Origin of the sequence: Pseudomonas sp. NPDC096950, from assembly GCF_044762525.1 — a bacterium.
Lineage (GTDB): Bacteria > Pseudomonadota > Gammaproteobacteria > Pseudomonadales > Pseudomonadaceae > Aquipseudomonas.
This window is the reverse complement of the sequence record NZ_JBIWEL010000005.1, coordinates 106,248-209,924: the sequence shown is the minus strand read 5'-3', so window position 1 is coordinate 209,924 and position 103,677 is coordinate 106,248. Positions and strand designations below refer to the sequence as shown.

The window sequence follows — 103,677 nt, the reverse complement described above, 5'->3', positions numbered from 1 at the left end:
TCGCTCGGCGTCACCTTCAGCCGGTACCGGTTTCTCCTCATGCGCAGCATGACTCGAAACCTCGCGTGGCACGATGCACCACGTTGGCCTGTGATCGTCATCGCGCACTGACGACCTCGATCACTCCAGGTGAGGGTGGGGTGGATTTTTTGCGCGCCGGCCTCGCTTCGCTCGGCGTCACCTTCAGCCGGTACCGGTTTCTCCTCATGCGCAGCATGACTCGAAACCTCGCGTGGCACGATGCACCACGTTGGCCTGTGATCGCCATCGCGCACTGACGACCTCGATCACTCCAGGTGGGGGTGGGTGGATTTTTGCGCGCCGGCCTCGCTTCGCTCGGCGTCATCTTCAGCCGGTACCGGTTTCTCCTCATGCGCAGCATGACTCGAAACCTCTCGTGGCACGTCGCACCGCGTTGGGTGACGACCGTCTCGGCGCTCTGTTTACGGCTATCTGATTGAGAAGGGGGATGGGTGTGACTTTTCGCGCGTCCGCCTCGCTGCGCTCGGCGGTGAGCTATGCGCCAGCCCTATGATCTACCACAACGTTTTACGCTTCGCGTAACACATCAATCCGTTTCAATCCCCGGCAGCACCTCAACGCATGAAGAACCCTGCTACCCCATCACGTCGCTCTACCACGTCCTCAGGCTCTTCGTTTCCGAGTTGAAGCAAGCCTTGCCTCGACATATGTGCCATCGGATTGTGTCTTCGATCCCACAGGGATATTTCCTCGGCATCGCCTGGCCAAGCCTTCGGCAACGAGAAATCATACGTCCGAGAATCCCGCGTCCTTGGCCCGTAGTACTTCTGATTCGTCAGCATTGAATGCCCCAGCAACGCCGCCAATTCGAAACGGGTATACCTTCGTGATCTCCGGATCTCCTCGGCAAAAATATGGCGGCAACTGTATATCGCTAACGAGACTCCCTCGCCGCCGACTTTCTTCTTCGCTGCCGAGGAAAGCTCTTCGTGAACGAAAATCGCCGGGTCATCTTTGATTTTTTTCCAAACCCTCGCCAAGGTCTTTCTGCATCGGTCATAGAATCGCCGGAAACCTTCATCATCCTTTGGCACTAGTTCCATGAATCCGCGCAACTGATCGATCTGATCCGCACTCCATTCGTTCAGGACTAACAGCCTATACCCCCGAAGTGGATTATCTTCCCGACGTTTGTCTTGTTTGGCCGTGACGACATGCATCACAGGGCCCAGCGTAACAACCGTGTGCGGATCGTAATATTGCTCATGGATCTCCGCATGCTGCCATTCCACCGGCCGCAGCCCGGTCATCATCGTCGATATCAAAAACAACGCGGTTTCGATACCGCTGGCGTATTTTGCGGTACCGGATTTCCTCGTCCCCGAGAGCTCGGTCAAGACCACGCGCATACTTTCTTCTGGCATGTATGCGTAGTAGGTGTCGTTTGTACGGACGCCGCCCACCCGAACATGCTCGGCTACGAGGGAAGCTTCTTCGGAGTCGAGATGAAGCGCTTCATCTCTGCTACCGGTGGGTATCCAGAACCGTATCCTGTCAGCCTCGGGATGTTTTGTGTGCTCCAGATAAGCGGCTAACCATTTTCGGTAGCACTTTGCAGTCGTTGCCGAGAGATCCGGCGCTTTCTTATTCAGCCACTCAATCAGTCCGTCAAGCGACTCATCAAGAACTTCGTTTCCGAGGGATTCCTCTCGATACCGAGAAAGAAGCCCCATTGCTCTGGATTTGATGGCCTCATCCATTTGTTTCAGACCTCGTACTGATCACGATGACACCCTCGACAACGATTTATATGTCGGCGGCGAGTCGGCGTGTACGCATTGGGTTGTACCACCCCAATACCTACCCCCCGAATAGAGATGGGACACTTTAAGAGCGTCCAGAGGCCGGTACCAAACCAACCATCCAGAGCGCACAACCCTGTCTGTCCAGTGACAGGTACAACGGAATAATACCATTTTAAAAAACGAATTTTGCGCCCTGATTTTGTCCCTTTGTAGATCAGTACCTCAAGGTGCTGGCTACGCCAGGGGAGGGGCGAAGGGCTGGAAATGGTTTCCATTGACCGCCATGAATGTTGGAAACAATTGGTTTCCGGTTTGACCTAATCGACGCGTTCGCAAAAAGAGAGGTGTGAACCACTAAAGCCCATATTGAAGCAGCCTTTCAGGGCGTTCTGGGCAATTTGGGCGGGACGGGAGGGGAGGGCAGCATGGAGTAAGGGCGTAGTGGCCAAAATGGCCAAGACGGGCTAGCCGGGCCCAGGCAGGCAATAATTCTTGGGTTGCCTGATCAATTTGGGCAAATTGGCCAGCAGGGTCAAAAAGGGGGCAGATAGTTGTTTGAGGGGTGTTGTCGGTATAGAATGACTACGGATTAATTATTCAATAAGAGAGTCACGATGGATTTTCAAACTGCTCACATTCCTCCGCCGAGCACGCAAGCAAAGCCACCTGAGCTCGTGCAGCTGGAGTCTTTGCGAGGTGGTGATATGGGGGAGGAAATCGATCTTGGCGGTGGAAAAGGCCTGCGTGTGAAAGCCTTGCGACAAGAGGCGATGCGGTCAGGTGCGCAAAGCGGGCTTGCTTGGCGTTATGGATTGATCATGAGGTACCTCAACAAGAACGAACCCGAGATGAACGTGGTGTTCAATTTTGCCGGATTCGTTAACGATGGCCGAGTGTTGATTCCCTGCGTTCTCAAAACCCCTAATTTGTTCATAAACGATGAGGAAAAGGGGGAGGTGCGGGAGGTCAAAGAGCAGATCACTATCGCGGCCGAAGCAAAACTGATCTCTGTTGTTCCCACCTGGCGGGACTACCTTTGGCAGGAATACTCCTATCCGGAACCACCTCACCACTCCTTGAGGCCTCGCACCGACGCCGAGGTAAAAGCATGGGAAGATGGCGTCAAAGAAGGTTGGAGCGCCGGGGTGTCTCAAGCCGATATGATTTACAGCGACCGGCTGGCTGCACTTGAAAAAGATGTGGCTTGTCGGAACACGTATAAAGTGCTGGTTGATAATGGCGCAATCTCTCCAGCCGCTCTCAAGGTCGTCAACAACCAGGTGACGTTCAACGGCCGCTCGATGAACGTAGGTGAGGTCATCTACACGATTTCGGGCAGCGCGAATTACAAGCAAGCATCCGAGTGGAAGCCTATATGGACTCGGTAGCCAATGTTCTTCCCTTTGTCGATTTTTCGGGGTTGAGCTTTGAAGAGTCGATCACCAGGGTGCAGCTTCCATTTTCAGAGCCACATATATACAGACGTGAAGATCTGTTTGAGCTTTTGAAGCATGCCTTTTCCATCAAGGCTGAGGACGTATTCCTTTCAGTTGGCTATCCAGCGTCTGTAATGTGGTCAGAAAGTGTTCACTACATAGGCTTACGCCCTTTGCATTATCAGGAACTGGGCGACCTGCTGAACGACATGTTGAAGGATGATAACGCTCGCTTGGACTTAAGCCGTGGTAGTGATCGCGACTTCACTTATGCCATTGAGGTTGACCGAGGCACCTATTTGCGGTTCCGGGTCAATGTCACCGGCTGCCTGGGCCCTTGGCAAGGCGAAGGTCTGGACATCACGTTTAGACCGATGGGTAAATGTCCTCCGACCCACGATGAGCTCGGCATTCCAATTGAACTGCAAAACATACTCACACCGAAAATTGGTTTGATACTGGTCTGTGGGCCTACCGGCTCGGGTAAGACAACTCTCCTTGACTCCACGGTGCGGGAACTCGCAACTCAGCCGAATGGGCGTCGGATACTCACCTACTACCAACCAATCGAAAATGATCTTCATGCTATTCCAGATCAGACCGGTGTGATTGCCCAAACGGAGATCAACGAATTACACGGTGGTCATCTGCATAGCTTTGGGTTAGCAGGTCGAAACGCTCTGCGCCGTCACCCACATGTCATTGTTTACGGTGAGGCCCGTGACCGAGAAACAATTGATGCTGCCGTCACATCCGCTCGTACGGGCCACTTGGTCTACACAACCACCCATACATTGAGTGTGGACAGTGCGATCCCACGGATGGCCGATGAGTTTGGCGAAAATGGCCGTGTTCGAATCACCAATGCGCTCATTACAAGCTGTCGAGCCATCGTTCACCAGCGGCTTCTTCGCACGCCCACAGTTGGCCGTGCTCCGGTCAGATCGTGGCTGGAGCTAACTCAAGACATCCGATCCGATCTTATACGAACACCTATCGATGCCCTGCCACGCAAAATGGCGAATTACGTGAAAGAGCGTGGAAGGGCTTTATGGGTAGATGCCTGCTCACAATACGAGAAGGGACTTATTCATGATGATGAAATGGTGATGTTGGAGAGCGAGATAAAGGAAGAGGAGGCATCTTTATGATCGTTCAGCGATTGGAGGATGAGGACGGCCCCGTTATCGCGGCTCATGCATCAAAGCAGTCAAAAATCTCTTTCAAGATTTTTGAAGCGCACACGTCAGCGATGATCCCTGTACTGCTTTTGCCAGTCTTCCCGTTTTTAATAACTGTGAAAATCGTAGCTGCCTCATTTTTTGCACTAGTGCTTCTGGAGCGGCGCGGATGGACGCTTGGAATTGCTTACAAACGATTACGAACTCGCCTTGCCGGAAAGTACCGGTACCGATTAACAGCTCGCGCGATCCTTCGCCGTCATAAAATTAATTAAGGAATTCTCATGTCGAAGAAAACCCCAGAGATCACCAACGTGGTGAATGACAATGGCTATGCTGCGCATAAGCTCGCCTGGTTCGAAAATGGCGAAATCAAAACCCTGAAGGTACCAACACTCATTGAAATGGGGCATCGAGCGGACGCCGTGGGGACGCCAATCGATACCTACCAGGTCGACGGGCAGTTATATTTCTGTGGCGCGTCGGTGCGTACACCTCTTCAGCTTCGCAATGAAGGCTATCCAACCAGCGTTGCCAACCGTGTGCTTGTAACACACGCCTTGGTGAAAGCGGGGCTCATCAATAGACCTATAAAGCTGGGCGTCACTCTTCCATTTCGAGATTATTTCAACGAGAAGGGGGTGATCCGGGCTGATCGTAAAGACTCGACGATTTCGAACTTCGTGGGCCATGACCGAAAAGTGATAGTAGAAGGTAAGGTCGACCAGATAGTCGATATTCGTGAGGGCACGTGTTTCTCGGAGGCTCTTGCCGCATATTTCGATTTTGCTTTCAACGATAATGGAACGATGACCAAGGGCGGCGAACTCGTGACGGGGCATGTTGCGGTCGTTGATATCGGGGGTAGCACCACAGACGTTGTTTCCTTGAACGTTGACAGCAGCGGTTTGATGATTGATCAGCAACACTCCGGTACCGAGCGGGTGGGTGTACTCGATGCAATTGACGCATTGGAAAAGCTGATGAAGGAACGTTTGGTCGCAGAGAAGGTTATTGAAGATGGTCTGGACAGTGCCCTGCCGACCCAAGTCGTGCAAACAGCCCTGGAAAAAGGTCAAATTTACTATCAGAGCTCGACGCGCGACATGACTAGCGAGCAGGAGCAAGCCTGTCGTGGAACAGCTGAGCGCATTACCAATTACGTGAAAACCAAGTTGGCAAACATAAATGCCTACCAGGCAATCATCATTGTGGGCGGTGGTTCAATTGTCTTCCGTCAGTGGTTGCAAAAAATGTTGCCAAACGCTGTCTTCCTGGACGAGTTCTCGAATGCACGTGGAGCTCTCAAGTACATGCAATTTTGCTGAGAGCGAATGGTATTCCTATGGAGCATTTAGACTTCCGAAAGCGCGTTCGATTCTCAGCACCAGAACATGCCACGAGTCCAGAATCAGAGCTGCTGCGTCGATTGGTATCCAATCTTAAGAAGCTTGACGATTTGGGGTTGGCAGATGATTACATCAAAAGGGCTGTGTTAGAGAAATTTAGTCGGGAGTCAAATGCGGGAGAGTTTGGGCAAACTCTTCATGCCGGCTCACCTATACAGCCTGATGCCGGGGCTATGAACGTCCGCAACCAGCAACCTGAAAGAGAAGTTGTTGCTCCAGCGTTATCGCCCCAGCCTGCACCTGCACCTGCACCTGCACCTGCACCTGCACCTGCACCTGCACCTGCACCTGCACCTGCACCTGCACCCGCCTACGAAAATTTGTCATCAGTGACATCTGAGGTGGGTCGGGAGGTGAATCGACCAGGGGCAGAGCAGATCCTGCACGCTGTAACTGACATTGCGCCTGTGCAGGGAAGCGAAGATAGGCGAATACCGAGAACTTTCCAAGTCATGTAAGAGGGAGCGGCTTAGTTAGCCGCTCTTTTTTTTCATGCTTAGAAAATGGTTGAGTGAGGGGCCCTCGTTCTCAACAAGGATAGAGCAGACTTCGTTTCGGTAAAGATGCCTTGACCAGTCCAAGGACTGTATTGCGCACTCGATCTGACGAATCAAGATTATTTGATCCTTTGTCAAAAGAATTGTTATCTGAGATTCTGGAACAAGATAGTCATCAGTTGGCCATTTAGCTTGCAGCTCTTCAAGAGTCAAAATCTTTAATGGAGGTCGATCAGCGAATTGATCGAGGAGAAACCGGAACCATGATGCCCTGGATGCTTTCTTCCCCGTAACCTGTGCCTGCAATTTAGCACCTTCGTCAATCTTTCCGAAGGCGGTCGCTGTGAAGGTGAGGGTGATATAGCTAGCATCACCGAGGCTCTTACGACCGGCGTTACTGCTTGGACTTGTTATGGGCATTAGAACCTCCTCCAAAATATTTAGCCAATTCTACAATATTTCATTGCTTAATCAAGTCATGCCAATTACAATGCTTGCGTGTGATAGGAGAATATCGTTATGACTAGTGAAGTGATTCGGGAAACGCTGAATAAAATTGCCACCGCCCCGGCCGAGGAGCGCGTGAGTTGCCCTTGGGAGAAAAGCTACTTTTGGACTGTCGACGGCAGGGTAGGGGCGTTTGCTGCACTCAGCACGGGCAAGTTGTCGGTTCGTGGAAACCCAGGCAAATGGTCTTGGTACCTTGGTCGAGAATCCCAGCATGCATTCTGGAAAATTCATTCGACACTTGTGACCCTCCTGATTGCATACACGATTCTGTTTGTTAACTACCGTTTCTTATCGGGTGTCGTTCACAACGGCTACGGCGGAACGCACATGTTTCTCATGGATACTGTTTTTTCCAATCCAGTGCTCAATGACTGGGTGGGTTTGGTTTCAACGGTGTTTCTAGCTGCATGGTTGGCCCCAAAAGCATACTTTTTTACAAGTTTGGGAATGGGCGCTGAAATGGTTATGCCTTCAGGCAAGTGGAATGGAATGGGTTTGGTTTCTGTTTCCGGCCTAGCCGGTGCGATCGGCTTTGCGTTTGGCTACGGCATGAGAATATTTGGAGCTTAAGGTTATGATCACAATTTTCATGAAAGAGTACTTGCTCGGCCTGGTTTGCTTTTACATTGTGGCGATCCTGGTTGGTAAATTCCTGTCTTTGGGTGCGTGGCGCTCGATCCATAACAAGGCATTTTCATCCCAACTTTTGCGAGGCGAGGTTTTCAATCGCTCAAGCTTCTCGCGCTCTGGGCCACACGGTGGTGGTTCGTCGAATGCCGGGTTTGGCTGGTTGGTGATCATCATCTCGTTGATCTGTATCGTGATCTTCATCCCAATGGAAATGTCCCACTAATAGTCGCCAGGTTGAAAAATGCTGAGTAAAAAAAAAGCCCCTATGCTGGGGCTTTTTGTTGGGCGGGATTTTTAAACAATACGAGTACATTGCTAAAGAGGAGGCTACGCTGCCATAGCCCACTCAGAATCAAGCATTCGTAGGTGCTTTTGGTGCACCGCCAGTTGGTTTCGATCTGGTAAGCGCTCCACCAGCCTGCTCGCCCTTCGTACCGAGCATGACCATGTTGCTTCGGGTTTGTTGCTCTGCGCCGCTGTCTCCAGTGACTTCTTGGCCACCATTGACCCATCGAAGTCCTTTCTCAAACATTTCGTTGGGTAACGAGAATATTCGTACCATCCCCGTATACGCAAAGATTGCCACCAATCCAATTGTGCCAAGCTGGATTGTGAGCATTGCAGGGCCATGCACAACTACTCCGCGTAGATATTGAATCATCATTTCAACAAAAACACCCAGCGGCCGCAGAGCTAGGAAAACCGCCAGGAAGGCCGATACACGGATGGTGGGGGCCATGAATAATCCGATCATCAGCATATAACCCTGCCGGGTGTGCTCCGTCCCCCATCCCTCCTTTTCAGCAGTGCCATGGGCGGCGAGCCAAGTCGGGCTGATTAGCAAGCATTCTATGAAAAAGAGGAACCACGAAATAACACCCATGAACCAAAACACAAGGGGGATCGTAGGCAGGACAACCGCAAGGATGAATCCCACGATAATGAGGTAGAGGATAATTTGGCCAAGAAACTCAGCTAAATCCCCAATAATGCCAACTAAAGTCGTAGCAGCGAATGTCGATACACCAGCTAGCCCAGCCTTAATTAAGTTGCCCACACCAGGAATAATTCCGACTGTGTTCCCAACTGTGTCAGCTGTCTTTTCTACAGCTTTCAGCGCCCCAATCGCGATGTTCTTGCCAATGATCCTGAGCCATACCAGCGTTTCAGCAGTTGTATTCAGGGCTGCCCCGTAGTATTGCATATTGACGAGTAGGTCTGAGTTGCCTCCGTCGAAAGCCATGCTCTCGAACAAATAGGAGCTTACGCGGTATATGAAGACCTTAGGCCAATCAAAGTTGCCATCCGCCCCCGCGTCCGCGATAGATAGGTCAGGAACATTGTTGAGTGAGTATTTCCCCGAGTCACCCGCTGCCACCTTACGTGCCAATCCGCCAAGGCGTTGGCTGATTTCAGCAAGACGGACATCCTCAGTCCAATCTTTATCTAAAGCCGGTGGTGTATATGTGGCTTTGAAGGCTGCACCGAGAGCGTTGACGCGTGACTGACTAACGTTCACTTGCCAGAAGATGGTTCCGAGTCCGACCCAACCCATTTGTTTGGTTTGCTCGGCCCAGTTTCCACCTGATACGGACTCAGCATTCATGTTCACATATTTTTGAATCGCACCGGCCACGAGCTGGTTGTACTGCGTGACTGCTGAACTGTAGGTTCCAACTGATCCGGATATTTTTCCGGCTACCTGGGCTTGGGCACTTTCATATGTACTTTGAGCCGATTCACCCTGCTCCTGTAGGGCCCGAAGTGCTCCCTCGTCGCTCAAAATTGCGTCAGCAATCGATGAAATCTTTGGCTTAAGACTCCGAATGATGTTGCTTTGCGCGGTTAATAACTCTTGGGTAGGAAACGCACGAACATTTCCGAATTCAACGTATCGGTCCGATTCACCTACAGACTCTTTTGCGAGGGTAAAGGAGATCGACCCGCAATATCCAAGCCGGGGATTATTCTTCGTAAAGCCCTCGGCTACTTCGTTGTAGTCATAAGATAGCGACGTTCTGTAGAGATCCCCGACCGAGGACTGATTTTGATTGGCGACTATGGTGTTGCTATTTGTATAGCCGTTGATGTATTTCTGGCAGACCTCGCTCGAAACCCAGTCGAGTATGAATGAGCTACCGTCAGGCACCGATGACGGCTTATACGCTCCGAAATTATATAGGTAATCGATACCAACAGCTTGAACTGCCCCTCCCACGGCATTTCCTTTTTCCGCTACGGTAATGACCCCATATTGGATCATCGAGTAACCACCACCACTAGGTACTGGAATCAGGAGGATAAGAGCTGTGGAAATCCTGATGGGCATCCAGAAAGAAGAGATAACTTGGCCACCAGGAGTACCCTTGTTTGCGGTTTGAATTACGTAGGTTGCGCCTCCGAGAACCGTAAGCCATCCCATCATGCAGAGGGCGATGGTGTTGAGATATCTGGAGATTGTGCTAAGCAGGGAAGGGGTGGTGTAAGAGTCATACCCGCCCCCCGCGATAAATTTGATTATCTGCTGTCCCAGGTCTTCGCTTAGGGTCAAATGGGCAAGAGCATTGATCTCTCCGGATAGCCCTTGATCTGCATGAGCTATACCTGTCATGAAAACAGAGAGGAGGAATATTCTCACTAAGAAGGTCAAGATTGCCTTCCTTGAGCTTCTCTGGAAGACAGCTCATTCCGGAAAACAGAAAGTGACTTTGCGCTGATGAGAATACGCATCCCTAGATACAGAGTCAGGGGTACGCTTACAAGCAGGTAGTCATTGGTACCGATTCTGCCGTACTGGACAAGGAGCGCAATTCCCCGCCCAAGATTCATCAAAGTCCACAACAGTGCTGGAATGGCGACTACGAGTATGAAGCCATGGCCGAACACAGACCTAGCCAAGACATCCGTCTCCAGATCTGCGGCAGGCGTCGGCGTATAGCCAGAACGTGCTGACTTGAGCACTTGGCGAAGCAGGGGCATGGAAGCGCGATTCCGGACAATCGCAGCATTTTTTTTCAGTCGCTCCCAACCCACATACCACACCAAGAATCGCCCGAATCTCTTGGTGCGCGAGGGTTTTTCTGCGTCAGTCGAAGCTTGAGGTGCTTCCTGCACAGCATGTTCAGTCATGGGTGACGTCCTGTAGGTTTGGAATCGCGTAAACTCTGGTATAGGATAACCATACCAGAGTTTTTATCAATGAGACTTATGCATGAACGGTGAGAATGCTCGTGCTCGGCAGCTACTCGGCTCAGAGGAGCTGGCCGAATACTGGATGGGCGTGAGCGGCCCCCTCGGTAGATTGCTTGCACAGATGGATGAACGGGACGAGGGCTTCACTGTTGATCCTGATGAGCCTTTGCTTGAGCTTTTGCTCAAATTCATCGAGTTGGTAGAGGACAGTCGATTGGCTGAGGCTTTCACCACCGGGCAGAACGTAGGGAATATTGCTGAGCTGCTTGCATTGTTGGAATCGAGCAGGTTTTTACGTGTTGTTGAAATGATGGAGCGGCGACATTCGGGTGTAGTCCAGCGTTTAATTAACGCTTTATCCCGGCTAGGCGGTACAGCTGCAAAATATAGTAGCCTCTTTTACGAGCGTCTTATAATCATTCAACGAAACGAATTACTTGCGTTGGTATTTTCGCCTGAACGTTCAAAAAGGATATTCAGTGACATTCAACTTGTAAAGCAGGGAATGGAAGAATGATTATTTTTAGAGTGTTGGCTATCTTAGGCATTCTCGCGCTAAGTTTTACCGCCCAGGCAGCATCAACCGTTGACTGTGACTTAGACAACGTTATGAAAGAACAGCGAAAGAAGATGGACGACCTTAGCCTTAAGGTTTATGACCAGTACATGGGGAAAACGATTAAAAATGCCCCGACTGCAAAGAGCGCTTCTTGCTTGCCCGCATTGGACGCACTGGATGCATTGATTCGCCTGAGAATACCTTCGGTAGGTGGAGCTATGGGGGCTATATTTACCAAGGTTCGAGATATGGCATGCACTGCTGCTAACAACTACATTCAGTCAATCGCGGATCAGGCACAATTTAACGTCAGTGATCCGATTGGGATTGTTGGTATTGGAGTAGGTGGTACCACCGATGGAACCGGTGGGTTGCAAACTGACCAATATGACTTCGGTAAAGTAGTAGAAAATGCTGCTTCAAGCGCAGCTGGTAGCGTAATTAATGGGGCCAAAGGTAATGCGACCCAGATTATCAAAGGTATCCCATCTTCCCCGGCGAATCGCACACCGAGAGTCGAAAACACGATCCGTAACGAGGTGAATGATGCTATCAAAGGCCTGTAAGTTATCGCTTCTTGGGATAGCGCTCACTACTGCGATGAGTATTCAAACCGCTGGGGCAACAGGTATTCCGGTTTACTGTTACAACTGCCAAGAGGCTACGAACAACGCAGCCCATTCCATACTCGATGGAATACGTTCTCAGACAGAGGCGCTGGTGAACGCCATGGACTATGTTGCAAGGCTGGAAGGGAGGATTGATCAGCAGAAAGCCGTTGCTGATTCGAAAATCAAAAACAGCTATGCAATGGAGCCATCGCTAGGCGCGAAGCCGCGCGCTGCATGTGGTCAGTATGCAGCTGCTGGCCTACGCTCCAGCGGAGCCAGCGGCGGCAAAAAAGTCTCTAAGGCTTTCAGAAACTGGACGAAGCGGTCGAATGCTAAAGCATCACAGCTCGCACCAGGTGAGCCTAAAATGGACTATTTCGTCAAAGACATCCTGACGAAAATGGATGAGGACGACTACGATTCGTTTGAGTTGGCAATGCAGGATGATCCTATTCCTGTAACAAACACAGCGGACGTAACAAAGAAACGTGATGATCTGCAACTCTTACTTAACCCTTTTCCAGTAACGTTGCCAACACAGCAAGAAATTGATCGTATCAAAAAAAATGGTACACCTAACGAGAAACAACAATTAGCGCAGTCCATCGTACTCAACAGGCGAATGGAAGTAGCGCATGGTGTTCTAAACGAAAAATTCCAAAGCAACCTTCAGAGCATTGACGCTAAAGATGTCAGGTACATGCTGGATGATGTTAAGGACTTTTTATCAGACGAAGATAAGAAGCTGTTGGCTGGAGATAAAATAAGTCCAGCTCAACTGGATGAGCTGATGGCGACGTATCGCATCAAGTCACCTAAATGGTTTACAAGTATCGCGACCAATGCAAGTCCTGAAGGTTTGCAACGTGAGCAAGTTTTCTTACAGGCTGAAATTCTCAATCAGCTTTATTCGTTAAAAACTGAAGTGAAAGCTAGTAACAGACTTTCAGCTGTAGATATAGGTCGTAAAATTTCTCAAGATGGCATGCAGGCAAAGTAACTTATGGAGACCGCAATAATGGGTGACGAATTGAGAGTAACAAACGAAGAGTTCCCTGAGTCCTTGCCTGTTGTGCCAGATGACATGTTGACTGGTGAGGACATAGCAGCTTTCTCTCCAACTGGTGTGCAGGCACTGACTGATGCAGAGGAGTCATTGGCAGATTCAGCAATCAAAATCGAAGAAGCGCAGAAAACACTTGAGATGTTAACTGCGGATGATATAGCGGTGTTTGTGCAAGGGCTCGCTGAGCCAGCATTAGAAATACCTAGGGGCGAGCTAGAGATTGTCGAGCCAACTACCTTGACTCAAGAGTTTGATATGGTGGCAGATGACTTGGCGGCACATCAAGGAAACCTTGGTGATATCCGTGATAGTTTTGATCAATTAAATGCTGACTTTCAAGAGCATCTGCTCGGTGAACAAGCGGCAGAGATGGGGGAAAGTACTTCAACTCTTAATCAGTTAGGCGAGCAGAAACAGACCTTCGAGCTCCCACCGATCAAAACACCGATTGACTTGAATAGTGAAGCTTTGAAGGCACTAGAGTCTTCAATGCATGTTCAGCTCGGGCTACATGGGCTGGATAGTCATCCGGAAGATCCAGCTGTTGACCTGAAAGATCTAGAAAGCATTAGCGGTCAGGAACCCTCGCCCGAACTGGGGGATGTTGCAGGCGGCGATTTCACTGGGTCAAGCGCGCGTGAATCACTTCTCTCTGGTGGGAACATGTTGGCCAAGATCGATCCTGGCTTTATCAGCGCCGAGGAAGGATCCAAGGAAAATGACGAAGATGCGATCCTGGACGATGATTCCGATCAGGTTTTTTCTGATGAGCCGAAAAAGGTTACTAAAAAGCAACCAAACGCCAAAGTACCAAACCAACGCCAAGATGATCAGGAACCGATGGTGCCGCAGGCGCCGAATGCATTGGCAGGCCTGAGCATGCTGGTGGGCGCAGTCGGTATGGCAGGTGCCAAGCTGTTCAATGTACTCGGCAACGGTGTTGAGGCTGGCTTTGACGCTTGGAAGGAATACCGTGGGCGTCGTAATGCAGAGGAGTACTTTTCAGCATTTAATAATGTGCAAGCGAGCCTCAAAGCAGTCAAAGAGGGAGTTCTAGGAAAGGCTTTAGAGACCTTGCCACCAGAGGAGCACGCCGGAGTTTTGAAGCAACTCCTGGAAGGGGATAATAACGCGGCCGAATCCTTTGCAGACTTAATTGTAAGTATGGATAAAATGCGGGATTCCGCTCGGAAATACGTGGCACACCATATCAAATCAGGTGAAGACCCTGAAATAGTCATTGATGAAGCTTTGAAGCCAATCGCGAAACTAACCGAAGATAATAAATCTCTGTTAGAAAAGCTATCCCATAACGGGCAAAATCTTCTATCAAAGATGGACGGAATCAGTAACGGACTCATGAACCTGGTGCGTGATCTTATTCAGAATATTGCAAGGGCGGTCAGTTTGAACCTAACAGGATCAGGTTCAACAAGTCCAGCGCCAGTCTCGAAAGGTATGGGGATGTCGTAAGTGTTGTTCACACGCAATCGACTTTGGGCTAGGCATTCACATGCTATTTTCACAGCGGTAGTTGTCAACTCAGAGATTTGCACAATCATAGCGAACGCCCCAGATTCTTGGGGCGTTCAGCTATTAGCATTAGGTTGCTCAAAACTTGATGAGCACGAATGGTTTTATCCTTCGCTTTTTACCCAGAGCCAATTTTACACGATAGATCCAGCAGTTCAGCTTTATCAAATGAGCAACATGCGCTCTTCGGCGCTCAAGCTACAACAATTTGATGAGCTGCGGAATACCAAGGATGTGCCAGAAATATTGAGTCTATCAAAAAGAGCGAGAGCTCTTATCCAGCAAGATTTGTATTTCAAAACCAGTGTCCTTTTGACGAATGGACAACTTGATTCAATACTCGAAAGTCACGCTCTGGGGATTAATGGTGAGCAGTTTAATGATGTATTTTCTGCTATAGATTTTGCAGATAGACGATACTCAAAGTCTAATTCAGATGGGCGAAAAGACAGCGCCAGTAATTCAAGTTCAATTAAATACCTGTTACAACAAAAACTGAGTAGCTTCGCCGCCAACACAGAGAATCGTATAACAAGCCAGTTAAGGATAGTTAGTTCTGAAAATTTTGGTAATAGAGGTCGATATTTTAGAATATCAAGAAACGTTCACGGTCAGCAGAAGCTAGAGCTAACCAGAGAATCAGATTCATATACGCGCTATACACCTATTTATAGACCGCTCACAACAGATGTGACCGAACAAAGTATTAAGCTTGATGTCGAGGCTCTTTTGCATTCAACTCGGCTGAACGCTGCGATGTTAGACAATATCAACAATTTGTTGCTTGCCTCAACGGAAGCCGTTCCTACCTTGGCAATTATTGAAGATTTAGAGGGCGAGACACGCGCAGCAAGTTCTAGTGATCGTTCAGTTGTTATTGAAAGTGCGTCACTCATAGATCTATTTGGGATTTACTCAAACTTAACAGTTGTTAAGTGCCAGTCAGATGTGGGGAGTAGTATGTTTATTGTGCTGCTGCGTTGCACAGTAAAAAAGCAGAAGCACGCCAGAAATGCGACCATTGAGTGGCTTCCTCTAATCACAATATCCAAAATCGAAGATGTTCGGAACTTTGGCTTAAAGCAGCTATGGGGTATGTGGCTCGAAAACAATTTAATGCATATCGAGTCTGCGGTAAATTCGGGTCAAATTTCGAATGCTGAGCTTAAAAGCGCAAGAGCAATAACTAACCTCTTTAATAGAGTTAAATGTTATAATGATTACAATTGCATGAGATTAAAGACAAGCATCCCATGGTTTGACACGCTTAACAGGGAAGCCAATGCCTGGATTGCAAAATCTTTTCTGAAACGCCTAGCTTCGGGTTCGAGGGCTGTTGTTGTGGTCAAACGAAAGGGTAAATATCTTGAGATAAATGATTACAACGGTTCAAGCGATGGCATGTCTGAGCAGTCAGTGTTAATAAGTGAATTGTTCAGTGTGACCGAAGAAGATCTAGTCTGCGTTGTTGGTATGGATCATATTGTTTTCGAAGAAGTCGTAAACAATGATGTGAGACTTAGCTATTTGTCTTTTTCTGAAATGATGGAAAAAGGGTGGAGGCCCGGAAAGATAGCATTGTATGCTGAAACTGAGCGAGTATATCGAAGGCTAGTCAAAGCTGAGTCGCTTTTAGGGCAGTTCGCTCAGTTTGATCTGGAAATCGTTCTAGTAGATTTATTCAAACATAACAGTGTTGGTTTAAACGATCTGGTTACTCAGGTTTTATCTGCTTTTGATGTTTTCCAGTCAAATAGATCCGATAAGGTCGAGCTGTTTGGGGTTTGCCTCGCTGAATTGATGACGTTGCCTGGGCGAATGCAGCTCGACGATTACCTTAGAGGAATAGATTGGCCAGCCCTAATTCAAACAAGAGCTGGCTGAACTCTTTGGCCTAACCTTGTGGATCTGCGCCACCAAGGAGAGGGAGCAAATCACTTTCCTCTGGTTCGCCGCTAATCACTTCGACCTGTCCCGTGGCGGGGATTTCAAATGCGACGTAAGGTGTGCCAGCTGCTTTTGAAGAAGATTTGAGGATTTTCAGAAAGGTGAGAGCGTTTGGTTGTGGTCGTTCATAGTCAGCTTTCTTAAGCGATCTGAATTGATCAGCATATTTCTGAACATCGAAATTGTCGTTCATCATTTCTGAGAGTAACGATAGACCTTCTTCGGGATTTTTCTCAGCAACCTTCATGACAAGGGCAGTCATGGCATGGCCGGACGTATTTGTGAACATAGGTACCCAATGCCACTGGATGCCATATTTCTCAGCGAGTTCGCCGCTCTTCTTGAACAAACTCTGGCAGTGGGAACAAAGGGGATCAAGAAGTACATAAACAGCCCGGCCTTTACCTTCGGACACTAGGGCTGGGAGAGCCTTCATGGCCTGAAAAACCTCCGTGGGGGTATTGAACTTTGTGTCTACTGGTGATGAGTTCGCCTGTTGCATTGTTGCTTGAGAGTTCGTATCCACCGGTGGGGGACTTGCTTGAGGGGCTTGCGCAGTTCGAGGGGTAGAGGCGGCCGCACTGGAGGGCATATCTACTTGGCCATTTTCAAAATTTTCAACCTGTTCAGCGGTAGGAACTCCAACGCGCGATCTTTTGTCGAGCATAGGGCCGTTCAAAAGCTCTTCACCGTTTGGAAGAACATACATGAAGCCGGTGTTGCCTAGGATCGACAGATCAACCTCCAGCAAGCAAACACTAGCACCTGGCGAAAGGATCACACGGTCATAACCGTAGATTTTCACATCTTTGAATACTCGTGTGATCAGCCGTTCAGCCTTCTTTTCATCCGCGATGATTGAGCATTCTACTGGCTTCTGCGAATCCGATTTAGGCGGTTCGGGAAGGGTGGATGACGCAGTAGTACCTGAAGCGGGGGGAGCGATTTGTGCGGCCGATGAATTCGACTGTTCTGGGGAAGTTGCTTTCACGGATTCAGATTTCACATGCCCATCGCCGGCTTCATCAGGCTTTGTGGGCGAATTCTGGTGATTATAGATAAAGGTAGCCGCACCCGACAAAGCAACCCCTATGACCAAACCGATAACCGCGCTTTTAGTGTTCATTGAAGACCTCAAAAAAATACCGTATTCGTATACTACACCAGAGAAAAATTATGAGATACCATGTGTACCAAATTGAGGGTGGCACATGTATCTCCACGAATTTGTTCAGAATCTGCCTTGGGGTGAAAGGGATGCGTTCCGTGAAAGGCTTGCGCTAGCTCACCAATGCTCCGTTTCCTTGGTGAAGAAGTGGGAGGCTGATAGCCCGCATTCTTGTCAGTGGGATCAAGCCAAAAAAAGAGCCCTTATCCGGCGTCACCCAAGCGATCTGGCATCAATTGAGCTGACGGAAAACCTCACAAATACCCAGGTTACTAGGCATTTTCTGCGGCCTGAATGCTGGCCATTGCCTAAAGAGAATGCGTCATGACCCAGAGAGAGCAGCTGCCTACCGAAATCAAGCGAACTCCTCCGCCAAAAACGGGAGCGCCTGAAGTAGATATCCTGGATATGTCCGGTGTCCTTGGGTTGCTAGCCGCTGGTAAAGAAGCGCTGACCCGTAAACGTTCAGAAAATATGACCATCATCGGTTTGGTCATAGCGTTGATAATCTCAGGGATCCTCAATCTGGTATTGTTTCATTATACCCCAGAGCCAAAGTTGCTTGGGGAAACCCCTGACGGCCGCATTCGACCCCTCCCTCTGCTCAGTGAGCCTCTCTACAACACAGCTGAAATCCTTGCTTGGTCAGAAAACTGCGTACAAAAAATGTACGGACTTTCATACGTTGATTGGCAGAAGACCGTTTCGAATGAAACGACCTGCTTGTCCGATGCTAACCGTAAGTCTTTCGTCCAATCGCTGAGAGAAATTGGTGCCTTGGATCTTTTGACAGAGGAATTGCAAGGAACAATGTACGCGAGCCCTATGGGCGCAATATTTCAAGGCGCAAAGTTGACTGAGCGCGGATATCAGATGTGGAAAATTGAAGTTCCTTTCAGGCTCCGAATTGATGGGAAAAGACGAGTAAACAAAGAGCTTGTTGCAGTAATGCTTGTACGGCGGGTTTCTTTAAACGTGCGCAGCGACGGTATATGGGTTGATAAATACCAGATTCTGCCAAAGAGGCCTACCCGATGAAGCTGTTAGTCGCGAAATCGCTCTTGTTAGCAGTTACTTTGCTTCCACTTCTCGCCGGGGCGGAGGAGGCAGAACAACCATCACTTGAGCAGCGCCTGGATTCAATAATGGTTGGCAGCCCCAAAGAGGTTTTGGGGATGCGGAAAAAAATTATTACGAAATCTGCGGCCTTCACAGCACCGATAGTCTTCGATACCGAGGACGAGGTACCGCAGGATGTGCTCGATATCGAAGATTCATTCGATATCACTCTTGCTCCAGATACGCCAGCGCCAAAGGTCTTTATATCGAGATACCAATCATCGGCGATCACCTTTATAGACGCCTACGGTAATCCTTGGCCAATAAGAAAAGTATCGAACTTTTTGGGAAATATGATTGAAATTGATCGTGCATTGCCTGAAAAGTCGGGGAAAGAGGGCGAGACAAAAGAGGATCTACTCTCTGATCCACAAGCAGGTTCTTTCACTGTTACTGCCCTGAAGCACGGTGTCACTGGCAACATCACTGTGTACTTGCAAGATCTGGCCACGCCGATTTCGATTCTGCTGGTGGCTAAGCCAGCGATGTACCACAGGCTCGCCACTATGAAAGTAGAGGATGCGGGGCCAAACACTAAATCCCATGATTTATTTACTGACAAGGGCATCACGCTTGGTACAGAGGCCGATATGGATTTGAACCATGCTCTGTACGGTGTTACACCTTCAGGCAGCGAAACTATGGTTGTAGAGGGTGGAGAAGGCCAAGCATGGGTCAAGGGAGATCAGTTAATCCTGCGCACTCCAGTGGCTGTCTTTTCGCCGAAAATTATGAAAGCAACTCCCGGCAACTCAGGTTACATGGCGTACAAACTCCCAGTGACAACGACCGTGTTGGGAACAAATAAAGAGGGTCGGACTGTTACGTTGAAGATTCTCAAGCATCCGGCGACAGCGCTGGATGAACAGATGACTTTTAAGTGAGATTTTGAACGTGGCCAATGACCAAACGATTGTTGACGAAGACTTCGCTGGCCTTAGCGCAAGCCATGCTGATAGGCACGCTTCTGTAGGTGAGTTTGAAAGTGTCGGTGCTGTTACTGGCGGTAAAGCGGTTAAAGGGATCTTCAATAAAGCAAACCGCAAGCGCCTTTGGTTTTATGCTTTCGCTTTTTTTCTTGTTATTGCTGCGATAGTGATTGGCATGGCTACTTTGCCGAACAAGAAAACCGAGCATTCGAATGAGCCCTCTGGCGTTATGCGTACAGGACGTCTCAACCCGGCTGCTAATCCTCACACAAGTGAGCAAATGCGCCAGGAGGCAGATCGTTATAATGAGGAAACGTTGCCAGAAGTTCAGAAAGACAATCCGACCGCGCATCCTGTGATGACTGAGGAGCCAGAAGAGGTTCTGAATCCTTATACCAAGCAGTCGACTTTGAGCAAAGCAAAGAAAATGACTGACGTTGGCGAAACGCAAACGGAGAACCATTCGTCAACAACGAAAAAAGCTGGCAATGTTGAATTACAACAGACTGACAAACTTATTGAGTTATTGATTCAAAATGAAAGTGAGGCTAAGAAGCCTATTTTGTACAAGGTGCAATGGGATTATTCGCCATCAAATTCAGCTAAGCAGCCAGTCCAGAGTCAGGGGCGAAATGCCGTTGCGTATAGTCAAGCCACTGATTCTGAGCTTGCGAACGCAGCTACAACTAAAAAATGTAAACCCGTTGTCCGAGCTGGTTCGCAGTACTTGGCAACCTCAGATCTCGCACTTAATAGCGATGTAGGAGGGCCAGTATCTGTAACACTCAGAAATGGTAAGTTGCGTGATATTCAAATGATTGGCAAATTTGAGCGTAAAGAAGAGTTCTTGCGCATCGAGTTAGATAAATTGGTATTGCCAGAAGAGACAGTATCAATAAACGCCATTGCGTTGGATATAAACACTACATTAAACGCGGTAAGCGGTGAAGTAGACTCCCATTTGCTGTACCGCTACGGCTGGTGGGGATTTGGCACGGTGTTAAAAGCTATTGGATCGGCTGCCGAGAAAAATTCTGATAACAACATCATCATTACTGACGGAACTGTAATTCAGAACACCAAAAAAGACTCTGCGCGTGAAATTAAGATGATGTTGGGTTCGCTGGGTACGGACACTGGCGCGGCATTTCAGGATAGTTTGAACAGGCCGATTACGGTTTCACTTAATGTTGATGACGAGGTAGGTGTCTTTTTTCTTGAAGATGTTTGCCGCAAGACAGCCACGGATATTTGAGAATGAACATGAGCGACCAAAACCCACCATCCCGTGCCGAGCATTCAGATGATCTTGCCGATTATTCGCCAGGTAGCGTTGATAGTCCTACCAGGCCCGAGACCGAACCGACCTTTCATGAATTAGGGCCAGAAACCATCTTGGAAGATGATAAAGAGTTTTCTGCTTATAGCTCTGAAATACCAGAACCGACCGCACCTCAAAGGAAGCCATTTTCAAAAAAAGAAATGCTTCTGATGGCCGTCGGGGGTGTTTTTTTAATCGGAGTCGCCATTTTCCTCGGGAACATTGCGATCGCCAAATTTTGGGGGCATAGCACACCAAAACCGACGGGAGTTAATACGGAGCAGTTTGGAAATACCAATACGAATCAAGGTCGTCCAGGAGCAAATAACAGCCTTCAAGACGCAGAAAACCTAGCTTCAGCGCTGGGCGGTAATAGTTCGCAAAGTTCGTCATCTGGATCGAACGCATATGTTGTACCGTCGGCGTCAGGGGAAGTGGATCTGGAACCCGAAATGGCGGCTGGCCAACCACTCGCGTCACTGCCCGTAACCCAGCAGCAGCCAACGCCTGTCGAGCATTTAAATACCGCCGTGGTCGGAAGTGCTGAAGAGCAAGCTTACGATGATCTTGTTGATCAGGCTTCGAAACTAAACGTGCCTGGTAGCGCAATTAAAATTGATGACAATGTTGTGAAGCAAAACCTTGCAAAACAAGGTGCTGCTGCCGCAGAAGCAAGTGTTCAGCAAGATCGCAAGCAAATTGCTGAGCTGCGGACGTTGACCAACGATCTTCAGGCAACGATGAAATCGCTAAACACAACAATGGAAGCAATTGCAAAAAACCAAGAGCGCGTTACTAAAGAGCAGGAAAGCATTAGTTCCACTTTGGCAAATGTTACTTCTGAAATGAAGACGCTAAAAGGAACCGTAGATGCTAACAAGAAAGATTTCAATTTGTTAGTGGCCGAAGCAGTGAAACGCGCCAAGGGTAGCACCGACGTCAAGGAAGTACGGCCGACGCTTGCAGTTAAGCCTCAGCCAGTGGTCAAGCCTCAATTAGCTAAAGCAACGACTGAGGTCATTAATGTGCAGTTACCACCGCCTCAGAAAGTGGTTGCTCAAACAGCCCCGACATATGAGGAAAACCACAGCCCGGCTGAAAAATGCACTGCCACTAGCGTAAGTTCTAACTGGAGAGTTAAGGGTATTAACAAGACGTCCGCCTACATAGTGAGAGCGCAAGATGGTCAAGGCATGATTGTTCGGAATGGTGAGCAGGTGCCAGGGTTTGGTACAGCTATATCGTTCGACAGATATAGCCGACAGGTTTGTACTACCAACGGCTTAATCAACCGATAGGATATAACACGTCATGCTAGACGGAATAGGTGGACTACCAGGTTTGGAAGGGCTGCAAGGTGCTGCTTATTCCGCCGCCGATATGTTTGTGAATATGTCGGCTGAATATCCAGATTACTTGGATGCAATTTTCTTCATCTTTGCGGGAGTGGGTGTTTTTATAACTCTACCTGCGGTTTTTGAAATTATTAAGAGCGGAGATAATAATAAGCAATACTCAAGTGTCGGATCTATTTCCGCTCGGATGCTATTTGGTTCTTTACTTGTCGATCTTGCATTTTGGGGTAATGTCTTTTGTGACTCACTTTGGTCACTTGATAATCCTCTCGGTATTGAGAGTTACGCGAATGGCGGGGGTGATCAATCACAGATTGCACTATACGCAGTAATTGGATTTATGGTGTTGACCGGATGGGTAACACTAGGAAGGGCTTTTCTCATGGGGGGGAAACTTGGATATGTAACGCCCGATGCTAGGAGCGACTTAATAGGTAGCATAATCTCAAGAGTGGTTGCAGGTTCTGCAATGGTTGCCAGCCTTCACTTGGCTGGTGTTTTTGGTGAGAGCACAGGGTTTTCCCTGATGCCAGGTTGATTGGAGCAATCATGAACATAAGTAAGTTTGTTGTTAAGGGGGTTTCTCAGCGCATTTATGAGGCGGTGGAAAAACAAAGGCAACGTATGGCGAGACTCGTGGCTGTTCCCCTGTTTTTCCTAGTCTCTCAACCTGCCTGGGCTTTGAAAGGGTCTGATTTAACGAAAGGTATTAAGTCAGAGTGGGCAGACTTCGTACAAACCGGTCTATTCATTGTCGCTGGTGTTGGCATTATTACTGCCGCAGTCGGTGCTATCTCGTGGGTAGTTGCTAAACGCAACAATGAGCCGGCCAAGTGGCAGGGTTGGGCGATGTTGGGCGGTGCAGTTGCGATTGTCGTGCCCGTTTTCATTCTGGCGCTCTCTGGCTCTCTCACAGGCGAGCAGGGCAATGCAGATGCCATCATGAATGAAATGGGCGTCAATTTCTAAGGAGTGGGTGATGCTTGATTTAGTGCTAGGTACGGTAGGTCTTCAGGATGCCGCTGGAAAGCTCTTGAAGGGAGCATGGTTGCACCGTGAGGAGCTCCGCCTTCCTGGCCTAGCACTAATCAAGAAGTCTCGCTACATTTGCTCATACTGCGGTGTGGGCTCAAGAGGTTCTGATGCAGTGCCGCATGGGTATATGACACCCATAGATCCAAGCCGGCCGAACTGGTTCTATACCGCAAACTCAACGTCGAGTGCTGTTGCATGCCCGTTCTGCGCCTCAGCACAATGCCTTAACTGGTCAGTTAAAGGTATAACCGTAGGTAGCGGGCAAAAGTCACAAACAGTCGTCCCCGGCATATTGATAAGTTTTCCCTGGTTAACTCAGCGGCAACTTAGTTGGATAGCCCTGCACGCCCTCGCCATAAACTCACGTAAAATAGGTGGTGTTAATGGCCCTATTCACGCTATGTCCAGAGATGTCGACGCGGCGTTGATCGCCACAAATCAAGAACTCATCGCAAATCTTCCCATCTATAGGGGTAATGATTCAGAGTTCGTGAGAGCACTGTCTTTGTTGCCAAACAAATTTTACAAATATCGTCACAAAATAATCGGCGATGTTCGCTGGTGGCCTAATTTATCTTTCTGGCAAAAGGAAGGTGAGTATTTCCAGGCGGCCACCTACAAGACCCTTGAAGAACAATACGCAGCGCAAGCAGGCAGGTCGTGATGGAAACTACTGATTTAAGAGTGGGTATCGCTTTGTATGCAAATGCTCATCCAGATGATCAGGCTGGTAATTGGGCATGTGAATTTAACAAAGAGCCTTTCCCATTCATGAGTGCTAGCGACCTCCCAGCGCAAACGCTGTGGATTACGAATTGCCAGTTTGGCGATCTGAAGCAATTCGGATTAAGTCTTAACCCAAAAATTGCTGACGAGGGTTACTTCCGGACGCGGATTAAGCAACTTATAACAGAACTTGGACTTTCAAACCTCTCGCCTGATAAACAAGCATCTCTTCTAGTGTCTATAGTCGGGAACACGTTGACCATGATTAAGCATCAACTTAATCTGGTTCACATTCCGGCCAACAGTCTTGCACAAGCTGTAGGGCAATTGTTCGGTGTACGAGAAGCCGCGCCCAGGTCAACATTGCTGCAAGTTTCAGAATTGGCATGTCAACGTTATACTCAGTGTGAAAGAGAACGCCGTTTAGAAAAAGTAGAAATTTTTCCGCTTTGGTTTCACCGATTTGACTGGGCCCATGAAATTCTCGGGCAACCACTTCCTACGAGTGAAGATCTTAGTTTAATTCCACAGTCCTCATTGCCGAGGTCTGGGCAAGATGCTGCTCTGCTTGTCGATTGGGCAAAGGAAAATAATTTACCGCTTTTTGCTAAAATTAGAATTAATGCATTAGAAAGCACAGTCGGTCGGCTTTTAAATTATGGAGCAGGCGCCAGTTCTATCAGGGGCGAAACCGCAAGTGGTTCCGGCTATGAATCTCGTAATATGCGCGAGTGGTGCGCTTTGCCTGAACTTTCTGTACTTGCTGGGGCAGGCGAAATTGAGATTTTGGAAGTTGCCGTTGCTAATGGATGGATGAGATCCCCGGTTTCGCTCTTGGCTCATAAGGCTTCTACGGTTTCTTACAGTTACGGTCTGGTTGCAGAAAATCTTTGGGTCGGCCTTACTCGGCGACACAACGATTTTAGGCAATCAAGAACCCTCACCACCGCTTGGATACAAGCTTTGGATCGTATGCGTTGTTTGCTGGCAGCAGAAAAGCTAATCGAGCACGGTATGGATATCGCTAATTATGGGTATGGTCGTATCACAGTGGTGTGCCCTCAGTCTGTCAGATCCAGCATTCCACAGATTGCTCGTGAACTTGGTTTGTTATATCCAGCCTCGCTTGAGGGAATTGCTCCTCTACCGTCGATCAAGGATGATCCTTTTTCTATTATGCAAACATTACTGGCAAGCCGTGATTACGCAAGTTTTGCAAAGGTTGACCAGATTATTTTATCAAATCTTCAGTCTTCCAAAAGCTAATGTGAGAAATCTATGAATTATGGTATTGCCGACAAAGTTGCTGATTTTGTTGATGAGCTAAACCAAGGTCTACGGGCATGGACTAAAAAAGACTATCGACAATATTTTACGATCAGTTGCGCTCATAATTCGAAATCGTTGGCGGGTTGGAACGGGTCATTGGTATCCGTTATTCGCGTCGACGGATATATGGGGCAATTCATCCCTGATAAATATATTGAATTGCGCAACGCTTGGGTTGAAAAGTTTTTTCAAAACCGCGCAAAGCAGAATAATAATACGGGGCATGACCTATTCTGGTCTTATGAGTTTGAACCTGAAGGCAATGCCAAGTTCACTCGTACAGCGCGGGACGCCATGGATCGGAGCTGTCGTCAGCGCGGCATCGACATCTCTGATATTCTGAAAGAAGAGGTTGATCTTTATGGCCGAATTTCTGCAAAAGAATCACAATTTATTATTGTCGTTACCCACCTTGATGCAATAGAGAAAAGCAGTCACAAGCGCGCTCGGGCGAACCAAAGTGCCAGGATGAAAGATACCGCTAAGGGAGGCGGTGCTTTAACCATGAATCTCGGTCTTCGTGATTTGGAGACTGTACACGAGCAATACGTAAACTCACTCGTCATGTTTATGACTGGTGAGAATGCCCTTCGCGGATATGCGTTGAAAAGGTTGTCGTCACATGAAGCGCTTGCAGCGTTTAGGGAAGCATTTATTCCCGCGATAACGGCAGATGATTGGAAGCCTAGGCTTACCCTGCGTGATTGCACTTTCCGCACTACTGAAGAAGTACCTGTTTCCGTCCAGAATAGCGAGCAGCTTGTCAAAGACGGTAAGGGTGATCTGACATTCATGCTTCCACCGAGACTGTCTGACCAGATGTGTCCCGACGGTGCTGTTGAGGATCTAGGCCGGTTTGTCGTTGCCTCAGACAGGATCTATGCACCTATTTTTATTAGTGAACTCGCTGGGGAGCCGGAACCCCTGGAGCAGCTGCTCGTCACTGCATATAGCCGCAAAATGCCTATTCGTATCGTTTATTCCTTGCAAGGCAACAGCAAGCAAGCGAATTATTGGAACCGTTTGATGGCTCAAACCTTCCGTTGGCTGAGCGCCAGTAACAAGATGATCACCAGATCATCCAATGCGATGGATCGGTATATCCGGAACGGTGGATCTGTCATTGGCTATTCGATGGCCGTTACAACGTGGGCAAAAGCCGAATCGATTCAAAATGCGGACACCACGCTCTATAAAATGGATCAAATCCGTCAAAGAGCCAACGATTTGGAAACCATGCTCCAGCAATGGGGGGGGGCGCAGACAACTTCAGTGTTTGGATGTGGTGTTGAAGCATTGCTGAGTGCTACTCCAGGCTACCGGATGCCCACCGCCGCGCCTCTCGCACCATATCCTGATTTTGAAGCGGTAAAACAACTTCCAATTATGAGGCCGGCTCGGCTGTGGGAGCCTGACAACGCGGTTTGGTTTCGTACTGAACACGGTTCCCTGATGCCTTATGAACCATTTAGTAACATTCAAACTGTCCTGTTGGCAGTCATTATGGGGGGGATGGGCTTTGGTAAGTCTAACCTGATCTCTGAGCTCTTATTCAGCTTAGGTTTCCGTTCGACTAACTCGGAACTCCCGTATCTCAGAGGAATCGATTTCGGTGCTTCCTCAAGCGGCATCGTCGACATTGTCAGAGAAAGCCTTCCTGAAGGACAGAAGCACAAAGCAGTTTTTGAGAGTTTCACCAACGATGGCTCGATGCAAAAAAACATGTTGGATACACGACCAGGCTGTCGTTATCCAACAGACGACCACCGTCGATTTCTGGTTAGTTTCTATTTAACCATTATTGATGATTTGATCAGCAAAGCAGGCGGTGTGTCTGGCCTTAATGCGTTCATTGAAGACCTGATTGATTTCACATTTAATGAGCTTGACGACAGACACTCAAGAAATGCTAAAAAATATACCCGTAACTATGGCGATCCTAAGATTCACGCGCGTCTCGACCGAATTGGTGCTTATGAAGGCATCGACCAACATACGACGTGGTGGGAAATTGTTGATTTGCTAAACAAACACGCTTTCGCGACAAACGATCCAGAAGTTTATTATGAAGCAATTCTAGCTCAGCGCCACGCTGTGCCACTGCTTGAGGATCTCATCAGGTACTGTGATGAAGTCGACAAGCGAAACAAGGATGCTCCAAAAATCGGTGATCTATCGATGGGTCGAGCAATAGGCAACTCGTTAAAAAATGCCAACAGGCAATTTGTATTCATGAACTCCGTGACTAAAACGGATGTAAGTCAGTCTCGCGTCTGCATTTATGACATGTCTTCTGTTATGCAACGTGGTGAAACGCCGACGGATCAGTGGACTAACTCGGTTTACTTTATGGCGGCGTTTCGTTTACTTACTGAAGACCTCTTTGTCCGCCGTGACGAGACGGGCGGCGAATTATTGCGTCGGCAAAAGGAAATGGGCCTCTCCGATGAAATGCTGCATTGGCATTACAATCAACTAGATGCGCAAGATCAGTGTATTAAATGTTTTGTCGGTGACGAGATACACCGAACCGGTAGTGTTAAGGGTTGCTTTGACACTCTCAGTGGCATGGGTGCGGAGGGCCGCAAATACCGTGTAGGCATGATCCTTGGGTCTCAGATTCCTAAGCATTTCCCTCCCCAGCTCATCACTCTGTCCACAAGTGCTTTCATACTTGGTTCCAACCAGGACATGGCTTTTGCCAATGATTGTCAAAAATTGTTTTCACTTTCGGATGCTGAACGAGATATTCTTGTATCGATAACCAAGCCCAACGCCGAAAAGGGTTCTGAGCTATTTGCGATACACAAGACCGAATCCAAGGTTCAGCGTGTCAAGCTCAATTTGAACCTCGGAGGCTTGAAGCTATGGGCCTACGCAACGGAGCCGGTTGACCGGAGTCTTCGTAGGATCATGTACGCTCGCGCCCCTTCAACGTCTTGGGCACGAACTGCGTTGGCTTCCAGGTATCCAGGGAGTGTGAAGGAGGAGGTTAGTCGGCGTACGCGTGCTAACAGCCGGGGTTCGGGGGGCCGCCAGGTCATCACTGAGTCTGAGATAGTTGAGCAAATTGCATCTGAGCTTCTCTCAGGCGCAACTTTTTAGGGTGATCGGAGTCAAAAGGATGTTAGTAGCTGAATATATGGTTGGAAGCCGCCGCCTTGATGAAAGCAAGGAAGAAGTAATTTGCCTTGTCGTCAGTGGTGATGGACTGCCTGCTGATTGTCAGATTGGACGCTCAGAGATCCGTCGTCGTCTGAATCGGCAGGACTTAATTTTGGAATTCATTGAGAACGGTGTGCCGGTCGAATGGTTAGAGCTACCAGGCCTTCCATCGAGCGTTGTCGAGATCCTCAATACTGGCGTTGTCCTGCCAGTGGTTGATGCAAGCACTGACAACGTAGTCTACTGTGAGTTGCAAGGCCTTAAGGCCGCCCATGGGTGATTGGGTAGGAGCTATTGTGGACGCTAAACAATTGATTCAATCCTGCGACGTGTTCGAGCGATGCGGCCCGAAGGCTGCATCTGTGATTCGCGTGACAGCAGGCAGTAACTTTGACATCGTCAAGCAGCAGACTACATGGCCCAAAGAAATTTTGAGCAAGGTAGTCCGTGATAGCCGTGTTGACTTGGAAGGAATCTCAGATACCTCTCGGCAACATCTTCAAGCTATTCTCGGTGGGCTATCTCAAATGGCTAATCCGACACCTCGGCCTGTAAAAGGCCCTCGAAATTAAAAAAAACGCCTTCGGGCGTTTTTTTTATTGAGAAACTATCAGGAAGCCACCGGTTCTGAATGGGAGTTCGAACCGATCACCTTTGAGGGCATCCTTTCGAATTACTCCCTCCGTATCCTTTGGTTGGTTCCAGCGAACCCGCTTTGTTGGCCAGTGCCCAATAGGCACGAAGAATGGTAGGCAGGCTTGTATCTGTTTTCTCTGAGTAAAGGTATCTGATTTCCAAACCAAGTTTGCCCTTATGTGTGGGCTTGTCGGTTCGTGCCACGACAGCTGTCTATCACTAGGGTAACGAGAGATCTGCTCGGCAACATCATCCCCTACACCTTCCAGTAGAGAGATGGCCTGCGCAATGGTCATCCGCTCAATTGAATCTATGCCTTGGGCAACCGTGAAACCGATGCTTTGCGGTTGGTCTTCAATCAAGTTGATTTTACGCCAGGCCATCAAAGGGTGCAGCCGGGGTAGACCTGCGCGAATATAAGCTGTTCGGAGTTCGTGAGCCTTTGCGCCAAGTCCATAACAGCGATTGACCGCTTCACGCATCGCCTGCTTCGCTCGATTGAATCGATGAAGGGTATGCCAAGCTTGTGGAGATATCTCCACTACGCCTGGGTACCTCGTGACCTGACCATCTTTTCGCTGATCATCGCAGTTCAGGTCTCCTAGCGCATCCTTGACGTAGGCGGAGGGGTCGTCAGCTGTTACGACATCATTGGATTGCACATCGAAAAAGATAGATTTGCCCAATGAGCCAGCGTGATCCATGGTGACTTCTACTGCACGGAGGCTAGCAACAAATTCAGCCAGCGCGGGGGATAATTCATAGTCGATTTCAAATGCGCTGACTGCCATTGTCCTATTCCGTCAATTTTTTTCTGAGCAGAGGTTTGGCCGTAGGGCTACGAGAGGTCACACCAGAGTCCTTTGCTAAAGGCCTTTTTTTGGAAGTGGAGTCGACTCTGGTTTTTGCAAGGTGCCTTTTCCATCCACCTTTTTTCCATACGCTTTCAGGTGGTTGAACCAGTCGGCTCTCTGCTTCAACTTCGACAAGATGTTTTATAGAGAACCAGTTGCTCGGATCTGCGGTGATGATCCGGTCAATCATGTAGATCAGGTTTCTAACTGTTTGTGAGGCTTTATCCAAGCCTTCTTTTTGAAGTCTGAAATACTGAGACTGTTCGCATCCAAGCAATGGCCCAAGGTGCGGGGCTTTGAATGTTGGGTCGATCGTTCGAATTTTGGCGGCAAGCTCGGCCAGTTCAGGTGGCCGGTGAAGTGGGATGCACTCAGTATAGACCCCGCAAATTCGCACCAATATGGACAGGGAAGCGGTAAGCTCCTTTTCACCATTTTTGGCCTTGTTGTAGAGCCCAGTAGAATTTACACCCAGAACCGAAACAAGTTCGGCCGGGGCCAGGCGCAGGCACTTTTGGAGTACCTTGAGGTCATTGCCATGTAGCAAGGATGGGGTTAAGAAGGAAGCGAACTCAGGTGAAGTGCGCTCTTTTAAACCCGTATTCGCATCATTTTCACCATGGATTATGCTTTTCACGCCTTCAAGCTTCGCCCAAAGCGTGGGATTATTGTGTTCGGTCGCGAACCCCTGAAGGTCTGCGAGCAAGGTGCGCAATTCGTGCTCGCTTTCGGCAAAGCCTCGCTTCGTAGTTGGTTTTCTAACATTTGCGCCCGACATTTCAGGGGGTTTTGCTGCATTTTGCTTGGCGCCGTCCACATCATCTGGCAAATTGCTATTCATTTTTCGGCTCAAGAGATTTGTGAGTCTGGATTTTCTACTATATTAATACATCAAATAGATGTTGTGAAGGAAACGCTGTGTCCAAGGTCAGATTGGAAACCGTCCTCTACTACAGTGGTGGACAGGATCGTCGCCCGATTGAGAAGGAGATCCCCCTTGTTGGGCTGGATGGCCTATTTCGCAACGTGAGCTTTCCCACCAAGGGCCCGACCTTCCTCTATGGGAATAACAATCCTGCCACGGCCTACCTTCTCAAGAAGGCCGTGCAATTGAAGCTGTGTGCGGCCCTTGTTGAAGTTGACGTCGATATTGGAAAGTGGCATCGACACAAGACTGATTTGACGGATAACCCAGAATCGGGGCTTCAGTTCACAAACTTCCTTTCCATCATGCGTGCGAAGAAAGATCTGATTGAGCTGATTTCTAAGGTATGGGTGCAGAATATCGATCCCAGCGAGGATACCGAGTGGCCGCGAGGGCCGACGGTCAAACCGTTCTTGCTCGATAAGCTCGTTGAATACCCTGAATTCGAAGGGCTCGCGGTAATCGCGTACCCGGTGTTGACGCACGAGGTGGGGGTCATTCAATGCGCTACGGTTTTCAATACCGATAACATCCAAAGCTATGATGGCGGGTATTTGTTGCAGGAGACCGACATTACGCTCTAGAATTTAGAAATGGGGGGAAACCCCTTTTCTTTTATGCACATACACTACGGTATAATATAATTATATGGAAGTGTTGGATCTCCTCAGACGCCTTCCCCAAGCCTCTCAGCTTTCTGAGGAGGCTCAAAAGCGTTGGCTTGCCCATATTTGTAAATTTCAATCTGACAGGGCTGTCTGGCATGCGGAGAGGTTGAAAGGGCTAGGCGGGTCTGAGATCGGCGCAGTTCTTCGTCATTTTTTAGATCTGGATGAAACAGGTTTCAGTGACGCTCAGGAGGTCGTTGAGTCCAAGCTAATGCTCCGCATGCCACTCCGGGATAATCCCCATCTAAAGCGGGGGAGGGTGCTTGAGTCGTTGGCCCGGTTGGCTTTTCTTTTAAAATATCAGAGCAAAGTCGATCTCCCTGCTCTCAACGCGCTTAATAGTGCACCTAAACGCCGAGGCTATGAGTGGCTGCAAGGGAATCCTGACGATATCGTGATTCTTCCCAATGGGATGAGAGCGCTGCCTGATTACAAGGTTCCTGGCTCGTTCGATACCGATATTGCTTACGATTACAAAGCCCAACTCCACCACTATGATCTCATCGCCAAATCTGCCGGTGTTGAGATTGACCAACTCATTCTGGCTAAGCTTGACCTGGCTCCAGAAATAGCGGCCTCCCTAGTTCACAAAATAGAGCAGGGGAAAATGCTACCGCACGAACTGCGGGAGCTTGCTGCGGTGATCGCGAAGGCTGATGTCCCTGGCATGCGTGTCGTCGGCATTGTGGTGCCTAAGGATAGGGATATGCAGGTAGACATCATTGAGTGCGGGAAGCATATATGGAATGACTACGTACTGAAAGGGCGCATTCCAGAAATCAGAACCCCTAAGACTGAGATTTTACCTCTACCTGAATCTGAGCAACTACGTTTTGCCCGCTATCAGCAGCAGTATGCTTTGGCTAAAGCTGGCGAGAAACAACTTAAGGCAATCGCCGTAGCTAGTGAAGAGGCGATGAAGGAGTTGGTCACGCAATTCGATGTGACAGATTATCGTCTCCCACTTAGTTGGGTAAAGTTGAGTCAAGAAACCGAATACAATCCTGATTTACTTGTTCAGGAGGCGTTGTCTCGCGGCGCAAACGAATCTGACATCCGTTCAGAAACATCCGAATATGATCAAGCTGCTTTGGTAGAGGAAATTCGCAAACTCAATGGTGATGTGAATTCCGCTCACCTTTTCAAGACACCAAAGGTGGACGTTAAAAAAGCCGAGGCATTTCTAACTGCATTAGAAGTGCCACTAGATAAGTTTAAAGTTAGAAATGTGAAAGTCGCGCTAAGCAGGACGAATGTAGACAAAGAAAAAATCGCTGCTTTGGGTGGGGAGTTTAGCTCCCGTTTCAAGGTATGGCTAAATGATGTACAGGGAATCGGGAGGGACCCTGAAACTCTGGATGAAAAAAATGAGTTCGAATTGAAGCCAGATTCTGCATATACAGCAGAAGCATTCAAAATAAGTCTCGATGAGCTTACTCTGATCGATGATCTGAACGATATTGGTAGCTATGTTCCGGAAATTAGTGCTGGGGAAATAGTACAGGAACAAAATCGGCGCAGCGTAAATGTACGCGGGCCTTCACGGTGAGGACATGCTAATGGGCAGTCAAACAGCAGATGAACTAATCTCTAAATTTGAACAAGACTTAAAGAACAGCACACAGAAATCCTCTGCCAAATATTTTCTTATGTCTGTCGAGTCGGTTAAGGAAGCCACCGGAAAAATCAACCAACTTCTTGTAACCGGGGTGCGTACTGATAATCGCCAGCGCGTAGCCGTTGTCACGTCGAAGCCAGATAATGGCCAATATCTACCAGAAGTCGGTGGACTGATGCGTGCGGACAAGGTTACTCCGTTGCAGTCGGCAGACCTCGGCGTACCACGCTACACGGCGCAATATTTCCATGCATATGGGCAATCTGATAGATGTTTGCATGCAGTGGTGCAGTGCCGCCCCCCATATCAGGACGGTGAGGGGAAATGGAACGCCAACGTGTTAGTCCTCGATCATGAAGGGCCGTCGGTGCATATCAAAACAGTCGAAGAGTTCGACAAATTTGCTCTCGCGCTGATCAGGCCTTGGGCCTGGAAGACTCCAGGTAAATGCACGCACGACGTGATGGGCAATCCACTGTGGGATAAAGAAGGCGCGCGGGGCATATCCCCAACGGTACATATCAAGATCATGGGCGGCGAAAAGGTTCTTGCCCAGATCTATGGGAGAGCGTGCGTGAGCCAACCCGACGGTACAACACGGCTACCTACAGCTACGGAATCAAGAGAATTGCTTGAGAAAAGCGCCGCCTTCCAAAAGGTGCGAGCGCTCTTTGATCATGAAGCAGTTCAGACACTCGGGATGGTTCTGGTGCCAGGGATCAGCATAGGGGTGGGCAGAGCAAGTATAGCTCAAGGCCAAGAAAGGTACCTTCGCTACCCAGATGGATGGGATTGGACTCATGAGGCTGAAGGTGATGCACAGGCTAAGATCAGCAGGGGTTTTAGAAGTGGCATGATTCACATCAAAAGGTCGCCCACCGGCCAGTGGGGCGTGGTCGATGCGAATCCTTCTGCTGAGAATCGCATATCCCCATGGGGCCCCAAAAGTACCGTTGAGGCGGAGTTTGAGCGTGAGAGCCCACTGTCCAAGCAAGCTCAATCACAGGAACAAGCAATTCAACGATCACCTCCAAACCAGATACCTGTTCAGAAAAAGACAAATGAGAACTCAAGCGACTCACGGGTTCATGTTGCCGAGTCTCCATCCTTTGTCAGTGGACTTGGAGAAGATCTTGTCCATACCGGTGAAACCACCGCGCCAGCCCCAGTGGCAACAGATGTAACACCAAAAGACTCTCTGGAAGACATATTTGCGGACGCAGAACAACTCTCGCTCAAGCGTCGCGGCATACCGCAATTCAAAATGTAACTAGGGATTAGTCTGTGCTGGTGCACAGTGCTCGCAGAGGTAGTCATGAATAAAGCTTGGCTGGATATGAGCCCTTACGGCCTACAGTTATTTCTCGCTAGGGGCAAAAACCCTAGTGATCATTTTATCGCACTGACGGGTGATGGAATTGAAGAGCATAGAAGTACAATTGCGAGTCTAGAGTTTAAACATGACTCAAGGCCGCAATTTAACAAGCCAGGCGGTAAGCGCTTTTGGATATGCCCAGCAAGTAGCATTACTCTGGGTACAATTAAGGGCGCGTTCCCTCTGGCTGAAGTTAGAGAAATGCCAGTTGAAGTTATTTTTCCAGCATCTCAGCCCAAAACTGTTAATAGCTTAAATTCAAATCCAAATAGCGTTGTTTCTACTGCAATTCAACCCGCTACGCCATCTATCATATCAGATCAGGCGTTAAGCGGTATTAACCCCTCTGTCAGCCAAAAACTGAGTGCGCAGTATTTGTCTGAATCATCGACGCGGTTAAAAACAGTAGAGGATCTGATTGCCTCAGGTCTAAAAGCAGCGATAACCTTTGATGAGTTTCTTGGCCGATATTTTGACCTAGCGGGTTCGAATCGACGCGAGACCCCATATTACTCTAACGGACGAATAGATCTAGACCTCGCCTTCGATGATCTGTTGGCCTTTGGGTACCAGGTGGACGGTCAACCCGACTTCGAATTGCTTTGGAATAAAGTGCAGAATAGGGCGACACAAACGCTGTTGTCGCAACAAGCCGGCGACGCTCCTCAGAAAACCACTGAAAAATCACCTACTGAAGAAGAGGTGAAAACAGAGGTAGCGCCTCAGAACGTTAAGTGGTTTGGCTCAAAGGAAAAAGCAGATGCCTTTATTGCAAAGAAAAAACTTATTGCCACACATGAAGTTGTATTTGACGGTCGATCTCGCTGGGAGATTCAGTTACTTAAGGAACAACCAGTAAACGCTACCGACACACCAGTTGTTAGTCAGGAAGTTCACGTAGAACTTCTTGTCATTGAAACGATGAGCTTTGGCCAAAACGCGGCGCGGCAGCTTTTTGCGGATATTGTTAAAAGTAACAAATTAAAGCCATCTGAACAAATTGAAATTAAACACAAGTTTCAATTTGCTTTGAGGGAAGCTTTAACGAATCGTGAAACCTCCATTCTAGATTCAGAGCCGGCCGAGCTGTTGGAACCTTGGCAAATTCCGCTATCTGATTTCACTAGAAATCCTGATGCAAACCCATACTTTGCCAAGTCCTACGAGCAAGATGGTCAGGTTAGATATCTTGAAGACGTTCACGCGTTTCATCAGGATTCTGTATTCCAGGCTTTGGTTGATGGCAAACCTGTCCCCTCAATAGTCACCCATGACTATTCGTCGGCAATCATTTCGGTTTCATCCGAGCAGGCTTTCACAAATGTGATTGGCGCAGGTTTGCGTGCGCGTGTGGAAGAGCTGACTGGGAATGCGAGAACTGTTTGGATCGCAGAAACGCCAGATGAATGGATGGCGTCAGAGATGTCAGACGTTGCAACTGGTGAAATCATCGGACTGGGACGAGCTTCCAAGACTGAGCCGGGTAGTAAAGCTCGGCTGGTCTCTCAGCTCATCAAAGAGCGTCAGTATTTCAAGCCACTGGTGGAGCGTGAAGAGCCCTTTATTGATACAGATACTGTGGCTCCTCATGAGACGATTGCAGGCACCTATGACTTCCCAGAAGCTCAAGGTTGGCCAGATTCGCGAATTGATCACTTCAAAAGCGTACTGACTGAAGCAGCGCTACCCGTTGAGATCCCTTCTGGCTGGATAGTTATGAACTGTACAAGGCCTCTGCTTGGACAGGTATTCATAGACAAGGGCCCATATCTGACTGGCCGGTATTATGTCGGTCTTGACCCAGAAGATCCCGCTACGGATGGCTACATTCAAAAAAATTACGAACTTGATGCTTCTGTGGTTCTGGTCGCTAGCCTGGAGACACAGGTTCAGCTTGCCTTGGTCAACAACGCACACAAACAGCGTTACCTCGCCTTAGACTTCGAAACCCGTGTTAGCGCTCTATCGCCACTGATCAACGCTTTCAAAGGTAAGCTAGTCGGCAAAATCAAAGCCCTTGCTGGCGGCGTCAAATTGCCTTCTGAAACGGTGAAGGCTCCGTTAGATGCAGACCAGAACGTGGTCGAAAAGATCGATTCACCAAGCCTGCCATCCAGTCTGGTGATCCAAACCCAGACAACGCCACAAAATCAGACAGTATTTGCTGGAGAAATTTCTAATGTCGATGACCACGCTGGAACAACAACTGGGCCTACCAGTGGACGTTCTGATGCTCACGGAGCTCCAACCAATGGGGTATTGGGCGTCAACCTGCCATCAGTTGATGCTGAACCTTTGCCCGGCGCATCTGGCCAAGCTAAACCGGGAAGGTCAACTGACAACCTATCTACAAAATCAGCAACGCCAGTTGAAGGTGGAGGCGCATCAGTTGAGAAAGAACTGGAAGGAGAAAAACCCTCTAACCCCGGATCACGTGACGGTTTACATGGCCAGAACCACTTGGGAGAACGCCTCGAAGCAGTACGCACGAGAGGTGTTGCTCGAAGAAATGTGCAAGAGCTACAAACTCTTGGCGAGCGAAGCTCAGAATTAGAGCAACCACAGTCAGGGGTCAGAGCTTGGACGGGGCTAACCCCAAGTGACTTGGCTTACACGACGGGCGAGAACCTTAATACATCTGCACACGTGATGACTGCCATTAAAACGCTTCTGAGGCAGGAGGCAGGTGAGCCCCTTACAAAGGCCGAGAGATCTACCTTAGCTGCATTCCGAGGCTGGGGTGGGGTGGCAGGAGCCCTAAGAACGGACAATAAGCAAGCTTACGATAATCGGTTAGGAAGAGATGTCGCGAAGCTGCTTGGCATTTCCCCGGAATCCTTCAACCAGTTGGTGCTCAATAACCGCCTGGAAAGTTACTACACACCCGGCAGTTATGGCTCTGCCATTTGGCAGTCCCTCAAGCACCTTGGGGTTCGTTCTGATGCGCGTGTACTCGACGCTGGTTGCGGAGGTGCGGTGTTTTTTGCGAGCGCACCAGCCGATTTTCAGCGTGACGCGACAATGGTAGGGATTGAGTGCGATCCAATTGCAACCAGGTTCGCCCGTGCAATAGCACCAGAAGCCAAGATCATCGAAAACAGGTTCGAAAATGTCGTCCTTGCGAAGAACACTTTTGATTGTGTGGTCGGTAACGTCCCGTTCGGGGAAACCAAGATTTACGACAAGGACTCAGGCGAATCGTTACACATTCATGACTTTTTCATCCTGAAGAGTCTGAAGCATCTGAAGGTCGGCGGGATCATGTCTGTGATTACGTCGTCAGGGACAATGGATAAGCAAGATCCATCAATCCGTAAGCTAATCATGGAAAGTGCCAACCTTGTGGCCGCCTACAGGTTGCCAGTTCAGGCATTCGCTGATCAGAAGGCTTCTGTTACCACTGATATTTTGATATTCCAGAAGCGGCCAAATGGAACGCGGCCCGATTACGACTTTACTCAAACAACCGATGTTGTGTTATTCACTGCGGATAATGAGGACAGCAAGCCAATCAGCATTAATCGTTATTTTGTCGAGAACCCTGCGAACGTTCTCGGCAAAGGTGAGTTGGTCGGCAGTGCTTATGGGTTGAAATACTCCGTACAGTTGGATCTCGCATCTCTCATGTCAGAGGTAGGCACTGAGTACAGTCGTTATCACGAGAACAATCAGGCTATTAAGCACGCGACTATCGCAAGCGCAATTGAGCATCGTATCCAAAGTCTTCCTCAGGATCTGGTCAATCGCACTGAGTGGCCACGTGATGATGGCTTCAACTTTACGAGCGCTGACGCGGCCGTAGTGAATCCTAATACGTTTTTGCTGCCACAATATGATGGTTTGATTGGTGACTATACCTTCAATGACGGCCAGCTAATCGAAGTCATTGACATACTCCCTGTGTTTGATGATGAAGGCTTGCTAGTTTCTCAGTCATTCGTCGCTCAGCCATTGAGTTACTTGAAGCCAGTCGATCAAGGCGTAATCAGTGATTACATTCCTCTACGCAATGAAACCAGAAGGCTAGTTTCTTGCCAGTTGGATGGGGACGACGAGGAATTAATTCTTCAGCAAGCAGTTGTTCGTGAGATGTATGAGCAGTTCGTATCGAAGTATGGGCCTATAAACTCAAGTGCCGTATCAAGAATCATTGAAGATGATAGTGGCAGCGCTGAAGTTTGTGCTCTAGAGGTCTGGAATGAAAAAGATAGCGTAGTCGCCCAGTTGGCTGACATTTTCAAAAAGCGCGTTATCAATCCAGCCAAAGAAAACCAATTTGCAGATACTGCGAGCGATGCATTAGCGTTGTGTATTGATCAGAGAGGGCGAATTGACTTCGAGTTCATGCAGTCAATTAGTAGCTTTTCTAACGCACAGCTGATTGATGAGCTTGTTGGTAAAGATATTTATAAAAACCCTGAAAGCGAAGAGTATGAACTCAGAACTCAATATCTTTCCGGAAACGTAATTAAGAAACTGCGAATCGCTGAGCAAATTGCAATCGTCGACCAAGAGTATGTTGCTAACGTTAACGCTTTGACAGAAGCTTTGCCTGACAAGATTCCGTTTGAAGAGATCACGATCAGGTTAGGCGCTGGTTGGATACCCGCTGATGACGTACTTAGATTTACCACCGAACTCTTCAAGTGCTCAGAACTTGGAGAAAAGGATTTCCGAGTCCGTCATATTCCAAGTGCGAGTCTGTGGACAGTCGAGGTTTCGGATGCGTTTAAGAAAAACAACGTGCAAGCGCGTACTACGTTGTATGGCCACAAAGCGGCAAGCTATGAAAGTTTATTAGAAAAACTCTTAAACGGTGCCCGACCAACACATAAGCATGATGTTGATGGGCGTTCGGTTGTTGATGAAGAGGCAACATTGCTGTCTAGCGAGTTGCAAAAGAAAATTAACGAGGAATTTCATAGGTGGATTGGCGGGGACAAAGAGCGCCGAGTTATTTATACAGAGCTTTATAACGAAGCGAATAACATATTTGTTGTTCCTAAGCCTGACGGTTCTCGTTTGACCTTCCCTGGTATGTCCTCCGCATGGAGCCCCATGGAGCACCAAAGCGGTGCGGTAGCAATAGCCATGATGGGCTATAACTTTTTGGCGGCACATCCAGTTGGATCTGGAAAGACCTTTGAAGAGGTTGCTATTGCGATCAAGCTTAAGCAGTTGGGGATAGTGGCTAAGCCGGCGATTGCCGTTCCTAACCATATGCTTGGCCAGATTTCGCGAGAAGCTAAACATATGTTTCCGGCAGCTAAAATATTGATGATCACTCAGGATGATCTTCGCGGAAAGAGTAGGAAACGATTTCTGTCTGTGGCGCGCAATAACGACTGGGACTTGGTTGTTATGACTCATAGCATGTTAAACCAAATTTCAGCGCCACGGGATATTGTGGAAGGTCATTACACATCTCAGATTGCAGAAGTGAACACCCTCATTGAAAACAGCGATTCCCAACGTGTGGCTCGACAGCTAGTAGCAAAACGCAAGTCGTTGGAAAACAAATTGTTTAATCTTAAAGCCGATCTAGACTCAGAAGACAGATCTGGGGCGAGGGTTTACATTAATGAACTTGGAATTGATTTATTAAACGTCGATGAGTGGCACCTTTACAAAAACCTTGAACTCAATAGCAGCATGAACGTGCTAGGAGTTACAACCTCAGGTTCCCAACGAGCGACCAATCTTGAACAGCTCGGTTTGTATTTGCAGCGTCATTGGGGTAAGCCATTTGGGTTAAATGGTTTCACTGGCACTGTGATCTCTAACACGATGTGTGAACTTTATGTTCACAATAAAATGCTGAGGCCCGACCTACTGGAACAGATGGATATTTACAGCTTTGACGACTGGGCATCACGATTTGGAGAGATCGTAACAAGTCTAGAAGCGCTTCCAGAGGGTGGTGGCTACAAGGTGAGCGAACGATTTGCGAAGTTCGTAAATTTGCCTGAAATGCTTTCATTGTTTCGCTCTTTCACGGATGTTAGAAGTAAGGCAGAGTTGAATTTGCCCACGCCTGAGCTCAGGACTGAAGTAATTAGCGTGCCTCAGACCCTTTGGCAAAAGGCACATATGAAGCATTTAGCGAATCGGGCGATTGCTGTACGAAATAGACGTGTATCTCCGGCAGAGGACAATCTCCTTAAAATTGCAACTGACGGTAGGAAAGCATCTGTAGACATGCGTTTGTGCGAGTCAGATCTGCCTGATGATTGTTCCTTGAAACTGGAAACTGCGGCCAAGAATATTCATATGCTTTGGGAACGCTACTCTGAGCAGAAAGCGACGCAACTTGTTTTCCTTGATCTCGGAACACCAGGCAAGGACAAAGAGTTTGTTGCATATGACGCCATGGCAAAGGTCTTGTTTGAGAACGGTGTCCCGGTGCATGAGGTTGCATTTATTCACGACTTCAAAACTGCTGAGGCTAAGGAGGATGCATTTGAAAGATTTCGCGCTGGACAACTACGCGTGTTGTTTGGCTCAACTGAGAAGATGGGTGTTGGTACCAACGTTCAGAACCGCTTGATTGCGGCACACCATGTTGACACTGGCTGGAATCCTGCTTCTACCGAGCAGCGTAATGGCCGTTTGGATCGTCGAGGAAACGAATTGTTCGACGAGGTGTTCGAGTATCGTTACACCACAACAGATTCGTTCGATTTGTTTATGTGGGAGACCAACAAGCGTAAAGCCGACTTCATCAACCAAGCGCTAGCAGATCCAAAGCATGCCGGCCGTGAGGTGTCAGAAGAGATGGATCTGGGTTATGCAGAGGTATTGGCGGTCACAACAGGCAATCCTTTGATACGCGAGAAGGTGATGATCGATGACACCGTAGTCAAGTTGCAGAGGCAGCAACGTTCCTGGTCATCTGAAAAAAGCCGCATCGACGAGGCGCTGAGCAAATGTGAACGAAGCCTGGCTTGGGAAACTCGGCAGTTGAACGAACTTGTAGCAGCCTCCGATTGCTTGCCGAAAACCGGATTCAAGCCTGTTGAGGTGCAAGGGGTGATCAAAGACATGCAGGATGGTGACACGTCCTGGTTGTACGCTAAGGAGGTTGGTTTGGCGCTGAAATCCAGGCTTCCCTTCCTTGAAGCTAGGCTCATGAGTTCAATGGAAAGAACCGTTCCACTTAATGTTTCAATCGGCGCGGTTGAGCTTCATTTGAGGCTGGATCGATCAGATGGTGTCAGTTTTGCAATCCACCCGATGACAGGCGGCGAGCTACTCGCCATCGCAGAGAGAAAGCTCAGCCTGCACATCTCCCCAGATCCTGTTTTCTTGGGCCGCTCAATCAGAGATCTCTACTCACTTCGTGAGTACCACATGGACAAATCCTTGAGCAATGTTCAGCGCTTAGACGCCGAGGTGAAGCGTTTGGTTGGTGGCGCTGTGAGATCTGATCGTTGGGGCGGCGAGGAAGAGCTCACTGCTGCACTTGCAAGGCAGTATGAGTTGAACCGACATTTCTCGTCCCAGGTGGCAAACCTAGAATCAACTGATGATCCCTACCTTGAAATGTTGGAAGTCTATCGCAGCCAAATGATGGCCGAGCCTGAGGAGAGTGCTTTTCTTTCGTCGACAACCGTAATCGAGGCGGGTGCTCACAAAGCAGGTTTGGTCGAATGCAACCCTGCTGACTTTAATCTCCTTCCGAATAACTATTCAGAAGCGGAGTCATATTCAGCTGAAAAGCGGTATTCTCGGTTGACTCCTCGGTGAATCTCCGCTAAGCATCATCGACCGTCGAGGCCCCATTTTTGGGGCCTTTTTCGTGTTAATCTGCTGAAAAAACACGCAACACCTGCGCATTTGTTGACAAGCTTTGGTGGGCTGATAACATCGGCATAATATATCGATACCGAAGTAAACCAATGCGATCACTACCGAAAGCTCTGATTCTGTGCTCTGTGGCGTTTCTCGGAGCGTGCGTGGGGAAGGGCGCCGAACAGCCATTGATGTCGGAAAATGATCCGGCTGTGACGGCGCTCCGGGATGCTGCTATGCGGACGGCTAGGTCGAACGAACAAGCCGCGCTCTCTTCAACAGCCGCCAGGAAAATTAATCGAGTTACTGAAGAGTACAAGGTTGATCTCAATCGCCTGCCACCTGAAATGCGGGAACCACTGCTGCTTGAAAATGGTTTCAACGGTGAGCTAGAGATGTTTGTTACATCGCTCATGGATGTCATTGGATGGCCAAAACCAATAATCCTAGGGGCTAGGCCATCAACGCCAAAAATTATCAGCATGACTGAACAGCGCAGACCCCCTGCCGAGTGGCTTGCGGATGCCGGTTTTCAAGCTGGAAAAGTGGCTGATATTCGAATCAACCCAAACCTGCGCCAAGTAGTAATCAAGTATTTGGAAGTGGGATCGACGAAATGAAGCGTGCATTTCACTGGAGAACTATGTCCATTCATACTGCGCGCGGGCTAATTGTTGCCGCTTCAGTCTTCGCTTTTCCGGGGCTTGCTTCAGCAGGATTTGAAATTGAAGGCACCACTCCTTACGGGAGTGAAAATACTTCGATGGGCCAATTTCAACCGTATGAAAAGAAAGGTGCAGCCACCTTTAAGAATCCTGAACCTGGTTTAGTTCCGCAGCAGCGGCGGTATGAGAATGCTGAACTTGTAGTTGATCTTGCCTATCAATCCGTTACCCAAACTGGCCCGAGCAAAACTGCGCCGGTAGACGGCTTTGCCGATGATGTTCCTTTTGCTGAAGCGATGATGATGGTGCTTCCGTCTGGATGGCAGTTGTACAAGGAGAAAGGTTTAGAGAAGTCAGATATTCCTGTGACAATCAGTTTCACAGGGAACAAATCTATGCCTGAAGTCTTACGGCAGATTGGCGACCGCAATGGTTTAAAGTTTCATATCGATTGGTATCAAAACACCGTAATGCTCTCGAAGGGACGGAATACATTCGCCGCTTCAAAGGCGATTAAAGTCATACCAGAGCCGGTTAAAGCCCCAACTCCAGTATTGCAAACGGCAAAAATCAATAAACCGGCTAATACCGCTGTCTTATTGGCTTCGGGTAACAGTGAAGCTACTGTCGCAGTGTCTGTTCCGGCGCAGTCAAAGGTATTCACCCCGCAAAAACAACCCGCGTCGGTTGTCGCGGCCCCTGTTATTAGCAAAGCCCCCAGTCTGGTTTCATTGAACGTACAGTCCGGCTCGCTTCGCGCAAACATCGAAAGACTGAGCAAAGAAAATGGTTGGCTTGAACCGTCTTGGAATGATGAGTACGACTACATGCTTAAAAGTAGTTATACCGTCACAGGGAAAACTTTTGCAGAAGCGGTCACTAAACTTCTTCTTTATAACCCGACAGTAGTTGCTGACGTGAATACTGCTGAACGAAAAATCTATGTTTTAGAGGGGAAACGTAAATGATGCGGCGAATTTGTATTTTTACCTTGTCATTCGCGTTTGTTGTCGCTACGGGATGCACAACTCACATCGACGGTAATTCGGGCAAGGCCAAAGAGTTCAATAACGAAATCGAAGAGCTCAAGGCCAAGATGAACGCTCCTGCGAGTGAGCGTGTACGGATCAGCGATATCCCAATGGCTGGAGAGCCAGTAAAGATCCCTAAACACCAGTGGTTGAAAAATATTCGGCTGACGTTGCCTGTAGCGAAGGATAGCGCCGGGATCACCGGCCGCGCATTGGCTGAGATGCTGCGCAGTAAAGGCGTCAATGTGATGTCCTCGCTGCCGTTGGAAAGCTATACGTACACCGGTTTTGGCGTGTCCAATGTCGACGGCGATACAGCAATGCGCTTGTTGTTCACTCCAATGGGACTGGATTATGTGATCAACGATGAAGGCCAGTTTGTCGCCGTAGTGCCGATGCGTTCGCGCACCTGGTACCTGAAGCTTGGCGCGCGGAAAACTTCCTACAAGAACGGCACTATTTCGGGGAACGTGGGTTCTTCTTCTGGTAGCAGTGGCAGTAGCGGCACGTCATCAGGTGGCAGTGGCAGTGGGATGGGGGGTAGCGGCGGCACAAACTCAAATCTTGTTGGCGGCGTATCAACGGGCGTGGATACGGGCTCCGGAAAAATCGAGATCGAGGGTAAGTTCTGGGAAAACTTGGACAAGCAATTGTCCAGCATTCTCAAGCAATGCATCCCAACCACTTCTAGCGTTGCGCCTGTAAGCGTCGGTTCGAGTCTGCCGCCGCTCCCGCCCGAGTTAGCCGGATCTATGGGTGGGACGATGCCTCCATCAATGAACCTGATGACTGCAAATGCACAAACGCCTGCTGCCGGTTCCAGCTCCAACCAGGAACTGTGCGCTGAGCAGACAATCGGCAATTACAGCACCAACCCAGATACCGGCGCGATTACGGTTCAAGCACCGCACTGGGTAATGTCGCAAGTCGATGAGATAATCAAGGGCATCAAAAACGACAACGGTGCAGTAATGGTGTACGAGGGCATGCTTATCATGGTCTCTACAACCAGAGATAAGAGCGAAGGCCTCGATCTTCAAGCTTTTGCGACCTTCGCTGGTGGCAAATATGGCATGGTTGTGAATAACAATGCCTTGGGTGGCGTAACTGTTTCCCCACCTTCGACGGGCAATCCACCGGCTGTTACACCTGGTGACCAAGGTGTCATTGGTAATACTTTCCTCGGGTTGCAAAAGTTAACGGGCACCCCGGCACAGGTTTTCTTAGCTTACCTTGAAGCGAACGGCAATTTCACGGTTAAGCAGAAGCCACGCTTGGTCACAACCAACGGTGTCCCCGGCGAATTCGCCCAATACGAAACCCAGTACTACAACCAGATCGTCCAGAACACATCTTCGGGCGCATCAGGTGGCGCGTTGGTGGGCACAACAAACCAACTTGTTCCTTTCAAAACAGGTGCACTGCTCAGGATCGTCCCTACTTATGACGCTGAAGAGCAGACTGTCCGGTCGCCAATTACATTTACCCAGTCAATTCAAACTGGCGTTTTTCAGTCCGTGCAGTTCATTACCGGTTCTGATGGAAAGACAGAACAAATTCCATCTCCGATTCCGAAAATACGAGACAGTAACTTTTCTGGCGAAGTGTTGATGCGTGACGGGGACATGATCATTCTGGGCGGTCAAGTAAGTGAATCGAACGAAAGTTCCGGCTCAGGCATTCCCGGCTACAACGCTGAAGGTAACTTCTTATCCGGTTTGATGGGTAAGAAAACGCATAAGGATGCTGTCAGTACGTACTATCTCGCGCTCACGCTAAGAATAAACAAATAGGTGTAAAGTGAGAAAGAGAAGTCAAGGCTTTACACTCATTGAGTTGATGGTCACCGTGGTTATTTTTGGCGTGATAATGATTGCGACCGCACCGTTCTTGTCACAGTTCTTGCAACTAAGAACCATGGAGAACCGTGATCGCAACTCTCTTGCGGTGCAGCGGATATCTTCTGCGTTGACGAATTTCTCAAGAAACACGAATAACGGAAGGTTGCCATTACCCTATTCCGGGAATGGCCTGAATAGCGCAGTTTTCAATCCAAATGATGCAACCCCAGCGGGGCAGGCGTTGGCTCTTGAAATGCGCAATACCGGTATCGAAGTAGGTTCGATAAATGATGATGGCTCGGTCAATCGGAATCTACGGGTTTACCAAGTGGTTCCGGGGTTGCTCTATACGATGCCGTACTACTTTCAAACTGGTACCCAAGTAACACTGACCTATGACGTTGGAGTGATTTATCAGTCCGCCTGTGGCATGAGCGATAGCTGCAATGCCTCCGTGCCAGGGGACTCTGGTGTATTTAATGCGGCCACGTTCCCAACGTGGACACCATCCGGGACGGATTATGCTGGTGTTGTAATCAGCACGCTGCCAGAACAAAAACAGATGCTGAGTATGACTATTGCCCGGACAAACACCTTGCGTGACAAATTGAGTAGCGAATTCAACGCCAGGCTAAGAATGGCCGCTGCAAATAGCGCCCAGAATTTTTATCCACTGCCAACCAACTCAGGAGCGCCAAACCTGATTGGAAGAAACCCTGTTACAAACATGGGGTGTCATAACGGCTGGTACCGACTTGACGCTGTGAACGTGAATATTTTGGATTCCATAGGCTTGAGTAAAGAAGAATTCGGCACTACCGCTTGGGGGGGGTCTATTGAGTATTGCCAGGACTATGACCCCGCTGCGACGGGAACCGCGAGTGCTGGGATTCCTCCACACTATTCGGCTCTACGGATTAACAAGAATCTTACAGCCGCAGCTCCACCAACTGGCGTAATTGCATCAGATCTAGTTATTACCTTTTAAGGAGAAAGACCATGCTTTTAGTGAGCAAACTGAAACAACGTCAAAAGCAGAAGGGCTTTACGCTCATCGAATTGATGGTCGTCGTAGTGATTCTCGGCATTTTGCTGATCATGGTAGCAAACCCATTCAAGGGTACGGCTGATCCAGCCAATGCGAAGGCTATGCGGTCTTTCGCAAAAGCAACCGCTTCCGCCATCGGCATCATGCATGCTCAGCTCGGAACGGGAACCAACGCGCTGTCCAACCCGATTACCAAACCGGGCCTGACAATGATGGACGTAATTGTCGTGGGTGAAGACGCAGTGAATTCAGCGTACTTGTCGAAGTACAAAAGCTTGAACGCGCGGCCTTTGGATACCGATGTAACTGTAATTACACGGCCAAGCGGTTCGTCTCCTGGCTCTTATGCAGTGGTGAACTTCCCTGTTACTTTCCAAGCCTCCTGCGCAACCGTAGGCAAAATCTGTCTTCAATTTGATGTTGTGCCGTCGGATACATTGCAGCAACTGGCTCAGGACTTTGGCATCGAGTTCGACTCAAGCCAAGCGGTAACAACAGGCAACCTCCGCTATACCGCTGCGGATGGTAACGGTAAGCACGTGGTCAAAATGATCACTACGCCGTAAGGAGACTTACAAGTGTTTGCTTTTCTTCTAATCGCCATCGGATTGGCAATGTTCTCGACACTCGATTCTGCCATTAGCCATGTGCAGGAACGTTTTGATTATTATCGGTCGCAGAATATTGCCTACCATATCCATGCTTTGGGCGACGGAGTAAAGCAATTCTACTTTGAAAACCCCGCACAAGGTTTGATAAGCCCGGATCTCGTTGCGTCGAGGCCGGGCTTTGAATATCTCAATCTACATGTAAATGATGTGATTCAATTTGAAACGTCATCAGGTATCAGCGATTCCGTATGGAAGTTCAATCGAGTTGCACTCTGGTTTGAGTCGCCCAAGTCGTACTTGGGCAAAAGCGATTATTTAGGTGCAAGTTATAACCAGTGCGGAACGGGTGATTTTTATACCGCTCAATCCTGGTGTGGAAATAGTAATAGCCTATGGCTGAAGATCGAAACCCGCTCAGATAAAGCGGAGTTGATTGTTGCGGAGAAGCAACGCATGCAGAGGACTCTGCAAAAGTTTCTTCGCCGTTACAGTGATGATAGAAAATTTACAACTCTCGCAAGTGGATCAGTGGTTAGCCTGGCTGGGATTGTTGGCTACACAGGAACGGCCGCTAATTGCCAAGGTAACTTTGTATTTCAAGGCATACCATTGTCTTGTGACGATTTTTTTAACTATTGGGGGATCCCAATAGCATTAAACCAGATCTCCGAAGATCATATTGCTTTAGTAAACAGAACTGGTGTCCTGCAAAGTTCTGGTCAAATTGTACGTCTTGCTGAAGAAGCTCGCTTGGAGTGAAAAATGAATGCAAAAGTTAGTACCGCCGGTGAGCTTCTCATAAAGAAATGGGGCCTGACTGATCCTTCCAAAGAGATCCAGGTGCACGCGGATCGTTGTGTTTCGCTGTCCAGCAATAAAGTAGGCGAAATCGTGGTTGCTTTGGACATTATGTCTTCAGAGGACGTTGAGGCTCGCCTGGCTGAAAAGCCGGCCACTGTTAAAACTCTGGACTGGCTGAAAGACGCGTGTCCGCCTATCGTAGCCCGTTACGATGAAATCATGGCAATTCAACAGCGATTCCTATTTGTAGGAAACCCTACTGATACATTGCATCTTCATCCGATTATGGCTGGAGACAAATACGTCATTAGTGATGAATGTTCGCGAAAGAACATGCTTCCTGTATTGGCTGAAGGTCGCCAAACTATTTTGTTGTTCGGTGATATTTCCAAACTCACTGAGTTCAGGGCACGGAACAGAGCTCAAATCAAAGCCTGCCCTATATTTAAAGCATTAATTGCCGAAAGCGTTAACACTGACACCATAGTGTATGGGATTGCTTCCAACAATATGATGATGGGTTTATCCCATACCATGGATAGTGGATCTGAAATCGGTGCTGAAGGGGACAACCAACAAATCATTTATCAGCGAGAAGGAGAATCTGATCCGCTGATTAACAGACTGATTGGCTACTTAAACTTGGCCATGCACCAAGGGGTTAACGATATTTGGATAAAGCCTCACCAGGAAGATGGTTCCGGATTAATCTATTTCCGAAACAATCAGATGTTGCGTCAGGTGTTTACAATTGATTCCTCGACACGAATTGCGCTGGTCAACATCCTCGGCCAAAGGTCGAAAGCGAACCCGAGTAGTGGGCGTGTGTTACACCCACTAAACGGAAGTGCTACTTTCAAAGGGAAAAGCGGCACCGCGTTTCTACGTCTTAGTTTCATTCCAGTTGTAAACTCAGGCGTGAGCGACGATTATGTTTCTGTATCGATTCGTGTACTTCCGCGTGAAATTAAGGATATCTCTTTAGAATCCTTGAATATTGATAAGGATATTATTAGCGAACTACAAAGGTTGGCTGTTCTACCCCAGGGGTTGATATTGGTCTGCGGGCCCACGAACTCCGGCAAATCGACAACCATTGCTGGGGTCATTACTGAGCATGAGCGCTACTGGGGTATTAAGAAAAAACGCTTAAGCCTTGAGAATCCTGTTGAACGATTGCTCAAGGGCGTGGCTCATGTCGATGTTAGTAAACATATATATCGCGAAGCATTCAAACCTGGTGATAATGAATTCACGGCTGCCATGCGTGCTGTTCTTCGCCACGATCCGGACTTAGTCTATATTGGTGAGGTTTTGGGGGCTAACGAGGCTATTACTTGCTCTCGCGCAGCTAACTCTGGTCACCTCGTGCTTTCCACTATTCACGCTAATGATCCGGTTACGGGTTATAAAACGGTCGCGAACTATATTCCTCCTGGAATGCTTTACGATCTCGTGACAGCGCTCGAAGCAGTTTTAGCTCAACGGCTTCTCCCTTGTGTTTGCGAGGTTTGTAGCGTTATGACTGAATTTGACGAATCCAATATTTCGGATCTGGAGGCGTATGCTCGACAGAAGGGCATAACCAATTTCAGCCGCGACACATTGCCCAAGTATCACAGGGTCGCTGATCCCAAGGGATGCAATTCATGTATTGATGGGTATTCAAGCATGATTCCGGTTCATGGACTTTTACTGTTCACACCAGAAATTAAAAATCTATTGGTCGCGAATGATCCTAGAGACCTTTTGAAGGTACAGGAAATGACGCCATACAAAATGTTTGACTCCGCTTTCAAGCATTTTGTTTCTGGGCGAATTGATATCAAGACGGTGAAAGTCTGATGAAAACCAAGAATAATAAGGTTATCAGGACTAATCGTGAGCTGATGGAGGTTAGTTTTATTTTTCGTAACCTCTATAAAGCGGGAAACTTGTCGGCCGCTGAGGTTATGATTGAAGCAGGTAATATGCTGCCTCGATTCAAAAGTATCCTTTATGCCGGTGCTAAAAAAATTAACACATCCGGCATCTCTATTTCCTTGGCTTTGGAGTCTGTATTTCCACAAAATGTCATGCCTGCTATTATCGCGGGCGAAGAGGCTGGTAGCCTTGATAACGTTTTCGACCAAATTTGGCAGACCAGCAAAACCCAAGAATCAATAAACAAAGTGCTGCGTGGTTTGAGAACACCTTTCGGGCTCATGGTTACGGCAATCGGCATTGGCCTGTCCTTCTATCTATTCCTCGTTCCACAGCTCTACGATTCCATTCGCCATGGTTTGCCAAATAGATACTCGCCGCCAGCGGTAGTCTCCATGGCTTTGCATACCAATGCATTTATCCTTAACTGGTGGTTGGCATTACTGGCCGTTTTTTCAATCATTGTTTTGGGTGTTTCTGCATATCTGTCAAGAGAGGAGAACCGCAGGAAGGCGTCAAACTTTCTAATCACACAGCTCCTGAAAGTTAAAGGGGTTGGTTATGCATATTCGCTGTTGAAGTTCGGTATAACCGCGCGTTACTTTGAAATTGTATCTTCCGCTGGCTTGCCTATGGATGAGCAAATTAAACACGTTGTTAAAACACTTCCTGAACCTTTGCAGTCAGGTCTGCGAGCATTTGGTAGAGACATGGGTCAGCATGGACTTCTAAAGGCGTCTGACAACCAACGAAGGGATGTTTCTGACCCACGGGCAAGCTCAGTACTTTGGCCTCCTTATATACGTTTGGCGTTTCGTCAAGCTCACCAAACTGGTAGCGTTACAGAGCCTATGCGTGAGTATGGTGTGGTCATGATTGAAGATGGTCGGGAAAAAATACAAAAGACAATTGAGACGCTCAATACGATTGGCCTAATTCTTACTGGTGTTGCTGTGGCGGCCCCATTATCCATGGTTTATACAGTGCTCGGGTCAGTACTAACCGCGCACCTGCAAAATAGCTAAAGGCCAAATTATGAAGTTCGTATCTTCCCCGAATGATTTCGATCAATACATTCTCGATAATAGCCGTGAACTAATTCTCATTGGTGGTGATCTGGTTTACGCTTCTGTAGATCGCGAATCTTTAGAAGATGTTACGTCTACAGTAGACGAGAACGGAGATGCTGAATTTATCCAGCAAAATCCCAGGTCTGCTTCCAAATCTCGCTTATTTGATAGAAGCCGCAAGCAGCTTTATTTGGCTATAAAGCGTGATGCTGTAGAAAATGCTGCTAACTATAATGGCAAAGTTGCCCTTATTGCCGATCACTACCTTGCCTACGGCTTAGCGCTTAAGCACAACACAATCGTTATTGGGGGGGCCCCAATCGTCCATGGTTTGATCAACCTGGAAGTGTTTATTTTCACTGATTCACGTCTGGACAATGTGATTGAAAATAGATGGGACGGAAGTCCCTTCCAGTTAGAAGCGGTTCTAAGAGAAGTTTTTGAAAAGCACCCTCTGCACGATGTGCACTGGTGCTCACCATTGCCTGATCCTCCGCTAAGTGACATCACGGCAATGGATCGCTTCCGTCAAGTTGGAGAAGAACCATTTAAGCGTTTGGTTGAGCGTCGTATTCAACTCCGTAAACAAGGTAATGATGAGTCATATGGCTTTGTTCCTGCCTTAGGCTTACTCGGCTTCGCCGTGGCTGTGTACGCCGTCGTTGTTGGTCTTGGTTACGGCAAACTCAACACTGCTCGCCATGAATTCAAGGCGGAAATAGCCGGCTACGAATCTGCGTACGAAAATAGTGCACAGTCATTGGATCAGCTCCGATATCGCCAGGAACTTCTGAACAAGCAGCCTGAGCATTTGGATCGGCTTCGACAAGAGGATGCATTTTTATCCCAGGTTGCCACGCTTCCTGGCGTGCTTGTTCGCAGTGTCAAATTCTTCTCCCCGGCTGATATCAGGCTTCAAGCTTCTTCTCAAGGGTCAATGGATGTCGGTAACATGGCTGTTGACCAGTTTCATATAGAAATTTCTCTTCCTAAAGAAAGTGACCTTTCAGCGCGCGATCAAGCAGAGCCCGTTGTTGCCATGTTGAATAATAAAACTGGTATGACTGTCCGTTTGGTTGATCATACGGATGAGATGGTTAAAGTAGGGCCGACACAGGTAGCTTATTGGAAATACACTTTGGGAGGGGCGAGCAATGCTGCAAACTAAATACCTAACCCTCTTCGGCTCGGCCGTTATCAGTTTCGTGTTCCTATCTCAAAGTTTTCCAGCATGGGAAAAACTTAAAGGTGTAACTACAAAGCAGATTGCTGCTAACGAAATGCTCATTGAATGGAAAGCTGCGTATCAAGCCTTGTTACCGGTCAATGAGCAGTGGAAAAACCGTTTCGTTAGCGCTTCTGACGTCAAGGATCTGCTTTCATTGTTTAGAGTAGTCAATCTTGATCAACATGGGCTCATCAGCGATGTCGATACTATTAAACAAATCAGCGGCGAAGCCGTACTTTTCAATGGATTGTCTGTGGGGTTGCAAAGAGTTTGTCTCGGCAACGCAGGAGGGCCGCTTGATTTAACTGCTACAAATATGACAGCGTTGCGGGTTGGGCTTCAACAACTTGCAAAACGTAATGACATCGAATTGGGCAGTGTTGAAATTACGTATGACCGTGAATCAAAAAAACCTACAGCGCGTGTTTCTGATTTCTGCCTAAGGGTTCGACTGGATTCCGATATTAAGAAGGACGCCATCTAATAATGAAAAGAATTAACTTTGATATCGATCTTTCCCCCGAGTTTTTAAAAACCGGTATTGTTGTCGGTGCGTTATTTTTCGCCTGGATCGCGAGCACCTACTTGAAAGAAGCAACTGTGCGAATGGGTTCCCAAGCTGTGTATGGCGAACAGGCAATTCAATCTTCCGCAATTATTTCTGCGAACGCCCAAAAGCTTGTTGCTCTTTCAATCGTTCAATCTTCGACAACAGCAGCACTTCCTGCTTCGGTTTCGAATGATCAACTTATTGAAGATGCTTTCAGCTTGCCTGAGCCGGTCATTGAAACCAAAGAAGTCGAGCAGAAGAAGGTTGTGACCCCAACCATGGATTTCTTCACGCGCTACAACCCACGTGTGAGCGGCATCACCAGCAATGGTGCTTTCATCAATGGTCACTTTTATGCAATTCGTGAACCGATGCTTTCGTTGTCTGTAATGGGTCTTAACGGGCAGCCAATTAATCCCGTTATTACTAAGATTTCGACCGCAGGTGTGAGCTTGGATCTTGGCGGTGCTCCACTCACGCTCTCATTCAAAAGCTACTGAGGTCTCTATGGATCAGGATCGGCTTGATGAGGTGAGGGCGTCTGTTGAAAACCTGCTTAGCGTTTTTGCCAAGCCTGAGGATAGGGTGCAAAGCACCTCGGGTTCGGCCGTACTCGCCCGCATATCTGACCGTATCCACGCTGTCTTTGATGCGTGGTCTCAATGGCGATATGAAAATCCGGGTCAGGCCCTCCTTGCTAGCTTGACTGCGAGCGTTACTGGCTTGGCGTTCTGTTTTGCTCTCCTATGGACGGTCGCGGACAGTTCCTTTGGCAAAGACACAGGCCTTTTCACTGCACGAGAAAAGGTATCGAACGTTTACTACGCGCTGGTTTGGTCGACGCGAGCTTTTCTTGATTCTCAATCGGAAAAACCCCTTCAACCGCAACGCTTTTCCGGCAGCATCGAGAAGGTAGTTGGCAACATGATGATCGTTGCCTACTACGACCAGGGTAAGCAGCTCAAGCGCGTTATCCGGCTCGCAAATGTCATTGTTCAGGATGTCGATGGGTTTAAAGCCTGGTCAGAGCAATACCGCCTCAAAGGTATGCTCATTGATTTTTATATCCCGCTTGAGAAAGTTTCCGGCTATGACGTCTGGGCGGCTGTTTTGTGGTACCGCCAAGCGCCTATCAATGTTGAGCTCGTGGAGTTAGGCCTCGGTCACCCGGCAGTCAACCCGCCAACTGTCGTGGTCAATGACATTTTCAGTCGGCATTACTGGTCGCTGGTCAAAGGTGGTTGAAATCACCCGAATCTCATTCCTCTGGTATAATGGACTAATATGATAGACCTACCACCTGCCATTCTGCATGACGAAGTCCCGAGGCACTGCTTTTCGGTGGTCGTATCTGCCTATCAGATACAGCCCTCGTTGCTCGGTGGAATCCTGTATGTAGAGGGCGGCCGGAAGGGTATGGCCAATCTGAACAAGAACGGCAGCTACGACTATGGAGCCGCTCAAATCAACTCAAGCTGGCTCGAAAAAACCAAAGAGATCGGCATTGATGCTGAGCAGCTGAAGAATGACACCTGTAAAAACCTTTGGACGGCAGGCTGGATCCTCAGGCGATGCTTGAACAAATTCAATGGGTCATTTTGGGATGGGGTCGGGTGCTATCACACTGGCGAGTCACCCAAAAAACCTGAGCAGATCGCTCGACAAAAGCAGTATGCAATCAAGGTGTATAAAGCTGCTCACAAGGTCGAGGCAAGTGTTGCCCGGTGGCTTGCAGGTGCAAGCCCTAAGTGATCTTCAATTTTACGGTGAAGCTATGCAACGTCTCCGCTGCACTAAAGCTGCATTTCTTGCAGCACTTTTTGTTTCTGGCGTTAACGCCGAAGGGTTAACTCCACCTTCTACTGGACTAGATCCGTCCCAGATCCTAGGTGGAGATGCTGGTGACGCATGTCAAATGCTTGTCTGCCTGAGTGATCCTATGGGGCAAGGATTGGACGAGTGCAAAAAACCACTCGAAAAGTACGCAAAAATGCCTGACCACAAGAAAGCTTCATTTTTACAAAAGTGCCCACAGCAACAGAGTGGTGGCAAGTAATGAAATCCTGGATTGTAGCTTTGCTGCTGATCTCATCCGCCCCGGTTGTTCAGGCAGCAGAAACTGATTGGCATTGGAATGTGTATGGCCAAAGTAGTTACAGCGGCCAGATCAACCTCAGGGATGATCAGGGAAGTGCATTGGCATATCAGCGTTATAGCGGCGCTGGTGTTCCCACCATTTTGGGTTCGTCAAGTGTCCAGCCACCGTTGATGGTAGTGGCGGGAATGGACATGAGCATTGATGTCGTTCAGGCGGGGACGGCAATCCCTAAACCATCTTGCCTTGCGCCCAAGGTTGCAAAAATCTACGTATCGGTGGCGGCGGCCTGCGATTCGGGAGTGGGCTCAAGTATCGGTGGGTTCTATGCGTATGCAGACGAGACTGCTACTACCTTTGTCCCGCGACTGGCTGTTTGGGTTCAAGGGCTCGGCTGGCGCGCCGTGAACAATCAGGCATGTGGCCTGGTTAAAACCGAAACTTTGTGTAAATGAGTCTGCACATGATCAGAAAAATTGGCTTTCTCACAGCGCTTTTGTTATGCGTTTCGGCATCAGGCGCGGACTCAGTGTCCCTCGGTGGGCCGCCCGCTTTAAGTTCAAGAATTGCAACGCCAGGAACACCGTGTTCTGGCGTTGGCACAGAGGCTATTACACCGACAGGCCTCCCCTTGTCCTGTCAGTCGGGTGTGTGGAACCTGCTTGGAATTAGTAATGCCGAGTGGGTGCAAACATACACTTTCATCACCGGCTGGCCTCTGCCGACATTAGTCATGACAACTGTGAGTTGTCCCGTCGGTAAGAGGATTGTGAGTGGCGGTTGTAATTTCAATGGTTATTCACATGAAGTGAATCTTGATGAATCATATCCGGGACAGGACATGACAACCTGGAACTGCGCGGCTAGGGTTTTATCGCTAGAAAAAGAAGATCCGTGGACGGGCGTACAAGCTTCGGCAATTTGCGCTAACTACGCCCAATAGTTCAGTTCGGCACCTTGTTACGTATTTTCGGCTATCCCTACTGGTGTCGTGTTATTGATCTTGGTGCTCAAGGTCAGCCTGAATATCCTGAGTTTTAGAAGCGATTTCTGTGAGAGTAACACCTAGAACAGGGCACAAAAGCATGAGGGTATCTAGGGTTGGGGATCGCTGACCTAACTCCAGAAGTGAGATATAGGTGCGGTCTAACCCAGCCTCCAAGGCCAGAGTAGCCTGTGAGAGTTTCCGCGTTTTACGCAGTTGTCTCATTGCTTTTCCAAATGCAAGGTTATGAGTTTGGATACCGTAAACGCCTGACGAAAAGGAACAATTTTCCTAGGCAAGGTCGACGATAGCGACCGACTATAGTCGGAATTCGGCCTTGACGGCATAAAGTGCCCAATGTATGTCGGGCTATGGGTTCCAATCTTGAGACAAATCATGGTTTCAGGCGTCATTAATCAAGCCGGTGATTTATGTTCTGGAGTTCCACCTGCAATTTCACTGACGGCGATATCACTGTTCATCTAGTCGTATCGGTGCATCGATCAAAGAGAGATGCCATGGCTCAAAGCACTGGGATTTATGAGCTTTCATGGGGTGCCTACGGCCGGTTAATCGTGTCCAGCGACGCAGGCCAACTTCTTGTCGATGCGGGCGAAGTTACTGTGAAAATGTCCACTTCTGACACAGTGTTAACCGGGCAAGAGGCAATCGTTTTTCTCAGAACACATGAAGGCTTCCCACAGGCTTTCGAGCAGTCCAAATGTGCGCCCCGCCCATACCTTGGGAACAAGTACCCTCTGGAGTAGCTATGGCGTTATCAGAAGAACAAAAGCGGATTGTTCTGCATTCTGTCGAGAAGCATGCAAACGTTTTGGCTGTAGCGGGCTCTGGTAAAAGCACGACCATGATCGAGCGAATTGCTTATCTGGTTGAGGCGCATCGCGTAAAACATCAGCAAATAATCGCTGTGATGTTCAATACCGGTGCCTCAGCGGAATTTGGGGAAAAAGTTGCAAAACGCCTCGGCTCCCGCAATGCCCCGGACTCAGTGACATTTCATGGTCTTGGTACTTATACACTGCGCTGGCTGGTCAAGGGTGAGTTCCTGCCCGCCTGGGAATTTGTTGGGAACGTACAAAGAGCAAGAAAATTCGCGGCTAGCGTAATTGAGCCCTTCTGCAAACGTTTGGGCTATCGATATCCGATGATGATCGCAGACGTCTTCATGACGTTTATCGATAGGGTCAAAAGCGATCTTGAAACCCCTGAGGCTGTCTGGGGCTTAGGATCATGGGACGCGCAATATCAATGGTTCGTTGAAGCCTATAAGCAGTATGAGCGCGCAAGAGAAAAGGCTGGCGTTCGGTTTTTTTCTGACCTGATTTATGATCCGGTTGTCGCCATGGAAAAGAACCCCGAGGCCGCTGAGTACGTCGCAAATCGATACCAGCACATGATTGTTGACGAGTACCAGGACATCTGCGAATCCCAGCAAGCCCTCGTCAGGTTTGTTGCGGGTCGTCGGGCGCGCGTAATGTCTGTCGGCGACGATGATCAGTGCATCTACACGTGGAGAGGAGCCAAGCCCTCTTACATTTTGGTTGGCTTCTACAGGGACTTCCCCGGCGCTATCACGTACAAGCTGACGAGGACTTTCAGGTATGGCCACATACTCTCTTGCGCGGCTAACTATGTCATAACACACAACGTAAATCGGGCCGCGAAGCTTTGCATCTCCGCCCATTCGACTCCGAATACGCAGATCAAGATCGAGTGGGAAGACACCCAAGCTTCAAACCTTTTGAAGTTGATCGAAGATCAAATTGCAGCTGGTCGTCCACTCTCTGATATAGCCGTATTATTCCGGACGTACGCTCGCACTGGCTCTTCTCAGTTTGCTCTCCTTAGGGCCGGTATCCCCTTCCGTTTGGAAGGAGGCGAAAAACACTCAGTTCTCGAAAACTCATCAGTAAAAGGGCTTTTATCTTGGATGCAGCTTGCGTCTGGCCAGTTAGCCAGTAAGCCGTATCAGGGCGACCCTGATTTCGGAAGTATTAGCACGATCCGCGAAATGCTGAATATTCCAAGCCTTGGATTGACTTGGGATATGGCAAACGAGCTGGCGCGTTGCGTGCTGGTGCAGCCTGATGGAATAGAAGGGTTTACAACATTCGTTGCAGGCAATCTTACCGGGATGGTCAGTCATCTCTCTGAGGCAGTCATTCGTCGCGGACGTCTCTGGCGGGCGGTGAGGGCGCTGGCGAAAGAAAAAACGAAGCCTGAGCCCGCTAACCTCGTACGTGAACTGATGCGCGAGCTGGCGTTGGTAGACTCTCTTCAGAAACTCGCAAAGTCGGTTGAAGACTTCGAAGACAGGATGGCGGTAATCGATGCGTTCGTCGCCTACATCGACACTTGGCAAGAAGGGGCGGGGCTTGCCAAATTCATTGGGCATATGGCCGACCTCCGGTCGTTTTCCGACAAAGCTAAATCCTCGACTATTGCAATCCTTTTCACGTCCATTCACCGCTCAAAGGGATTGGAGTGGCCGTGTGTTTTCATGATAGGTCTTGCAGAAGGGCACTTCCCACACAAGCCACGCAAAGCGGCTGTGAACGAAGCTGGAGAAGCCGCGAGGGTTGAGGACGAGCGGCGTTTGTTCTACGTAGGGATGACCCGTGCCAGGCAGTTGTTAACTTTCTTATGCCCATTCGATGACAACCTAATGCCCTGGCTTCAAGCGGGCAAGACAGGCTCACCCGAATACTTGTCAGAAAAGGGGGATAGGGCATCGCGCTTCCTGTACGAGTCCAACCTCGTCCTCTCACGCGCGCTGCCGTCAATCGCCAATAAGAAGATAGCTCCCACACCGGCTGACCCTGATCAGATGAATTTTTACTTGGAGGCCATCGGGTCTGATGTTCGTTTGATTAGCGCCAAAGTGGCTCAACAAAGTTGATTTGTCCCCGACGCCGGTTCTTGTGAATGCTGGCGTGGCTGACATCGTAAATAGTGGGAAGCAGTGGAATGGAATTTGAATTTGCATGTGGCAATTTTCGAGCCCGCACTGGCGTGGTTGTGACGGCTCATCATCCACAGCTGGGCTCTCTTTACTGGCGGTACGTGAGTGAAGCCAGTGTGGGTGGGCCGGATTTCTACGGCATCACCGCAGACATCAAAAGCGCGGTTCTCCTTGAGGAGAATTGGCGTACTTTCGCGCCGCGTACAGGTACACAGCACGATCATGTTGCACGGGTACTGCGAGAGATCGATGTAGACGATGATTTGGCATGTATCGATTTCCTAAATCAGCGAGCGCATCAAACGGTTTGCGAGTTTCGTCAATGGCTCTCTTCAGCAGAATGGGTCGATGTTGCAGGGCCTCCTTGCATTGAACAGTGCGTCGATCATGGCTTTTTTTACGAATGGGAAAACGTGGCCATGGGTGAACCATGTTTACTGCCTCATTTCACTCGTCACGGTGCGTCAAGGAGGCATCCCTTCCAAATAGCTCTTTCAGCTCGGCTCCATTGGATGGAGGTGCGTTACCTAGCCGTTTTGGGGTTGGCCGATGCACAACGTCGCGCGAAAAGAAAAGCTTTCAATGCCGTTTTTGAACTTGCGACAAGCGAGGCTTCAGGGCGCGGAAGGTATGGGACAACCATACCTCGACTGTTCGAAGATACGGTGGAGCTAGCCTGGTTCTATCCGGTGATATACGAGCACTGCATGGCTTTGTCGAAATTGTCGAAGGCGGTGCAAGAAAGTCCTATTTGCCTTCAGAAAACGGAAGGTGATGTGCTCACCGCGCAGTAAAACTACAGTCTGCATCGCGTCCGAACGCAGTCATAACGGATGAACTTCGATGTGCAAAAAACACCTGCATGAGCAAAGCGATGAGTGAAGTAACTGAATACTCCATGACGCCTGAGCAGGCTCTCTTTCTCTCCAAGGTCGCGCAGGCTCATCTTCAGGAGCGCAGGGCGCTCTTCAGGTCGTATGCTGCAACGCAAGGCTATGAGGGCCTTCTTGACCTGTTCGCCCAATTCGTTGGAATGGCAAATTCTGTAGCTGAGAACTGCCGAGAAATGACGGATCTTGTGCTGATAACGGAAATGGGGATGAACCCAGACAAATTCGACAGCATTAACCTCCCTACACTACACGGCGCATGCCAGGGCGTCATGCTGGCGGCTCGCTGCGACCCTACAGGAGCTTGTCATGGTTGTGCTTATCGTCTGGGTTCAATAGCCAATCAATCGCCGATGGCGACGTCTGAAGCGGCCTACATGTCCTTCGATAAAAAGGGGTTCATGTGCCATGCAGAATTGGATGAAGCACTCATTCCTACAAAAGTCTGCGTAGGCCACGCCAGAGCATTCAAAGCTGATGCAGGGAATCATGATCTTCCGATCGATCTTTGTTGAGCCAGAGAGCTGAGCGAGGAAGGCGTATCTCAACGCCTTACGGGTAGAGCTTACCTCTTGGATGTGAAAGGGAAACTTACATGCGCACACTGACGCTCGCACTGAAGGCTGTATATTTCGACGACATAAAAGCCGGACGAAAGCTCTTCGAGTACCGATTGGATACGCCTTACTGGCGTAAGCGGTTAGAAGGCCATGTATACGACCAGATTGTGCTGACTAGGGGCTATCCAAGACGAGATGATGCAGGTCGCAGGTTGACGCTGCCATGGCAGGGATGTCACTTAGAAAATCTAACTCATGAACACTTCGGGCCTGATCCTGTCTTGGTCTTCGCAATCAATGTGAAGCACTGAGGCGGTGACGTAGTAAGTGAGGTGGCAAGCTTCTTTATCGAGCAGCGTTTTCGGCATCCCTTCCTACCGCCCATATCGATTCATTTCAGATATTCAAAGTGTAAAGCTCACGGTCGACATCTTTCGTCCGTGAGCGCGGCTGGTGAAAGTAATGAGTTACGCCGGTTACGCCGGCATCAGGGCTTTTTTGATTTTTTGAATTGCTCTCCAAGTGCGACTTCCTTGCATAGCGCGTAACTCAGCCTCAGCCTTTGCGGCTCTGTGCAACGCCGACCCTAGCTGCTGTTCAATTTCCTCAATTGGGTGGCTAAATTTGTGTCCTTTGCAGAACTGGAATTCATCGAGATTGCAAGGTGGGAGCTCAAAGCCTGGTTTGAAACCCAAGCGTTCTTCGGCCAAATAGTAGGTATTGATTCCGTCGAAGTGAACGGAGTGGTACCCAGCGTCTAATACCAGCGACTCCCACGCCTGATCACGATTCCAGGGCGTTTCGATAATGAGAACCCAAGGCCGCCATTTCTTGAAATCCATGCCGCGAAGCACTGATTCCTCATGGCCCTCGACATCTATCTTCAGAAAATAAATGTCCCGTCCGTTGACGTATTCTTCACAAATCGAGGCGAGAGTCCGAGATTCAACTTTTTGAACTAAGACTTCATGGCCACAATTCTTATACGACTGAGCCAGGGACTCAACGAGAGTCGAAAAGCCTGTGTCCGGCACGTTGTAAAAGGTCAGATCTGAGGCGGTCTCCCCTGCTACGCATTGGAGATTCGTATCCCTCGGGCGTTGCTGACAGAGAGCTTCGTAGTAGCTCGGCATAGGCTCGACGTTTATGCCGCTCCAGCCATGATCGTAGAAAGCTTTGGTGACAGAATCACGAACGGGATCATTTGCGCCGACATCAATATAAAAGCCGTGCTGAATGTTCTTGAAAATCCGCCACAGGCGGATGTCTTCGAAATTTTGTGCGTAGGAAATGAAGGCCACAGGCGCATCCTGGTCGTTGATTATTTTTGTCTGCACTGGCGCTAAGTGCAGTCACCCTTTTTATAACAAGTGCGGGTTATCAGAGCAACGGCTCTCAGGCAAAGCCTGGGTGGCGGGTGAAACAACAGGGAGCTGGTCTGTGCCGCCTTGTCCTTATACCCCTTCCTAATTCAGCCAGCACTCCTTGGGGGAGATGCTCGCCTAGTGCGCTCTCCGTGCCAGCGGACGAGAATGACTTGTGAAACATATTTCTTTACTCTAGGCGGGAAGTATATTTCAATACGACAGCAATTTGCGGCAGTCTTCAAAAGAGAGCGACACAAGCAGGCGCAAGGGCTGTGCCCTTAAATCGCTGGATGGGTTTCGCAGTATTTACCCGTTTGCCTGATTGGAAAATCACCACTTAGACCGGATGAAGCTAAGCAGTAAGGAGTAGCTCGTGATGAGTCATGATTACCCGGAGTACCCGTCTGTATCGGCAAGCGTTGAGCCATCGCGTTACATGGAAGCAATTGAGGCCCTCGAAGGCGTGCGCCAGGTGTTCTGCGACGGTGAAACGATACTGGTACCAGAGACGGAGTTGGAAGCTATTGCGATGCTGAAATCCCGTTTCGGTGCCATTACGGTTTACGGTCAAGCTCAGGCGTACGAGTTTTCAACTAAGGCACGCATCGCTGGCGTTTGCGATCAATTGTTACACCTCGGGCAGGCTGTGCGCACATGCAGTGGCAAAGATGCTGACGAGATGGTAAGTGCTGCCTTGGAATCTCCAAGCGCGACGTTATTGGCATGGTCAGCCTTGTACGGCTCAAGCATGAATCCCAACTAATTTACCGCTGGCCGTAACAGGCGGACGAGGAGGTCGACTTGGTACGTAGACCGAGAAAGAAACCGTGGGTTGATCGCCGCTGCTGTGATTGGGAAACGTTTCTTTCAAGCCTGATGCACGCAGCGGAGAAATTGAGATTCCCTTTGTTGTTGGTGAACTGGTGCGAAGCCAGGCGTTTCTGGCGCAGATACAGTTGCACTGGAGCTGAAGTCATCAGGATGCAGCGCAATCGTGAAATGAACGATGCACTTTACAACGGCTACGGAGATCCCCCTGACGACGGCAGAAATGAAAACAAGGGCGGAGGCCCCGGCCCGGCCAAGCCCATCAAACCTTCACCAATTAAGCCTCCCGCATTGGCATGAGCGCCAAAAAAAATTTAGCACGTCTGGTTTTTGGCCTAAATTCTCAGACGAACCCACCTAGAAACAAGACGGAAGTTCCTATGAGTAAGTGCAGCAGGCTGGATCAAAGAATGGTTGTGATGCCGGGGAAAATGGAAATGAGTGTCCTCATCGGTTCCATCTTGGCCGGTGTCCTTTCTTCAGTCGACGATAGGGCAATGGGGGGGTTGGCAGGGGTGGCATTGGCGCTCATGTTCTGGGTAATGTTTGTGATCGCCACCGGTATAGCGAACATTGGTTTTTTTCCCCATCAACGACGTGCACCATCAATTGCTTGCCTGATCGCACCATTCTCGACTGGACTCACACTTTTACTCTTGGGAGGTTGGCCTGGCGTTCGGAAGGTTTAGTAAATCCCACCAGATATGCCAGGCCACACCATACACAAGAGAGTTCTCATGACATCCGGAAGATCCAAACCACTTACCGCAGCAGATCGTGCAGCCTTAAACGAGCTTCCCGAGGCTGGCTGGTTCGACGTGGCGCACGCACCGGTTGCTAGACCTTCGTATCGCTGCGAACGCCTAGAAGCGGCAGGCCAACTGGAGCGTCGCGTGGTCGACCTGAAAATTCTCGATGGGTACCCTTCAGCACGTACCGAATATCGCCGCCATCCGAAGCCAATTGCGGATTGGTCGGAGGCCCCAGACGGCACCACTCATGTGATGAGACCTCCGGGTAGTGATGGTGTGGTTTGGATCAAAATCGAAGACCCTTCTGAGGCGTTCTGGAGGCGGGCAGGGGCAACAGGTTGGCGACGCTCTACGGAAAATCCATCAGTCCTACTAAAGCGCCGATGCGTTGAACCGCGCCCGAAAACGGCTGAATAACTTTAAAAGATGGATTTTGACGCCACAGTCCGCATAGACGCGGGCTTTGTCACTATAGAGCTGGGCGTTGGCCTTGAAATTAACAGGGAAACCTAATGGGCGATTACATCAGTACGGTTGTAGAAATACGGGGGCCTAACGGATGGCAGAAGAGTGAAGCTGCCGTGTTCACTAACGATCCAACTTGGCCAGGGCATGACGCATCCGATTTCACTCAGTACGCGTTTTTCTGGCAGAACTATACAATGTACTCACTGTTCGCTGGTGTGCGTTCACGTGAGCACGGAGTCATTCCCATCGCTCCGGATCGTGGTTTTCCAGTAGATGCCTCGGATGCAGCTCTGAGGGAAATTTTAGGGGGGGGGAGCCGCAAGCTGGTTCCACTCAGATGAAGATCTCGAAACTGTTGCCCAGAAAGTTGCGAATCGGTATCGCGACGAGACGTTTGGCCTGTCGTGGCTCAGCGCGGCGGAGTTGCGGGAAGTTGACTATGAGACCCAGGTTACTTCGCATGATGATCCCCTTGACACCATGCCTCTAAAAGAGGCGCTAGGACGCCGATACTTCGAACACCTTGAGCAACTCTCGCAGTTGGGGAGCGCGGATAATGTGCGGATTCTCTTCTGTTTTAGCCAGTAACCAAAAAGCCGCAGGATCAAGCCATATCACAGCCCTCGCCGAGGACTATGTGAAACCTAAGCGTCCAGCTTACATTGCGCGTGCTTTGCCTTGATTTGCGCAGGGCAAAGCACGCGAGCTTTTACTTATGGTTAATCCAGCTCTTCAATAGACCTTTGAGCCTTTCTTTCTCCGTAGGCTCAACCGCGTTCCTCTCTGTCTCTGGATAGTCCAAGCCTTCACTGATCACCGAAAGTGAGTGGTTCACGGCGGCCGCCGCTGCACTCTCATCGCCACCGTTGAAGAACAGCTCCGTTTCGTGCAGGGTCGTTTTCACTTCCTCGTACTCCACTGCCGATGCCATCCACGGCATGAAGCTCATAGAGCGTTCAACGGCCGTTGCCATAGGCGAGAGCTCCGCAGGCGCTTCGAGAGTGGCTTGGTAAAACATGTCTGATTCTTCCAGGTGTGAATCTGGCACAACCAGCTCTTGTTCGGAGTGGTCATCCTGAACCTCGACAAACACTTCAGCCCCGAGGAAGTCGGCGAGGGCGGACTGGCCAGATGGTGGAGGTGCATTCATTGCAGATCCCCCTCCAGATCCCGTGCTGCCACCGCCGTTCAACAACGACAGATCAATGTCTTCCTGGTCGCTGTCGTCGAACGCATTGAGCCCTGAGGCTTCTGCCAGCTTCTGTACACCAAATTGGCCACTGTTGCTGTTTTCCATCAAATGCGACCACATGGCGCAGGTTTCTGCATACGAGGTTGGGGCGGCCTCGATTATGTGGCTGATTAGCCCCGTCGGTTTGTTGGTGTCGATCAACTGCTCATCGTCGACGACAAGTTCCGTCAGGATCGTGGATGACTGATCTTTGTAGAGTTCCATTATGGAGTCGATGATCAACTGAGTTGAGAAGTACTCAGTCATTTCATTGAGCATCTGTCTGGCATCGTCACGAAGCATCAGCAGAAGCTCTTCCCAATTTTTATTCGGGCTCCACTTCATATATTTGAGGATGGTTTCCTCATTTGGGATCTTGGTCTTTGGCATCCTCACGGGGTACCAAAAGTCAATGAATCTCATGAGCTGGTTGGAGTCTTTATCTTTTATCCCGTGGTTGTAGCCTTGAATTTCGTGAACCTTACCTTGATACGACAAGAATGATTGCCCGAGACGTTGCGCCTTGATTGCTTTCTCAGAAATACGTCCTTTACTTTCAAGTCTCACGCCTTTTGCAGCAAAAACGCTCCCCATGTCACCAATTCGCTCGTACTCGCCACGAACCAAGACATCAGCTTCGCCTGCCAGATCAATTGCAAGCTGTGTTGTCTCTTTATCATCGATGTACATGATTTGCTTAAAAGCGGAGTTTGCGAGGATTTGTTTGGTTGTCTTAGATATATTTTCGAGCATGCCGGGAGCATCTTGTGTCCCAGTCATAATTCCGAAACCGAGGCCGCGAGCTTGAGCGTTTAGAATTTCCTGACCTTCGATGAGCATATAAGCATTCTCATCATTTATCACGCCAAACGGGATTTCACTGTTTGTCGGAAGGTTGTGAACAATGTCTTCGGCCGAACCTTCAAACACTGTACCAAGGCCTACAACCATGCCGTTTTTCGTTGCCGTCAAAACTATTTTGCCGAGGTTACTAAGTTCCTCGCCAGACTTTTCCATACTCGGGAGCAAAGTAATTAAGATTCGGCCGTTTAAGACAACATCCTGGTAGTCGATCTCGCCTTGGCCCACCATATAAATGTGCCCATATGTATCCGACAAACTTGAAAGAGAGCGGGTGAAGTAGGCTTGGGCAAAACCAAACTGACGCGTTACCTCTTCGGGTTGTGCGTTAATTGCTACTTCTTCATCGTAGCCTGGTAAAGACAGTAGATAAGCTTGGAGGGCGTCACGAGATCGCTTTGTAATATTGTTGTTTTGATACAAGCTTACAAAGTTCTTGAAAGCCATGTTGCTTCGGAGTACCGCTGGGTCAATTTGCAGCTTGCCCAGTTCTCTCAAGTCCGTTAGTGCAGGCATCACCGCTGACACAAGTGCCACTGCACGTTCAGAGAACAACTTGTTTTCACCTTCGCTAGGGGGCATGAGAGAAACAAGGAGTTGTGTATTGCTATCAGCCGAGCCGCGAGCAAATACTGCGGCATCGTTAGATAACCGCTCTGCAAAGTCGCGCTTCTCGGAAGTGAGGCCAGTAATATAGTTCGTGTTCCTTACATCATCGTCCCGACCGAAAATCCGGGCGACTGTGCCAACTTGAACTAGTGTCTTAGGTGCTGCTTTCGCATCCTGAAACGCTACGCCTGAACCGACGGACAGGTAGCAGGTTATATACGAGATGATACTTTCAGTTTTGCCCGAGCCTGTAGTTCCTAGGATCAAAAAGTGCTGGGTTAGTGCACCGAAGTTGGCCCAAACTTGCCAGCCAAACTTCTTGATACGTCCAAGATAGAACGAACCTCTAGCCTTGTAGTACCCTTTGCCATCCCCCGGTTTCGGGTCGTTTACATCGTTCTTATTGGCGGAGATTGGCAGGTGAATTGGAAGTGTGTCGGGCTTTGTAATTACCGCCAACCAAAGTAGGGCAAATATAAATAGCGCAAAAGGAATAAATGCAGGGAATATTGCGATGATCAATGTCGATATAATTGACCAAGCAAGTGGTATCCACGGGTACTGAAAGCAGTCCCAGATTTTAGTCCAAAGACCACGTGGATCGACAATGTATGTGTCTTTCTTGATTTCAAAGCGTTCGTGAATGGCTCCGCTCATGATTAGGGCTCATCACTCGATTTTGTTTGTGCAGTCGCCGCAGCAGCTGGTTTCTTAGCCGGTGCTTGTTCGAACAGCGTGGAAAGGGTGTTGTTTGCCCCAGCCTTATTGCCTTGTTTCTTTTCTTGCTCTTGGCGGGCCTTATCCAACTTGGCGTTAGCCTCGGTTACCTGCTTACGTGCAAATTCCTCTGAGTACTCCTCAGGGTCGATCCAGTGCTCCCGTGACAACTGATCGCGCATACCTTCGATTGCTCCCAAGACTTGCGGGATTGGAATTTTTTTCCCCAACAGGCGTTCTATCTGGGCGTGTGCCCACGGCCCGTTGGCTTCAAAATATGGGCATTGACCTCCCTGACCGCATACTGCGTACCAGAGTGTTCGGTTTACGGGCTTCAGCCAGAGCAAATTTGCGTGGACTAATCGTCCCTTTTTCCGTGCGAGCGCGAGTGTCTCAACCAGTACGTTGACCGTATGAGCGTGTCTTTCAATTACTTCCAGTACAGGTCTTTTCGAAGCGTATTTCTGCAATAGTTGGTTAATGCCATCCGTATTCGCGCTATGGGGTGTAATGATTTGACCTGACTTGTCATACGTGGCTTCTTTGAAGGAAAACGCAATTTGTTCGACCATCTTCCAGGCTTCGAGCCGCTCTCCGGCAGCTTGTGTTACGAAGATGGCATACAAGGCCTTTATGAGTGGTGGCAAGGCCTCATATCCAGTCCAGTGGCCCCCGCACTGCTCGGAGAAAACCTTATCGGCACGCTGAATATCGAAGGCAACGTTCTGAAAGCTTGGAAGCTGACGACGCTTTACGCGGAAGGGTTTGAGCTTGAGATCTGGTGAGAATGCAGGAAGTTTGACCATCTTCTGTCGATCCAACTTACTGTCAGAGTCCACAGGTGTCTTAGACGCCCAGAGAAATCCATGATCAAGGGCAAAGTCTAGTGGCATTGCGTAAGTAGCCCACGGGCCAATATACGGATGCTGAGACAACAGATTTTTGCCGCGAATGATCGCAGAAGCTGGAAAGTGCTGTGCCTGAATCTCAATAAGGTCGTATACGTTCCGAATCTCACTTCTGTAGCGAAAGCGTGCTACACCCCTGTAGGTCGACCATCCCCACCACATCATCAAAGGGCACATCACCCATCGCCATATGTAACCATGCTGAGCGAAGAGTTTAAAAAGAGTCACGATACCGTAATCCCCTGCACGCATTTTTGGAATCGCGGCACGGGCGTTGATGATTTCACGGAGTTCCGATTGGCTCATCAGCCAAGGCAAATGTTCATAAACTCCAAAAGAATAGTAAGAAGCGTACAGTGATGCCCAGAGAACTGGAACTCGCAGTAATAGCCATAGCACGACTGGAAAGATGATCGCCAGCGAGAGGGGTATCAGAATGTCTGAAAAGGTCGACTTTCCTTGGCTGTAATCATCGCTCATTCTTCAGCGTCCTCATTGTAGAAATGCTCGAATGCTTTTTTGAGCTTGCCAGCATAAATTTTGTTGTATTCAGGTGTTGCCGAGTGATAGTTGGCAATTGCAGATAAATACGAATCTTCATCGTGTATTTCTGCCTCTTTTTCTGGAGGCAGTATTTTCCTTAGATGCCACGCCGCGATTGTTACATTCACACAACCGTCATTCCTGACCTCATCTTCGGAGAAACCTAGGTCGTTAATGGTCTTACGATGCATTGAGTTGAGTTGGAAAGGCCCAATGTCATATGTTCCATTCTTATTGGCGCGGCTGTTCTTCCCGACAGAACCACCCTCAACCCAGAGAATTGCCAGCAATATGTCCGGGTGGAACGAATATGCTTTTGCTGCTCTGTTAAGGCACTCTGCGGTCAAAGGCTTTAGCTGCGCACCATGTGTTACTGGTGTGAGTAAAATCAGCAACACGCTTATAAGAATTCTCATTACCGCATTCTCTGTCCGGCTGTCGGTTTGTTTTGTTGGACTTCGCGGCCAGGTGACAGGGCGCTGATAGATGAAATTGTCGCGAGTTCGATTCCTTGATAAATATTTTCGAAGCTTCTGAAAATGGAATCCAACGGATACCCATCCAAAAGGATTTCCCTTCTGTCTTCTATGGGCAAGAGCTTCATTTCATTCAAGACACCTGGAATGCCGTTTTTCCAGCATTCAGACAGAATTGACCCCGATTGCTGAAGTAGCATCGAACCAAGTTGCTTTTTTTCATTTAAGTTGAGTTCGAACCGTTCAGAAACTGTCGTCAGTGTTCCTGCAACAACTCGTTCGGTTAGAAACTCTGTGACTGCCTGAGAGACACGCTGAGGGTCGTTGATGAAGTACGGAAACGCTGCATATTCCAACATTACTGCTGATGTCGCGCCTGCCAAGTCGATGGACAAATTCCATTCCAGTGAGGTGTCCGGAATTCCGGACTTTGTGATGTTCTTAACATCACCGGCAAGTGCGATGAAGGGGAGGAGATAGTCCGATTTTCCAATTTCGGTAACGGTGCCATTTCCCCGATCAATGCTGTTCACGAAAATTGGCATGAGGTAACCGGAGATCAGCGAGGTAAGCCATGCAGGCGATACATCAGCCGGTACGTCCATTGCTTTCGCAACATGCAACGCATCATCACGTACGCGAGCGAGTACGTGCTGCATGATCCGCGTGGTGCGATCAAGATCAACGTTTGGGTCGATCCACTTTGTCAGGGCGCTCATCAATGGCCCTAGCACCTGGACTGTATGCGCCGCCGCCTTGATAGCCGTATCTATTTCGTACTCAGCGTTGGCCTCAGCAATGAATTTGTCCGAGAGCACGTCTGGATCAATAGACAACTGCCTTGTGTGTTCTGGCTGCGCGGCCGGTTGCTTTACGGGTTGTTCTGCACGACTTGGATTCGAGCTTCCCTCGGGTTTAGGTGTGGGTGCCCCAGCCTTCTCCACTGGTTGAGAAGCAGACTTTGTTGTTTGGGAGCTCCCAAGGCTTTTGGTCTGATCACCGGCCAACAAATCATCGAGCAGAAGGGAATTTGATGGCTTGTGGTCGTTCGAGCTGTTCATCGGAAGCACCTTTGCTCAGGAGTTTGTGATCGAGTGACGCAGGCCAAGCTGCAAGTAGTTCTTCTGGAAGAGAAGACTCCAGCTCCGGTCTCAAGATGTCGTTCATCAGATTTGCGAAATAAGGTTCGATTGGAACCACTCGTTGCATTTCCGGTAGCTGATTCCATTCTTCTGGTGAGTAACCGAGGTGCTGCTTACCCAGACAAACTGCGTGTTCTAAGCACGTATCCATGAACTGATAGGCGAGAGTGAAGGCAAGTGGAGAAATCTTGGCTACCACCTCACTGCCGTAAGGTGAGTCGTTCTGGACGAATGTGAAGGGGAATGCCTGGGCTGCTGGCACATTCCCGGTTTTGATCCCGGAAAGGTGGAGCAGGACTTGAGCGTGCATAACCAGCGCCGGCAAGAGCGGGCCAGCTGCATCAAGGGCAAAGTGCAGTGGCATTGGCTGCTCCTGCACGCTGATTGCGGCTACGCCGTGAGAATGGACGCTACGCTCAAGAAGCTGAGAAAGACGATCCAAGGAGCTTGGGGCATATGCGTAATCCATAGAAACTCCGGATGAACTGATCAACTCGGAATGCTACCAGCTATGTATGGTATTGTGTACTGATACGGATGTTCTAAGAGCTTGCGATGCTTTACACCACCCTCAACTCCTATGATTCCCATCTTCGCTTAAGCGGGGGGACGTGTAGTTGGATCGTCAATGATCAACACCTTGAACGGATATCGCTGGCGGCATCGTCAAGAAAGGCGGTCAATATACGGTCATCCTCGCGCGAAGGAATTGACCTGTTTTTTGAGTGGTCGCGGGAGCAAGCTGCATTCAGATGTACTGCGGGAGGGAGGCCAGCTGGGATCATTACGATGGACGAGATAAAGGGAGCGATAGGAAAAAAAATTCCACACCAGGCTGTTCCAGTGCAGGTCTGTCTCATTGGTGATGTCGACGTCTACCGTAAAGGTGTTCTTGATCCGCTGAGCGGCATGGTCAGCGTCTATACCGCTACCTTGAATCTGGCCACCAACGGAGCTACGGCGTACCTGCTCAATGGACGAAGCGAAGGTGGGGAGGGAAGGCTGGTATTCGGGCTTTCAAAAGGGGATCCATCGATCCATGCACTGCATGTCCCAAGTGACACTCTCAGCTTATTACAAGCTCGCCTGGCAAAAAACGGATGTGCCCTCGTCGATACGGATTCACGTTCTAATAGTGAGCGCGAGTTGACCAGAAGCGGGGATGTGAACTCGACTCAAGCGTTGAGGCAGATACTTCAAGTTCTTCAAAACAACACCTCACAAGCCCCCCCTTCGAAAGGCTTTACACCCCGGCGGTAGCCATCGGCGTGGCTGTTGGTTGTGAGGTTTCTTGAGTCTGAGGGTACCGGCTTAGTCGCTCATCAAGCTCATATGCTGCAAGCAGCGCGTCGTAATTAAGAGGCATCTTCCATAGCCATTCATGTTGAGCCAGTCGTAAGTGGTGACAGAGGCTAGCTTTTGCGATTGATGCCTTTACCGGCGGCGGCATCGCGCACATATGCCGATCTAAGCTCATTGCCAGCTGGCTAGGACACTCCTCAATCCAAACCGACACCAGGTCACGACAATTCGTCTCGGCTAAGTGTTGCAGCTTTGGCAGTACAAGAGAGCCAATTTGGATGATTGGGTGTAGCCCTAGATCCTCTACAGCAAGAATCGAGGCCAAGCTGAAACCTGAATGTCGACCCCCGACAATCCAGTGACCAACGATTTGGTTGGCCGCGAGAAGCGTGAGGAACTCTTGCTTATCCACACAGTGCCGAAGCTGTCCGTTGACCTCGCCACTAAAAAGCGGAGCAGTGGTAGTGGGTAGCACTACTCCGTAGGCCTGAGGATAGATTTGAAGCAAATTGCGGGCGAGTTTGTTACTGCTCTCACCAATCTCTCCGCAGATGGCCACCCACATAATCAACCCACTCTCAGCATGCTTTTAAACGCCCTAGTGGACTGGGTATCAGCCGGATTGTCCTGGATCTTCGTTATGAGCTCGCTCATGGCGACGTTTTGAAGCCAAGGGCCCCATTTCCCGGCAAGCTCTTTGAGCTCTGATGGTTCAAGGGGGCCGTGAGCAAGGGCATATTGTTGAAGCTGGCGCTGATCACCCGAGAGGTCTGCGTTGCTTGAAAGCGACTTGGCGAGGCCGGCGAGCGCATCGAGACCATGCGAGTGAGATACCAGGTTTTTTAGCTGGGCCCTCACTTTGTTTGTTTGGTCATGAGCCATCCATCGACTGGCCAAAAGCACTAGCGGATGCCATTCCTCTATGAGGGCGTCTACGTTTTGAACGTTGTTCAGGGCGTAAATATCCTTGGTGCTCAACCCGCTAAACTCCGCTGCTCGATCAACGAGTTTTTCGCGTAAAACCCCAGTGGATTTTTGGATAAACAGTTCCAGTTCTTTCAGATAGTGCGCCCGGTCTTCAAGCGAGATGCGTGTACCATTTTTGAAGCAGAGAAGTTCGCGAGTGCACGTTTCATGGATAAATTCATCGAGCGGGATTGCGTTTGCTTTTGCCTTGGCGAAAGCTTCCGGCCCTTCCGCGCGAAGCAAACTGTCTGGATCATGGCCATCGTTCAGCAGGATGATTCCTACATTGAGTGTGGGGTCGTAATGCTGTAGGAGGACTTCCATGCTCCGATGCATTGCCTTCAACCCGGCCGCATCGCCATCCAGGCAAAGCCAGAGATTTGTAACCCCATGGTCGCGAAGTAGCTTTAGCTGCTGCACAGTGAGGGCTGTGCCCATCGGAGCTGTGCCGATTGGAAAACCGTGCTCAGACATGGAGGTGACGTCTATATAGCCTTCAACGAGAATAGCTTCCCCGCTGGCCATGATTTCCCGCTTATTTTGGTAGAAGCCGTATAGAAGCTCGGACTTGTCGAAGAGAGGTGTCTCAGCTGTATTCAGATACTTGGGGAGCTTGGGAACAACGCGCCAATTGTCTTCACCTGAGGTTTTTATCAAGCCATCCCGTTCCATGAGCCCCAATAGGTGCTGCGCCGCCACAGTCGCAGTGGGCGCGGGCAATCCAGATTCCTGGAAATGCTCACTGGTTTTTTCAACGGTGATCAGCGTACTTGCTGGTTGCATGAATAAAGATTGAGCCGCATCGAGTAGCAGCTCCTGACGCACGCTTATGTCGCCGGTAACAAAGTCCGGGTATGCGTCCATCAAACTTCTGTCGGGGCCCGGCTTTATCAGTCGTCCACCAAAACCACACAGCACGCCGTCATGATTCATGATCGGAAACATCAAGCGGCCCCGGAAGAAATCCAGTAGCCGTTCTGAGTTTGACTGTTTTTTGAGGCACCCACCGACCAGCGCGGCGTTTCTGACTTTGGGAGCTGAGAAGTGGTCGACCAACCCCCGAAGTTTATCCGGTGCGTAGCCAACACCAAACTTCCATATGGTTTGCACGCTCATACCTCGCTGTTCGAGATAAGCCTGGGCCTCGGGTGCGTTCACATGGGTCTTGTAGTAGATCTGGCTTACCTTCAGTGACTTTTCAATCAGCTCAAGTTCTTGTGGCTCGCTGGACATGGTTCAACCTCTACGGAATTTCCATGGTGGAGTAGGGCTTGGATTGCTCCACAAGCCAATTTTTTGCATACGTGCACGTTGCTCAGCAGCTTTGAAGCTCTGTACGTACCCGGCAAAAGCGGGTTTCTCTGCGTAAAGGGAATAAAGCCAGGCGGCCCCATTTTCCAGTTGGAGCAGGTTCACATTGCGCTGACGCTCATCGAAAACGATGCCGATCATTCGGCCGTAGGCGTCATGACCGAATGACTCAATGCTGATATTCGCGGAGCCCCTGAGGAGTTGCGTCAAGGACGCCTTGGATGACATTCCGTAATCTTGTTGCTTCTCTGGGGCATCAATCATTGCCAAGCGCACGCGGTACGAGGTGCGCCCGTCCGCCGACCGAACTGCAATAGCGTCGCCGTCCAACACAGCCTCGACGCTGTACTTCTGGGTCGCTTGGGCAGTTTGGCCATTTTGGGTCGAGCTGCTCGTTTTCTTTTTCAAGGCATCAAGTGCTAGCTCTGTCACAACACCGCCGGCTTCGCTAGCGAGAAAACCTGCTGAGGCGTGGGGCGCTGTCACTGGCAGTGTCAGCATGAGCAGACATGCGATGTTTCTTGGATTCATCGGATTTCCTTTTTGACGTTGGCGTCTTAGCGAGGAGGGCGGCATTCATTTTTTTCTACGAACGTTTCTTCAAACGTCCCGGTCAACTGGGCGCGCTCAGTGTCCACGCTGAGCTTTTCCAACATCGTCGAAAGCGCGCTCCGCATATGGGAACGATCACCTAAACCAGATGGACGCATGAGGACGGCAGCAGATTCAGTCGTAGCTGTGCGATCCCTCATACGCGCTACCCAAGGCAAGTAGGGCATCGGCTCTCCGGTCTTTGACGACTGATGCCAGAGCTCATGCAGCTGGTAAGCGGCCAAGGCATTCCCCAAAGCGATCCGAGACTGGAGTTCATCCATAAATACGTCCTTTTCCTGAATCGATGACGTGACTGGGAATGTGGCTCTGACGGTTGCAGCCTCAGTGTCCAGGCCATGGCTTTTCAACAGCGCCTCGGCCTGCCTTGTAAATTCGAGAATCCCGGAAGACATAGCAATCTCAGAAACTACGGATAAATTGTACTATACCGATGTCTCGTGTATAATTTCTATTGTGTAATTTCAATCGGCCGAACTCGAATGCATGTAGGTGGGCCAGGTAAAGATGGAGCAGTTGTGATGGATTGGAAGTTGACTTTGCTGTTCTGCCAGCTCGAAGAGCAGGCAACTGGCCGGGCGGTACTGGTGACCTATCACCGTGGGTCGTATCGAATTGATGGCGGGGAGGGGGTTCCAAAAGAGAACCTCGAAAATCGAGTGCGGGCGCTCAAGTCCAAGCTTAGCAACTACCCGACCCGTTTGAAGGTTGCCTGATCACTCGGCTAAAGGGGGAGCAAAATGTCCAATGGCAAAGTTGAATTGCAAAGTCGGGCGCGGATCGTGTGCTTGGCCATCACTGCTGGATTGGCGATAGGATTCATCGTCTATTGGTTAAGCGGATCACCGTATGCCAGTTGTTTTGCTTCTTTTATAGGCTACCAGTCGGCTGACCTGGTGTTGCGTGGTAGCGCTTACCGGAAAACAGCGTTCCTCGCTGTAAAAAGGCACTTCCAACAAAGTTGGTTTGCAATCCTGCTTGGTGCCTTTTATCTGGTGGTGTCGCTCCTATTTGCTGAGGATACACAGCGACCGGAAACCGAATTCACCGAGGCAGTCTATTCGGGGTTTCAGCGGTTTGGTGTGCTGGTGCTGGCTTTCTTCGCGTTTCGGCCGATCTTCAACGCCGGGATTAATGGTGAGCCTGCGCGTTACCTTGAGGTGATCAAAGCCATTGCTTGTTACTTCGGCATGCTTTGGCTACTTGGCCATTATGGTGATCAGGCACTGGAGGCGGCGATTTCGTCCCCCGAATCCGCTGCGCAATATTTGCTTGTTGTTCTCCTCTTAGCGGGAATGCTTTGGGTAGGCAATAGCCGCAACCATTCTAAAGGCGGATACGAATACCTTATTAGTAAAGGATATGCCACGAGTTCGCTTCACAGAAACACGTTGCTGCCGACCACAAGGGATAAGAAATATACAGCTGCCCATGAATCGGCCCACGTCATGTGTTTTGCTGCACTCAACGTTTTTCCTGATGATCTACGTGTGGTAATCAATGAGCGGCCCGACTGTCAAAATCTCCTCGGGTACGTTCAAGGGTTAGACGAGCGTTGCCTGCACTCTAAAGCACTAACAGAGTGGTTCATGATCATGCTGTTGGCGGGCAGAGAGGGCGAGGCGCTCATCTCAAATAAGCCATCACAAGTAACGCTCGGCGCAATTGGTGATTTGGCTCGTTGGCAGGCTTTGGCCCATGAATACTTGCAAATGCAGGATTATGGGATTTATTACTGCGAGCCAAAAACCTTACAAGAGCAGCAGCGAAACGAACTTGCCCAGGCAGCTTTGCTTGGGGGGCAGCTGAAGTTGCTTAAAGAATTTCTGACGATGAATAAGCAAATACACGCCGAAATCTCAGAGTGTCTGCTCGACCGCCAGCAGATAAACCGGGCTGAGCTGATTCCTTTTTTCGAGAAGGTTGAGTTTCCATCGAGCTTTCCAAGAATTTACAACTGAAGGTCTGAAGCTTAATCATGACAGCAAAAAACCAACTGATGGAAATGACAGTTGCAGCTTTTGAGCCTGGCGCTAGCCGTAAGGGGTTAACCAAACTCCTCATCGACCATTGCAAGAGGGAGGATAGTCCGGACTTGTTGCTACGCACCCCGAATCTGGCGCTTTATGAGTTAGATCCACATGAGGCTGATGACGTTCTAGATTTTGCCTTTTCGGTCGTTGAAGCAAAGAGAATTGAGCTATCTCACTTCGTAAGCCAGCAACTAACTTACTCCGTGCTGGCGGGCAATTTTGTATTTTCAGAACATCTTCTTACCAGGTCAAGTGCGATAGGGCTCATTCCTCTTGGATTATGGTTTTGTTACTGGACAGATCACACGGATAGATCAATTAGTTGGTTGAAAGAGAATATTGGTCGCGTCAAGGTATTTTTTGAGTCTCGTTTTTTTGATCAGTTCTGGAAGCATATGTCCTCGCAGGGACTGATAGATCTCTTGCAACTGATTGGCCGGGCCGATTTGGAAAAGCGGATCTTGTCCTTGCGAAAGGCAGAGCAGGATTATTGTGGTGGGCTTTCAAGATTGATCGATCTCGGAAGAATTCCTGATGACCTTATCAATGCAAAGATTCAGAGCTTGATTGTAGCGCGGGATATTTCCAATCAGCTGCATGCCAATCAAATGACGATTGAGGACAAGGTTTACATCGCGGAGACGACACTCGATGCATTGACTGAGCTTTTTGTAGATGCAGTATGCGTAGCCCCGGATCATGATGCTCGGCGCTTGCTCAATGGCTTTGAAGCGATCCTAGGTGAGAAGGTGGTTGATCAAGATGACCGTGATCGAGCCTGAAAAAGAGTATCGACAGCGGCTGAACTCCGCTCGCAACAGTTTTTTGATCTCGGCGACGGTCTGGAATTGCGTTTATAAATCGCGCTCCTACGTGAAATGTGGAGTATCTTACCCCTGCGAACAATGCAGATTTCACGTACGAGCGGATTCACAGATGGAAGGGCTGGAGGTCACGGATTACGGGGCCTCCAGCTTTAAGAGTATGGATAACTCCCTAAAAGGTTCATTATAGGGAGTTATCCGGTAGGGCAAGGGAAGCCCGGCCGGGCTGGCCCGGTTTCGGGTTTGCTTGATTACTTACCGGAGGGTTCGAGGTTGTGAATGGACATCCGGGTTCAGTGATCCGCTACGGCCCACCTCTCATCCTGCCTTTCCGGTTTCTGTTCCAGGTGCTGGTGTAAGTCGATAATCAGCAGCACGCACGGCGATTCACGAGATCCACTGAGTTATTTAATAAGTTAGTTAGTTAGTTAGTTATTTGGCACCGGAGGTGCGCATGCGTCTGATGGAGAAGAATGGGAACCTTGTTCGTACTTTGACCCCTGCTGAACTCGATCAGCTTCAGCGGTTTCATGCCGGCTCCCTGACGAGCTATCACCTTTTGACCGCAAACCGGGCGTTACTCAAGATCCGTTCTGACGGCCATTGGCTTGCCTGCGAGTGCAGGAATGATCATCTTCCGGTGATGCACGTACGACTGGATAGCAGTTCGGGCATTGTCACGATGGTGAATAACCCAGAGACCCATGACCACGCCGTCGGGTGCGAATTTGCCAAAGATGAGCGTGAGACTGGCTCGGTACGAGTTCATGCCGAGCGCTTGGCGATCATGCTGCCGCCTGACTCACCACTGAAATTGATTGGCCAATTCCGGCAAGTTTCTGAAGGTGATGCCGTTGAGAGGATTCGAAACACTGGTGCCGATGGCCCTGCTCAGAGAGAGCAACATCGCCAGGTCTCCATGCTCATGACGTTAATTGAGGCGTCCGGTCTCAATAGCTACTCCGCCGAGGGCAAGCAGACGCTGACTCAACAGTTCGCTGAACTCCGTAAGGTCGCAGCGCGTTATGCATTGGTTGATCGCGTACCAGCCAGCAATTACCTAGAAACGCGCATTGATATGAAGCACATGCTGATGCTGAAGTCGCGCCTCGTTGAATCAACCGCGTTCCAGGATAAGCGCCGATATGGGTTGATGCTCGATTGTGTCGTTGGAACTAAGGGGCGCAAGTTGCTGACTTTCGATAAGCCAGAAGGCTTTGATTTCAAGGGCCAAAACCTATTGTGGGGCGGCACCAAGACCGAGGGGCCTGTGTTGGCACTTGCGATCTACTCCCCTTCTACACCGGGCACAAATTTCTACGAGCTCATCAACGTGGCAAGTGTGCCTGTACTCTCGCGCGGTCATTTATTCCCGGTTTATCGAGCCGAGGAACGTGAGGCTTTAAGTGAAATGGTGAGCATCATCAATTGGATGGCAACCAAAGGGGTCAAAGTTGTTATGCGGCGTCCAATGATCGGTTCATTTACCATGGATGAGTTGGTGCTGACTGGTGCAAATGATCGGGTACTGTCGGTGTCTCTAGCGGCCAGTCCATCCGGCCCTGAGCCTACGTCCGATACCTTCAAGCGCTTGTCGGATTTCAAAAGTTTGCAGACCTTCAGCAAGTATGTGATGGGCTTCTTTATGAACAACAAGAAATGAAACGCGGTGATACCTGGGCGACTGAAATAATGCATATCCAGTCTGCCACGTCGAATGAGATGGTCAGTCACCCTGCTGATGTGACAATCGGCCAGGTGGAAGAGGCTTGCAAAGCATTCATGCGAAGCTTGCAGCCTTCCAGCAAACTGACAGTTCGGTTCATCATGAAGCAGCTTGCTGATGACTTGGGCTTCCCTGTCGGAGATAGTCAGGGCAACCCCTTCAAGGTTGAACAGTTACCGTGGCACGTGCTGACCAGCGATAAGGTGACCGCCGTCGTTGATCAGTGGAAGGAAAAAGAACTCACCAAGCAGACCACTTCGTTACGTCTCTACGTGATCAAGGGGATTGCGCGCGCCTGCTTTATGCGCCATCTCATGAGCGCGCACCAGTACATGATGCTCAAGGAGATCAAAGCGTCTGGTGGCACCAACCTGATTGGTCGGGGACGAGAGATCCGCAACGATCTTCGGGATGCTCTATTGAAAAACTGCATGGATGATGAGCGGATTCAGGGCCTTCGTGATGCGGCTATGATCGCCCTCCTCTTCGGATCCGGGATCCGGCGCGCCGAAGCCACGAGTGTTCAAGCAGAAACGGTCGATCTAGTTGAAGCGGAGTTCCGCATTAAGGCAAAGGGGGCCAATGTGTCGTTGGTTCCGATGAGCCCGTTGGCGGTACAGCATATGGCCGCCTGGCTTGAGGTTCGCAACAAGTTAGTTGGGCCTCGCGGCCCACTTTTCAGTCGAATCTTGAAGGGCGGTAAGGTGTTGAAAAGTGGGATCAAGCCAGACTCGCTCTACCGGCTAATGATGGAGCGATCACTTAAGGCAGACTTGCCTTATCTCGTCCGGCCGCACGATGCACGTAGGACGATGGCCACCAGAATCATCAAAGAAGAAGGTGAGCTTGCAGCCCAGGCCGCGCTCCGGCATAAGAATCTCTCAACAACCCAGATTTACGATATGCGTAAGCGTGAAAAAGTGAAGGAAATACTTAGGTCTTTTGACTAACAAGGAAATATACTTCTTGACTATGCGAGAAGTATATTTCATTATTCGTAATATATTTTTAACGTGGACAATATATGGAACGTTTAGGTGCCTTGTGGTTGGTGTGCGTGATTTTGCTGATTGGTGGGTGCGGCGAAGATCGTAATCTTAGCCGTGATCGCAATCTTCCCGTGAGTGGTAAAGAAATTAAAAAGGCAATTGATTCCTCGGCATGTATTGCCAGCAGGGTTCGAGATGCATTGGCTTTTGGTGATGTCATCAAAGGCTTCAAAATGGATAGTATTAAGGAAGACTGTCTGGAATATGAGGCGTTGATTGAGCAGCGTAAAGCGGCAGGCGTTGACACTCGCGCTACCCTTGAGCTGGAAGAGAGACCAGCTAATGAATAAAAGCATTTTTTTCATGTTGCTTGCTTTAGCGTCTATGTTAGTCGGTTGTGACAAAATGGATGAGCCTGTGAGCGCAGATATGCTAGCCAAAGCAATGGCATGGCCATGTGTTTCTGTAAAAGTAAAAGGTCAATTATCCACGGGGAACGTAATAAGTCGCGAGCAGCTTTCGGGAATGAAGGAAGCTTGCTCTTACACAGAAATTCAAATTCGTAAGGTGGCTCTAGAGGAGCAACTTAAAGCTGCTGGAATGGAGCCGACGGTAAACCACATTCTGACGAAGGAGAGTAACTAATGCGAGCGGCTCCAATTTATGCTGTGGGTTTGATGTGCTGTGTTGCTGCAATTGTTGGTCTCTTTTATTTCATCCCGGATGCGAATCAACAGGAGTTTGATAATGCTCAGGCCCGCGCCTTGTCCACTGAAGATCCATGGACGGCGTATACAGTCTATAAGGAGGAAATAAGGTGGTTTGAACACTGTGGCCGCACAACCCGATGCCCAAAAGGCTACCGTGAAGATACGATCCTACAATCCCTTCTGCTGAAGGCGCTTGATAGTAAAAAATCAGACGCTTACATTGAGCTTTACAGTTCGCGTCTTAACTGGAGCTCGTTTCTCAAAATCCAAACTGAATATGCACCAAAACTCTTGGCTTTAGTGGATAGCCAAACATGGGAAAATACGAACAACGAGTTTGCTATGTACTTTACGGCCGCAAAGCTACTTGAGGGGGGCGATTTTATTACAGCAGACACCCCTAGAGCTGCTTCGTATCTGGTCAAGGCGTGGAAGAAAGGCGCAATTATCGCACCGTTGTATTTGTCAAGGCTATATAAGCGCTCTAATGATTTTCACAACGCTTACTTGTGGTCATTACGTTGTGTTGGGGAATGCCGGTTTAACTCAGTGCGCGAGACCTTCGATGGTTATCAGTCAGGGTTGAGTAATACTGAGATTGTTGCCATTCAGAAAGTTGTGAATAATAAAACGGTGCTTAATGTTAGCGCCGATACGCTCGGCAAGCATTGAGTAGTTTCCTCAGTGATTTACAAAAAGGATTAGCACTTGAAAAGGCTTCTGCAACACGCCGTCACACCATTGAACTGGTGGGTCACCCTCTGGTTTAGGTTTCAAATGTGGATGTGTCATCACGCGGTTGAGATCATGCGTCCAGGAGAGGGCAAACGCATCAAGGCCAAATATTTCGCTCTTCGAGACAGGGTTAACGCAGCCGAAACTATCAACCACGGTAACAACGAGCAAGTGACCCGGCTCCATGAAGAAATGAAAGCCTTGTTGGATCGCTATTTCGAGTTAACTGGGAGGGCTCTAGACCCTCTGCATCAACCGCTGAAGTAACCAGGAAAAGACCATGGCCATTGAATTCCGCAGCGTAATTTTCAAAAACGTCACCACTGGATTTCATGAAATTGTGCCGGTAGAACAGGCCCTGGAGTTCTCTGACGCCTCTCGCGACACTCACGACGTGTATGGCGCGCTGAGCAGCAGCAAGTTCCCCTTCGCGTATGCGAAGCCCTGGTACTTCACTGCATCGGGCAAAACCTCGCGAATCGGAGCTGGTGCATACGGAGATACTCTTGTTGTTCAAGCGGCGCAGGTATAGGAATTGTCGCACGCTGTACCCAAGCCCGCCCTGTCGCGGTTTAGCCCGTAATGAGGGACGCTTTCATAGGGAGCCTCACTCCCCGGCTCTCTCGCTTGCAGCCCTTATACAATGGCGATTTTTTATGAAATATATTTCCTTTGAAATGATGGAAATATATTTCATAATGACGTCGGTATATAAAGCCATTGCAGGTATACAGATGGTTTCGCGCGAAGTAGGTCATTGCCATGAAGGTTAAAGAATTTCGCGGTATCACGGCCGACATGCGCCGGCTGGTTAATGATTGGCATGCGTGTGTTGATCAGCTGGAGCGGGAAAGCTGGCGAGAACGGGCCCATCGGTTTCTCGCATTGTTCCTGAGCGCCAGTTGCTGCACCGCCACTCCCAAGGATTTGGCTGACCGTTTGGATGCATACCACGACTACACCGGGCTTGCGATGCAGACGGTGTTGAGCGGATCCACCTCTAAGCCCGTCTCTATGTCCCTTGCTAGCCGGTATAACAAATCCCCTTCCCGTGCTGTCCGGCTAGCCCGTGCGGCGCGCGGAGCCATGCGGCGAGGGTATTTTTGAGTGATGCATGAACCGTGGCGGCACTCGATCTGGTGTCGCTGACCATCTGATTGAACACTACATGTCTTGGTAGAGGAAAAGGCTCATGAGCAGATTCAACGAGAAGCAGAAAAAAATCCTTGACGCTTTAGGCGTTGGAAATGTCGCACGCGAAGCGGGTGTTTCGTCCGAGCCTCTGGGCTGCTACCAGGTTGGTGATTACGACTGGTTCGCCGCAACCTCTCCCGAACAAGCACTGGAGCTGATGCGCGAAATAGCTGATGAAGAAGACTGGGATCCGAGCGACTACAAAGTCACCCTGGCCAGTGATGAAATGCTTGATAAACGTTGGCGCGAAGAAGATGAGCCCGACAAGGACGTTGGCTCGCTACGCGAGTGGTTGGCAGAAGCCAAAGAACCGGGTTGGATTAACGGCATCGAGCCATAGGTAAAAAGCATGAAATAGGCAAACGCCCAGATTTCTCCCGAATACTTGCACAACCAAAGAGGGGAAAGTTTTATGAAACCAATCTACATTGCTGTGCTGGCTCTGACCTGTCTGAACACCTCTGCCGCGAGTCTTCCAGCAGCGACACCAACGGTTGATCTGGCGACGCTCAGGCTCGATTGCGCTGCCGCTGAGGCTGGGGTCGCGTTGTCCAAGAAAGCCCTTCAGGATCTCGACAGGCAAGGTTGGGACACTGCAAAACTTTGCGCCCTGGCAAATACGGGAGACGCGACAGTTGCCGATCTTGAGAATGAGATGGCTCAATCAGTACCTGTCACAAAGGGAGCAGCGGGTGGGCACAACTGCGTTACCACCGGGCCGAACTCGCCAATCGTTGTCGGTGAAAACAGTGCTGTCGTCATTAATGGGAAGATCTACGCGCCGGGGCAAAGCACCGATTGCGCGCCGTCATCCAACAATATCTCAACGCATGGCGCGAACAGTCCAATTATCACTGGCGCTGGCTCTAAGGTAATCATTCATACAGAACAATAGGAAAAACGATGAAAACCGTACCGCTAGTTTTGGCTCTCTTAATCGGTCTGTCGGGTTGTGATGCTGCGAAGGAGTTAGGCGCACAGGTCGGCAAGAGCTCGGATCAGTCTCCAATGACTTTGGTTTTCAAACCGGGCTACAAGATGCTTGTGGATGGCCAACCTGCACCAGTTTTTGGCTATCAGGAGTGCCCTCCAGGCGACAAAGGTATGAGGGAGCTTGTAGGGCCAGATCCAGACGAAGGAAAGCCGATTTGCATTGTTATCAGTCCTGACACACAAACCGTATCCGTGCGTGTGGAGTTGCGTGATGGGCTGTCGGAAGAAGTCTGGACGGTTGAGCATTCTGGTGATCGAACCATGTTGCGTCGTGCTGATGGCAGCTATCTCTCCGCGGCGAAGTGATCGAGGAAAACGCGACTAGCAGCCCTTGATGTGTACCCAATTGAAGTAGTAATGAAATGATTGAACGATATGTGAAACGGGCTCCTATCCTCGCCCACTTGCTAGCGGTTCCGACGTTATTAGGTCTTGTGTACTTGAGCTGGACTTACGTCAGCGCAAACGTCGATTTGGATTTCCCGCCCAATACGATGGGTGAAGCAATGGTGATGCCACTAAAGCTGCTCATATGCATGATCATGGTTGGGGCTGGAATGACACTTTTTAATTTTCTCACGATCAATTTTCCCCGTTCGGTACGCCGTCATTTTTTCTGGAAACGCAAGCGCGGCACACACAACAAAGATCAATCCACGAAAGGTTGAGGGAAAGATCAGCGCTCCACCTTCGCTCCGTTGATTCGGGGTTGCGGCAGCAGAAGAGTGGCAATTTTTGCCCACGGATCGAGCAGTAAAACGTGGCCATGACCGAAAACACCTACGGCATTTTTCAAGACTACGACCGGAGCGACCATTCGGTGTAATGTCGCCCTGCAATCTCTCAAGGGGCCGCCAGATGCTCTCCTCTGCCCCTTGATTCAGTTCACGTTACCTGAGGCTTTGGGTTCGACCGGATCTGGCACCGTTCGAATCAGCTTGGCCAAAGCTGTTTGTGATGTTGGAGAAAAATCTCGTGATGGCCTCTAACAGAGACTGAAACCCATTGTTGAGACGGGTGTAGAGGTTTTCGCCATCGTACTGAATGTTTTGTAGGATTTTCTCGTTCTCGGACATGAAGTTGCGCATTGGGTGAGCAGCTAACGTTTCAAGCGCATCAGAGTCCAGGCCCACCCTATGGCCCCGATTCAACGCCCGCTCACAATGCGACTGTAAAGAGTCTAATGTCTGAACAAGCGTAATAAGCTTTGTCTGATTGGCTGGGTCGTCGAAATAGCTTTTTACGAAGCTTTCGGTTTCCTTTGGATCAGCACCTGGCTGCTCAACCCGGTCAAATCCTTCTTCCCTAAGTTCGACGATACTCCTCTTCGCCATCGCCAAGGCATCCCTCAGATCGCGCTCAGCACGCTGCATTGAGTATCGCGCCATCGCACTGGATATGGCCTGCCCTCCCGTGTTGATGGCTTGTGTAAGGCTGTTCAGGCGCTGGCGGTTATGGACTGGTGCGCCACTGTTTGCAGCTGCACCTAATCCAGTACCGAAAGACATACCTGCCGGCGAGCCAGCAGAGGCGCTTTTCAGATTCGCGACGCCATCATTAGACGTCGCTTGCGGAATGTATTCGGCGAGCAAGGATCTGTCCCACTTCTGAACATTCCACGTGTTCCTGATGGTCTGTATTTTTTCTACCCCGATTATTTTGTCCTGCTCATCTCGGACGTAGCTATCCACAACGACAGGCATGTTACCCAAGTAGTCAATTTTGACTTGCTCGCCTTCCGAGGCGTCGCCTTCGGCAAATGCTCGTTTGAGGTCGATGCCCCATATGGTTTTCGGCCCGCGCGTGGTGTTCAGGGTTACAAAGTAAGACATCTTCGCCCCACGCTTGTTCTGATAAGGAGCAGAGCCATGCTCAACGAGCTCCCCCACGTACATGCGCTCAACATCCTGCTGTAAATCCATACCCTTCTGAAATTCATCGATGATGTCCGGGTCGTCACCCAAGGATTCAATCAGTCGGTTGATTTCGTCATCAGAGCAATCCGAGATAATTGATTGCTGGCCAAGTTGATGGGCAAGGTTTAGCAATTCAGTTCGATCCGCACCGGTATTCGTTTGCATCAAATGTTCTCGCTCATGACTAAGGTTTTTGAAAGCTCGGTAATTTACAGGCGCACTGTGTTGCTACGTTTAAGCGGTACTTGAGAATCCGCCAGCGGTGTCGACCTCGGATCGTAGCTATGGTGCATAGGCACCTCGACCCCTTCCCTAACCGGTTTATCGGTTCCACCCACGATGCGTATTGAGTCCTCGTTGAAGACAACGTAATTGAAGCGAGCAATCCCTTGTTTAAGGGCTTGGGTATCAGGGTACTGGATCCCCTGAATACCGTTGTCTGACAGCAACCTGGCGACAGCGGCCTCTTTTGCTGCATCGCTTGCCATCATCGTAACGGCTCTTTGAGAGAGCGCTTTGTAGATGTCGCATCCACGTGCATTTTCGGCCACCGCCGTCTGCAAATCCATCATGCACAGTTCGCTCACCTCGTTTGAAGTAAGCAGCAAACTCACTGTTTGCTTGACGGTGTTCGACTGATCGCTCAGAGGCAGATCCCACCGCATGTATTGCGAGGGTTCAATGCTGATCTCCACCGCATAAACGTTCCCAATACCAATAGGGTGGCAGACAGAGAAAGTCGTTCCGGCGAAAGTTGCTTTAATTGCCTTCGCCTCAACCAGGCCTCGTTCAGCGTTCTGTTTGCGTACTTGAAGATCCTGACTGTGGGGATGCGTGAGCAATTGCTTGTCCAGTGACTGTATTTCATCCTTCCATGGGGTCGTGTTGGCCATTTCCATAACCAACGTGCTCAGCTCTTGCTGGAGTTCTTGCTCACCCATTCCTGGCCGCACCCGCCAATGAAGAGCCGTTTCAACAGCGGAAATTGCTTGGCGCTGAGGTGCAAAGGCTTCGGTACTCCATTGATTCATAGTCCGCGCGCCACCTTCCGGCATGAGGTGGAAGTCCGTCACGTACCGGCTGGGGACTTTCATCAGGCCTGCCAAGACATCTTCGACAACCATCCGTTGTTGCTGCGTGAGATCAGCAAGTGCCTGCTGTAGTCCATTGCTTTGGTTCGCGCTCATGCTGCTCAACCGTCGTAGCTGGATATCGAAGGTGCCTGGATCCCCGACCGACGCGGCGTGTTCGCGAACAAGTTCAGGCACGATTTCATTTTGCCAGTCGGCCAAGCTCGCGAATCGCTTACTTTCAAACAGCACCGCGTTCTGCACGTGCTTCGTTTGATAGTGCCCGGCGAGATCCTTGCTTTCGGTGAAATTGAGTCCATACCCAAAGGCCCGGCCGCGTGCAATCGCCTCGGCATCGTTGAGGCGGAACTCATCCACCGTTTGCTCGCTACCGTAATATGCAAGGTGCAGTTTTTCGTGCGCGTGTATATGAGAGAGGTCATCGGCGAGCTGCATGGTGAAACTATCCCAGAAGACGCTGAATGAGGCGGAATGCGTTCCGAGCACTCCTGCGTGCGCCAAGGTGCTTGCGGCTCCCTGAGGGCTTCCTGCACGCCGCGTAAGCTCTGCAAAAACATCACGTCCACTCATGCCGGCAACGTTCAAGCGGAGAGTCGTGTACAGGCGCGCAGCGGTCTCTGCCGGTACCGGTGAATCCCATGGCATGTGATGGGTGCGTTCAGGATCCGGAAGCTTTGCCAAACTTTGCAGGCGCGCATGAGCATCCGTCAGTGCACGCTGGCTGCACTGAACCAGACTTTTCTGCGCGTCAGGAGCTGTTCTCAGTTGGTTCAGGCGTGCTTTGAGTTCTTCAACCCACGCGGTATGTCGGTGTGCGGCTTTTTCGCGCGCGGCGCGAACATGGGACGCCGCTTCTTCAAAACCTAAGGGAAGAACCACGCCGGGGAGCAGCGCTATCGAGTCCTGCCATTCACCCGAGCCCGCCTGGCGCTTAAGTCTTGGCACCATCAAATCACCAGCTTTTTTAACCGGCATGTTTCGGATTGTCGGCGCGTTCACTGAAGATGAACTGACGACAATTTTGGTTCCGTCGGCCAGATCCGTCCGGCTTTGCACTTGAAGAGAATCGAGAGTGAAGAGCTGAACTGATTGACTTGACTCCATGGGCGTTAAAACAGAGAGGTCTGGCTGAATCGCTTCACGGCTTTTTGGCCGTGTGAGCTGCTCCAGCACAGAAGACCTCAGCCCCACGCTATTCCAAACAACGATTTGATCCGCTGGAGCGAAGTCAGCAGTGCGGAATGGAGAGAGTGCCATACGTTCGGCTTCAGTCTTCGTAAGCCTTTTTTCAACATTTCGAGCCTCAACTTCTCCCGCTAATCGTTCGTACTGTTCTCGCGCAGTGATTGTGTTATCGGCGGTGACAACCATTTGTTTGTCAAATTCGAGGCTGAAGATCTCCTCGCCGCCGATCTCTTCGATGAGCACCTCCAAAGTGGAGTTAACCTGGGCGGTTATTCCCGGTTCCCAATCAAGCCGTTGGGCTTCACGTTGCAAAAATGAATACTCAGCATAAATCTCAGCGGTAAAGGGGTTCGCCTCCAAGATGGCGTTGATTTGCCGTTCTATCTCCCTAAACCGGAATACTGTTAGATCAATGTCGGTGAGCGATTCCGGGTTGCCCCCTCCTGCAAACCCTTCGATTTTCTGAATTTTGTGCTGGAGTTCATGGCACATGACGCTCAGCGATTTCGCCGACGACAGACCCGAATTGATTTCAATCCATTGGCTATCGCCATCAGTGGCCAAGGAACCCATGACCATATTTCCGGATGCGTCAGGTGGTGAATCCAGTAACCGTACCTCAAGCTGAGCAACCGCCGGATAAGCAGCGAATAGCGTTGGGTGATACATCACATCGGAGACAGTGAGTTTTTCCTCGTTCCCCAGTGCAGCCTTCGCCAACCTGCGCCGTGAGAAAACATCCTTAAACTCTCCGGTTCCTTTGATGAACGCTCGGCTGTCATCGATCTCGTAACGCCACTTCCCATCGACTCCTTTGAACCAGGCGGTTTGCTGCCGAATTTGATCTGCATCCTCTCCCGCTTCATCCATTGCCTTTGCGCGGATCAGTGCCTCAGCGTCATGATCGATTGCCATTTGCCCGGCGAATGAGAGACGTGGGGCTTCACTGCCATTAGGAGTGTCAGACCCTGTAAGAACGCCGGGGCGCTGTCGGATGATTCCGGGAATCCCCATCGTTATGAGCCGGGCACTGGCTTGGGCGACACCACCGGAGCTGGCCACCAACTGGCGAAAGAATGCCTCGCCAGTCAATGCGGCGGACTTTTCTGCGAGTTCAGGTGCATGGCTACGCAGTGTGTCCATCAGTGCCGGTTGCTCCAGCATGATGCGACCTGATTGGATCAGCAGCTCATGGTTCAAAGCGGCGGATACTTCGTAGACGTAGTTACTCAAACCCTCTTTGGCCAAATTGGCCATTCCGGCCGGGATGCCCGTCTCAAAAAAGATCTCATCTGAGGCGCGCACTGGAAAATCTGGATCTGTCGAAACATGAAACAAGCGCAATTCAGTTGGGGAAGGGATGGATTGGCTTGCTCCCGCATTGATGGTTTCGAGGCCTGCGAATACGCCGAGGGCGGCGAGAGCTTCATCATCGGGGATGAAGTGTGCGGTAGGGCTGACGGCCGCCAACGCTTCTTCCCAGTGTTTATGCTGGGTATCGCCAATCGGCCCGTTCATAGAGTCGAATGACGTCAGCTGCCAATAACCGTCAAATTTCTGAGAACGAGTGACCAGGTGCAAATGCCGGGGGCTGTGCTCACCAGTCGACGAAGTATCGTCCTGCCAAATGGCGAAACCTTGGCGGCCGATCTGCTGACTGAGCCTGTCGCGCGTCTGGATCTTGGAGTGATTCGCGATGACCTGGCCAGCCAACACCCTCAGCGTGTCCGGCCCCGACACAGCCGTTTCAGCGGCGACAGCCAGCCAAGTATCAACACACTCGCCAATCGCTGGCGCATTGAGCGACTGAAGGGAGTAGATGTACCCCAGTGCTTGTTCAGTAGACATGGAGCTCATCAGTTGCTTACGAGCTTCTGAAGTCGCCATGTACAACTGATCGAGCAGCTCTTGATCCAACGTCTCTACCCATGAGTTGCGGATCGGTTGATTGCGCACTTCCGGACTGAACTGCCGCGCATAAAAATCAACTGCCTCGCGCGCAAGTGCGGCTATGTCCTGTGAGTTGAGCTGGAACTCATCGAGCTGCCCGATTTTGTCCAGGTAGCGGCTGGTGGGTGAGCGAAAGATCCAAGCCCGCAGATTGGCCAGGCACTCCTGGCCGAGGGCGTAGCCGCCCTCGCCCCCTTTGATGATGGCCTGTTCGTTAGCCACGTTTTCCACCAGGTACGCAAGACGCTCGCTCGGAACCTGGTAAGCCGGGGTGGATTTCGGTACCCGTGCGGCGGAGCGCCTGGCGTAAGGGTCGCCGCTCTGTAGCAAACGCTCGAATTGGGACACGAGGCGACCGTAATCAGGCCCGAGCATTCGGTTCAAGGCAGCGTGCTCCCCTACCTCATGAAGGAACAGCCCCACGATCTGGTCGCGGCTTATTCGGTCAGCACAGAGATAGACCTTCCCGTTGCGTTCGAGCCCGGCAATGCCTTCCAGATCCGAAGGCGAAAAGTTGAGCTTCAGCACTTCCGGTAAATCGTGCGGGCTCGCGATGAACTCGATTTTCCCGGCATCTTCAAGGCTGTTGATGACAGCTGGCGAGTAGTGCTGGTGCAATGTTTCCCGTATTTCAGTTGGGGTGACGTCTGTCACCATCGCGCCGTTGCGAATGATGCCCTGACCAGAACCCGTATTCTGCATCCGTTGCACGTTCTCGATCACAGCGTCAAAACCACTTCGCCACAACGCCAACAGACGAGCATCGGGCCAATGCGCCAGCGTCGAGTCATGCTCTTCACGAATCAGCGGAAATACTTCCGATATCACTGTCTCATCATCGAGCTCCGCGATTGCCCATGCGTCGGTCATCATGCGGAATTCCGCAGGCGTGTCGTAGCGCAACCCATACTTCTCGCCTGTTTTCACCAGCCATGGCGTGGTGACGGAATCGCGAAAGCGGCGCTGAAACAGGTCGTGGTTTACGCCCACAAGCGCGCCAATGCCATCCTGCTGTACCTGGGCCTGCCAATAGCGCTCGTCGAGCATGTCGAGAAGGCTGTTTCGAGTGTTTGGGTAACCGGCGAGAGCTGGCGCATTCCAAAATGCATCGGCTTGAATTGGCCTTGCAGTCAGCAATGCATCGAATTGATTCCAGTCATCACTGCTCCATTCTGGCTCCGGCCGGAACAGATCCTCCATGGAGTCGGCGTCACGGGAGTGAACGACGCTCTCACCGGCGCTGAAGGTATGGAGACGGTATCCCGCGCGCTCACTTCCGGTGATCAGGAATGCCTTGCTCGTGTCTTCGCCTTGTAGAAAGACGCTAGGTTGATTCGACGTCGGCGCAAGCGGGTGATCGGACTCCATCACCAGGTTGGGCATTCCCTCATCAATAAAGCTCACGAGTGAGCTCAGGCCCAGTGCTTTACTTCGAGCTCTGATCCACACCATTCCCCGGTGACGTAGGTGGACACGTAACCCCTCGATAGCCAGTTCAACTCCCTGCTCATCAAGCAAGGGCTCAATGCTTTCAGGCCGAGTATCCTGCAACTGTGGCCAAACCCTTTGGAGCATGGCCAGAGAGTCCAATGGATCGGGCTGCTGTTCGACGTCACCACTCCAACCAAGTGCACTCAGAGCTCTTTCTTGATCGCCAGTCAGGTGGGAGAACGCTACCGGCTTGCGAACGAACGGATGGAAAAGTAGATGCTCACCTGAGCGCACGCGCGATGCATCGAGCACTACAGCTGATTCAAGAGCGGACTTTGCAAGGATGTTTAGCATTGGACGATTCCTGTTTGATCCGCAGCTGAAATCGATGCAGCCGCTGGCGTCGAATCTGAAGTGAGCCGGGGTTAGCTTGCGTTACCAACCCCAGCAGATTTCGGTGTAACCCTGTGGTTCAGGCACCAAAGGACGATCAAGGTACCGACAGCGACGAAGAGGACACCCATCCACCAGGTGCCCACACCCATCAGCAAATAGCCGCACTCCAATACGATGGCGGCGATGAAACCCAGAAACTGATGCCCGTGTGCTGCGCAGACTCTGCTGGCCGTTACCGCAGTGACGAACAGTACAAGCTCAGCAATAAAAATAAGCATGTTCAGTCTCTCGTTACATGAGGTGGGGTATGCCTATCGCATCCCAGTCAATGGCCTTTGGATGAAAGCCATCTATCCACGGCCACTTCACATCAACGGTGTTGCTGTCGGTGGCGAAGACGTTCGTTTCGGTGTTGAGATAATCAAGCGTCCAGATACTCGACTTGATGCCACCTTGCAGCGTCACTGGAGACAGAATCGCAACCAAGTGTTTGAATCCGGAAGGAGGTTCAGGTGGAACCCACCCGCGCACCAAATAGATATGTTCAGGGGGCGTGGCTGTATTAACGCCCCTGTAGAGGCTTGAGTCTTTGTCATCAATTGCCATGTTGTGAACCTGATCAAGAGAACGTGAGGTTGTTGGCTAGATCAAGCCAAGGTCGCGGCATTCCTCTTTCCAACCACTGATGAGCTCAGCCTCAATGTGCATGTAGGTGTCGTGGATGTCCTCGGCGTGTTTACGAGCGATTTCATCGACATCCCACTCGGCGTTCATCGCATCTGCCGAGGCTCTCGAATAATTCGAAGTGAGCAGGCGATAGCGCTTATTCGATAACAAAAAAAGGTATGCGCGTTTGGCGGCGATGGCAGCTGTTGCATCAAGGCCCCATGCATCCGGGGCGTCATGCACTTCACAACCAAGAGCAATGAGCTCGAAAGCCTCATTTTCAGCATGTGTGCGAAATGCCTTTCGAAGCCTTGCCGGAAGCCAAAACTCAGCGAAGGCAATGCACGCCTTTTTAGCCGCTTGCTCTTCAAGCTCAGTCCGTGCGTGGGTATCGTTGGGATGTTCGAGTGGCTGCAAATACGCTTTGCGAGAAGACTCGGGAACGTACGCTAGATGGTGGTAACGCGGTTCTACGGAGGCCACGTCCACGATCCTGCAAAGCGACAGCGCGGGTTTCACCCACCGCTGAAATTCAGGTGTGTCTATGAGGTTTTCGGAGTCGTCCAGACCGATTTCCCACGCATCGCCTTCGTTGTTCCAACGACGTAGGCGTGAATCAAAAGATGGTCTGTCTTCAAAGAGAAACCAACAACCACTAGGGCGGTCGATCCCATCTTCCATGGCGCAATAGAGGGGTTTGAGTGGGAGTTCAAAATCCAGGCTATCCAAACCGAGCTGAGCCAGAGTCACCTCAGGCAACTCGATGTTCTGGGCCAACTCTGTTTCTTCCTTGTCGAGGTAGTACTGGATCAGGTTTCGATTTGCGTTCGCCCAACACAGCGCATCAGACTTGAGTTCAAAGGCGCGCTGGTACTTATCGGTCTTGCTGACCTGCACAACGCTCGATTCACCGGCCGGCGAAAGAACCCACATTTTCGGTGTTTCGTTCAGCAATTTTGCTACCCGGATCGTGCCGTTACGAGTTGCGATGAACATGGCGAAGCCTCTCTTAGCCAGCGTTGGCTCGGTTAGGAAGGGAATGCAGCCCAGTTTTAACGGGGCGCTTGATCAACCCGTTGTCATTGCAGTGAGAGGCGTACTAGGGGTTCTCTTGGAGGCCTTCCATGCGCCGTAAACTTCAAGCGCAAGCACCAAAAGCAAAAGCCCACAAGCGACAAGTGCAGCGACCAGGCTTTTTGAGCTCATCTCCGTGAAGATCTTCACCTGCACCGGATTCGAGGACACTTCTTCTGTGTGGGTCAGCAGATCTAGGAACCACCAACCAGCTATAAAAGCACCGCTGATGCCAGCTAAAATGGCGGCGAAAATCATGCCCATAGCGGTACGGTAATGGTTTGGTCGCACCTTCTTCTTTGGATCGTTTAGTTGAGATTCCGTGGGGGTGTATGACTCATTTAGTTGTTGGGTAGTCATCTTGCAGCTCCTGATGTTTGAAGGCTTTAGCTGATTTTTGCCGCTGGATTCAGCGGTGGTTCTGATTTTTTGATGGATTTCTTTGCGCAGTAGATTTCAAGACAAATCACGCAAACCAACATCACGCACGATGCAATGACCATCAGTAAGCTTTGTTCCGCTTTACTGTTGAGTTCTGCCACCAGAGAGGCAGAACGCATCGCGTCAGCCAGCGTAGTTGCCCACCAGTAGCGCATCGCGGCCGCGCCTAGCACCACCCCGGCCAACACTCCAAACAAGAGGGTAAAAAGTGGCTTGTAAACCGGTACCGAGGGCTTTTGAGTTTTTAGGGACATGGTGATCTCCGGGCTGATCAGCCCATACGTGGCGCACGGTATTTGACTTGTTCAGCTTGCTCGGTCTGTACCGCAGCAGCACGTGTGGCGCGCATATCGTCGAAGGTGCGCGGAATTGATGCGCCGTCGATTAGCTGGACGACGCCGGTAACGCCCTTGTTTTCCAGCGCCTGCGCTGCCAAGTCCTGATTGCCGTTGGCCAGCTCCACAAGCGCAGCGATGAAGTGCTGGCCAGTAGGTTCCTGACCAGCGACGGTGCTGGAGAAAACAAACGCGTCCGGGTAGCGGTACTCGAATTTCCGCTGCTCGATGCACGCAGCCTCGGCAGACAGGCATTGCACCGATTCGCGGAAAGGCTGGTTCAAGCTGTCAGTGCCTTCTACGCAAACCTCGTAGAATTTCCCGTCGAAGCCGAACTCCATGAAGGCCTGTTTAACCGCCGCCGGCTGTGCAGAAAGCGGGTTCGCCAGGTCGACGAGTTCGTCGGTAAGCAAGCCCGATGGGGTGGGCAGCGAAACAACCGGTACCGGCCGTGGAATTCGGGCTTGGGCGTGGCCACCGATGCGGTTGAATTTGGCGCTGAAGTCGGATGCATCTGCCGCAGAAGCGAGGTCGGTGATGTGAGTCATCATGCCGTTCACGCCGTGCGCGTAGAGGACGTTCTCGATACTGGTGCCCTCGTGGTAATCGGGGCCGGTACCGGTGAAGCCATTCCAGTCCCAAGGCAGGTGATCGAGGTGACGTGCGATGTACGGGAATGCCTCTTCAAACGCTGGCAGCAACTGCCGGTTGAAATGAATGCCCACGGCCGTCATGTCGCCCACTTCGAGCAGCTCGCGGTGCGCGCGCAGCGCATTTGCCGCATTGAGCTCAGCGCCAGCCAATGGCGTGTTGTTGCCGAATGCGCCGCCGAAAACGATGGCCGGCGTGGAGTCGAACGAAACAGGACTGACGCCGACTCGGTTAAAAGCGGCGTTGAACTGAGTGGCATCGTCTTCGGTGTGCAGTGTTGCGATCATCTCAACGCTCCCATCTGCCCCGTGTGCGTACAGGGTGGTTTGGCTCTCATCGTTGAAGCTGTCATTGACGCTGGTGCAGCCGTTCCAGTTGGAAGGCAGATTCACCATGTGCCGTGCGAGGTAAGGGAAAGCCTTGGCGTAAGCGGGGATCAACACGCCCAGCATGTGTGCCTTGCTCGCCACGTCATTACGCTCATCCAGCAGTTGCCGGTGGGTTTTTAGCGCCATAGCTGCTGCGTGTTGGATCGAAGTGAGTTCACCAGGTACTTCGCTCATCACCGGCAAATGCGCCCCCGGATTTTCCTGCAACCGCCGCGCTTGTTTGGCGTATTCGGACATGCCGTGAATTTCATCGACCAGCATCTGGGCCGGTCCCGACAGAAGAACCCGCTTCAGATTGCCTTCAGTGATCAGGTGTGCAACGTGCAGCGCCAAGCTGCCAACCTGGGACGCGTTCATTGCGGCGTAGTTGGCAAGATTGCGAGCGGTCTTTGCCGGCGTAAAACTCTCGGCTTCCAAGATGCCGGCGATGGTTGCCTTGTGGTCGTTAAGCGCCCAATCGGCAATCGCGCCGGTCTTTTCAAGGTGCGCAAGGTTCTTCGCCAGATTCAGCAGCGACTGAGGTGCCTTCCCAGCTCGTTTGGCCACAAATGGTGGCAGTGGATCGTTTTCGGCGTTGTACATGCTGGTTCTGTCCGATTAGTGCAGGCGAGGTGACGACGACTTTGCTGGAGCGGGCTCCGGCGCGGTCTCAGCCATGGGCAGCATCTGGACTTTTTCGAGTCCGAAATCCGCAAGCTCAGCTACACGCTCCGCGTCGACTGCGACAAAGGCGTGCTGGAGCTGTCTGAGGAAATGGATCGCGTGCTCGGAGTTGATGTTGTCCAGATCGCTGTCCATCACACGTTTCTGAAGCTGATCCATCACCAGCTCCGCCGCTCGCAATGACGGCCGCATTTGGCGCTGGTGGTTTTTCAACCCCTCGGCCGCGCGCAGCAGGTGGCCACCGTCTTGCGTGGTGAAGACCGTCACGCGACTCATGTCGCGGGATTTAGCGTGTTCGTGCGCGTCGGCGATGTGCGCGCCCTCGAAGTACTCCTGCCGGGTACCGACCCAGTCGAGCTTGTCGGTCACCGGGCCGCGCCCGGTGCTACCGGTGATGGTCAGGTGGCAGCGCACGATCTGCCAATGTTCGGCGGAGATCCCATGTACCAGGCAGTCGGCCTTGGAGAGGTAGTTGATGCCTTCCGGCAGATCAACGGGAGTGAAGCTGATGAGGTCGCCCTCTTGAAAGCTTGGATCGACGGCGAACTGGAGGAAATTGGTGAGGCCTTTGTGATCGAAGAGGACGTGGGCCGGGGAGTTATCGCCCACATCTGGATCGGAAGACCAGCGCAGCTCGAAGCCCGAAACGACTCTGGTGGAATGGGCTTGTACCGGAACGCCGAGGCCTTTGACTTGTACAACCACGCCCTTTCGCGTAGATTCTTCCATATATTTATACCATCCCCAACTAAGTGTTTTGTGAGAAACAGGGCGTCCTTTCTTCCCCGTTCTGTCCGCCCCACCCCACCCCGGCGCTGCGCGCCGTCCTATCCAACCGCTCTTCCTGTGGCCTCCTCCTATGGGGACTGCCTGGCGCGTGTCGGCCGCTTCTTCGTTGCCGAAAAAGCATTCTCGGTGCCGTGGTTTTTCTCGGATACGCTGGTATTATGTATCTATACCGAATAAACGGCAATGTACTGCACGGTGACGATTGAATGGACGATATCGAGGGATCCCTCGCTGACGAAAAGCCAGCTGCACTGACGCATGCATCCATGCGAGATTTGATTGTCACGCACCTTATTGGCTACCTGGATCACTACATCCCTGAAGGAGTTACCGATAAAGCGGCTCACATGATCAAGACAGTTGAACTGCTTGATGAGCTTTGTGTGACCGTTGCTCAACTGTCGGTCGCCAACCGTGTGAATGTTTCGATGGCCGAAGTTCTCGGTACCAGGGTTCCTTCCGATCCCGAGAATGATGTTTCCGGTGCCGAGTGTGAACTTCGCTACCGATTGATCGAGCAGATTGACGGTAATGCACCGATCAGTAAAAACGTCTACTCATACGACGATGCGCTAACCAAATTTGGCGAAGCCTTCGTCAACGATTACTGGGGCGCACTTGGCGAGAATTGTCCGAAGTGCGTCACTTCCAAGACAGAAAACGGCAGTGAGAAAAAACTGTGGTTCTCTGTCATACGCGTACCAGTCGCTACCGATGAAGTGAAGCTTTCGCAACGCTCTCAATTCAAAGCACCAGGTCTGTGATTCATTCGGTGCCGCTAATCAATCGGTGCCGAATACCCCTCGCTGTCCCCTACTCCTCGTTCCCGAGAATGCTTTTCTCGTTCCCGAAGACAACCTCGGCGACGAAAAAGCGCGCCTGCGTTTTGGTCGGTCAGATCGGCACGGTAGATGGATGGAATGCGGGCAAAGGGAGCGCTTCGCGCTCCAGAGGGGGAGAAAGCGACGCGGTTTTGAGGAGGAACGCGGCGGGCTTTCAAAGAGGCCGCTGTTGGGGATGGTATAAATAAACGGTGTGAAGAGGTCGCTTGGGATGGCCAGCGCAACGCCGGGCGGTGCTTCGGGCACGTGCAGGTTTCAGGTTGGAATGTGGCCAGCGGCCGATGGGGCGGCGAGGTTTTTAGGGGGGATGTAGCTGAACACAGAGTTGGGGATGGTATAGAAATTTATGGGATCGATTTGCCGTCGCACACCCAAAGAGACCTATTTCGATCCTCACTCAGTTTGCGGTCTTCTAATTCGTATACCGTTGAATGGTCCAACCGGTATCCTCATCTTTGAGCTGTTCAACGCTCACAGTCATGACGCTTGAACTATCGAATTCTGACTCTGAGAGTGCCAAGCATGCGCACCTCAGTAGAGTCCCTCCGTTGTCATGAAGAGTACTGTGTCCAATGTTTATATCGGTCACGTACTCGTTGAGAGCGAGAAGTGCATCAACGCTATCGCATGCATGATTGAATAGAAGAGCTTTCCATTCCATGCGCTCAGAATCGAATGCGCACCCAAGGAAGCACAGTTCGATATCTCCCACTTTACGGAATTGAGGCCAACGGTTTAAAAGCAACATTACAGAGGATTCAGCACGGTTAAGAAAAAAGTCGCCGACGCAGGCATTCCTTTCGAGCTCCGAGCCGGATTGCGTTATTTCATCTGAATAGTTAAAGGGGGATGTCGTGGTCGCTGACAGATAGACGGGGACTTCACCGTAAACGTCATCCTCAATAAAAATGGAGGGTTCACCGATGTTTGGAATTTCATCGCCGTCAAATTCAACATCCCAGTTCAAGTGGGACAAAAAATCTGCCCATTGGCTCGGGAGCACTCGCCCGCAGACCTCCAGTGCCTGACTGGCACGATAGCTCTCTATTTGGTTGGGGAACGACTCTTCCGCGTAGCTCGACGGACTATCCATCTCATCGAAGGGCTTGTCGCCAGGCTCAAATAAATCACGAAGCGCGTCAAAAATTTCCAAACTACATGTCGCCGTTTCACTTGGAATAAATGCCTTTGCCGGCTTGTTTGATGACGGTGACAAAGCCTGAAGGAGATTCAGTGAAACGGTTGGATCAACTCCATGCTCGACGATTAGCACATGCAGATAGCGTTTTATTCGTTGCTTGTAAGTGTGTAGATCTACGTCCTCATCTGCTCGGGAAGGTGTCGCGTTTTCTATGGCATACACCATCACTTCCCAAGACCCGTATCCGAGCATATTGGCTAACTTCGTCGCGCAATCATTGGGTTCCCAACTGATCGATTTTGAACATGCATCAACCCATTGTCGTGCATTATCGACGCTTCGCAATATGAACGGTTCGAAACTCATGAGCAGCTCCCTGAGGCTTGGGAAAGGTTGTCAGTATAGACGACTTGGAATCAACACAATTAAGGCACTCCTACGCCAAATCTGTTGCTCGTTGCAGCAGTTTCCTGCACGCATTTCGCATACATGCACCTACAATGCGCCCCCTTCAAAGCACCCCAAAGCTTAGTTTTGTTCGACCCAGCTTGACATTCCTGTTTGGCTCTCTAACATTTGCGGTATCCGGACTGGTTTCGTTCGGTGCTGCTGGCCTCGCGCGAATTCTTTGGATACGAAACCACACGCTTCGCCTGTAACCCCCAATTCTTTATACGATTCTTGACCCATAGTCAGATGCACACCGGCCCGCCAGCTACCACGAACACTGTGCCCCTGCCTGAGGAGTTCACATGCTTCGTATTACTTCGGCTGACTTCGAGAGCGGCCGCATCAAACAATCCATTTCCAAGCTGCGAAAGCACCCACTGGGCCCGCAAAATCCACGGCCCTCGCTTTCGTCCATGCAAGAGATCTTTGCCCAGCTAGTGGGTTACGGCAAGTATGCCGAGCTTCGCAGCTCGGCCATGCAATACGGGCCATCCTACATCGAGCAACCGTTGCAGATGGATCAGGTGATCCAGTTTGTTGGTCAGCGCATTGCGCATTACCTGGATCTGTCGCTTGAACACGCGATGGCCATCGCGGCCGCGATCAACCTCGAACATCTGGATGCCTGCCGGGCTACTGCACGTACCCTCCCGCCTTCGACGTTGCGCGATGATCGTCTTCGCCCGGCCGTGCACGTGGCCAACCTTGGCCTCGCACCGCTGACCGTATCGGATCTGATAGGTCTCGGCGCTCCGGCGTTTAGCTATGCCATCGCAGGTTCCGGCGTCACCTTTGTGTGGGATGGGCTGGTCGACGCGGTCAGTCAGCTGCAACCGTCCACGCTTGAAGCTCTGAAGTCTGATCAGAAGTTCTCGACTATCCCCGACATGAGCGCATTGCGTGATGCTTATGTCAGGGACGTGCTCATTCCTGCATCACACAAAACATTGCTCGATGCAGTGCGCCAGCACGAGTTGTTGCCACCTGGCTACGAGTTCATTTCGCTGTTCAACGGAGCAGGCGTTTTTCGCGGCCGCAGCATTATCAACCGGCAACTCCGTGGGATGGTTCCAGTCATCAGCCGCGACGGTGGGATTTTTGAAGCGATGGCCTCCCTGCTATGCGGTCGACAGCCTCAGCACAGCGGCATGGTGCGCAACATCAAACCGGGCGATGGCAATGATCGGGTGATCCACTTCGCCAATGGCGGGGGCATGGTCGTGTTTGACTTCGTCGACAACGTGCACCCACGCCAATCCGGCCGTACGTACATTGAGTATGCCGGTGCGGAACAAATGTACTCACTCGCGCCAAATGCTTTGCTCCGAGAAGCTGAGATTGGCCGCCTTCTCGCCAACGGGCAACCTGAGCTGATGAACGCTTCCCCGGATGACCTCGTAGCCATCAATGGCCTCGTGCTGGATGATGGTCGGTTCCCTGGTGACGCAATGGACGTCCCTGTCGGGCCTATCATTGTGGAGGGCCAAATGCGCCCTCGATCGGTAATGACGGATAACCTCAGTGGCCCGAGTTTCCACGAGCGTCAAATCACCTACGTTCGTCTTCATGAGTGGCTTACGGTCGATGACATCCCACCAATGGTTCTTGCGGCGATGGACATGCCAAATGTGAAAGAAGAGCAGGATCACATGATGACCGAGGCGCTTCCGCGCTATCGAGTGGATTTACACCACCAGATCGAAGAGTCGGTTATTGGTGCGGCTCATCTAGCTCAGCGATTCATTGCCTCCGCTGCCGGCATCGAAAAGGTGATCAGCCTCGTGAATCGTTTTGCGACCCCCGACCAACTGCACGTTCGAATCGTACAAACATACGGGGCGGTGATGATTCGGCGAAACAGCGTTCAACAGGTACAAAGCGCCGGGGAGCTTACCAAGGCCGCTATGCCTGAACTGGACGAGTACGACGACTATGTTGTCGGTGCTTCGCTCGCCATGTCCAATCCTGGACAACCTTTGATAGCGCCAGCTCTTCGCGATTTCCAGGCTAAGGCGGATCTACTCACCTGGCTGGCCATTTTCAGCATGCAAACCCATGACAGTGCCCGGCTGACTACGCGCTTCACTTCACAAACACGTGCGCTACTCATCAGCGCGATTCTGTTGGACGGGATGAGCCCTGATGATGTGATCCCACGAGGTCAAAATTTCATGGTGTTCTTGGACAAGCTTGCGGAAGAAGCAAGTTACATTGGCGACGTCAAGAAATGGCGAGAGGAAAGCTCCAGACGGTGGGCCGCCGCTCGCAAGAACAATTACTGGGCCGTCGGAGATGCTGTTGCACCAGTCGCCATCGTAAAGCCAATGACAGAGGTGTCCAACCCGGCTCCTTACAAAGTAATTCAGGAATCTGAAAACCACTATCGTTTGGAAGCGCGGTAGTTCTGCATTACTGCTCTGCCACGAACTCAGAAAAGAATTGGACTGCGCATAAGTGGCCACTTCACTTAGAGAAAAGGCCCGCTCAATAGCGGGCCTGTTTTCGGGCTTTCGGATGACCTCTCGGAGTAACCACATTACGTAACCCACAACCGAATCAGCTTCACATCATTTTTTTGTACTCGCGCTACCAAGCTATGGCGCATCGCGCAAACACGTCAATTTTCCCCGAACCTCGGCTCAATCCCGCCCCCCTACTGGTGGACGGCTTGACCTTGGCATGCTGGGTACAATCTCTGTGTCATTTGCTGCTATTGGCGGTGCGTAGTTAAGTGGTTTTGTAGTGTGCGTACCCACCCCTGTAGCCATCCAACCAATTAACGGGAATCGAGGATTCACGCCCTCTGATTCGGGTAGCTGAATTGGTCAGAGAGCAGTAGTGGAATGGTGCTATTAAGCTTTGATTTGAGTTCGTACCATTGTTTACGGTTATCAGGCACATCATCGCCCATCCAGAGAGCACGCAGTTGAGCCTCCGCATTCTGAACTGACTGATTGGCTAAAAACTGGGTACATGCCTCTACCAAACCTGGTACAGCGTCATAAGCGGGCCATGTGTAACGCTCGAACGTTTCCATGTCCGGTATGACTGCGCGAAAACCATCATCACCATCAGGCAACGTACCTGTCGAGTCCAAAAGAACAAGACGTAAGACCGGTAAGTCAAACAGCGCCTTCGTGAAGTTTTGAAGAAACCCCGGAAAATCGCCTGTAGCAAATCGACCGAACGCCCGAATGAGCGCCGCATCGTATCCATCCTCTTTTGGGAACTTTGATGCTTTAGCGGCTTTCTCGAACTCTCCGACTTCCAAGAGCATGAGAGGGTAAATATACCTGACCCCAAGATTGTCATGAGGGTTGAGGCGTAGCTGTTTCCGTGCGTCTCTCAAGCAATACAGCATCCTTTCTGCATCGTGGTAGATGGTCATTCGTAGCCAAAGCAGCCTGTGGTAGAAGCGATTGGAGTGAAACCCCCATTCGATCTTCCCTCGAAAGCCCTTCGGAATTAGATACTCTGCCCGTTTGATATGGGCTTTAACGATTACATATGCTTCGTTCAAATTGCCTTCATCATAGTAAATCTGTGCAAGGCAGAGCCCAGCCTCAAGAAAGCCCGGTTGATGCGCAAGAGTTTTTTCCATCCACCGTTTCGCCTCAGCAATGCGTTCTGGCGTATCGGCGTCCTGGTAAACGTTATCCAGTGAGCGAATAAGCTGACTGCACGCATCACTCCAAATAAACCGTCCACTCTTTGAGGACTCATCGAGCGTCTCAAATTCGTACAGCGGATCGGTGGAATTTAGCGGGGTACGGCTTTTCACTTCGCTCCAAGATGCCCCGCCACAATACCCAGCACAAACAGTGTCCATTATTGCTTCAAGAGTTAGGCCGGTAGCTATCGAGAGCCTGGCGCCGAACTCTTGAAAGACTTGAGCTTGGATTTCCGGTAGAGAGGTGTCGGGGGTAGTGGTGATGAGGAATACCAAGGATTTAGAGAGCCGAGAGATGCTCTCTCGCGAAACGGTATTGGGTGGCGAGGTTGAGATATTAATCAAATGGGCGTTCAAGCCGTGCCAGTTGGGGAAGCCGACCGCAACAGCGATATGTCCCAAAGCGATGGAATGATTGATGCCAGCAGCGCGCCCCAAGATTTTCGCCCCAAGCTTGATGCGATCAAGTAGGTGACTGATCACGACAGAAGGGTTTTCATTCAGCCAGAATTGAAGCGAATCAATTTCAAGTTGAAAAGACAACTGACTGAAAGCCACGTAGTCGTCAGTAGGAATGGACAAGGTGTTCTCCACGTCGGCGCAATTCGATCAGCCCGCTAGATCAACGCCTGTAGAGAGGAGTCAAT

General features: G+C 50.2%; 93 protein-coding genes. 64 read left to right on the top strand and 29 right to left on the bottom strand.

Going from position 1 to position 103,677, the window contains the following annotated elements:
• Window positions 1-596: 596 nt before the first annotated feature.
• Entirely contained in the window at window positions 597-1,742 is a 1,146-nt protein-coding gene (locus ACIQY3_RS11830) for a hypothetical protein (RefSeq protein ID WP_403019516.1), read from the bottom strand.
• 659 nt (window positions 1,743-2,401) lie between these two features.
• On the opposite strand from ACIQY3_RS11830, the gene ACIQY3_RS11825 reads away from it, so the two are divergent.
• The 5 genes from ACIQY3_RS11825 (at window position 2,402) to ACIQY3_RS11805 (ending at window position 6,146) form a co-directional block, all read left to right on the top strand.
• Window positions 2,402-3,175: a type IV secretory system conjugative DNA transfer family protein gene (locus ACIQY3_RS11825; protein WP_403019514.1), complete on the top strand. Its 774-nt coding sequence runs from the start codon at window positions 2,402-2,404 to the stop codon at window positions 3,173-3,175.
• Window positions 3,163-4,374, top strand: a complete 1,212-nt coding sequence (locus tag ACIQY3_RS11820) for a type IV pilus twitching motility protein PilT (RefSeq protein ID WP_403019513.1) — start codon at window positions 3,163-3,165, stop codon at window positions 4,372-4,374. Before ACIQY3_RS11825 ends, ACIQY3_RS11820 begins: the two co-directional genes overlap by 13 nt.
• Window positions 4,371-4,679, top strand: a complete 309-nt coding sequence (locus tag ACIQY3_RS11815) for a hypothetical protein (protein ID WP_403019512.1) — start codon at window positions 4,371-4,373, stop codon at window positions 4,677-4,679. Before ACIQY3_RS11820 ends, ACIQY3_RS11815 begins: the two co-directional genes overlap by 4 nt.
• A gap of 9 nt (window positions 4,680-4,688) precedes the next feature.
• On the top strand, window positions 4,689-5,732 hold the full coding sequence (gene parM / locus ACIQY3_RS11810) for a plasmid segregation protein ParM domain-containing protein (RefSeq protein ID WP_403019511.1): 1,044 nt from the start codon (window positions 4,689-4,691) through the stop codon (window positions 5,730-5,732).
• Window positions 5,733-6,023: 291 nt separating this feature from the next.
• The gene (locus ACIQY3_RS11805; RefSeq protein ID WP_403019510.1) at window positions 6,024-6,146 is read left to right on the top strand and encodes a hypothetical protein; all 123 of its coding nucleotides are present in this window, start codon (window positions 6,024-6,026) and stop codon (window positions 6,144-6,146) included.
• A 140-nt stretch (window positions 6,147-6,286) separates the two neighbouring features.
• Here the strand turns inward: ACIQY3_RS11805 and ACIQY3_RS11800 are convergent, their stop codons facing one another.
• On the bottom strand, window positions 6,287-6,730 hold the full coding sequence (locus tag ACIQY3_RS11800) for a hypothetical protein (protein WP_403019508.1): 444 nt from the start codon (window positions 6,728-6,730) through the stop codon (window positions 6,287-6,289).
• Window positions 6,731-6,829: 99 nt separating this feature from the next.
• Between ACIQY3_RS11800 and ACIQY3_RS11795 the strand changes: the two genes are divergently transcribed.
• Both ACIQY3_RS11795 and ACIQY3_RS11790 read left to right on the top strand, forming a co-directional pair.
• Window positions 6,830-7,390 (top strand): hypothetical protein, encoded by a 561-nt coding sequence (locus tag ACIQY3_RS11795; RefSeq protein WP_403019507.1) that lies wholly within the window; start codon window positions 6,830-6,832, stop codon window positions 7,388-7,390.
• Window positions 7,391-7,394: 4 nt separating this feature from the next.
• Window positions 7,395-7,673 carry a hypothetical protein gene (locus ACIQY3_RS11790; protein WP_403019506.1) on the top strand — a complete coding sequence of 93 codons (279 nt, stop codon included), beginning with the start codon at window positions 7,395-7,397 and terminating at the stop codon, window positions 7,671-7,673.
• Between the two features lie 129 nt (window positions 7,674-7,802).
• Here ACIQY3_RS11790 and ACIQY3_RS11785 read toward each other — a convergent pair whose 3' ends face one another.
• Together ACIQY3_RS11785 and ACIQY3_RS11780 are read right to left on the bottom strand one after the other, a co-directional pair.
• On the bottom strand, window positions 7,803-10,100 hold the full coding sequence (locus ACIQY3_RS11785) for a DotA/TraY family protein (RefSeq protein ID WP_403019505.1): 2,298 nt from the start codon (window positions 10,098-10,100) through the stop codon (window positions 7,803-7,805).
• Window positions 10,097-10,579, bottom strand: coding sequence for a hypothetical protein (locus ACIQY3_RS11780; protein WP_403019503.1), 483 nt, complete (start codon window positions 10,577-10,579; stop codon window positions 10,097-10,099). The genes ACIQY3_RS11785 and ACIQY3_RS11780 overlap by 4 nt, the downstream gene beginning before the upstream one ends.
• A gap of 82 nt (window positions 10,580-10,661) precedes the next feature.
• On the opposite strand from ACIQY3_RS11780, the gene ACIQY3_RS11775 reads away from it, so the two are divergent.
• The 5 genes from ACIQY3_RS11775 to ACIQY3_RS11755 are packed head-to-tail and all read left to right on the top strand — an operon-like array spanning window position 10,662 to window position 16,295.
• Window positions 10,662-11,159, top strand: coding sequence for a hypothetical protein (locus tag ACIQY3_RS11775; protein ID WP_403019501.1), 498 nt, complete (start codon window positions 10,662-10,664; stop codon window positions 11,157-11,159).
• Window positions 11,156-11,767 (top strand): hypothetical protein, encoded by a 612-nt coding sequence (locus ACIQY3_RS11770; protein ID WP_403019499.1) that lies wholly within the window; start codon window positions 11,156-11,158, stop codon window positions 11,765-11,767. The genes ACIQY3_RS11775 and ACIQY3_RS11770 overlap by 4 nt, the downstream gene beginning before the upstream one ends.
• A complete protein-coding gene (locus ACIQY3_RS11765) occupies window positions 11,745-12,812 on the top strand; it encodes a hypothetical protein (RefSeq protein WP_403019498.1) in 1,068 nt (355 codons plus the stop codon). The genes ACIQY3_RS11770 and ACIQY3_RS11765 overlap by 23 nt, the downstream gene beginning before the upstream one ends.
• A gap of 18 nt (window positions 12,813-12,830) precedes the next feature.
• The gene (locus ACIQY3_RS11760) at window positions 12,831-14,351 is read left to right on the top strand and encodes a hypothetical protein (protein ID WP_403019496.1); all 1,521 of its coding nucleotides are present in this window, start codon (window positions 12,831-12,833) and stop codon (window positions 14,349-14,351) included.
• Entirely contained in the window at window positions 14,352-16,295 is a 1,944-nt protein-coding gene (locus ACIQY3_RS11755) for a hypothetical protein (protein ID WP_403019495.1), read from the top strand.
• Window positions 16,296-16,305: 10 nt separating this feature from the next.
• Here ACIQY3_RS11755 and ACIQY3_RS11750 read toward each other — a convergent pair whose 3' ends face one another.
• A complete protein-coding gene (locus ACIQY3_RS11750; RefSeq protein ID WP_403019494.1) occupies window positions 16,306-17,484 on the bottom strand; it encodes a hypothetical protein in 1,179 nt (392 codons plus the stop codon).
• Between the two features lie 366 nt (window positions 17,485-17,850).
• On the opposite strand from ACIQY3_RS11750, the gene ACIQY3_RS11745 reads away from it, so the two are divergent.
• Genes ACIQY3_RS11745 through ACIQY3_RS11700 form a run of 10 tightly spaced genes read left to right on the top strand, consistent with a single transcriptional unit; the run spans window position 17,851 to window position 28,785 of the window.
• The gene (locus ACIQY3_RS11745) at window positions 17,851-18,564 is read left to right on the top strand and encodes a DotI/IcmL family type IV secretion protein (RefSeq protein ID WP_403019493.1); all 714 of its coding nucleotides are present in this window, start codon (window positions 17,851-17,853) and stop codon (window positions 18,562-18,564) included.
• Entirely contained in the window at window positions 18,561-19,529 is a 969-nt protein-coding gene (locus tag ACIQY3_RS11740; protein ID WP_403019491.1) for a DotH/IcmK family type IV secretion protein, read from the top strand. The genes ACIQY3_RS11745 and ACIQY3_RS11740 overlap by 4 nt, the downstream gene beginning before the upstream one ends.
• Window positions 19,530-19,539: 10 nt before the next feature.
• On the top strand, window positions 19,540-20,829 hold the full coding sequence (locus ACIQY3_RS11735; RefSeq protein WP_403019490.1) for a DotG/IcmE/VirB10 family protein: 1,290 nt from the start codon (window positions 19,540-19,542) through the stop codon (window positions 20,827-20,829).
• A gap of 2 nt (window positions 20,830-20,831) precedes the next feature.
• Window positions 20,832-22,193 (top strand): hypothetical protein, encoded by a 1,362-nt coding sequence (locus tag ACIQY3_RS11730; protein WP_403019489.1) that lies wholly within the window; start codon window positions 20,832-20,834, stop codon window positions 22,191-22,193.
• Window positions 22,194-22,206: 13 nt separating this feature from the next.
• The gene (locus ACIQY3_RS11725; RefSeq protein ID WP_403019487.1) at window positions 22,207-22,788 is read left to right on the top strand and encodes a hypothetical protein; all 582 of its coding nucleotides are present in this window, start codon (window positions 22,207-22,209) and stop codon (window positions 22,786-22,788) included.
• Window positions 22,789-22,799: 11 nt separating this feature from the next.
• On the top strand, window positions 22,800-23,219 hold the full coding sequence (locus tag ACIQY3_RS11720) for a hypothetical protein (protein ID WP_403019485.1): 420 nt from the start codon (window positions 22,800-22,802) through the stop codon (window positions 23,217-23,219).
• Between the two features lie 10 nt (window positions 23,220-23,229).
• Complete coding sequence (locus ACIQY3_RS11715) at window positions 23,230-23,949, top strand: hypothetical protein (RefSeq protein WP_403019484.1); 720 nt, start codon at window positions 23,230-23,232, stop codon at window positions 23,947-23,949.
• Entirely contained in the window at window positions 23,949-25,277 is a 1,329-nt protein-coding gene (locus ACIQY3_RS11710; protein WP_403019483.1) for a hypothetical protein, read from the top strand. The genes ACIQY3_RS11715 and ACIQY3_RS11710 overlap by 1 nt, the downstream gene beginning before the upstream one ends.
• 12 nt (window positions 25,278-25,289) lie before the next feature.
• On the top strand, window positions 25,290-28,445 hold the full coding sequence (locus ACIQY3_RS11705) for a hypothetical protein (protein ID WP_403019481.1): 3,156 nt from the start codon (window positions 25,290-25,292) through the stop codon (window positions 28,443-28,445).
• Between the two features lie 19 nt (window positions 28,446-28,464).
• Window positions 28,465-28,785: a hypothetical protein gene (locus ACIQY3_RS11700; RefSeq protein ID WP_403019480.1), complete on the top strand. Its 321-nt coding sequence runs from the start codon at window positions 28,465-28,467 to the stop codon at window positions 28,783-28,785.
• A 316-nt stretch (window positions 28,786-29,101) separates the two neighbouring features.
• On the opposite strand, the gene ACIQY3_RS11695 is transcribed toward ACIQY3_RS11700, so the two are convergent.
• Together ACIQY3_RS11695 and ACIQY3_RS11690 are read right to left on the bottom strand one after the other, a co-directional pair.
• On the bottom strand, window positions 29,102-29,932 hold the full coding sequence (locus tag ACIQY3_RS11695) for a hypothetical protein (protein WP_403019478.1): 831 nt from the start codon (window positions 29,930-29,932) through the stop codon (window positions 29,102-29,104).
• A gap of 4 nt (window positions 29,933-29,936) precedes the next feature.
• Complete coding sequence (locus ACIQY3_RS11690) at window positions 29,937-30,836, bottom strand: hypothetical protein (RefSeq protein ID WP_403019476.1); 900 nt, start codon at window positions 30,834-30,836, stop codon at window positions 29,937-29,939.
• Window positions 30,837-30,913: 77 nt separating this feature from the next.
• Between ACIQY3_RS11690 and ACIQY3_RS11685 the strand changes: the two genes are divergently transcribed.
• From ACIQY3_RS11685 to ACIQY3_RS11595, 19 genes are all read left to right on the top strand, one after another.
• The gene (locus ACIQY3_RS11685; RefSeq protein ID WP_403019475.1) at window positions 30,914-31,504 is read left to right on the top strand and encodes a hypothetical protein; all 591 of its coding nucleotides are present in this window, start codon (window positions 30,914-30,916) and stop codon (window positions 31,502-31,504) included.
• A gap of 64 nt (window positions 31,505-31,568) precedes the next feature.
• Entirely contained in the window at window positions 31,569-33,137 is a 1,569-nt protein-coding gene (locus ACIQY3_RS11680; RefSeq protein WP_403019474.1) for a YqaJ viral recombinase family protein, read from the top strand.
• Window positions 33,138-33,147: 10 nt separating this feature from the next.
• Window positions 33,148-34,476 (top strand): hypothetical protein, encoded by a 1,329-nt coding sequence (locus ACIQY3_RS11675; RefSeq protein ID WP_403019472.1) that lies wholly within the window; start codon window positions 33,148-33,150, stop codon window positions 34,474-34,476.
• Window positions 34,477-34,521: 45 nt separating this feature from the next.
• Window positions 34,522-42,327, top strand: a complete 7,806-nt coding sequence (locus ACIQY3_RS11670; RefSeq protein WP_403019471.1) for an N-6 DNA methylase — start codon at window positions 34,522-34,524, stop codon at window positions 42,325-42,327.
• 236 nt (window positions 42,328-42,563) lie between these two features.
• Complete coding sequence (locus ACIQY3_RS11665) at window positions 42,564-42,992, top strand: DotD/TraH family lipoprotein (protein ID WP_403019469.1); 429 nt, start codon at window positions 42,564-42,566, stop codon at window positions 42,990-42,992.
• A 23-nt stretch (window positions 42,993-43,015) separates the two neighbouring features.
• The gene (locus ACIQY3_RS11660) at window positions 43,016-44,005 is read left to right on the top strand and encodes a hypothetical protein (RefSeq protein WP_403019468.1); all 990 of its coding nucleotides are present in this window, start codon (window positions 43,016-43,018) and stop codon (window positions 44,003-44,005) included.
• On the top strand, window positions 44,002-45,861 hold the full coding sequence (locus ACIQY3_RS11655; RefSeq protein WP_403019467.1) for a hypothetical protein: 1,860 nt from the start codon (window positions 44,002-44,004) through the stop codon (window positions 45,859-45,861). The genes ACIQY3_RS11660 and ACIQY3_RS11655 overlap by 4 nt, the downstream gene beginning before the upstream one ends.
• Before the next feature lie 7 nt (window positions 45,862-45,868).
• Window positions 45,869-46,897, top strand: a complete 1,029-nt coding sequence (locus ACIQY3_RS11650) for a type II secretion system protein (protein WP_403019465.1) — start codon at window positions 45,869-45,871, stop codon at window positions 46,895-46,897.
• 11 nt (window positions 46,898-46,908) lie between these two features.
• Window positions 46,909-47,523, top strand: a complete 615-nt coding sequence (locus ACIQY3_RS11645) for a type II secretion system protein (protein WP_403019464.1) — start codon at window positions 46,909-46,911, stop codon at window positions 47,521-47,523.
• Window positions 47,524-47,535: 12 nt separating this feature from the next.
• Complete coding sequence (locus ACIQY3_RS11640; RefSeq protein ID WP_403019463.1) at window positions 47,536-48,327, top strand: hypothetical protein; 792 nt, start codon at window positions 47,536-47,538, stop codon at window positions 48,325-48,327.
• A 3-nt stretch (window positions 48,328-48,330) separates the two neighbouring features.
• Window positions 48,331-50,214: an ATPase, T2SS/T4P/T4SS family gene (locus ACIQY3_RS11635; RefSeq protein ID WP_403019462.1), complete on the top strand. Its 1,884-nt coding sequence runs from the start codon at window positions 48,331-48,333 to the stop codon at window positions 50,212-50,214.
• Window positions 50,214-51,317 (top strand): hypothetical protein, encoded by a 1,104-nt coding sequence (locus ACIQY3_RS11630; RefSeq protein ID WP_403019460.1) that lies wholly within the window; start codon window positions 50,214-50,216, stop codon window positions 51,315-51,317. Before ACIQY3_RS11635 ends, ACIQY3_RS11630 begins: the two co-directional genes overlap by 1 nt.
• A gap of 10 nt (window positions 51,318-51,327) precedes the next feature.
• Entirely contained in the window at window positions 51,328-52,530 is a 1,203-nt protein-coding gene (locus ACIQY3_RS11625) for a hypothetical protein (protein ID WP_403019459.1), read from the top strand.
• Entirely contained in the window at window positions 52,517-53,074 is a 558-nt protein-coding gene (locus ACIQY3_RS11620) for a hypothetical protein (RefSeq protein ID WP_403019457.1), read from the top strand. Before ACIQY3_RS11625 ends, ACIQY3_RS11620 begins: the two co-directional genes overlap by 14 nt.
• A 2-nt stretch (window positions 53,075-53,076) precedes the next feature.
• Window positions 53,077-53,640: a hypothetical protein gene (locus ACIQY3_RS11615; RefSeq protein WP_403019456.1), complete on the top strand. Its 564-nt coding sequence runs from the start codon at window positions 53,077-53,079 to the stop codon at window positions 53,638-53,640.
• Between the two features lie 7 nt (window positions 53,641-53,647).
• Window positions 53,648-54,385: a hypothetical protein gene (locus ACIQY3_RS11610; RefSeq protein ID WP_403019454.1), complete on the top strand. Its 738-nt coding sequence runs from the start codon at window positions 53,648-53,650 to the stop codon at window positions 54,383-54,385.
• Window positions 54,386-54,424: 39 nt separating this feature from the next.
• Window positions 54,425-54,892, top strand: a complete 468-nt coding sequence (locus tag ACIQY3_RS11605; RefSeq protein WP_403019453.1) for a lytic transglycosylase domain-containing protein — start codon at window positions 54,425-54,427, stop codon at window positions 54,890-54,892.
• 22 nt (window positions 54,893-54,914) lie between these two features.
• Complete coding sequence (locus tag ACIQY3_RS11600) at window positions 54,915-55,196, top strand: hypothetical protein (RefSeq protein WP_403019451.1); 282 nt, start codon at window positions 54,915-54,917, stop codon at window positions 55,194-55,196.
• A complete protein-coding gene (locus ACIQY3_RS11595; protein ID WP_403019450.1) occupies window positions 55,196-55,690 on the top strand; it encodes a hypothetical protein in 495 nt (164 codons plus the stop codon). Before ACIQY3_RS11600 ends, ACIQY3_RS11595 begins: the two co-directional genes overlap by 1 nt.
• Window positions 55,691-56,229: 539 nt before the next feature.
• Here ACIQY3_RS11595 and ACIQY3_RS11590 read toward each other — a convergent pair.
• Window positions 56,230-56,478, bottom strand: coding sequence for a helix-turn-helix domain-containing protein (locus tag ACIQY3_RS11590; protein WP_403019696.1), 249 nt, complete (start codon window positions 56,476-56,478; stop codon window positions 56,230-56,232).
• Between the two features lie 511 nt (window positions 56,479-56,989).
• Between ACIQY3_RS11590 and ACIQY3_RS11585 the strand changes: the two genes are divergently transcribed.
• From ACIQY3_RS11585 to ACIQY3_RS11570, 4 genes are all read left to right on the top strand, one after another.
• A complete protein-coding gene (locus tag ACIQY3_RS11585; RefSeq protein WP_403019449.1) occupies window positions 56,990-59,140 on the top strand; it encodes an ATP-dependent helicase in 2,151 nt (716 codons plus the stop codon).
• Window positions 59,141-59,208: 68 nt separating this feature from the next.
• Entirely contained in the window at window positions 59,209-59,997 is a 789-nt protein-coding gene (locus ACIQY3_RS11580; RefSeq protein ID WP_403019448.1) for a hypothetical protein, read from the top strand.
• An 80-nt stretch (window positions 59,998-60,077) separates the two neighbouring features.
• Window positions 60,078-60,608, top strand: a complete 531-nt coding sequence (locus tag ACIQY3_RS11575; protein ID WP_403019447.1) for a hypothetical protein — start codon at window positions 60,078-60,080, stop codon at window positions 60,606-60,608.
• A gap of 80 nt (window positions 60,609-60,688) precedes the next feature.
• Window positions 60,689-60,964 (top strand): ASCH domain-containing protein, encoded by a 276-nt coding sequence (locus ACIQY3_RS11570; protein WP_403019445.1) that lies wholly within the window; start codon window positions 60,689-60,691, stop codon window positions 60,962-60,964.
• A 165-nt stretch (window positions 60,965-61,129) separates the two neighbouring features.
• On the opposite strand, the gene ACIQY3_RS11565 is transcribed toward ACIQY3_RS11570, so the two are convergent.
• Complete coding sequence (locus ACIQY3_RS11565; protein ID WP_403019443.1) at window positions 61,130-61,954, bottom strand: FkbM family methyltransferase; 825 nt, start codon at window positions 61,952-61,954, stop codon at window positions 61,130-61,132.
• A gap of 442 nt (window positions 61,955-62,396) precedes the next feature.
• Here ACIQY3_RS11565 and ACIQY3_RS11560 point away from each other — a divergent pair, with 442 nt between their 5' ends.
• Entirely contained in the window at window positions 62,397-62,783 is a 387-nt protein-coding gene (locus ACIQY3_RS11560) for a hypothetical protein (protein ID WP_403019442.1), read from the top strand.
• Window positions 62,784-64,777: 1,994 nt separating this feature from the next.
• On the opposite strand, the gene ACIQY3_RS11555 is transcribed toward ACIQY3_RS11560, so the two are convergent.
• The 5 genes from ACIQY3_RS11555 to ACIQY3_RS11535 are packed head-to-tail and all read right to left on the bottom strand — an operon-like array spanning window position 64,778 to window position 71,024.
• Complete coding sequence (locus ACIQY3_RS11555) at window positions 64,778-67,426, bottom strand: hypothetical protein (protein ID WP_403019440.1); 2,649 nt, start codon at window positions 67,424-67,426, stop codon at window positions 64,778-64,780.
• A 2-nt stretch (window positions 67,427-67,428) separates the two neighbouring features.
• Window positions 67,429-68,874 (bottom strand): hypothetical protein, encoded by a 1,446-nt coding sequence (locus tag ACIQY3_RS11550; protein WP_403019438.1) that lies wholly within the window; start codon window positions 68,872-68,874, stop codon window positions 67,429-67,431.
• Window positions 68,871-69,353: a lytic transglycosylase domain-containing protein gene (locus tag ACIQY3_RS11545; protein ID WP_403019437.1), complete on the bottom strand. Its 483-nt coding sequence runs from the start codon at window positions 69,351-69,353 to the stop codon at window positions 68,871-68,873. Before ACIQY3_RS11545 ends, ACIQY3_RS11550 begins: the two co-directional genes overlap by 4 nt.
• A complete protein-coding gene (locus tag ACIQY3_RS11540; protein WP_403019435.1) occupies window positions 69,353-70,474 on the bottom strand; it encodes a hypothetical protein in 1,122 nt (373 codons plus the stop codon). Before ACIQY3_RS11540 ends, ACIQY3_RS11545 begins: the two co-directional genes overlap by 1 nt.
• Window positions 70,425-71,024 carry a hypothetical protein gene (locus ACIQY3_RS11535; RefSeq protein WP_403019433.1) on the bottom strand — a complete coding sequence of 200 codons (600 nt, stop codon included), beginning with the start codon at window positions 71,022-71,024 and terminating at the stop codon, window positions 70,425-70,427. Before ACIQY3_RS11535 ends, ACIQY3_RS11540 begins: the two co-directional genes overlap by 50 nt.
• An 86-nt stretch (window positions 71,025-71,110) precedes the next feature.
• On the opposite strand from ACIQY3_RS11535, the gene ACIQY3_RS11530 reads away from it, so the two are divergent.
• Window positions 71,111-71,815, top strand: a complete 705-nt coding sequence (locus ACIQY3_RS11530; RefSeq protein ID WP_403019431.1) for a hypothetical protein — start codon at window positions 71,111-71,113, stop codon at window positions 71,813-71,815.
• Here ACIQY3_RS11530 and ACIQY3_RS11525 read toward each other — a convergent pair.
• The 4 genes from ACIQY3_RS11525 to ACIQY3_RS11510 are packed head-to-tail and all read right to left on the bottom strand — an operon-like array spanning window position 71,799 to window position 75,009.
• The gene (locus tag ACIQY3_RS11525) at window positions 71,799-72,422 is read right to left on the bottom strand and encodes a hypothetical protein (protein ID WP_403019430.1); all 624 of its coding nucleotides are present in this window, start codon (window positions 72,420-72,422) and stop codon (window positions 71,799-71,801) included. The two genes, ACIQY3_RS11530 and ACIQY3_RS11525, sit on opposite strands and share 17 nt — an antisense overlap.
• A 2-nt stretch (window positions 72,423-72,424) precedes the next feature.
• On the bottom strand, window positions 72,425-74,056 hold the full coding sequence (locus tag ACIQY3_RS11520) for a toprim domain-containing protein (RefSeq protein ID WP_403019429.1): 1,632 nt from the start codon (window positions 74,054-74,056) through the stop codon (window positions 72,425-72,427).
• 3 nt (window positions 74,057-74,059) lie between these two features.
• Window positions 74,060-74,665, bottom strand: coding sequence for a thermonuclease family protein (locus ACIQY3_RS11515; RefSeq protein ID WP_403019427.1), 606 nt, complete (start codon window positions 74,663-74,665; stop codon window positions 74,060-74,062).
• A 26-nt stretch (window positions 74,666-74,691) separates the two neighbouring features.
• Window positions 74,692-75,009, bottom strand: a complete 318-nt coding sequence (locus ACIQY3_RS11510) for a hypothetical protein (protein WP_403019425.1) — start codon at window positions 75,007-75,009, stop codon at window positions 74,692-74,694.
• Window positions 75,010-75,267: 258 nt separating this feature from the next.
• Here ACIQY3_RS11510 and ACIQY3_RS11505 point away from each other — a divergent pair, with 258 nt between their 5' ends.
• The 15 genes from ACIQY3_RS11505 to ACIQY3_RS11435 all read left to right on the top strand — a co-directional run bounded on the left by ACIQY3_RS11505 (window position 75,268) and on the right by ACIQY3_RS11435 (window position 84,618).
• Entirely contained in the window at window positions 75,268-75,462 is a 195-nt protein-coding gene (locus tag ACIQY3_RS11505) for a hypothetical protein (RefSeq protein WP_403019424.1), read from the top strand.
• 24 nt (window positions 75,463-75,486) lie between these two features.
• Window positions 75,487-76,707 carry a hypothetical protein gene (locus tag ACIQY3_RS11500; protein WP_403019422.1) on the top strand — a complete coding sequence of 407 codons (1,221 nt, stop codon included), beginning with the start codon at window positions 75,487-75,489 and terminating at the stop codon, window positions 76,705-76,707.
• Window positions 76,708-76,724: 17 nt separating this feature from the next.
• A complete protein-coding gene (locus ACIQY3_RS11495; protein ID WP_403019420.1) occupies window positions 76,725-77,561 on the top strand; it encodes a hypothetical protein in 837 nt (278 codons plus the stop codon).
• Between the two features lie 496 nt (window positions 77,562-78,057).
• On the top strand, window positions 78,058-79,266 hold the full coding sequence (locus ACIQY3_RS11490) for a hypothetical protein (RefSeq protein ID WP_403019418.1): 1,209 nt from the start codon (window positions 78,058-78,060) through the stop codon (window positions 79,264-79,266).
• Window positions 79,263-80,279, top strand: coding sequence for a tyrosine recombinase XerC (gene xerC / locus ACIQY3_RS11485; protein ID WP_403019416.1), 1,017 nt, complete (start codon window positions 79,263-79,265; stop codon window positions 80,277-80,279). The genes ACIQY3_RS11490 and xerC overlap by 4 nt, the downstream gene beginning before the upstream one ends.
• A gap of 74 nt (window positions 80,280-80,353) precedes the next feature.
• The gene (locus tag ACIQY3_RS11480; protein WP_403019414.1) at window positions 80,354-80,668 is read left to right on the top strand and encodes a hypothetical protein; all 315 of its coding nucleotides are present in this window, start codon (window positions 80,354-80,356) and stop codon (window positions 80,666-80,668) included.
• Window positions 80,661-80,963: a hypothetical protein gene (locus tag ACIQY3_RS11475; protein ID WP_403019413.1), complete on the top strand. Its 303-nt coding sequence runs from the start codon at window positions 80,661-80,663 to the stop codon at window positions 80,961-80,963. The genes ACIQY3_RS11480 and ACIQY3_RS11475 overlap by 8 nt, the downstream gene beginning before the upstream one ends.
• Complete coding sequence (locus ACIQY3_RS11470; RefSeq protein ID WP_403019412.1) at window positions 80,963-81,700, top strand: hypothetical protein; 738 nt, start codon at window positions 80,963-80,965, stop codon at window positions 81,698-81,700. Before ACIQY3_RS11475 ends, ACIQY3_RS11470 begins: the two co-directional genes overlap by 1 nt.
• Before the next feature lie 36 nt (window positions 81,701-81,736).
• A complete protein-coding gene (locus tag ACIQY3_RS11465) occupies window positions 81,737-82,030 on the top strand; it encodes a hypothetical protein (RefSeq protein ID WP_403019410.1) in 294 nt (97 codons plus the stop codon).
• 13 nt (window positions 82,031-82,043) lie between these two features.
• Complete coding sequence (locus tag ACIQY3_RS11460; RefSeq protein WP_403019408.1) at window positions 82,044-82,295, top strand: hypothetical protein; 252 nt, start codon at window positions 82,044-82,046, stop codon at window positions 82,293-82,295.
• A 230-nt stretch (window positions 82,296-82,525) separates the two neighbouring features.
• Window positions 82,526-82,870 (top strand): hypothetical protein, encoded by a 345-nt coding sequence (locus ACIQY3_RS11455; RefSeq protein ID WP_403019407.1) that lies wholly within the window; start codon window positions 82,526-82,528, stop codon window positions 82,868-82,870.
• Between the two features lie 85 nt (window positions 82,871-82,955).
• On the top strand, window positions 82,956-83,297 hold the full coding sequence (locus ACIQY3_RS11450) for a hypothetical protein (RefSeq protein ID WP_403019406.1): 342 nt from the start codon (window positions 82,956-82,958) through the stop codon (window positions 83,295-83,297).
• A gap of 72 nt (window positions 83,298-83,369) precedes the next feature.
• The gene (locus ACIQY3_RS11445) at window positions 83,370-83,852 is read left to right on the top strand and encodes a hypothetical protein (RefSeq protein WP_403019404.1); all 483 of its coding nucleotides are present in this window, start codon (window positions 83,370-83,372) and stop codon (window positions 83,850-83,852) included.
• 8 nt (window positions 83,853-83,860) lie between these two features.
• Window positions 83,861-84,256 (top strand): hypothetical protein, encoded by a 396-nt coding sequence (locus tag ACIQY3_RS11440; protein WP_403019403.1) that lies wholly within the window; start codon window positions 83,861-83,863, stop codon window positions 84,254-84,256.
• Between the two features lie 56 nt (window positions 84,257-84,312).
• Window positions 84,313-84,618, top strand: a complete 306-nt coding sequence (locus ACIQY3_RS11435) for a hypothetical protein (RefSeq protein ID WP_403019402.1) — start codon at window positions 84,313-84,315, stop codon at window positions 84,616-84,618.
• A 222-nt stretch (window positions 84,619-84,840) separates the two neighbouring features.
• Here ACIQY3_RS11435 and ACIQY3_RS11430 read toward each other — a convergent pair whose 3' ends face one another.
• From ACIQY3_RS11430 to ACIQY3_RS11390, 9 genes are all read right to left on the bottom strand, one after another.
• A complete protein-coding gene (locus tag ACIQY3_RS11430) occupies window positions 84,841-86,031 on the bottom strand; it encodes a hypothetical protein (protein WP_403019400.1) in 1,191 nt (396 codons plus the stop codon).
• 44 nt (window positions 86,032-86,075) lie between these two features.
• On the bottom strand, window positions 86,076-91,877 hold the full coding sequence (locus ACIQY3_RS11425; protein WP_403019399.1) for an LPD23 domain-containing protein: 5,802 nt from the start codon (window positions 91,875-91,877) through the stop codon (window positions 86,076-86,078).
• A 71-nt stretch (window positions 91,878-91,948) separates the two neighbouring features.
• Window positions 91,949-92,197, bottom strand: coding sequence for a hypothetical protein (locus ACIQY3_RS11420; RefSeq protein WP_403019397.1), 249 nt, complete (start codon window positions 92,195-92,197; stop codon window positions 91,949-91,951).
• A gap of 13 nt (window positions 92,198-92,210) precedes the next feature.
• On the bottom strand, window positions 92,211-92,525 hold the full coding sequence (locus ACIQY3_RS11415; protein WP_403019395.1) for a hypothetical protein: 315 nt from the start codon (window positions 92,523-92,525) through the stop codon (window positions 92,211-92,213).
• Between the two features lie 36 nt (window positions 92,526-92,561).
• Complete coding sequence (locus ACIQY3_RS11410) at window positions 92,562-93,581, bottom strand: hypothetical protein (RefSeq protein WP_403019393.1); 1,020 nt, start codon at window positions 93,579-93,581, stop codon at window positions 92,562-92,564.
• A gap of 72 nt (window positions 93,582-93,653) precedes the next feature.
• Window positions 93,654-94,019 carry a hypothetical protein gene (locus ACIQY3_RS11405; protein WP_403019392.1) on the bottom strand — a complete coding sequence of 122 codons (366 nt, stop codon included), beginning with the start codon at window positions 94,017-94,019 and terminating at the stop codon, window positions 93,654-93,656.
• Between the two features lie 26 nt (window positions 94,020-94,045).
• Window positions 94,046-94,354 carry a hypothetical protein gene (locus ACIQY3_RS11400; RefSeq protein WP_403019391.1) on the bottom strand — a complete coding sequence of 103 codons (309 nt, stop codon included), beginning with the start codon at window positions 94,352-94,354 and terminating at the stop codon, window positions 94,046-94,048.
• Between the two features lie 17 nt (window positions 94,355-94,371).
• Window positions 94,372-96,057 (bottom strand): hypothetical protein, encoded by a 1,686-nt coding sequence (locus ACIQY3_RS11395; RefSeq protein ID WP_403019390.1) that lies wholly within the window; start codon window positions 96,055-96,057, stop codon window positions 94,372-94,374.
• Window positions 96,058-96,072: 15 nt separating this feature from the next.
• Window positions 96,073-96,867 carry a hypothetical protein gene (locus ACIQY3_RS11390; RefSeq protein ID WP_403019389.1) on the bottom strand — a complete coding sequence of 265 codons (795 nt, stop codon included), beginning with the start codon at window positions 96,865-96,867 and terminating at the stop codon, window positions 96,073-96,075.
• A gap of 266 nt (window positions 96,868-97,133) precedes the next feature.
• Here ACIQY3_RS11390 and ACIQY3_RS11385 point away from each other — a divergent pair, with 266 nt between their 5' ends.
• Entirely contained in the window at window positions 97,134-97,691 is a 558-nt protein-coding gene (locus ACIQY3_RS11385; protein ID WP_403019388.1) for a hypothetical protein, read from the top strand.
• 490 nt (window positions 97,692-98,181) lie between these two features.
• On the opposite strand, the gene ACIQY3_RS11380 is transcribed toward ACIQY3_RS11385, so the two are convergent.
• Window positions 98,182-99,276, bottom strand: a complete 1,095-nt coding sequence (locus ACIQY3_RS11380) for a hypothetical protein (RefSeq protein ID WP_403019386.1) — start codon at window positions 99,274-99,276, stop codon at window positions 98,182-98,184.
• 386 nt (window positions 99,277-99,662) lie between these two features.
• Between ACIQY3_RS11380 and ACIQY3_RS11375 the strand changes: the two genes are divergently transcribed.
• On the top strand, window positions 99,663-101,762 hold the full coding sequence (locus tag ACIQY3_RS11375; protein ID WP_403019384.1) for a hypothetical protein: 2,100 nt from the start codon (window positions 99,663-99,665) through the stop codon (window positions 101,760-101,762).
• Window positions 101,763-102,154: 392 nt separating this feature from the next.
• Here ACIQY3_RS11375 and ACIQY3_RS11370 read toward each other — a convergent pair whose 3' ends face one another.
• Complete coding sequence (locus ACIQY3_RS11370; protein WP_403019383.1) at window positions 102,155-103,612, bottom strand: hypothetical protein; 1,458 nt, start codon at window positions 103,610-103,612, stop codon at window positions 102,155-102,157.
• Window positions 103,613-103,677: the final 65 nt, after the last annotated feature.

Bases quoted from the DNA above. Each gene is read 5' to 3' on its own strand.
- ACIQY3_RS11475 (WP_403019413.1), top strand. From the start codon at position 80,661: ATGAATAAAAGCATTTTTTTCATGTTGCTTGCTTTAGCGTCTATGTTA.
- ACIQY3_RS11675 (WP_403019472.1), top strand. From the start codon at position 33,148: ATGGGCAGTCAAACAGCAGATGAACTAATCTCTAAATTTGAACAAGAC.
- ACIQY3_RS11425 (WP_403019399.1), bottom strand. From the start codon at position 91,877: ATGCTAAACATCCTTGCAAAGTCCGCTCTTGAATCAGCTGTAGTGCTC.
- ACIQY3_RS11375 (WP_403019384.1), top strand. From the start codon at position 99,663: ATGCTTCGTATTACTTCGGCTGACTTCGAGAGCGGCCGCATCAAACAA.
- ACIQY3_RS11680 (WP_403019474.1), top strand. From the start codon at position 31,569: ATGGAAGTGTTGGATCTCCTCAGACGCCTTCCCCAAGCCTCTCAGCTT.
- ACIQY3_RS11740 (WP_403019491.1), top strand. From the start codon at position 18,561: ATGAAGCTGTTAGTCGCGAAATCGCTCTTGTTAGCAGTTACTTTGCTT.
- ACIQY3_RS11605 (WP_403019453.1), top strand. From the start codon at position 54,425: ATGATAGACCTACCACCTGCCATTCTGCATGACGAAGTCCCGAGGCAC.
- ACIQY3_RS11695 (WP_403019478.1), bottom strand. From the start codon at position 29,932: ATGGCAGTCAGCGCATTTGAAATCGACTATGAATTATCCCCCGCGCTG.
- ACIQY3_RS11615 (WP_403019456.1), top strand. From the start codon at position 53,077: ATGAAAAGAATTAACTTTGATATCGATCTTTCCCCCGAGTTTTTAAAA.
- ACIQY3_RS11410 (WP_403019393.1), bottom strand. From the start codon at position 93,581: ATGTTCATCGCAACTCGTAACGGCACGATCCGGGTAGCAAAATTGCTG.
- ACIQY3_RS11540 (WP_403019435.1), bottom strand. From the start codon at position 70,474: ATGAACAGCTCGAACGACCACAAGCCATCAAATTCCCTTCTGCTCGAT.
- ACIQY3_RS11495 (WP_403019420.1), top strand. From the start codon at position 76,725: ATGACAGCAAAAAACCAACTGATGGAAATGACAGTTGCAGCTTTTGAG.
- ACIQY3_RS11400 (WP_403019391.1), bottom strand. From the start codon at position 94,354: ATGTCCCTAAAAACTCAAAAGCCCTCGGTACCGGTTTACAAGCCACTT.
- ACIQY3_RS11560 (WP_403019442.1), top strand. From the start codon at position 62,397: ATGAGTCATGATTACCCGGAGTACCCGTCTGTATCGGCAAGCGTTGAG.
- ACIQY3_RS11770 (WP_403019499.1), top strand. From the start codon at position 11,156: ATGATTATTTTTAGAGTGTTGGCTATCTTAGGCATTCTCGCGCTAAGT.
- ACIQY3_RS11480 (WP_403019414.1), top strand. From the start codon at position 80,354: ATGGAACGTTTAGGTGCCTTGTGGTTGGTGTGCGTGATTTTGCTGATT.
- ACIQY3_RS11825 (WP_403019514.1), top strand. From the start codon at position 2,402: ATGGATTTTCAAACTGCTCACATTCCTCCGCCGAGCACGCAAGCAAAG.
- ACIQY3_RS11715 (WP_403019484.1), top strand. From the start codon at position 23,230: ATGCTTGATTTAGTGCTAGGTACGGTAGGTCTTCAGGATGCCGCTGGA.
- ACIQY3_RS11820 (WP_403019513.1), top strand. From the start codon at position 3,163: ATGGACTCGGTAGCCAATGTTCTTCCCTTTGTCGATTTTTCGGGGTTG.
- ACIQY3_RS11710 (WP_403019483.1), top strand. From the start codon at position 23,949: ATGGAAACTACTGATTTAAGAGTGGGTATCGCTTTGTATGCAAATGCT.
- ACIQY3_RS11630 (WP_403019460.1), top strand. From the start codon at position 50,214: ATGAAAACCAAGAATAATAAGGTTATCAGGACTAATCGTGAGCTGATG.
- ACIQY3_RS11730 (WP_403019489.1), top strand. From the start codon at position 20,832: ATGAACATGAGCGACCAAAACCCACCATCCCGTGCCGAGCATTCAGAT.
- ACIQY3_RS11450 (WP_403019406.1), top strand. From the start codon at position 82,956: ATGAGCAGATTCAACGAGAAGCAGAAAAAAATCCTTGACGCTTTAGGC.
- xerC (WP_403019416.1), top strand. From the start codon at position 79,263: ATGAAACGCGGTGATACCTGGGCGACTGAAATAATGCATATCCAGTCT.
- ACIQY3_RS11515 (WP_403019427.1), bottom strand. From the start codon at position 74,665: ATGAATCCAAGAAACATCGCATGTCTGCTCATGCTGACACTGCCAGTG.
- ACIQY3_RS11430 (WP_403019400.1), bottom strand. From the start codon at position 86,031: ATGCAAACGAATACCGGTGCGGATCGAACTGAATTGCTAAACCTTGCC.
- ACIQY3_RS11570 (WP_403019445.1), top strand. From the start codon at position 60,689: ATGCGCACACTGACGCTCGCACTGAAGGCTGTATATTTCGACGACATA.
- ACIQY3_RS11720 (WP_403019485.1), top strand. From the start codon at position 22,800: ATGAACATAAGTAAGTTTGTTGTTAAGGGGGTTTCTCAGCGCATTTAT.
- ACIQY3_RS11635 (WP_403019462.1), top strand. From the start codon at position 48,331: ATGAATGCAAAAGTTAGTACCGCCGGTGAGCTTCTCATAAAGAAATGG.
- ACIQY3_RS11645 (WP_403019464.1), top strand. From the start codon at position 46,909: ATGCTTTTAGTGAGCAAACTGAAACAACGTCAAAAGCAGAAGGGCTTT.
- ACIQY3_RS11555 (WP_403019440.1), bottom strand. From the start codon at position 67,426: ATGAGCGGAGCCATTCACGAACGCTTTGAAATCAAGAAAGACACATAC.
- ACIQY3_RS11525 (WP_403019430.1), bottom strand. From the start codon at position 72,422: ATGTGGGTGGCCATCTGCGGAGAGATTGGTGAGAGCAGTAACAAACTC.
- ACIQY3_RS11655 (WP_403019467.1), top strand. From the start codon at position 44,002: ATGATGCGGCGAATTTGTATTTTTACCTTGTCATTCGCGTTTGTTGTC.
- ACIQY3_RS11760 (WP_403019496.1), top strand. From the start codon at position 12,831: ATGGGTGACGAATTGAGAGTAACAAACGAAGAGTTCCCTGAGTCCTTG.
- ACIQY3_RS11520 (WP_403019429.1), bottom strand. From the start codon at position 74,056: ATGTCCAGCGAGCCACAAGAACTTGAGCTGATTGAAAAGTCACTGAAG.
- ACIQY3_RS11725 (WP_403019487.1), top strand. From the start codon at position 22,207: ATGCTAGACGGAATAGGTGGACTACCAGGTTTGGAAGGGCTGCAAGGT.
- ACIQY3_RS11580 (WP_403019448.1), top strand. From the start codon at position 59,209: ATGGAATTTGAATTTGCATGTGGCAATTTTCGAGCCCGCACTGGCGTG.
- ACIQY3_RS11815 (WP_403019512.1), top strand. From the start codon at position 4,371: ATGATCGTTCAGCGATTGGAGGATGAGGACGGCCCCGTTATCGCGGCT.
- ACIQY3_RS11405 (WP_403019392.1), bottom strand. From the start codon at position 94,019: ATGACTACCCAACAACTAAATGAGTCATACACCCCCACGGAATCTCAA.
- ACIQY3_RS11700 (WP_403019480.1), top strand. From the start codon at position 28,465: ATGTTAGTAGCTGAATATATGGTTGGAAGCCGCCGCCTTGATGAAAGC.
- ACIQY3_RS11620 (WP_403019457.1), top strand. From the start codon at position 52,517: ATGCTGCAAACTAAATACCTAACCCTCTTCGGCTCGGCCGTTATCAGT.
- ACIQY3_RS11795 (WP_403019507.1), top strand. From the start codon at position 6,830: ATGACTAGTGAAGTGATTCGGGAAACGCTGAATAAAATTGCCACCGCC.
- ACIQY3_RS11395 (WP_403019390.1), bottom strand. From the start codon at position 96,057: ATGTACAACGCCGAAAACGATCCACTGCCACCATTTGTGGCCAAACGA.
- ACIQY3_RS11780 (WP_403019503.1), bottom strand. From the start codon at position 10,579: ATGACTGAACATGCTGTGCAGGAAGCACCTCAAGCTTCGACTGACGCA.
- ACIQY3_RS11610 (WP_403019454.1), top strand. From the start codon at position 53,648: ATGGATCAGGATCGGCTTGATGAGGTGAGGGCGTCTGTTGAAAACCTG.
- ACIQY3_RS11530 (WP_403019431.1), top strand. From the start codon at position 71,111: ATGCTTTACACCACCCTCAACTCCTATGATTCCCATCTTCGCTTAAGC.
- ACIQY3_RS11510 (WP_403019425.1), bottom strand. From the start codon at position 75,009: ATGGATGAACTCCAGTCTCGGATCGCTTTGGGGAATGCCTTGGCCGCT.
- ACIQY3_RS11660 (WP_403019468.1), top strand. From the start codon at position 43,016: ATGTCCATTCATACTGCGCGCGGGCTAATTGTTGCCGCTTCAGTCTTC.
- ACIQY3_RS11585 (WP_403019449.1), top strand. From the start codon at position 56,990: ATGGCGTTATCAGAAGAACAAAAGCGGATTGTTCTGCATTCTGTCGAG.
- ACIQY3_RS11460 (WP_403019408.1), top strand. From the start codon at position 82,044: ATGGCCATTGAATTCCGCAGCGTAATTTTCAAAAACGTCACCACTGGA.
- ACIQY3_RS11745 (WP_403019493.1), top strand. From the start codon at position 17,851: ATGACCCAGAGAGAGCAGCTGCCTACCGAAATCAAGCGAACTCCTCCG.
- ACIQY3_RS11455 (WP_403019407.1), top strand. From the start codon at position 82,526: ATGAAGGTTAAAGAATTTCGCGGTATCACGGCCGACATGCGCCGGCTG.
- parM (WP_403019511.1), top strand. From the start codon at position 4,689: ATGTCGAAGAAAACCCCAGAGATCACCAACGTGGTGAATGACAATGGC.
- ACIQY3_RS11440 (WP_403019403.1), top strand. From the start codon at position 83,861: ATGAAAACCGTACCGCTAGTTTTGGCTCTCTTAATCGGTCTGTCGGGT.
- ACIQY3_RS11470 (WP_403019412.1), top strand. From the start codon at position 80,963: ATGCGAGCGGCTCCAATTTATGCTGTGGGTTTGATGTGCTGTGTTGCT.
- ACIQY3_RS11445 (WP_403019404.1), top strand. From the start codon at position 83,370: ATGAAACCAATCTACATTGCTGTGCTGGCTCTGACCTGTCTGAACACC.
- ACIQY3_RS11380 (WP_403019386.1), bottom strand. From the start codon at position 99,276: ATGAGTTTCGAACCGTTCATATTGCGAAGCGTCGATAATGCACGACAA.
- ACIQY3_RS11665 (WP_403019469.1), top strand. From the start codon at position 42,564: ATGTCGGAAAATGATCCGGCTGTGACGGCGCTCCGGGATGCTGCTATG.
- ACIQY3_RS11705 (WP_403019481.1), top strand. From the start codon at position 25,290: ATGAATTATGGTATTGCCGACAAAGTTGCTGATTTTGTTGATGAGCTA.
- ACIQY3_RS11800 (WP_403019508.1), bottom strand. From the start codon at position 6,730: ATGCCCATAACAAGTCCAAGCAGTAACGCCGGTCGTAAGAGCCTCGGT.
- ACIQY3_RS11420 (WP_403019397.1), bottom strand. From the start codon at position 92,197: ATGCTTATTTTTATTGCTGAGCTTGTACTGTTCGTCACTGCGGTAACG.
- ACIQY3_RS11575 (WP_403019447.1), top strand. From the start codon at position 60,078: ATGAGTGAAGTAACTGAATACTCCATGACGCCTGAGCAGGCTCTCTTT.
- ACIQY3_RS11765 (WP_403019498.1), top strand. From the start codon at position 11,745: ATGATGCTATCAAAGGCCTGTAAGTTATCGCTTCTTGGGATAGCGCTC.
- ACIQY3_RS11500 (WP_403019422.1), top strand. From the start codon at position 75,487: ATGTCCAATGGCAAAGTTGAATTGCAAAGTCGGGCGCGGATCGTGTGC.
- ACIQY3_RS11670 (WP_403019471.1), top strand. From the start codon at position 34,522: ATGAATAAAGCTTGGCTGGATATGAGCCCTTACGGCCTACAGTTATTT.
- ACIQY3_RS11505 (WP_403019424.1), top strand. From the start codon at position 75,268: ATGGATTGGAAGTTGACTTTGCTGTTCTGCCAGCTCGAAGAGCAGGCA.
- ACIQY3_RS11550 (WP_403019438.1), bottom strand. From the start codon at position 68,874: ATGAGCGATGATTACAGCCAAGGAAAGTCGACCTTTTCAGACATTCTG.
- ACIQY3_RS11775 (WP_403019501.1), top strand. From the start codon at position 10,662: ATGAACGGTGAGAATGCTCGTGCTCGGCAGCTACTCGGCTCAGAGGAG.
- ACIQY3_RS11830 (WP_403019516.1), bottom strand. From the start codon at position 1,742: ATGGATGAGGCCATCAAATCCAGAGCAATGGGGCTTCTTTCTCGGTAT.
- ACIQY3_RS11750 (WP_403019494.1), bottom strand. From the start codon at position 17,484: ATGAACACTAAAAGCGCGGTTATCGGTTTGGTCATAGGGGTTGCTTTG.
- ACIQY3_RS11545 (WP_403019437.1), bottom strand. From the start codon at position 69,353: ATGAGAATTCTTATAAGCGTGTTGCTGATTTTACTCACACCAGTAACA.
- ACIQY3_RS11390 (WP_403019389.1), bottom strand. From the start codon at position 96,867: ATGGAAGAATCTACGCGAAAGGGCGTGGTTGTACAAGTCAAAGGCCTC.
- ACIQY3_RS11435 (WP_403019402.1), top strand. From the start codon at position 84,313: ATGATTGAACGATATGTGAAACGGGCTCCTATCCTCGCCCACTTGCTA.
- ACIQY3_RS11595 (WP_403019450.1), top strand. From the start codon at position 55,196: ATGAAATCCTGGATTGTAGCTTTGCTGCTGATCTCATCCGCCCCGGTT.
- ACIQY3_RS11385 (WP_403019388.1), top strand. From the start codon at position 97,134: ATGGACGATATCGAGGGATCCCTCGCTGACGAAAAGCCAGCTGCACTG.
- ACIQY3_RS11490 (WP_403019418.1), top strand. From the start codon at position 78,058: ATGCGTCTGATGGAGAAGAATGGGAACCTTGTTCGTACTTTGACCCCT.
- ACIQY3_RS11790 (WP_403019506.1), top strand. From the start codon at position 7,395: ATGATCACAATTTTCATGAAAGAGTACTTGCTCGGCCTGGTTTGCTTT.
- ACIQY3_RS11415 (WP_403019395.1), bottom strand. From the start codon at position 92,525: ATGGCAATTGATGACAAAGACTCAAGCCTCTACAGGGGCGTTAATACA.
- ACIQY3_RS11535 (WP_403019433.1), bottom strand. From the start codon at position 71,024: ATGGATTACGCATATGCCCCAAGCTCCTTGGATCGTCTTTCTCAGCTT.
- ACIQY3_RS11600 (WP_403019451.1), top strand. From the start codon at position 54,915: ATGCAACGTCTCCGCTGCACTAAAGCTGCATTTCTTGCAGCACTTTTT.
- ACIQY3_RS11690 (WP_403019476.1), bottom strand. From the start codon at position 30,836: ATGAATAGCAATTTGCCAGATGATGTGGACGGCGCCAAGCAAAATGCA.
- ACIQY3_RS11625 (WP_403019459.1), top strand. From the start codon at position 51,328: ATGAAGTTCGTATCTTCCCCGAATGATTTCGATCAATACATTCTCGAT.